Origin of the sequence: Oceanobacillus picturae, assembly GCF_000612865.1 — a bacterium.
Lineage (GTDB): Bacteria > Bacillota > Bacilli > Bacillales > Amphibacillaceae > Oceanobacillus_B > Oceanobacillus_B jordanicus.
Window position 1 is genome coordinate 865,073 of record NZ_CCAX010000001.1, and the last position, 115,343, is coordinate 980,415.

At 39.9% G+C, this 115,343-nt stretch carries 111 protein-coding genes, 2 rRNA genes, 4 pseudogenes and 2 riboswitches (2 of these 119 running past the window's edge); of the genes and pseudogenes, 26 read left to right on the plus strand and 91 right to left on the minus strand.

Annotated elements, in window-relative coordinates; genetic code table 11:
* A protein-coding gene (locus BN988_RS04375) for a cation:proton antiporter (RefSeq protein WP_036573500.1) crosses the window boundary here: on the minus strand, positions 1–965 show its 5' portion. It extends 220 nt beyond the left edge of the window; the window shows 965 of its 1,185 coding nt (coding positions 1–965); its start codon is at positions 963–965; the stop codon falls past the left edge of the window.
* 168 nt (positions 966–1,133) lie between these two features.
* Here BN988_RS04375 and tnpB point away from each other — a divergent pair, with 168 nt between their 5' ends.
* Positions 1,134–2,285: an IS200/IS605 family element RNA-guided endonuclease TnpB gene (tnpB, locus tag BN988_RS04380; RefSeq protein WP_036573501.1), complete on the plus strand. Its 1,152-nt coding sequence runs from the start codon at positions 1,134–1,136 to the stop codon at positions 2,283–2,285.
* A gap of 76 nt (positions 2,286–2,361) precedes the next feature.
* On the opposite strand, the gene BN988_RS04385 is transcribed toward tnpB, so the two are convergent.
* The 5 genes from BN988_RS04385 to dacB all read right to left on the minus strand — a co-directional run bounded on the left by BN988_RS04385 (position 2,362) and on the right by dacB (position 8,946).
* Positions 2,362–3,771 carry a sodium/glutamate symporter gene (locus BN988_RS04385; protein ID WP_036573504.1) on the minus strand — a complete coding sequence of 470 codons (1,410 nt, stop codon included), beginning with the start codon at positions 3,769–3,771 and terminating at the stop codon, positions 2,362–2,364.
* 117 nt (positions 3,772–3,888) lie between these two features.
* Positions 3,889–4,749 carry a manganese catalase family protein gene (locus BN988_RS04390; protein WP_036573506.1) on the minus strand — a complete coding sequence of 287 codons (861 nt, stop codon included), beginning with the start codon at positions 4,747–4,749 and terminating at the stop codon, positions 3,889–3,891.
* A gap of 308 nt (positions 4,750–5,057) precedes the next feature.
* The gene (locus BN988_RS04395) at positions 5,058–6,008 is read right to left on the minus strand and encodes an ATP-grasp domain-containing protein (protein ID WP_036573509.1); all 951 of its coding nucleotides are present in this window, start codon (positions 6,006–6,008) and stop codon (positions 5,058–5,060) included.
* An 11-nt stretch (positions 6,009–6,019) separates the two neighbouring features.
* Complete coding sequence (locus BN988_RS04400; RefSeq protein ID WP_036573511.1) at positions 6,020–7,075, minus strand: LLM class flavin-dependent oxidoreductase; 1,056 nt, start codon at positions 7,073–7,075, stop codon at positions 6,020–6,022.
* Positions 7,076–7,281: 206 nt separating this feature from the next.
* Positions 7,282–7,389: riboswitch (SAM riboswitch) on the minus strand.
* Between the two features lie 84 nt (positions 7,390–7,473).
* The gene (gene dacB / locus BN988_RS04405) at positions 7,474–8,946 is read right to left on the minus strand and encodes a D-alanyl-D-alanine carboxypeptidase/D-alanyl-D-alanine endopeptidase (protein WP_036573514.1); all 1,473 of its coding nucleotides are present in this window, start codon (positions 8,944–8,946) and stop codon (positions 7,474–7,476) included.
* Positions 8,947–9,270: 324 nt separating this feature from the next.
* On the opposite strand from dacB, the gene BN988_RS04410 reads away from it, so the two are divergent.
* On the plus strand, positions 9,271–10,623 hold the full coding sequence (locus tag BN988_RS04410) for a transposase (protein ID WP_036573490.1): 1,353 nt from the start codon (positions 9,271–9,273) through the stop codon (positions 10,621–10,623).
* Positions 10,624–10,717: 94 nt separating this feature from the next.
* Here BN988_RS04410 and BN988_RS04415 read toward each other — a convergent pair whose 3' ends face one another.
* The 4 genes and pseudogenes from BN988_RS04415 to BN988_RS04425 form a co-directional block, all read right to left on the minus strand.
* The gene (locus tag BN988_RS04415; RefSeq protein ID WP_036573515.1) at positions 10,718–12,319 is read right to left on the minus strand and encodes a YndJ family protein; all 1,602 of its coding nucleotides are present in this window, start codon (positions 12,317–12,319) and stop codon (positions 10,718–10,720) included.
* A pseudogene (locus tag BN988_RS19140) lies at positions 12,309–12,677 on the minus strand (DUF4166 domain-containing protein); the annotation flags it as partial. The pseudogene BN988_RS19140 and the gene BN988_RS04415, both read right to left, overlap by 11 nt.
* The gene (locus BN988_RS19390; protein WP_051557645.1) at positions 12,631–12,924 is read right to left on the minus strand and encodes a DUF4166 domain-containing protein; all 294 of its coding nucleotides are present in this window, start codon (positions 12,922–12,924) and stop codon (positions 12,631–12,633) included. The gene BN988_RS19390 and the pseudogene BN988_RS19140, both read right to left, overlap by 47 nt.
* 1 nt (position 12,925) lies before the next feature.
* Positions 12,926–13,837 carry a DoxX-like family protein gene (locus BN988_RS04425; RefSeq protein ID WP_036573517.1) on the minus strand — a complete coding sequence of 304 codons (912 nt, stop codon included), beginning with the start codon at positions 13,835–13,837 and terminating at the stop codon, positions 12,926–12,928.
* Between the two features lie 201 nt (positions 13,838–14,038).
* Here BN988_RS04425 and BN988_RS04430 point away from each other — a divergent pair, with 201 nt between their 5' ends.
* The gene (locus BN988_RS04430; RefSeq protein WP_036573519.1) at positions 14,039–15,292 is read left to right on the plus strand and encodes a DNA polymerase IV; all 1,254 of its coding nucleotides are present in this window, start codon (positions 14,039–14,041) and stop codon (positions 15,290–15,292) included.
* 64 nt (positions 15,293–15,356) lie between these two features.
* On the opposite strand, the gene BN988_RS04435 is transcribed toward BN988_RS04430, so the two are convergent.
* Genes BN988_RS04435 through ectA form a run of 3 tightly spaced genes read right to left on the minus strand, consistent with a single transcriptional unit; the run spans position 15,357 to position 17,579 of the window.
* On the minus strand, positions 15,357–15,743 hold the full coding sequence (locus tag BN988_RS04435; RefSeq protein ID WP_036573521.1) for an ectoine synthase: 387 nt from the start codon (positions 15,741–15,743) through the stop codon (positions 15,357–15,359).
* A gap of 28 nt (positions 15,744–15,771) precedes the next feature.
* Positions 15,772–17,046, minus strand: coding sequence for a diaminobutyrate--2-oxoglutarate transaminase (gene ectB, locus BN988_RS04440; RefSeq protein WP_036573523.1), 1,275 nt, complete (start codon positions 17,044–17,046; stop codon positions 15,772–15,774).
* Positions 17,047–17,060: 14 nt separating this feature from the next.
* Complete coding sequence (gene ectA, locus BN988_RS04445) at positions 17,061–17,579, minus strand: diaminobutyrate acetyltransferase (RefSeq protein WP_051557647.1); 519 nt, start codon at positions 17,577–17,579, stop codon at positions 17,061–17,063.
* Positions 17,580–17,881: 302 nt separating this feature from the next.
* Here ectA and BN988_RS04450 point away from each other — a divergent pair, with 302 nt between their 5' ends.
* On the plus strand, positions 17,882–18,553 hold the full coding sequence (locus BN988_RS04450; protein WP_051557649.1) for a peptidylprolyl isomerase: 672 nt from the start codon (positions 17,882–17,884) through the stop codon (positions 18,551–18,553).
* 413 nt (positions 18,554–18,966) lie between these two features.
* Here BN988_RS04450 and BN988_RS04455 read toward each other — a convergent pair whose 3' ends face one another.
* The 16 genes and pseudogenes from BN988_RS04455 to BN988_RS04525 all read right to left on the minus strand — a co-directional run bounded on the left by BN988_RS04455 (position 18,967) and on the right by BN988_RS04525 (position 32,493).
* On the minus strand, positions 18,967–20,169 hold the full coding sequence (locus BN988_RS04455; protein WP_036573526.1) for a phosphopentomutase: 1,203 nt from the start codon (positions 20,167–20,169) through the stop codon (positions 18,967–18,969).
* A 3-nt stretch (positions 20,170–20,172) separates the two neighbouring features.
* Positions 20,173–21,333: a YhfX family PLP-dependent enzyme gene (locus BN988_RS04460; RefSeq protein WP_036573528.1), complete on the minus strand. Its 1,161-nt coding sequence runs from the start codon at positions 21,331–21,333 to the stop codon at positions 20,173–20,175.
* Between the two features lie 99 nt (positions 21,334–21,432).
* Entirely contained in the window at positions 21,433–22,557 is a 1,125-nt protein-coding gene (locus tag BN988_RS04465) for an aminotransferase class V-fold PLP-dependent enzyme (protein WP_036573530.1), read from the minus strand.
* 163 nt (positions 22,558–22,720) lie between these two features.
* A complete protein-coding gene (locus tag BN988_RS04470; protein WP_036573532.1) occupies positions 22,721–23,629 on the minus strand; it encodes a phosphotriesterase family protein in 909 nt (302 codons plus the stop codon).
* A 19-nt stretch (positions 23,630–23,648) separates the two neighbouring features.
* Positions 23,649–24,935, minus strand: coding sequence for a YhfT family protein (locus BN988_RS04475; protein WP_231495223.1), 1,287 nt, complete (start codon positions 24,933–24,935; stop codon positions 23,649–23,651).
* A 28-nt stretch (positions 24,936–24,963) separates the two neighbouring features.
* Positions 24,964–25,323 (minus strand): DUF2620 domain-containing protein, encoded by a 360-nt coding sequence (locus tag BN988_RS04480; RefSeq protein WP_036573536.1) that lies wholly within the window; start codon positions 25,321–25,323, stop codon positions 24,964–24,966.
* Complete coding sequence (locus BN988_RS04485) at positions 25,320–25,700, minus strand: PRD domain-containing protein (protein ID WP_036573539.1); 381 nt, start codon at positions 25,698–25,700, stop codon at positions 25,320–25,322. The genes BN988_RS04480 and BN988_RS04485 overlap by 4 nt, the downstream gene beginning before the upstream one ends.
* A gap of 72 nt (positions 25,701–25,772) precedes the next feature.
* Positions 25,773–26,705, minus strand: a complete 933-nt coding sequence (gene yhfZ, locus BN988_RS04490) for a GntR family transcriptional regulator YhfZ (RefSeq protein ID WP_036573541.1) — start codon at positions 26,703–26,705, stop codon at positions 25,773–25,775.
* Positions 26,706–26,847: 142 nt separating this feature from the next.
* Complete coding sequence (locus BN988_RS04495) at positions 26,848–27,189, minus strand: VOC family protein (protein ID WP_036573544.1); 342 nt, start codon at positions 27,187–27,189, stop codon at positions 26,848–26,850.
* 57 nt (positions 27,190–27,246) lie between these two features.
* On the minus strand, positions 27,247–27,711 hold the full coding sequence (locus BN988_RS04500; protein ID WP_036573546.1) for a DinB family protein: 465 nt from the start codon (positions 27,709–27,711) through the stop codon (positions 27,247–27,249).
* 165 nt (positions 27,712–27,876) lie between these two features.
* Positions 27,877–28,989, minus strand: a complete 1,113-nt coding sequence (locus BN988_RS04505; RefSeq protein WP_036573548.1) for an RNA-guided endonuclease TnpB family protein — start codon at positions 28,987–28,989, stop codon at positions 27,877–27,879.
* An 11-nt stretch (positions 28,990–29,000) separates the two neighbouring features.
* Positions 29,001–29,248, minus strand: a pseudogene (gene tnpA / locus BN988_RS18565) (IS200/IS605 family transposase).
* A 220-nt stretch (positions 29,249–29,468) separates the two neighbouring features.
* A complete protein-coding gene (locus BN988_RS04510) occupies positions 29,469–30,485 on the minus strand; it encodes a serine hydrolase domain-containing protein (protein WP_036573551.1) in 1,017 nt (338 codons plus the stop codon).
* Between the two features lie 228 nt (positions 30,486–30,713).
* Positions 30,714–30,989: a hypothetical protein gene (locus BN988_RS04515; protein WP_036573553.1), complete on the minus strand. Its 276-nt coding sequence runs from the start codon at positions 30,987–30,989 to the stop codon at positions 30,714–30,716.
* A 50-nt stretch (positions 30,990–31,039) separates the two neighbouring features.
* On the minus strand, positions 31,040–31,831 hold the full coding sequence (locus tag BN988_RS04520) for a GNAT family N-acetyltransferase (RefSeq protein WP_036573556.1): 792 nt from the start codon (positions 31,829–31,831) through the stop codon (positions 31,040–31,042).
* 26 nt (positions 31,832–31,857) lie between these two features.
* Positions 31,858–32,493, minus strand: a complete 636-nt coding sequence (locus BN988_RS04525) for a hypothetical protein (RefSeq protein WP_231495188.1) — start codon at positions 32,491–32,493, stop codon at positions 31,858–31,860.
* Positions 32,494–32,761: 268 nt separating this feature from the next.
* Between BN988_RS04525 and dpsA the strand changes: the two genes are divergently transcribed.
* Both dpsA and BN988_RS04535 read left to right on the plus strand, forming a co-directional pair.
* Positions 32,762–33,649 (plus strand): dipicolinate synthase subunit DpsA, encoded by an 888-nt coding sequence (gene dpsA, locus BN988_RS04530; RefSeq protein ID WP_036573559.1) that lies wholly within the window; start codon positions 32,762–32,764, stop codon positions 33,647–33,649.
* A 192-nt stretch (positions 33,650–33,841) separates the two neighbouring features.
* Positions 33,842–34,975, plus strand: coding sequence for an amidohydrolase (locus tag BN988_RS04535; RefSeq protein ID WP_036573562.1), 1,134 nt, complete (start codon positions 33,842–33,844; stop codon positions 34,973–34,975).
* Between the two features lie 99 nt (positions 34,976–35,074).
* On the opposite strand, the gene rrf is transcribed toward BN988_RS04535, so the two are convergent.
* The 4 genes from rrf to BN988_RS04555 all read right to left on the minus strand — a co-directional run bounded on the left by rrf (position 35,075) and on the right by BN988_RS04555 (position 38,626).
* Positions 35,075–35,190: ribosomal RNA gene (gene rrf, locus BN988_RS04540) — 5S ribosomal RNA — on the minus strand.
* Between the two features lie 283 nt (positions 35,191–35,473).
* Positions 35,474–37,037 (minus strand): 16S ribosomal RNA (locus tag BN988_RS04545).
* A 434-nt stretch (positions 37,038–37,471) separates the two neighbouring features.
* A complete protein-coding gene (locus BN988_RS04550) occupies positions 37,472–38,029 on the minus strand; it encodes a flavin reductase family protein (RefSeq protein WP_051557651.1) in 558 nt (185 codons plus the stop codon).
* A 153-nt stretch (positions 38,030–38,182) separates the two neighbouring features.
* Positions 38,183–38,626, minus strand: coding sequence for a CBS domain-containing protein (locus BN988_RS04555; protein ID WP_036573563.1), 444 nt, complete (start codon positions 38,624–38,626; stop codon positions 38,183–38,185).
* A gap of 155 nt (positions 38,627–38,781) precedes the next feature.
* On the opposite strand from BN988_RS04555, the gene BN988_RS04560 reads away from it, so the two are divergent.
* The 4 genes from BN988_RS04560 (at position 38,782) to BN988_RS04575 (ending at position 43,794) form a co-directional block, all read left to right on the plus strand.
* The gene (locus BN988_RS04560) at positions 38,782–39,327 is read left to right on the plus strand and encodes a hypothetical protein (protein WP_036573566.1); all 546 of its coding nucleotides are present in this window, start codon (positions 38,782–38,784) and stop codon (positions 39,325–39,327) included.
* 59 nt (positions 39,328–39,386) lie between these two features.
* A complete protein-coding gene (locus BN988_RS04565; protein ID WP_036573568.1) occupies positions 39,387–40,937 on the plus strand; it encodes a flotillin family protein in 1,551 nt (516 codons plus the stop codon).
* Positions 40,938–41,098: 161 nt separating this feature from the next.
* Positions 41,099–42,091: a sodium:calcium antiporter gene (locus tag BN988_RS04570; protein WP_036573570.1), complete on the plus strand. Its 993-nt coding sequence runs from the start codon at positions 41,099–41,101 to the stop codon at positions 42,089–42,091.
* Positions 42,092–42,261: 170 nt separating this feature from the next.
* Entirely contained in the window at positions 42,262–43,794 is a 1,533-nt protein-coding gene (locus tag BN988_RS04575) for a multicopper oxidase family protein (RefSeq protein WP_036573573.1), read from the plus strand.
* 42 nt (positions 43,795–43,836) lie between these two features.
* On the opposite strand, the gene BN988_RS04580 is transcribed toward BN988_RS04575, so the two are convergent.
* The 9 genes from BN988_RS04580 to BN988_RS04620 all read right to left on the minus strand — a co-directional run bounded on the left by BN988_RS04580 (position 43,837) and on the right by BN988_RS04620 (position 50,809).
* A complete protein-coding gene (locus tag BN988_RS04580; RefSeq protein ID WP_036573575.1) occupies positions 43,837–44,859 on the minus strand; it encodes a potassium channel family protein in 1,023 nt (340 codons plus the stop codon).
* Positions 44,860–45,036: 177 nt separating this feature from the next.
* Positions 45,037–45,792 (minus strand): STAS domain-containing protein, encoded by a 756-nt coding sequence (locus BN988_RS04585; protein WP_036573577.1) that lies wholly within the window; start codon positions 45,790–45,792, stop codon positions 45,037–45,039.
* Positions 45,776–46,429 (minus strand): cobalamin B12-binding domain-containing protein, encoded by a 654-nt coding sequence (locus BN988_RS04590; RefSeq protein ID WP_036573579.1) that lies wholly within the window; start codon positions 46,427–46,429, stop codon positions 45,776–45,778. The genes BN988_RS04585 and BN988_RS04590 overlap by 17 nt, the downstream gene beginning before the upstream one ends.
* Before the next feature lie 11 nt (positions 46,430–46,440).
* Complete coding sequence (locus BN988_RS04595; RefSeq protein WP_036573580.1) at positions 46,441–46,812, minus strand: hypothetical protein; 372 nt, start codon at positions 46,810–46,812, stop codon at positions 46,441–46,443.
* Positions 46,809–47,114, minus strand: a complete 306-nt coding sequence (locus tag BN988_RS04600) for an antibiotic biosynthesis monooxygenase family protein (protein ID WP_036573582.1) — start codon at positions 47,112–47,114, stop codon at positions 46,809–46,811. The genes BN988_RS04595 and BN988_RS04600 overlap by 4 nt, the downstream gene beginning before the upstream one ends.
* A 193-nt stretch (positions 47,115–47,307) precedes the next feature.
* Positions 47,308–48,681, minus strand: coding sequence for an MATE family efflux transporter (locus BN988_RS04605; protein ID WP_036573583.1), 1,374 nt, complete (start codon positions 48,679–48,681; stop codon positions 47,308–47,310).
* Between the two features lie 38 nt (positions 48,682–48,719).
* Positions 48,720–49,295: a TetR/AcrR family transcriptional regulator gene (locus BN988_RS04610; RefSeq protein ID WP_036573586.1), complete on the minus strand. Its 576-nt coding sequence runs from the start codon at positions 49,293–49,295 to the stop codon at positions 48,720–48,722.
* A gap of 133 nt (positions 49,296–49,428) precedes the next feature.
* Entirely contained in the window at positions 49,429–50,208 is a 780-nt protein-coding gene (locus BN988_RS04615) for a FixH family protein (RefSeq protein ID WP_036573589.1), read from the minus strand.
* A 13-nt stretch (positions 50,209–50,221) separates the two neighbouring features.
* Positions 50,222–50,809: a DeoR family transcriptional regulator gene (locus tag BN988_RS04620; protein WP_036573593.1), complete on the minus strand. Its 588-nt coding sequence runs from the start codon at positions 50,807–50,809 to the stop codon at positions 50,222–50,224.
* A gap of 156 nt (positions 50,810–50,965) precedes the next feature.
* Between BN988_RS04620 and BN988_RS04625 the strand changes: the two genes are divergently transcribed.
* Positions 50,966–51,712, plus strand: coding sequence for a cytochrome c oxidase assembly protein (locus BN988_RS04625; RefSeq protein WP_036573595.1), 747 nt, complete (start codon positions 50,966–50,968; stop codon positions 51,710–51,712).
* A 96-nt stretch (positions 51,713–51,808) separates the two neighbouring features.
* Here BN988_RS04625 and BN988_RS04630 read toward each other — a convergent pair whose 3' ends face one another.
* The 3 genes from BN988_RS04630 to BN988_RS04640 are packed head-to-tail and all read right to left on the minus strand — an operon-like array spanning position 51,809 to position 54,670.
* Positions 51,809–52,504, minus strand: coding sequence for an N-acetyltransferase (locus BN988_RS04630; protein ID WP_036573599.1), 696 nt, complete (start codon positions 52,502–52,504; stop codon positions 51,809–51,811).
* A gap of 1 nt (position 52,505) precedes the next feature.
* Positions 52,506–53,564 (minus strand): Gfo/Idh/MocA family protein, encoded by a 1,059-nt coding sequence (locus BN988_RS04635; RefSeq protein ID WP_036573601.1) that lies wholly within the window; start codon positions 53,562–53,564, stop codon positions 52,506–52,508.
* On the minus strand, positions 53,558–54,670 hold the full coding sequence (locus BN988_RS04640) for a DegT/DnrJ/EryC1/StrS family aminotransferase (RefSeq protein ID WP_036573603.1): 1,113 nt from the start codon (positions 54,668–54,670) through the stop codon (positions 53,558–53,560). The genes BN988_RS04635 and BN988_RS04640 overlap by 7 nt, the downstream gene beginning before the upstream one ends.
* Before the next feature lie 230 nt (positions 54,671–54,900).
* On the opposite strand from BN988_RS04640, the gene BN988_RS04645 reads away from it, so the two are divergent.
* The 4 genes from BN988_RS04645 (at position 54,901) to BN988_RS04660 (ending at position 59,954) form a co-directional block, all read left to right on the plus strand.
* Positions 54,901–56,616 carry a nucleotide sugar dehydrogenase gene (locus BN988_RS04645; RefSeq protein WP_315970403.1) on the plus strand — a complete coding sequence of 572 codons (1,716 nt, stop codon included), beginning with the start codon at positions 54,901–54,903 and terminating at the stop codon, positions 56,614–56,616.
* 16 nt (positions 56,617–56,632) lie between these two features.
* Positions 56,633–57,634 carry a glycosyltransferase family protein gene (locus tag BN988_RS04650; RefSeq protein WP_036573605.1) on the plus strand — a complete coding sequence of 334 codons (1,002 nt, stop codon included), beginning with the start codon at positions 56,633–56,635 and terminating at the stop codon, positions 57,632–57,634.
* Between the two features lie 125 nt (positions 57,635–57,759).
* Entirely contained in the window at positions 57,760–58,680 is a 921-nt protein-coding gene (locus BN988_RS04655; RefSeq protein ID WP_036573607.1) for an NTTRR-F1 domain, read from the plus strand.
* Positions 58,681–58,874: 194 nt separating this feature from the next.
* Positions 58,875–59,954 carry a glycosyltransferase gene (locus tag BN988_RS04660; RefSeq protein ID WP_036573609.1) on the plus strand — a complete coding sequence of 360 codons (1,080 nt, stop codon included), beginning with the start codon at positions 58,875–58,877 and terminating at the stop codon, positions 59,952–59,954.
* 55 nt (positions 59,955–60,009) lie between these two features.
* On the opposite strand, the gene BN988_RS04665 is transcribed toward BN988_RS04660, so the two are convergent.
* Positions 60,010–60,792 (minus strand): class I SAM-dependent methyltransferase, encoded by a 783-nt coding sequence (locus tag BN988_RS04665; RefSeq protein WP_036573611.1) that lies wholly within the window; start codon positions 60,790–60,792, stop codon positions 60,010–60,012.
* Positions 60,793–60,949: 157 nt separating this feature from the next.
* Here BN988_RS04665 and BN988_RS04670 point away from each other — a divergent pair, with 157 nt between their 5' ends.
* Positions 60,950–61,735 (plus strand): hypothetical protein, encoded by a 786-nt coding sequence (locus BN988_RS04670; RefSeq protein ID WP_036576349.1) that lies wholly within the window; start codon positions 60,950–60,952, stop codon positions 61,733–61,735.
* A 101-nt stretch (positions 61,736–61,836) separates the two neighbouring features.
* On the plus strand, positions 61,837–62,010 hold the full coding sequence (locus BN988_RS18570) for a YjzC family protein (RefSeq protein WP_081779352.1): 174 nt from the start codon (positions 61,837–61,839) through the stop codon (positions 62,008–62,010).
* 79 nt (positions 62,011–62,089) lie between these two features.
* Here the strand turns inward: BN988_RS18570 and BN988_RS04675 are convergent, their stop codons facing one another.
* Positions 62,090–63,340: a YeeE/YedE family protein gene (locus BN988_RS04675; protein ID WP_036573612.1), complete on the minus strand. Its 1,251-nt coding sequence runs from the start codon at positions 63,338–63,340 to the stop codon at positions 62,090–62,092.
* 345 nt (positions 63,341–63,685) lie between these two features.
* Between BN988_RS04675 and BN988_RS04680 the strand changes: the two genes are divergently transcribed.
* Complete coding sequence (locus tag BN988_RS04680) at positions 63,686–65,038, plus strand: transposase (protein WP_036573615.1); 1,353 nt, start codon at positions 63,686–63,688, stop codon at positions 65,036–65,038.
* Between the two features lie 129 nt (positions 65,039–65,167).
* Here BN988_RS04680 and BN988_RS04685 read toward each other — a convergent pair whose 3' ends face one another.
* From BN988_RS04685 to BN988_RS04705, 6 genes and pseudogenes are all read right to left on the minus strand, one after another.
* Positions 65,168–67,549: a polyprenyl synthetase family protein gene (locus tag BN988_RS04685; RefSeq protein ID WP_036573617.1), complete on the minus strand. Its 2,382-nt coding sequence runs from the start codon at positions 67,547–67,549 to the stop codon at positions 65,168–65,170.
* Positions 67,550–68,123: 574 nt separating this feature from the next.
* The gene (locus tag BN988_RS04690; RefSeq protein WP_036573620.1) at positions 68,124–69,236 is read right to left on the minus strand and encodes an RNA-guided endonuclease TnpB family protein; all 1,113 of its coding nucleotides are present in this window, start codon (positions 69,234–69,236) and stop codon (positions 68,124–68,126) included.
* 11 nt (positions 69,237–69,247) lie between these two features.
* Positions 69,248–69,495: pseudogene (gene tnpA, locus BN988_RS18575) on the minus strand (IS200/IS605 family transposase).
* 182 nt (positions 69,496–69,677) lie between these two features.
* Positions 69,678–70,478 carry a DUF4097 family beta strand repeat-containing protein gene (locus BN988_RS18280; RefSeq protein ID WP_051557656.1) on the minus strand — a complete coding sequence of 267 codons (801 nt, stop codon included), beginning with the start codon at positions 70,476–70,478 and terminating at the stop codon, positions 69,678–69,680.
* A complete protein-coding gene (locus BN988_RS04700; protein ID WP_036573622.1) occupies positions 70,471–71,031 on the minus strand; it encodes a DUF1700 domain-containing protein in 561 nt (186 codons plus the stop codon). The genes BN988_RS18280 and BN988_RS04700 overlap by 8 nt, the downstream gene beginning before the upstream one ends.
* Positions 71,024–71,347 (minus strand): PadR family transcriptional regulator, encoded by a 324-nt coding sequence (locus tag BN988_RS04705; RefSeq protein ID WP_036573624.1) that lies wholly within the window; start codon positions 71,345–71,347, stop codon positions 71,024–71,026. Before BN988_RS04705 ends, BN988_RS04700 begins: the two co-directional genes overlap by 8 nt.
* Before the next feature lie 174 nt (positions 71,348–71,521).
* Here BN988_RS04705 and BN988_RS04710 point away from each other — a divergent pair, with 174 nt between their 5' ends.
* Entirely contained in the window at positions 71,522–71,950 is a 429-nt protein-coding gene (locus tag BN988_RS04710; protein ID WP_036573626.1) for a S1 domain-containing RNA-binding protein, read from the plus strand.
* Between the two features lie 89 nt (positions 71,951–72,039).
* On the opposite strand, the gene BN988_RS04715 is transcribed toward BN988_RS04710, so the two are convergent.
* The 7 genes and pseudogenes from BN988_RS04715 to BN988_RS04745 form a co-directional block, all read right to left on the minus strand.
* Complete coding sequence (locus BN988_RS04715) at positions 72,040–72,603, minus strand: sigma-70 family RNA polymerase sigma factor (RefSeq protein WP_051557658.1); 564 nt, start codon at positions 72,601–72,603, stop codon at positions 72,040–72,042.
* 277 nt (positions 72,604–72,880) lie between these two features.
* A complete protein-coding gene (locus BN988_RS04720) occupies positions 72,881–73,540 on the minus strand; it encodes a reverse transcriptase-like protein (protein ID WP_147629684.1) in 660 nt (219 codons plus the stop codon).
* A gap of 247 nt (positions 73,541–73,787) precedes the next feature.
* The gene (locus BN988_RS04725; RefSeq protein WP_036573631.1) at positions 73,788–74,621 is read right to left on the minus strand and encodes a MetQ/NlpA family ABC transporter substrate-binding protein; all 834 of its coding nucleotides are present in this window, start codon (positions 74,619–74,621) and stop codon (positions 73,788–73,790) included.
* Positions 74,622–74,642: 21 nt separating this feature from the next.
* Positions 74,643–75,305, minus strand: coding sequence for a methionine ABC transporter permease (locus BN988_RS04730; protein WP_036573634.1), 663 nt, complete (start codon positions 75,303–75,305; stop codon positions 74,643–74,645).
* Complete coding sequence (locus BN988_RS04735; protein ID WP_036573636.1) at positions 75,295–76,308, minus strand: methionine ABC transporter ATP-binding protein; 1,014 nt, start codon at positions 76,306–76,308, stop codon at positions 75,295–75,297. The genes BN988_RS04730 and BN988_RS04735 overlap by 11 nt, the downstream gene beginning before the upstream one ends.
* 163 nt (positions 76,309–76,471) lie before the next feature.
* Positions 76,472–77,554: pseudogene (ltrA, locus tag BN988_RS04740) on the minus strand (group II intron reverse transcriptase/maturase); the annotation flags it as partial.
* Between the two features lie 966 nt (positions 77,555–78,520).
* A riboswitch (SAM riboswitch) is annotated at positions 78,521–78,624 on the minus strand.
* 51 nt (positions 78,625–78,675) lie between these two features.
* Complete coding sequence (locus BN988_RS04745; RefSeq protein ID WP_036573639.1) at positions 78,676–79,860, minus strand: pyridoxal phosphate-dependent aminotransferase; 1,185 nt, start codon at positions 79,858–79,860, stop codon at positions 78,676–78,678.
* Between the two features lie 203 nt (positions 79,861–80,063).
* Here BN988_RS04745 and BN988_RS04750 point away from each other — a divergent pair, with 203 nt between their 5' ends.
* Positions 80,064–80,852: a carbon-nitrogen family hydrolase gene (locus tag BN988_RS04750; protein WP_036573641.1), complete on the plus strand. Its 789-nt coding sequence runs from the start codon at positions 80,064–80,066 to the stop codon at positions 80,850–80,852.
* Between the two features lie 252 nt (positions 80,853–81,104).
* On the opposite strand, the gene BN988_RS04755 is transcribed toward BN988_RS04750, so the two are convergent.
* The 4 genes from BN988_RS04755 to BN988_RS04765 form a co-directional block, all read right to left on the minus strand.
* Positions 81,105–81,824 (minus strand): hypothetical protein, encoded by a 720-nt coding sequence (locus BN988_RS04755; protein ID WP_036573644.1) that lies wholly within the window; start codon positions 81,822–81,824, stop codon positions 81,105–81,107.
* Positions 81,825–81,852: 28 nt separating this feature from the next.
* Positions 81,853–82,677 (minus strand): ATP-binding cassette domain-containing protein, encoded by an 825-nt coding sequence (locus BN988_RS04760; RefSeq protein ID WP_187120231.1) that lies wholly within the window; start codon positions 82,675–82,677, stop codon positions 81,853–81,855.
* A gap of 48 nt (positions 82,678–82,725) precedes the next feature.
* The gene (locus BN988_RS18785; protein WP_155988262.1) at positions 82,726–82,890 is read right to left on the minus strand and encodes a hypothetical protein; all 165 of its coding nucleotides are present in this window, start codon (positions 82,888–82,890) and stop codon (positions 82,726–82,728) included.
* Positions 82,891–82,980: 90 nt separating this feature from the next.
* Positions 82,981–83,637: a DUF4396 domain-containing protein gene (locus tag BN988_RS04765; protein ID WP_036573646.1), complete on the minus strand. Its 657-nt coding sequence runs from the start codon at positions 83,635–83,637 to the stop codon at positions 82,981–82,983.
* A gap of 120 nt (positions 83,638–83,757) precedes the next feature.
* Between BN988_RS04765 and BN988_RS04770 the strand changes: the two genes are divergently transcribed.
* Both BN988_RS04770 and BN988_RS04775 read left to right on the plus strand, forming a co-directional pair.
* On the plus strand, positions 83,758–84,279 hold the full coding sequence (locus BN988_RS04770) for a hypothetical protein (RefSeq protein WP_036573647.1): 522 nt from the start codon (positions 83,758–83,760) through the stop codon (positions 84,277–84,279).
* 117 nt (positions 84,280–84,396) lie between these two features.
* Positions 84,397–84,792 carry a TIGR02328 family protein gene (locus BN988_RS04775; RefSeq protein WP_036573650.1) on the plus strand — a complete coding sequence of 132 codons (396 nt, stop codon included), beginning with the start codon at positions 84,397–84,399 and terminating at the stop codon, positions 84,790–84,792.
* A 38-nt stretch (positions 84,793–84,830) separates the two neighbouring features.
* On the opposite strand, the gene splB is transcribed toward BN988_RS04775, so the two are convergent.
* Both splB and BN988_RS04785 read right to left on the minus strand, forming a co-directional pair.
* Positions 84,831–85,859 carry a spore photoproduct lyase gene (gene splB / locus BN988_RS04780; RefSeq protein WP_036573652.1) on the minus strand — a complete coding sequence of 343 codons (1,029 nt, stop codon included), beginning with the start codon at positions 85,857–85,859 and terminating at the stop codon, positions 84,831–84,833.
* Entirely contained in the window at positions 85,852–86,136 is a 285-nt protein-coding gene (locus BN988_RS04785; protein ID WP_269147157.1) for a transcriptional regulator SplA domain-containing protein, read from the minus strand. Before BN988_RS04785 ends, splB begins: the two co-directional genes overlap by 8 nt.
* A gap of 285 nt (positions 86,137–86,421) precedes the next feature.
* Between BN988_RS04785 and BN988_RS04790 the strand changes: the two genes are divergently transcribed.
* Positions 86,422–87,021 (plus strand): hypothetical protein, encoded by a 600-nt coding sequence (locus BN988_RS04790; RefSeq protein ID WP_231495189.1) that lies wholly within the window; start codon positions 86,422–86,424, stop codon positions 87,019–87,021.
* Between the two features lie 329 nt (positions 87,022–87,350).
* Here the strand turns inward: BN988_RS04790 and BN988_RS04795 are convergent, their stop codons facing one another.
* From BN988_RS04795 to BN988_RS04815, 5 genes are all read right to left on the minus strand, one after another.
* Complete coding sequence (locus BN988_RS04795; protein WP_036573654.1) at positions 87,351–88,166, minus strand: ZIP family metal transporter; 816 nt, start codon at positions 88,164–88,166, stop codon at positions 87,351–87,353.
* A gap of 211 nt (positions 88,167–88,377) precedes the next feature.
* Positions 88,378–89,169, minus strand: coding sequence for an endonuclease/exonuclease/phosphatase family protein (locus tag BN988_RS04800; RefSeq protein ID WP_051557663.1), 792 nt, complete (start codon positions 89,167–89,169; stop codon positions 88,378–88,380).
* A gap of 97 nt (positions 89,170–89,266) precedes the next feature.
* A complete protein-coding gene (locus BN988_RS04805) occupies positions 89,267–90,736 on the minus strand; it encodes an RNA-guided endonuclease InsQ/TnpB family protein (RefSeq protein ID WP_036573657.1) in 1,470 nt (489 codons plus the stop codon).
* A gap of 190 nt (positions 90,737–90,926) precedes the next feature.
* On the minus strand, positions 90,927–91,244 hold the full coding sequence (locus tag BN988_RS04810) for a YolD-like family protein (RefSeq protein ID WP_036573660.1): 318 nt from the start codon (positions 91,242–91,244) through the stop codon (positions 90,927–90,929).
* 2 nt (positions 91,245–91,246) lie between these two features.
* Entirely contained in the window at positions 91,247–91,462 is a 216-nt protein-coding gene (locus BN988_RS04815; RefSeq protein ID WP_036573662.1) for a hypothetical protein, read from the minus strand.
* 311 nt (positions 91,463–91,773) lie between these two features.
* Between BN988_RS04815 and BN988_RS04820 the strand changes: the two genes are divergently transcribed.
* Positions 91,774–92,430, plus strand: coding sequence for a cupin domain-containing protein (locus BN988_RS04820; RefSeq protein ID WP_081779354.1), 657 nt, complete (start codon positions 91,774–91,776; stop codon positions 92,428–92,430).
* 3 nt (positions 92,431–92,433) lie between these two features.
* On the opposite strand, the gene BN988_RS04825 is transcribed toward BN988_RS04820, so the two are convergent.
* From BN988_RS04825 to BN988_RS04850, 6 genes are all read right to left on the minus strand, one after another.
* Positions 92,434–93,219 carry a cytochrome c oxidase assembly protein gene (locus tag BN988_RS04825; protein WP_036573663.1) on the minus strand — a complete coding sequence of 262 codons (786 nt, stop codon included), beginning with the start codon at positions 93,217–93,219 and terminating at the stop codon, positions 92,434–92,436.
* Entirely contained in the window at positions 93,212–93,700 is a 489-nt protein-coding gene (locus BN988_RS04830; protein WP_051557665.1) for a DUF2243 domain-containing protein, read from the minus strand. The genes BN988_RS04825 and BN988_RS04830 overlap by 8 nt, the downstream gene beginning before the upstream one ends.
* Before the next feature lie 141 nt (positions 93,701–93,841).
* Positions 93,842–94,588 (minus strand): sulfite exporter TauE/SafE family protein, encoded by a 747-nt coding sequence (locus BN988_RS04835; RefSeq protein WP_036573665.1) that lies wholly within the window; start codon positions 94,586–94,588, stop codon positions 93,842–93,844.
* Between the two features lie 113 nt (positions 94,589–94,701).
* The gene (locus BN988_RS04840) at positions 94,702–95,556 is read right to left on the minus strand and encodes a phosphotransferase family protein (RefSeq protein ID WP_036573667.1); all 855 of its coding nucleotides are present in this window, start codon (positions 95,554–95,556) and stop codon (positions 94,702–94,704) included.
* A 58-nt stretch (positions 95,557–95,614) separates the two neighbouring features.
* The gene (locus BN988_RS04845) at positions 95,615–96,133 is read right to left on the minus strand and encodes a GNAT family N-acetyltransferase (protein ID WP_036573669.1); all 519 of its coding nucleotides are present in this window, start codon (positions 96,131–96,133) and stop codon (positions 95,615–95,617) included.
* A 31-nt stretch (positions 96,134–96,164) separates the two neighbouring features.
* Positions 96,165–96,818 carry a YjbE family putative metal transport protein gene (locus BN988_RS04850; protein ID WP_036573671.1) on the minus strand — a complete coding sequence of 218 codons (654 nt, stop codon included), beginning with the start codon at positions 96,816–96,818 and terminating at the stop codon, positions 96,165–96,167.
* Between the two features lie 161 nt (positions 96,819–96,979).
* Here BN988_RS04850 and BN988_RS04855 point away from each other — a divergent pair, with 161 nt between their 5' ends.
* Positions 96,980–98,431 carry an aldehyde dehydrogenase family protein gene (locus BN988_RS04855; protein WP_036573674.1) on the plus strand — a complete coding sequence of 484 codons (1,452 nt, stop codon included), beginning with the start codon at positions 96,980–96,982 and terminating at the stop codon, positions 98,429–98,431.
* An 85-nt stretch (positions 98,432–98,516) separates the two neighbouring features.
* Here BN988_RS04855 and BN988_RS04860 read toward each other — a convergent pair whose 3' ends face one another.
* The 3 genes from BN988_RS04860 to BN988_RS04870 form a co-directional block, all read right to left on the minus strand.
* Positions 98,517–99,689: a hydroxymethylglutaryl-CoA synthase gene (locus BN988_RS04860; protein WP_036573675.1), complete on the minus strand. Its 1,173-nt coding sequence runs from the start codon at positions 99,687–99,689 to the stop codon at positions 98,517–98,519.
* A 163-nt stretch (positions 99,690–99,852) separates the two neighbouring features.
* Positions 99,853–101,025, minus strand: coding sequence for a rod shape-determining protein RodA (rodA, locus tag BN988_RS04865; protein WP_036573678.1), 1,173 nt, complete (start codon positions 101,023–101,025; stop codon positions 99,853–99,855).
* A gap of 12 nt (positions 101,026–101,037) precedes the next feature.
* Positions 101,038–101,670 (minus strand): DUF1232 domain-containing protein, encoded by a 633-nt coding sequence (locus BN988_RS04870; RefSeq protein WP_036573681.1) that lies wholly within the window; start codon positions 101,668–101,670, stop codon positions 101,038–101,040.
* Between the two features lie 190 nt (positions 101,671–101,860).
* Here BN988_RS04870 and BN988_RS04875 point away from each other — a divergent pair, with 190 nt between their 5' ends.
* Positions 101,861–102,790 (plus strand): LCP family protein, encoded by a 930-nt coding sequence (locus BN988_RS04875; RefSeq protein WP_036573683.1) that lies wholly within the window; start codon positions 101,861–101,863, stop codon positions 102,788–102,790.
* Positions 102,791–103,037: 247 nt separating this feature from the next.
* Here the strand turns inward: BN988_RS04875 and BN988_RS04880 are convergent, their stop codons facing one another.
* The 11 genes from BN988_RS04880 to BN988_RS04930 all read right to left on the minus strand — a co-directional run.
* Positions 103,038–103,802 carry a fumarylacetoacetate hydrolase family protein gene (locus BN988_RS04880; RefSeq protein ID WP_036573684.1) on the minus strand — a complete coding sequence of 255 codons (765 nt, stop codon included), beginning with the start codon at positions 103,800–103,802 and terminating at the stop codon, positions 103,038–103,040.
* Positions 103,799–105,979 (minus strand): malate synthase G, encoded by a 2,181-nt coding sequence (locus BN988_RS04885; RefSeq protein WP_036573686.1) that lies wholly within the window; start codon positions 105,977–105,979, stop codon positions 103,799–103,801. The genes BN988_RS04880 and BN988_RS04885 overlap by 4 nt, the downstream gene beginning before the upstream one ends.
* Positions 105,980–106,003: 24 nt before the next feature.
* Positions 106,004–107,131: an NAD(P)/FAD-dependent oxidoreductase gene (locus BN988_RS04890; RefSeq protein WP_036573688.1), complete on the minus strand. Its 1,128-nt coding sequence runs from the start codon at positions 107,129–107,131 to the stop codon at positions 106,004–106,006.
* 19 nt (positions 107,132–107,150) lie between these two features.
* Positions 107,151–108,164, minus strand: coding sequence for an ABC transporter ATP-binding protein (locus tag BN988_RS04895; protein ID WP_051557667.1), 1,014 nt, complete (start codon positions 108,162–108,164; stop codon positions 107,151–107,153).
* Positions 108,161–109,147, minus strand: coding sequence for an ABC transporter ATP-binding protein (locus tag BN988_RS04900; protein WP_036573689.1), 987 nt, complete (start codon positions 109,145–109,147; stop codon positions 108,161–108,163). Before BN988_RS04900 ends, BN988_RS04895 begins: the two co-directional genes overlap by 4 nt.
* A gap of 1 nt (position 109,148) precedes the next feature.
* Positions 109,149–110,090: an ABC transporter permease gene (locus BN988_RS04905; RefSeq protein ID WP_036573692.1), complete on the minus strand. Its 942-nt coding sequence runs from the start codon at positions 110,088–110,090 to the stop codon at positions 109,149–109,151.
* 11 nt (positions 110,091–110,101) lie between these two features.
* The gene (locus BN988_RS04910) at positions 110,102–111,019 is read right to left on the minus strand and encodes an ABC transporter permease (protein WP_036573695.1); all 918 of its coding nucleotides are present in this window, start codon (positions 111,017–111,019) and stop codon (positions 110,102–110,104) included.
* A 51-nt stretch (positions 111,020–111,070) separates the two neighbouring features.
* Positions 111,071–112,609 carry an ABC transporter substrate-binding protein gene (locus BN988_RS04915; protein WP_036573697.1) on the minus strand — a complete coding sequence of 513 codons (1,539 nt, stop codon included), beginning with the start codon at positions 112,607–112,609 and terminating at the stop codon, positions 111,071–111,073.
* A gap of 37 nt (positions 112,610–112,646) precedes the next feature.
* A complete protein-coding gene (locus BN988_RS04920; protein ID WP_036573700.1) occupies positions 112,647–113,996 on the minus strand; it encodes a M20/M25/M40 family metallo-hydrolase in 1,350 nt (449 codons plus the stop codon).
* Positions 113,997–114,108: 112 nt separating this feature from the next.
* Positions 114,109–114,828 carry a GntR family transcriptional regulator gene (locus BN988_RS04925; protein ID WP_036573703.1) on the minus strand — a complete coding sequence of 240 codons (720 nt, stop codon included), beginning with the start codon at positions 114,826–114,828 and terminating at the stop codon, positions 114,109–114,111.
* Positions 114,829–115,293: 465 nt separating this feature from the next.
* Positions 115,294–115,343, minus strand: partial view of an NADP-dependent oxidoreductase gene (locus BN988_RS04930; protein WP_036573705.1) — the 3' end only. 967 nt of this gene lie beyond the right edge of the window; 50 of the gene's 1,017 nt are visible here — the last part of the coding sequence; its start codon lies off the right edge, out of view; the stop codon is at positions 115,294–115,296.

The window sequence follows — 115,343 nt, forward strand, 5'->3', positions numbered from 1 at the left end:
TTTACTGTGGCAAGTAGAACTACATAGCGAGCAAGCACTGAAGCGATGAAAATGAGTAAGGCAAGCCCCCATTCACTAAACTGAAGATAACCAGCCGATTGTACGCCGATCATTAAAAATAGAATAGCAAGAACGCTTGGCTCCACAATATCCCAAAATCCATTTAAAGCACTTCTGAAATGTGCTTCCTTAATATTTTTACCAAACTCATAGGATAGCATTAACCCTGCTGTAACGGTAGATAATACTCCAGAGACCCCAATTCCTTCTCCAATGTAAAAACTCCCATATGCCACAATAATACTTAGCATTACCTGATATTCCCTATGGTGTGTAAAATGCACAAGCTTGCTCATTAACCAACCAAAAATTGCACCTAATGCGACGCCTCCCAATGCTACAAAAAGAAATTCAGTGACAAATGATCCAATAGCAAAACTAGTATGGTGAAGATACATCTCCAAAAACACTGTAAATAAAACGATACTTGTCCCATCATTCATGAGGGACTCTCCCTCCACTATATCAGCAATCCGCTCGTCACTGGATGAATTTTTAAGGATTGAAACCACTGATACGGGATCTGTTGGAGCTAAAATGGACGCTACAAGCAAGGAGGCTGTCAACGAAAGCGAGATAAATACATTACCTATTAAAAAGATAGTTATACCAAGTACAGCTACCGTTAAAAGTAAACCTCCTGTTCCTAGACTCCCAATTACCCATTTATTTTTGCGTAAGTTTTTTATAGGAAACCGGTATGCGGACGTAAATAGTAGTGCTGGCAAGAACACCATAAAGATTAGTTCCTTTGATATGGTGACACTACTGAAAAACGGTATAAAGGAAAGTCCAATACCTAGTACTACTAAAACGATAGGAACTGGAAAGAAATTTTGTTTTTTGTCAATAGAGTAAACGATATAGCCAATTACTAATAAGATTAAGAGTTGATGTGTGTTCATACTACTTTTCTCCTTTATCGGTTTTGGACAAGAAGACTCCATCCTCAAGCTTAGCTAGGGTGGAGATGAATTGTCTGGTTTTCATGTATTACATACAAATAACGAACATTTGTGCGTGTTTTTCTGATATAATAGATGTACTATTCATATAAGAAAGTTGTGATAAATATGTCTATTCACAAAGCCTATAAGTTCCGAATCTATCCAAATGCACCACAAGAAGTCTTCATTGCGAAGACGATTGGTTGCTCCCGTTTTGTGTTCAATCATTTTCTGAATCAATGGAATGAAGCTTACACCAAGACGGGAAAAGGCTTGACATACAAGGCTTGTACCGCCCAGCTGACACAACTCAAAAAGCAATTGGTGTGGCTCAAAGAAGTGGATAGCATAGCCATGCAGTCAGCGCTTAAACACTTGGCTGATTCATACAACCGCTTTTTTAAAAAACAAAATAAAACCCCACGTTTTAAGTCAAAGAAAAATCCTGTTCAGTCTTATACAACCAAGTGTACCAATCATAATATAGCGGTAGTTGGGAACAAACTCAAATTGCCAAAATTAGGTCTTGTCAGATTTTCCAAGAGCCGTGAAGTGGAGGGGCGGATCCTGAGCGCTACGATAAGACGCAATCCGAGTGGGAAATATTTTGTTTCGGTTTTAGGTGAAACAGAAGAAAAACCGTTACCCAAAACTGGTTCTGCTGTTGGAATCGACGTCGGACTCAAAGATTTTGCCGTGCTTTCGGATGGGACGGTGTATGCGAATCCGAAATATTTTCGTACATTAGCGTCCCGCTTGGCAAAAGAACAGCGTATTCTATCACGGCGCAAAGAGTTAGCTATCAAGCAAAAACGAGCCTTACAGGACGCCAAGAACTATCAAAAACAAAAAAGGAAAGTGGCCCGTCTCCATGAACGTATCAACAATGCACGGCAGGATTACCTTCATAAAATTTCTACTGTTATTGTCAAAAACCACGACATTATCGGGATCGAAGACTTGCAGGTGTCCAACATGCTGAAAAATCATAAATTGGCAAAAGCCATTAGCGAAGTGAGCTGGTCACAGTTTCGACAGATGCTAGAATACAAAGCGACTTGGTATGGAAAGCACGTGATAGCCGTTGCCAGGAATTTTCCGTCCAGTCAGCTTTGCTCCACACCAGATTGTGGCTATCAAAATAAAGCCGTTAAAGATCTCGGATTGCGCCAATGGGTTTGTCCCCATTGCGGCGCACATCATGACCGGGATAAAAACGCAAGCTTGAACCTTAAAAACGAAGCGTTACGACTTCTAACTGCGGGGACGCAGGGATAGCCTAATAATATAACTTTCGGTTAAGAAGGTGTTCTTAGGAATCCCCCACTTCAAACGTCTGTTAAGTGGGTGGCATTCAATTTTTACCAAAATAGAATAAACCTACCAATGCTCCAAGCAGGCACATGACCAATGATACGATTAAAAATGGTATTGGTCCAAATTGGAAAATTAGTGGGACAGACAAAGCAGTCACTAGCCCCCCACCAAGGAATGGTTCGTAAACAAGCTGCTTATACCCAAATCCTTCAAAAGCAGGTGACTTCCCGTCAGGATCTGCCACACGCATTAAAAGCAGACCGGTTGCTGTGATACCCATGGATTGCCCAAAATCACCAATTCCACGCTCAAACCAGTAAGAAGGTATGATTCTCGGTGCTAAAATAATAAACCCGAGCACGTTCCAAGCAATACCTGCTCCTGCCATTAATAAAAATGGAACAAGGTACTCGCCTATAACATCAAGAGAAACTGTCCCGATTGCGGCTAGAATTAATATATCGAGAGAGAATCCCTGAATTCGATTAACCATTCTACGATCTAAAATCTCAGTCTGATCAAATTTGTTGAAGATAACTTGAATGATGATTCCCCCAATCATCGCTAGTGGGAACAACGGGATATAGGTCATAAACTCTGAATCTGTTACAGCACCCCATGTCACACTTTCTAATCCAATTAGACCTTGTAAAACTATCCAACCAACTAGTATAGCTAAGCCGACCATCGCAAAATGTAACGAAAGTGGTTCGATAGACTCTGGCCTAACTGTCATATTTGCAGCCGGTTCTCTATTCTGGAATTCCATAACTCCCTTTTTGCGTAATTCGGAAAAGTCCTCTACATCTTTTACCACCCTCGTTTTCTTTTTTCTTACAGCCCAATTAATAAGTATAATCCCAATAATCACACCAGAAAGTACCCCGACTGTCGCTAGACCTATTGCAAGGTCATAGGCCTCTTCGAAACCGAGATCTCCAAAGGTTCCAGCCATCCCAGCTGCAGTTCCATGTCCACCTTCAAACGCCACTTCAATTAACGCTCCTGCCATTGGAGGGATATCAAAGAAGGGTGTTAATACCAGTATAGTAAGTAAAATACCAATCACGTATTGTCCCCAGCCTATCGTCCACCCGAAAGCAAGCTGAGGTCCACCATAATTCCATACCTTAGACAGACTGGGTATGGTTGCACCAAGAAACAATGTTGCAAATACGATATTTATCATTAATCCTGGTAACGCACTCCAAACTTCCATTACTTCTTCCGTCATGATGCCGTTCACCCAAAAAGAGTTTTCTCCTGTGAAGTTTTCCAGAATTCTCCCTAATACTTCGGGGCCTAGTAATAATGCTAAAAAACCGCCAATAATAGAGGAAGGTAAGAATAAATGTTGCAACCATTTTACACGCATACGGATCCATTTACCTACGAGCAGAAAGAATGCAAGATATAATAATGTAAAACCAATTTGGCCTGGTGTCATGAATACTACCCCTTTATTTTGCTTAGTTCCTTGTTTTTTCCCTTCATAAAATTAACTCAAACGCAGATTGGACATAAAAAAACTCTCTGCCATATACAGAGAGTTTTCAATACAGTTCTATTTTGTATCAGGGTCTGGTAGGTCATCTGACTTGCGCATTGCCCATGCTGGTGTATTAAAAATATAAGGAGGAGCGGGTGGGAGGTGTGGTGCTGGAGCAAATGCGACAGGTCTATCAACATAATTAAAAGTACCACAGCCATCCATACTTGGGCCATGCGCCCATCTACCTTCAGCACTTGCATCTCCTTGGGAGAAATTAAATAATGTATAGGCAACCTGCTGTACCTCTAGTTCTCGAGGAAAAGTACTTGGGACGACTATGTTTTCTTTTTCTTCAAGCTCTTTAATTGCAGCATACCACTGGTTTTGGTGTGCCGTATCTCGTGCTATAAGCCAAGATAATGTATTTCTAACGCCACTATCATTCGTCATCTCATATAAGCGAGCAACCTGAAGTCTTCCCATTGACTCTGCCATTAAATTAGCTCGGAAATCGGCAATTAAGTTACCACTTGCTCCAATATAACTAGCTGTCCAGCGATTACCCACACTATCTACAGGCATTGCTCCTAAACCTGAAACAATGGCATGCTGTGGATTTGACCCTCCCAATATAGCAGCTACAACTGGATCATCCACCGCATCATCCAATTCCAGATCTGGTGCGTTATCCAGAAGACGCGCAATTAGCGTGGCTAGCATTTCCACATGGGCAATTTCCTCTGTTCCGATATCCATTAATAGATCCTTGTATTTCCCATTCCCTCTTACGTTCCACCCTTGGAATAAGTATTGCATCATAACCGATATTTCACCGTATTGGCCGCCTAGAACTTCTTGTAACTTCTTAGCAAAAACAGGATCTGGACGATCAGGCTTGGCATGATACTGTAAATCCTTTACGTGATAAAACAATCCACTCACATCCTTTATAGTTTGACAATAGGCGAATATCCGCCCCTTTTAGATGGTATGCAGATAGCTAGGCCATTGTTCCACAATATTTACGCAAATGTAGGACGATAATAGGTGTTTGTAGTCAATTCATAATAAGTCGAGGAGGGCTTCTATATGCCATGCTTGCTTTCTTATCGGTCTTGAGCTTGGCTCTATCTGCCATGCTTGCGGATTTATTGGTCGTGGCCACTCTCTGTTCAAAAAATAAAGCTAAAAATTAAAATACTCCCACCTTTTTGGGTAAAAGTGGGAGTGTCTAACTTTAATTAAGATAGGATGGTAGGATAGTGGGAGTTTAGTTTTCTCCCTAAATACTTCGCTACCTCCAGCATGCCATAGGTGCCATAATCGGCTTCGGCTTCGGAATTATAATTTGTATTTGTATTAATGTCATACGTATAAATGTTCCCGTCCTCATCTTCAATAAATTCAATACCAGCGATTTGGATGTCATTCCCTTTAAGCACTTGTTGATATTTTTCTAATACTGGGTGGTCAAAGCCTTTCCTAACTTGGAATTTCGCAGGGGCTTCTTGTTCTTCAGCAGGACAGAATAAATCCTCAATGGTACATGCATCTGCCGGGCAAAGCTCAAATCCTTCTGATGTATCTACTCTTACTGCATAAACAAATTCCCCGCCGACAAACTCACACCTCGTAATATAGGATTCTGGTGACTGAATATATTCCTGTATTAAGGTGACACCATCAACAGGCTCTTCGAAATCCCCACCTTCTACATATTCCTGCAAGGCTTTAACTGAATGAAACAATTGGACACCAAGTCCCTTCCCTGCACGATTATGCTTTGTAATGAAAGGTTTCCCTGCAAAGCTTTCGGCTACTTCAATCAATTCTTCTTTTCCAACAGCAGCCGTTGTCTTTGGTGTACGGACTCCGTATTTTTCCAGTTCCAAATATTGCTTCACTTTGCTGAGCTCTAGATCAAGCGCCCTGCTCCCATTCACAACCGTTCTACCGTGATGTTCAAGCCAGGATAACACGGCACTGGTCAGCTCTGGAGAAAAACGGTTCCCCCTTGTGTGGGATGATGCACTCATTCGATTATAAAAAACCCCTTCTGGCGGGACAGCATTCAAATCAACCTTCCCGCTCGTTAGAAGCCAATTCTCATAAGGAATCGTTAATTCATCCAGTCGCTTAAATAAATGTGTCGTCCATTCTTCATTTTCATGAATGATATATAATTTCTTCATGATGACATCTCCTATCCATTATTTAGTAAAGCTTTTTTCCATTCATCGACCTTTGGCATAACATTTTTGGCGAAGTTTTCTAGCTCCTCCAATTGCGGAGAGCATTGCAGCAATAGTAAATCGACTCCAGCTTCTTCATATGCTATAATTTGCTCGGCTATTTGTTGCGGTGTGCCCACAAGATTTGGACGTAGGCCTCTGTTCGATACGGAATAATCCTGCAGTTTTACCTGCTGTTCCAGTTGTGACATTGTCGTAAAGTCCTGAAACCCAGCGTACGCATCGGATTCTTTTACAGTTGTAATTCTCTCAAGCTCTCGTAATGCTTCTTCCTCTGTTTCACGGCAAATAACATAGGCAGCCATACCAAACGACTGTAACGGCTCCTTTTCCGCATGTTTTCTCCGTTCTTTCATATCGTTTATTTTTTGTCTCGCTTCTTCTACTGTATGTCCATGCATGACATAGGCATCACAATAGGTGGAAATAACCTCTTTTCCTTTGTCACTTTCACCGCCAGCATACAACACCGGGTTTGGTCGTTGTACGGGTTTTGGCGAAAGCTTTGTATTTTCAATTTGATAAAATTTTCCGTTGTAGGAGAATGACTCTTCCGTCCACAAACCTTTTAACACCTCAAGAAACTCTTCTGTTCGCTCATAACGGGCATCATGCTTTGTAAATTCTGCTCCATATTGCTTCGCTTCCTCTGCCCACCAGCCGGATACGACATTTAATGTAAAACGCCCATTGCTAATATGATCAATGTTGGCCGCCATTTTGGCTGTAATAGCGGGATTGTGAAAGACAGGACGAACGGCCGTCATAATCTCTATTTTTTCGGTTACAGCAGCTAGTGCTGCAGCAGTTGACCATGCTTCAATTGAATCTTCATTTGTCCCTTTAATATCATTTAAATAGAGTTCAGCAATCAATGTCGTGTCATAGCCCCATTTTTCTGCTGACTGAATTACTTGCTTTGCATAATTAAAAGTAGGTGGCATTTTCTCATCTTCTACATTACGTAGCCAACCTCCAAAAATCGGTAACCAAAATCCATATCTCATCTTCCCCACTCCTATTCTCCAAATTGAAAATTAGAAAAACTCGCATTCTCTCGCTTTTTTGCGAATGTTTATGTTTTTCTTATACTTTGGACTTCAAAATTTTTACTACGTCGTTATTGCTTCCTAGTTGAAATTTTATACCTTCCTAACGTGCAAAAAAACTCTTTCCCGAAGAAAAGAGTTTAAAATTCTAATAGAACTTCATCCTCTTATCTTCCAAGCAATTGCTTGATGGAATTGGCACAGTATCTAACTAAACAGACCTGTTGCCGAGGCTTCAAAGGGCCATATCCCTCCACCTCTCTAGATAAGAAACATTATTATTTAATTGGTACTTAAAAGATTAGCGCAAAATGTTCGAACTGTCAATTAATTAAATTTTCCTAGTAAAAGCAAGGCTAAGGTCTTTCCGCAATAATACGAACAAGTCTATCTTCCACGTCTTTAGCAGCTTCTTCATCAAGCACATTATTAATCATAATAGAAAAAATATAATTCTCTCCTGACAGGGTCTGTAAATAACCGGATAGTGTAGTTACTCCAAAGATTGTTCCTGTTTTCGCTTCAACCTGGACGTCTCCCAACCGATTCCTTAGCGTTCCACCAACCATCTTGTCTGTCTCTCCTGCAACTGGGAGTGCGTTCTTGAAGGCAGGAAACCATGGCTTATCCTGTACGATAAAAAGTAGTTTACTAAGTTCGTTTGCTGGAATGAGATTAACATGGGAAATACCCGAACCATCTCTAATCAATAACGTACTTCGATTTAACCCAAGCTTTTCTAGCTCCTCCTGCATAACCTCAAGGCCTTTTTCCCAGCTTCCTTCCTTTTGTACATGCTTTCCCATTTCCTTTATGAGCACTTCCCCGTGCACATTGTTGCTCAGCTTCATAAACGGTACAAGCAATTCTTTTAATGGTATAGAACTGTGTTGATAAAGCAAGGAACTTTCATTAGGTGCTTTGCCAATCATCACTTCCCCAGACCAAGTGATCCCTTTTGCTTGAAGTGCATCCTGAAAAAGGGTCATCGCATAGCTTGTCGGATCCCATACGGCCATAAATTCTTTCACCGTTTCTGCCCCAGCTGGAACAGTGCCCGTAAGCGTGATTTCGTTTGACCCATGTTCTCGCTCCACTGTTAAATCCTCTTCCACTTTCTTGGAACTTGTCTCGGCTCGATTATGTATTGTTACATAGTTTGTGTTAGGTGACACGGTTATGATTGGCTTCTCCCCTGGCTCTGCACCGGCTGTTATTTGAAGCGTAACACTTCCCGCATCATAGTCCTCGTCAGGTGAGGCAGTCAGCGCCGAAATTTGCGCTCCGTAATGAAATGATTCATCACTCCAAATTAAGTCAGGGGAAAGGCGTACGTTATCATACCAAGTATCATCTCCAATAAGATCTCCCTTGATATGCGTCACTCCAAGTCCTTGAAGCTGCTCTGCAAAACGGGTAAAATCTTTAGGTGTCAATGTCGGATCTCCTTTTCCTATAAGGTAAAGGTTTCCTTCTAGCTTGGCTCCTTTTTTAGCTCCATCTGTTTTTATTTCGGTAGAAAAGGTGTAGTCTTCTCCAAGAACCTCTAAGGCTGCAGCTGCTGTTAAAAGTTTCATATTGGATGCAGGACGAAGCCTTGTATCTCCAAGGTTTTCATATAGAAGCTCGCCAGATTTTGCATCCCGCACACTCATTCCAACTAATGCACCATTCAACAGTGGTTCTGTTTCTAATTCGTTATCCAAACGCTGTTTCATTGTCCCCCGCTCCTCTATCGCATGTACTCTCATTTCTTCGGGCACTGAAGCAGCTAAGCAAAAGATGAGCAAGAGCATCCATACACGGCTGACATTTCTTTTTAACGTCATGTAAGCACCTCTTACATTTTATTGATCAGGCCCTATTTAGTATTTCCACAAAATAAGATGGAAATCCTTGTTATTAGAAAAACTCGCATTCGTTCGACTATTAACGAATGCGTACGTTTTTCTTATACTTGGTACTTCAAAATTTTAACTACGTCGTGATTGCCTTCTAGCTAAAATTTTATAATTTCCTAACGTGAATGAATTTCATAATTATTATTCCTTCTGTCTCAACGCTTTTGAGAGACAAAAAAAGAAGTACCTCCCCAAATCTTGTATAATGGTAGTTGACTATAAAACCATAAAAAGACTGAAGGAGCACTTCTTATGACTATTATACGACAAACAAGCTTATTTGGCATCCAAGAATTATACAAGATGGAACCTACCCAACGGTATGATTCAATTATATCCGAGATAGACGTGGATCGAATCTTCCATGAAGTGAATAAAAAATCACGACGTGGCGCTCCTGTGGAGCTTAATTATGCAGCGATGATTATCAGCTCTTTCATTCGCATAGTTGAACGTATTCCAACGATTAAAGATTTGGTGAAACGCCTGAATGATGATTTTGTTTTTAAATTGAACTGTGGTTTTCTTGTCTCGGACGAGACACCTTCCGAAGCTGCCTATTCTCGCCTGCTGACGAAACTTAGTGACTCTAGCGTTCTAGAAGAAGAACAGAAAAAAGTAGTCCTACAAGCCATTGTGGAAGGCTTTATTAGTGACAACACCGTCGCCATTGATGCCACTCACTTCGAAGCACGTGATCAAGCACCACCCAAAGAAGATAAGCCCAAAACAGAACCTAAAAAACGTGGACGCAAACCCAAGGAAGAACGGGAACAATGGTTACTTGAACAGGCTGAAATAGAAGCAAACTTGCCTCTTTATGAAAAGAAAATAGAAGCGCAATTAGACGTACCTTTAACCGACTTACGGGCTGAAGTCCCCCAAGCCCCAAAATGGGGCATAAAAAAGAACAGTGAAGGAAAAAATGTTTTCTGGTACGGCTACAAGGGCCATTTAGCTGTTGGGACATCTAGTCAATATATTTTACAGTCACTCTTTTCGTCAGGAAGTTTGAATGACGGAAAAGCCGCCATTCCCTTATTAAAAGGGGTGAAGGAACTAGCTCTTTCTTCTTTGCGCTACCAAACAATGGATGCGGGTTACGACTATGAACCTATTTATGAACAAGTACATCGAATGGGAAATCAGTCTATCATTGCCTATAATAAGAAAAATGAAAGGGAACCAATTGGCTTTGATAAATACTTTGCCCCAACTTGTTTTCGTGAGCATTCTTACCGTTACGATAGCTTTGATGCCAACTATGAAACGCTGAAATTCACGAGGCCAAAGGAGTGCAGTAGCTGTCCTTTAGCTAACGAAGGCATCTGTCAAAAGGTATATAAAGTAAAGATAACGCAAGACCTCAGAAGATACACAGCGCCAGCTCGTGGATCTAAAGCCTGGAGAACAATCTTTAAACGTCGTACAGCTGTTGAGCGCGTAAACGCATATCTTAAGGAGTTTTTTCAACTTAATAATGTTCGTTATCGTACCGGAAAGCGCGCCAAGGTTCATTTTGATATGATCACGCTTATTTACAATGCTTCAAAATTAGCTGCAGACCGTATGAATGCACGATTAAACCAACATAAAACTGCATGATTCCTGTTTTTAAGAATACAAGATCAGAATTCGGCTCGTCTTTGTATTTTTAAAAAGAGCAATTATGAAATTGACTCACGTACAAATAAAATGTTTATCCTTTATTCTTATGAACAATCCGGTATTTGATGGTTAAAAAAGGTATCGAGAAAATGCGCATCTTATGTGTCGCTCTCAAACTTCCATCCTGTTCTTCACCTACCACAAACGTTTCCTCTAGAGGAAGCGTTAGTACCTGCTTGCCAACAGCCAAATAGATCCCTGCTTGTTGCGCGTTTTCTTGTTGTTTACTTGTTAGTTGCAGGTTTCCGTTCTTATTCTGCAATGCAAGGGTGCCAATCATAGTAGAACCTGGAAGGGGTAGTGCAATATCCATGTAGGTTCTGTCCTCTCCTTCATGAAAAGAATAGATCGCAACAAATATTGTTTCCTCGTTCACCTTTCGCAGCCAGACACGTGGTTTTGTGCGTCCATCAACTGTTTCGCTAATCCCGATAATCCTCCCTGTCATCTCTACTTCCTTAGCAGAGAAAGGAAGATTAAGCTGCCCAATCCGCTTACTAATATGTTGATAGATCCAAGCAAAGGGCTTAAACCATCCGTGCCATTTCACTTGCGAAAAAAGCCTGTAATCATTGGTGTTTTCATAGAAATCAATCACCGATTTTGATAGACTCTCTCTTTCAATTTGCGGCTCGTAGATGTGCATGGAATCAACTAGCCCATTGTATGTATGCTCTACTTGTATAGTAGCTAACATTTTTTCTCCAATAACCCGCTCTCCCCTTATCCAACTGACTGGAAAAGATCGATGACCCGTATGCGCCCCGGGGCAACTGATCATCCAACCAATTAGCCCAACCATAGCAAATACGACTCCATTCATTACACCATGGAACCTGAGCATAAAGTCAATGCTTACATAAAACACACCTGTCATATTACCAAAGGCGTAGCATAGGGAGAACAAAATGGATATTCCCAACGCAGAAAAGGACAGCCGAATGAGCCATGCTTGTATCGGGCGGAAAAAGGTCGTTTTCCATGCTAAGATGATCAAGCTGTAGATCCCTATCATATAAAGCATTACACCAAGTAACTCCAGTACAACCGCATACGAAATACCAACTGCTACAAGAATGGGCGCCAATAAGATAGCTATACCAGCCATTTTATAAAAACGGTTTTGGTTTAGTCTTCCTAAAAACCCTCCAAAAACCGGTAACAAGAAGGAAGCATAATGAAAATGGATGCCTGTTAACCATGTTAAAATAGGAGAAAAACCAGTATCTAGCTGTACGACACTAGCGAAATACCAAGCCCCTCCAATTGCAAGGTACATGCAACCTATATCAATCATAAATTCTTCAAACCTGGCAAACCCACGCTGTAATAGTCGCTTTGCCCCAAAGCAAGCCACAAGTATCGTAAAAGCTAGATAAAAAAGCGCAAGGACGATATCCCAAGGTGTGCGCTGTGTCATTTCAAGCAAGAAAACAGCAGTTAGTCCGAGAAAAGCTGCATACGGCAGGATACGAAAAAATCCTTGCTCCGCTTTGCCTAACAAGTGGAGAGTTAGTGGCACAAATACTAATTGGGCAATACTTAGCAATAAATAATACCATGGCCCAGTACCGAATAAAGTAAGAATTAAAAATAACCCAATCATGCCTATTGCTACTTTATTAAATGTCATAATGGCGAAACGCTCCCTCATAGGCGAAAATGGTACCAATTAGCGGGTTTTTCACTTGCACGCTAATCGTGTACGCCTCCTTTTCTTCTATGTATGCTTCTTTAACAGTTGCTTTCCCTTGAAAGATGCTTGGCAATGGAATCTCAACTGGACCAAGCAGCAAGCGCTGTCGCTTGGAAGTGATGGTGAGTGCTCCATGATCGACCGCCAGTTTCAGATCCGAATAAACAATGGGCGGTTCTCCCAGATAATCCTCGATAATAGCCTCTTTTGCATTAAAACGCATTAAGGCATTGAAATAGCGTTGTTTTTCACCAAAGTAAAAAATACGCTCCCAGTGCACTTGTGCCTCCCCATCTCTTCCGGTACCCGGTGTGTTTTTTAACGTAAAAGGGACCCCTTTCCTCTCTCTCTGGAAAAAGTAATTTTCTTTTTACACCAAACAAACCAAGCGGCAGTAAGCCTTTTGGCACACCTTTTATTCCTTTCATGACACCCCTTGCTTCAAATGGACGGTTTTGTAAAAAGGTATAGCGTTGTTGGAGTTTTGGGTGTAATTGGTAAAACGACTGGCCTAATATTTGTTCGTATATCGAGACGGTCATGTTAATCTCCTTGCTTTCTTTTGCAGTTTTTTGCAGTTGGTACCCCTCGACTTGCCATCCAGCCGACCCAGGTTAAAACAAGCAATGCCACGTTAAAGGTGAGGGCATTGAATGGCGCGGTAAGCTGCTCTGGAGCAGCAAAAATTGCTCCTACTGTCAGGAGTGGAAAAGCGATAAACTGCAGTCTATACAGCTGACGTTTCTTTCGATAAAATAGCCAGCCTACCCCGAATAATACTTCCAATATCCCAATTATTATCACGAACATGATCGCTGTTTGTGTATCTACTGGAGCCACCTGTTGTAGCATGGACAGTTCTGCAGGATGCTGGTTTATGACCTTTGGCACTAAACCATGATAAATCCAGACAAAAGCGAAGAGAATAGTAGTGCTCCAGTGGGTAAAAAACCGTGTATACTGTGCCCATGGTTGTTCCCCTTTTTCGAGCCATCGCTTTACAACATCAAAACTAAGCGCTGTAGCCCAGCCGATTAACGGGCGAAATAGCAGGATATCAAAAAGACTTCCAAGCTTGCCAAAGCGTGTTTCATAATTATATTGGGTGAGGAAGGTGACGGTGTTATCGCTTTCTGGCTTGTACTTCCAATACCCTCTTCCTTCTCGAATAAGAGAGATTTTCTGATCTGTGCCAAAATGCAGTGAAGACGTTCTTGCATCGTCCTTTGCTTGATAGCTTCCCACACTTTCGCCCCAGCCTTTAATACGTAATCCAAATCCAATTTTGGTTTGATACGAAAATCGCTGGGGGTTTCCTTCCTTTTTTGGTAAATATGTAATGGAGGAAAATCGCAAATCCCATTTTTCATGGTGGTCAGGGCGCTGGGTTGCCTCCCATAAAGATTCCATGTCTGTATGTATTGGTAATTCTACATAGATTGGTTTGGGCTTCATAATACCTCCCCTTAGAAATATGTTTATTTCAAATATAACATAGATTCCGTTATCTTTTTTCCTGTTTTCAAAGCTGGCGGAATAAGTAAGGTTCTCACCACATGTTAGGGTACAAATCGAAGCTTTCATAAATTACCATTGTTAAAACTAGGTCGATTGACATATACTATTAGAACAAACGTTCTGTGAGAGGTGAAAGAAATGGACTACTCCCAATATGCTCGCAATGATGTGCTCTGTATTGATATGCGCTCCTTCTATGCAAGCGTGGAGGCAGTAAAATTGAACCTAGATCCTATGACTGCACTGCTGGCCGTTGTCGGAGATCCCGATCGACCGGGAAGTATTGTCCTGGCCGCATCGCCGGCACTAAAGCAAAAATATGGTATCAGCAATGTTAGCCGTTTCTTCGAGCTACCGAAACATGACCCCGAGTTGTACATCGTGCAGGCTCATATGGCAGACTATTTATACGTTTCATCAGAGATTACGAAGTTGCTATATCAGTACGTACCAAAGGAAGCCATCCACCAATATTCTGTTGACGAAGTTTGGGTAACGGTTAATGGGATGGAAAGATTATTTGGGACCCGTTGGGAAATCGCCGAAAAAATAAAAGAAGATATCTTAGAAAACTTTGGCATCACTTGCTCTATTGGGATTGGGGATAATAAATTCCTCGCAAAAGTGGTGATGGATTTGCATGCAAAAAAAGTTGGCATTGCCGAGTGTCGCTATGAAGATGTAGAAGAGAAGCTTTGGCCATTCCCTGTGGAAAAAATCTGGGGAATTGGCGGCAGGATGAAACGTAATTTAAATCGTATGGGAATTGTCACGCTTGGCCAAATTGCCCGTTTCAGTCTTGACCAGCTAAAGAAACGATTTGGTGTGATGGGAGAGCAGTTGTACTGGCATGCATGGGGAATTGATCTTAGCCCAGTGTTTGGCAACTTTACGAAAACGGAACAAAAAGGCTTCGGCCATGGTATTTCCCTCTTAAGGGATTATTCGGCAGAAGAGGCCCCTATTTGCATCCTGGATTTATGTGAAGAGGTATGCCGCCGTGCCCGCACAGCTGACCAAGCTGGGAGAACGATTCATCTTGGGATCTCTTATTCAAAGGAAACAGGTGGCGGCTTTTCCCGTTCCCAATCTGTCAGTATTCCGACAAATGTAACGATGGATGTTTATGGCGTCTGTCTCCAACTTTTCCGCAAATTTTATGATGGAAAAAGCAATATTCGCCATGTCTACGTCACATTGGGGAATTTATTTGCCAAAGGGGAAACCCAGTTAGATCTTTTTGAAGATCGACCTAAGAAAAACGATATTGGCTATGCAATGGATGCTATTCGTGACAAATTTGGTACGACCGCCATCCTCCGTGCCACTAGCTATACAAACGCAGGTATCACCATTGGTCGGAGTAAGAAAATCGGTGGACATAGAGCATAACCTCCACTTTGAGAATACAGAGAGAGCACCTGGCCAATAGAAGGCCTGGTGCTCTCTTGTAAAACTATTCTGTCAGCAATGGATAATATCCTTCTTCATTATGTGTTTCTGTTCCAACTAGAGGGGGATTGAACACACAGACCATGCGCATTTGCGTTTTTGCTCGTAAATGATGTTTATCATTTTTATCTAGAGTATACATCGTCCCCGGCTTTAGTGGATGTACCTTTCCGTTCTCCACCTCTTCAATCTCGCCTTCTCCTTCAATACAGTAAACTGCTTCAATATGGTTCTTATACCAGAAGTAGTTATCCGTACCAGCTTTAATAATTGTATCATTCATACTGAATCCACAATTATCCTTCTTCATCAAGAATCTGCGACTCGTCCAGTTATCACCAGATGTTTCGTCCTCTGTTCCAATAATATCTTCAAGTGATTTTACAATCATTATTATTCCCCTTTCTATCGTCTCTCTGTTATGCGGTTACTTGGATTATGCTCTCTTCTAATATAGACAAGCCTTTTTCCAGACCTTCCCTATCAATAACTAACGGTGGTAGAAACTTTACGACTTCATCATTTGGTCCGGAAGTTTCCACAATTAGCCCGCGCTGGAATGCTTCCGCACAGATTTTGCCAGCAAGCCCTTCCTCTTCAATGGCGATTCCCTGCATAAGGCCTCTGCCTCTTGCTTCCCCTTTTAGCTGGGGATATTTTTCAATTAGCTTCTCTACTGTTTCTCGCAAGAAATTTGCTTTTTCTTGCACTGCTTCACTGAATTCTGCGCTTTCCCAATTTTTCAATGCTTCCGTAGCTGCGATAAAAGCCAGGTTGTTTCCACGGAAGGTACCATTATGCTCACCAGGTCCCCATTGGTCGTACTCTGGTTTAATCAGAGTTATAGCCATTGGCAAACCAATACCACCGATTGACTTGGACAGACAAACTACATCTGGCTCAATGCCTGCGGGCTCAAAACTGAAATAGGTGCCCGTTCTTCCGTTGCCAGCCTGTACGTCATCAACAATCAGCAAGATATCCCATCGCTTACAAAGTGCTTCCACTTTTTTTAGCCAGTTCATTCTAGCAGCATTTATACCACCTTCGCCCTGGACAGTTTCTAATATAATGGCAGCTGGTAGGGCTACACCGCTTCCACTATCCTCTAAAAACCTTTCCAAATATGCAATGGAGTCCTGATCCTCGACATAATCATCAAATGGCATAGATACCGTATGATGTAATGGAACACCTGCCCCATGTCGCTTAAAGGAGTTCGCAGTAACCGAAAGCGAGCCAATCGTCATCCCGTGAAACGCGTTTGTAAAGCTGATAACCGAATCTCTTCCTGTTACCTTACGAGCAATTTTCAATGCACTTTCCACGGTATTTGTCCCTGTAGGTCCAGGAAACATAATTTTATAATCGAGATTACGAGGTTTTAAAATCACTTCATTGAAGCGTTCAAGGAAGTTTTTTCTAGGAGTCGTTCCCATATCGAGGCTATGAATGATCCCGTCATTCTGTATATATTCAATGATTTTATCCTGCATTGCTTGATCATTATGACCGTAGTTTAATGTTCCAGCACCAGCAAAAAAGTCAATATACTCTTTACCATCTGTATCCCAAAGCTTATACCCTTTCGCTTTGTCAAAAATAGTCGGCCAGCCCCTGCTGTAGCTTCGAACTGCCGATTCCATTTCTTCAAACGTTTTCATTTTCGTATCTTGTATCACTGCAGTAGTCATGAAATCATCCTTTATCATTTTTTGGTCGGACCGATTTTAAACAATAACTCATCTTCATGGCCATCCTGTGGGAAATCCATCGAGGAAAAATAGTCTGTAATCACACAGTTCGTATCCAAATCCCGAGCAAGCCCCTTAAAAAGATTAGTAGAAGCTATATTCGATGGAGAGACTGTTGCCTCAATGTATCGTACTTCATCACATACAGTACGCTTCAATATATTCCTCAACATGCTGGTGGCCAGCCCTTTTCCTCTTCCTGAGTCATGAACTGCCACCTGCCAAATGAATAACGTATCAGCTTTTTTTGGATGTAAATATCCAGAAATGAAGCCACATATTTTCCCACTATTTATTGCCACAACCGATGTATCGGAGAAAATATCGCACCACATTAAATAGCTATAAGAGGAATTTAAATCCAATACACCAGTATGTTTAATGAGTTCCCAAACCGCTGCGCCATCTTTCTTTACAGGATTACGAAATGTTACATTTGTTTCTATCTCAGCAGGACTCGCTGCCGAATTCACCTTCTGATTATAAATGCTCTCACCTCCTGTTTTTCATGTAAAAACACGTACTTTATAAGACTAATAAGAATCGATTCGCACGTCAAAATGGATTAAGCATGGTATAGCGTGTTTAATCAGGATATAGTGGGATGAGAGTAAGATGAGTATAACGATGCTATTATTATCTGGGAAATGGTAACGAATAGAGCGAATTTTACGTAATTGTTAATAATCAGACTAATTCATAGCCTAACTAGGGATTTTTTTTGAGAACATGCTATACTTGTATAAGAAAAATAGTAAAGAGGTGACTTACATAGATGAAATCATTACGAAATCGCTACAAGCTGATGATCGCTTTTCTAGCTATCATGTTACTTATTGCCCTCCTAAACGGTTGTGGCAGCAACACTGAAACAGAAGAAAATGATACAGAACAAGATAACGGGGAAGAATCCACGAACGATGTCACAGATTATCCTGAAGTGAATGAGAACCCAATCGTGACGATTACGATGGAAAATGATGACCAAATTATCGCAGAACTATATCCAAAGGTTGCTCCTAATACGGTGGCGAATTTCATATCACTTATCGAAGACGGTTTTTACGATGGTCTGACTTTTCACAGAATTGAACCAGGCTTCGTCATTCAGGGAGGAGATCCAGAAGGAAATGGTACCGGTGGCCCCGGTTATTCCATCGCTGGCGAATTCGAATCAAATGGTGTTAAAAATGATTTAATACATGATCGAGGTGTTCTATCCATGGCAAGGTCTCAATCGCCCGATTCGGCCGGCTCCCAATTTTTTATCATGCTAGAAAGCTCTCCTCATCTGGACGGAGACTATGCAGCATTTGGTGAAGTTACAGAGGGAATGGATACAGTAGATGAGATTGTTGCAGCAGGTAATTCAGGAGATACGCCTGTTATGAAAAAAGTAGAAGTAGACACAAAAGGCTACGATTACCCAGAACCAGAAAAACAATAATGGCTTTTACACAGTACAAAAGCGCAAGCGCCCGTTTTAAGGAACGCCGACCAAGTTCGCCTCGTTCTGAGGCAACGTCGGCATGACCCGGATCCTCCGGGCCCACGTAGCGAGTGGAGCGAATCAACTGAGATAAAGGAATCATGCCCCTGCAAAAGGGGTATGTCGGCGTTGGCCGGCAAGGACGTTTTTAGTCGACCGACCTTAATTGAGGAACCGATGATGGCTTTCACCCTCCGGGTATAAGGGCGACTTCGTGAAGTCGCCTAGTTTCTGGGCTCTGGAGCTGGCCGTAGCTAATTCAGTTACTTGGTTATCCACAGTACTCACAATCTATAATTTCCTAGACAATTAGAAAAAGAACAGAGACGCGCAAAAGTTGCTGGCGTCTCTGTTCTTTTTTTGGTTTGATTTTAGCGATCTAGTATTTCTCCTAAAAAGCTCTTTCCCTCAGCAGTGGAAGGAAGTTTGAAGAAATCACAGAATGTAGCACCAACATCTGCCATGGTCGATCGTTCACCAATCGATACCTCTTTTACCATGTCACCGAATATCATGATAGGTACAAACTCTCTTGTATGGTTAGAATGCCCAATTGTAGGATCATTTCCATGATCCGCCATTACGATCAAAATATCATCTTGGTCCATTAATGGTATAAATGACTCCCGTAGCCATTGGTCTGTTTCATTTAAAAGTGCAGCATACCAGTCAGTGTCTTCCGCATGTCCAGCTAGATCTGTTTCCTGAATATTCACTAGGAATGCAGCCTCCTCAGGCTCCTCTCGATAAGTCTCTGAAACTGTCTTTAGTAGTTCTGTCGTATTGACGAGTGGGTTTGCAGGCCCTACCCCTTGAAGCACATCTGCGGTTTTGCCCAATCGATAAACTTTCAGCTTATGCGCAGCCGCAATCATCGGAAACTGCTTGTCTATTTCCACCCCATATCCCATATGAAAAACATTGTATCCATCACCATAAACATTTGCTTTCGGGGTATCAACTCCCCATTGCTCCTTATTCTTTTGTTTCACACACGAAAGAATGTGCTCAATGGATGTGAAGGGCCCTCCGAATGCGATGACCCTTGTCGTGTCAACATTTTCACGAACAGTTTTACCAAGTTTTTTCACTTCATCGAACGGCATTTTCTTAAAATCAGCGGTAACGTTTACAATATTTCCAACAGCTGATTCAAGGTTATCTGCTACTACTGCAGCATTATTTACCAAGAGTACTGGGCACCCCGCAATGGGGTAGATTACGGAGTATCCACTTGCCTCTAATGCTTCTTTTATTTCTCCATGAATAGCTGACATTAGGCGTCTATTTGATTTCTTCGGACAGCTTCCCGCGATCTCTTGATGTCCAAGATAAGTGTCCGCGCCATGATGTGCAAGCCTCGCATAGCCGTAGGCATTTCTAGGTGCCGGCTCGTTATCTACCAGTGTACCTAAACCAGATGCATACATAAATGGAATCTTTAGGTCTTCTCGTTTTATATCCCGAATATGCTTATAGGTATTCGCGTGAGAGTCAGACGGAACATACTGCTCATAATCATCCATGGCGCCAATCCCAAAGCTATCAATTACGATAAGTGTCATTTTCGCCATGTACTACCACTTCCTTTCCAGGTGCAAGAGCTTTGGTTCGCCAGATTGTATTCCTTGCACTAGTGCTACATGGGCACGGGTAACGAAAATCTGCGTCCTGAAAGAAAAAATAGCTGTATCTCCAATATCGATTGTAAAACTACTTGGAGCATCTATCGTCCCATAATAATCAATCGACTCAGGGCTGTGCTCTTGGACTGTTGTCTGTTGTTTGAGAATGGTAGCTGGATCATGCCCGACAAGACATCCCCCCATGTTGGACCGACCGTAATAGCCACCCGCTATCACCTGAAAGTTCCCTTTGTACGTATGAGAGACTTCCGATACATAAATGATGGCAGGTTCTTCTGGCAAATCCTTAAAAGCATGAAGCGGTGTCGTTCCAGTCAGTGCATGTCCTGGTTCTCCGTGCGTAACTCCTTGAGCTGCCAAAAATGGAATAGTCTCACTGCTAGTGCCACTTGGACCATTAATCTGCTTTATCGTAATACCTTTTTGTTCTAAAGTTTTTTTTGCTCGTAATAATGTGGTTAGATTATTTGTTGGTATCATCTTCGATTTATCCGGAGCCAGTTGCAAGTTTGGAAAACTAGTTATTCCAACAATCGTTACGTGGGAGAGATCCTGAATTCGATCTATCGTCTCTTCCAAGTCCCTAAGAGGGATACCACCTTCCTGAGCACGGTATATATTATCATTTTCGTCCATTACCTTTAAGATAATGTCTTGGTCGACACCAGCGAAGGCTGCAGCTTTTGCTAGCTGCACTGCACGTTCATAAGAAAAAATCGTTACAACTTCCGGCTTCCAGCTAAGAACTTCTTCCCATTGATGTTTACCTGGCTGTACGAGATGCCCGATATTGCCTATAGGAATACCATTGTCGGCAAGCAGCTTCCCTTCGTCAAAATCTACCGCTACCGCTTTTTTAATGCCACTTTGTTTAATCACCTCTGCAATTTTTGGTAATCTTCCCAGCTGCTTACTCATAAAATAAAGTTCCATTCCATAAGCGGAAGCTTTTTCTTCCAGCAGACGTGTATTCATTTTTAATGCATCCACATCAATTATATAGGTGTTGGGAGGAATTTCTCCATTTTGATGAAGGGACATTCCGGCTTGTATTAGCGCAGGATTGCGTCTTTTTGTTACATCTAAAAACATGGAAGCACCCCCCTATCTTTATGTCTGTTCCATTAGTAGTACTTTTAGAAAAACTCGCATTCGATCGTCCTTTAGGGAAACCTTGAAGCCTCCTTGATGCTAGTTACAGGCCTGGATTGCCTCGTCTATAATTTGTAACACTGTATTTGCACCAGATTTCATTGGATTTATACGCAAACCATATTCTTTAAGTCTTGGCTGCGCTTCTATAAAACTTCCAGAGACACGATAAACCATTGGTATAATTTCATATTTTGATTCTGCGCCTACAGGATGCGTTGCAGCTCCTAATTCATTGCTTTTTCTAATTACTTCCTGTGCAATCGGTTCTTTCAATTCTACAATGACATTTTTGGATTGCGCATTCGTCATATATGCTGCTTCTACTCCCTCTATCACGCCTTCATTAAGCCTCCTGCACAATGCCTCAACCTGCTCATTTTGAGTAGCCAGCGAAACGGGTGCAAATGTCATCATTCGCAGTAGCTCCATTGCTTCATACCCTTGAACCTGGCCACCGCCAGAATAGTTTCGTTGTTGTAATACGTTAACTGCATCTGCTTTCCCAGCGATGATCCCTACTCCCTCTGGTCCCAACAATTTAAAGCCACTAAATGTAGAATAATCTGCTCCATATTCCACACCAATTCCATAAGCCTTCATTGCACAGTAGTTATCATCTACAATTACGGGAAGATCTGGTCTTGTCTGTTTTACTATGGATATTACCTCTTTTAAATTGTATGTGTCAGTTGGCTGCTGGCGTGCATGCTGCACAAAGAATACGCGGCAATCTTGGTCGTTTTTCACTGCTTCCGCAATAGCCTCCAAATTGTTGTAGTCAACAGCTTTCGTTTTCAAACCGAGAATGCGTAGTGTATCTTTTGTCGTCGTGTAAACTGGTGCCGTATGAATAAACATCCTGTCACCAGGGTCCATTAATGTACTTAGGATGATACGTATAGCACCAGTTCCAGCCCCCCGGACCAATGCCGCTTTTTCTGTATCAAAGAAATCTGCCAATACACGTTCTACCCGTTCGGTTTGCTCTGGTTTTTTAAATCGGGGGGCGACCCCAAGATCACCCATTGATAAAAATTGATCCCCAGTGAAATGAGCACTCATTTTATCTACTAGTTTAAATTGCAAAGCTTGTGCTTCAAGAATAGATAGTGTAGGTAGGACAGAACCTGCGTACTTTAATTTAGTTGTATCATAGACCATTTATCACATCTCCTTTATCCCGGTGCAAACGTCCGTAAGACTCCCACTTCAAAACATGAAGTGAAACCATGAAGTTTAAGTGGGAGTAAACGGACGCTAACACCCCGATTCGTTCAGCTAACAATCAGTGGGGGAAGAACAAAAACCCCCACTGATTGAAGTTTCACTTTATTGCAAAAGCATTTGCGGGATTATTAATAAGCAGATCCATGATCACTTCTTCATTAACACCGCGTTTACGGAGTTCTGGAATGAAATCTCGTAATACAAGGTCATACCCAGGTCCGTCATGTTTATGCCAATGGGATTTGCGTGTAAGATCTGCAGATAATAGCACTTGTTTGTGATACCCTAGCTCAATAAAGTCGAGCAGGAAAGCAAGACGCTCTTCATCTGGCCGATAATTATTCTTGCCAATCGTATCAAAGCCAATGTATACACCGGATTGTAGAACATCAAGTACTTCTTCTTTATTCGGATTTAAATCCTGATGGCCAATAATGATTTGTTCTTTATCGACTCCAAGTCCAAATAACATCTCCACCTGTTTACTTCCCAGTGTGCCAAGTGAGGTGTGAGTAGATACTGGAAGCCCAGATTCCCTTGCAGCATGCCCTGCGCCTAAGATCAGTTCCTTTTCAATTGGTTTGATCTCATTTACACTTGTGCCAACTTCGCCTATAACGCCAGGGTAGATGTCTGTTCTCTCTATCCCTTCCTTAATCTCTTTTAAAAAATGTGCTGCAAATTCGTCTCGTCCCCAGTCTGCTGCAAATTCCGGAATGAACGGGTCCTTATAAAAGCCCGTACATGTTACGATATGCACACCTGACTGTTCACTTAATCGCTTAAGACGATTAACATCTCGCCCCATTCCGTCATTGGTAAGCTCTACTATAGATTTACCTTTCGCTTTATAAAAGAACGATAGCTCTGACAACATTCCTCCCTCATCATCTAAAATGGTGTCAGGGTCCCCTTTAATCCTAGACAAGTCGATTGATAGATGCTCATGTGCGGCACATATACCAAAAGCTTCTTTTTCAATTTTTCCTAATACAGTCTGTATCATCAAGTAGCCTCCTAGGTTATTATTGCGGTAATGTCATAATCCCCATTAGCACCAAAATGTTTGCGATAATCCCCACAGCTATAGCGCCGACAGGCCCTACAGCCATCCGTACAATTGGCCGACCAGCAATTTCATTTAATAGGTAAAAACCAGCTATAAAGAAGAACCCGAAGCCTGGTGCAATCATATTTGCTGCGTTAGCTCCCCCGATAAGTAACGCAACTTCAAGCAATTTCGTCATTGCACTTCGGATGTTCTCCCCAGAGTTTCTCACACCCGGATATTTATCTAGGAATCTAGCAATAACACTTAGTAGCATTACTTCGAGGAAGATGACAATCGCCCCAACAATGACAGCAATCCACACATTAGGAACAAATAGTCCCACAACGAAGATCAGTGTAAAGCCAACAGGACTATAAACCCCTGTCGCAATGGCTGTACTGGCAACAAGCGGGATAAAACCAATCGCTCTTGCAGCTGCTGCAATCCCTGCATCTGCCTGTTTTCCTTCCGCAAGAAGGCTTAATGAAATGGGATCACCTGCCATAAGCAGTAAATTCGTTGCCCCCGTGATAAGCGCTCCAATAATCATGAAGAATACAACATTTTTCTTAATTGCTTTTACCTTTTCACTGAAAATAGAAGCAAGATCCACAGAACTGCCTTCTTCTTGTTTTTCCCGCATCGCAAAACCAAACAAGAAGATCATACCAGCAATCAATGCCATCCCTTCTTGATTAAGCGTAATAGCATTCCCACCAATCGAAAGGAATCCACCTTCGTTCATAAATACAGCAAGCTGCCTAACGAGTGCCGCTACTAAAAAGGTAAGAATCCCTTTTTTAATCGTAAACTGCATAGCAACCGCTAATGCCGGAAAAGCCATAAAGGTGACAACAACAGGCGTTCCAACTTCACCCATTGGCTCAAGAAAATTCACTGGCAAATGTTCGAATAATTTCACGAAACCTTCCAGTCCGATTAATAAGCCCCAGCCATACACTGCCCCAATGGCTGCTGCCAAAGGTGTTCCCCATTTGTTTTTTGGTGTAATGAGTCCAATAATATCAGTACCAAGTAAAATACTGTGGATTAAAATAATACTAGCTGTTACTGTAAATGGAATGCCGAAACCAACAACGAGGCCAAAGCTCATTGCAAATGCTGTAAGTCCTAATTCTCTACGCTTTAACCTTCCTTCTATATGCTCCCCAACTATTGGTCGTAGCCCATCATTAAATACTGCGATATTCATATTTGCTAGCACTGCTGCCACTGCACCTATTAAAATAACAAAAATCATATCCACTTTCGTTTCCCCCTTTTGTTATCTACGCTTTATTTTTTAATGCATTTAAAATCATAGGGATTGCCTTTTCCATATGGTCGCCAGTAAACCCGAATGCCTTTTTACCGGCATTTACGGCTTCTATTACTTTTTCCTCTTGAGGCTGCTTCCCTGGCATGGAAACGGTTTCACATTGATCCCGACCAATCATAGCAATAGCCATAGCTAAAGCTCCCCCGCCGCCAGTGTGACAAGCGCCAACATAATAATCCGCCTGACCGGTTTTAATTGCCATAGCTGCGTCCAAATCAGACTTCACGGATGTTTCAATACTTGCATCTAATTCTTTAATTAACCCTTCAATTGCCTTCTTTTCTACTTGGCCACCGATAACAATTTTCATTTTTTATCTCCCCCTTGATTTGCTTCTATTATGGTAGTATAGTGCATTGATAAAAACGCTTTCTCTTCTTCCGGCAGTGTGTGTCCCCATATTTGCTCAATATTTTTTATGTGATTTTCCGCAGTGGAATAATAATCTGAATTTCTTACTTCTCTCATAATTTCGGAAGATGGCGCTTCCAACGTCTCCCCTTCGCCAATCCGTGTAATTGCGGAAGGCAAATGGGTGAAAAGCATCTCCGATTGTTGTAAATCTTCCGTCTTTAATTCTGTTACTAAATAATCAAACGCTCTTACCGTGACTTCGCATGCTGGCTTTGAAATAACATTACCTAACGCTAGAATCTGCAATCTGTCCTTCAATTGTTCTAGATTCATTCTTAAACCTCCATCAATATACAGTTTTCTGTATATTGATTGAAAAAGAAAAACCGCTATCTCTTTTACTGTCTAATAATGCGGCAATTTCTCTTTTCTAACAACCTTCCTTTGTGTTTCCACAATATCCATTATATCTAATTTCCCTAGATATTTTTTTACATCTGAACGATCCTTTTCAATCAGCACTACTGAACTTGTAGCTTTCTCAGAAATTTCCCTAGCTTTAGGAGAACGAAATGTACCGACACCCATATCACCATTCGTGCGGTTTTCATCAGCATTCCACACTGCGGCATCGATATCACCGCTAAGAAGCATATCAAAAAGTTGCATATAATTTACCGGAACCAACTCGATTTCAAGTCCTTCACATTCAAGCAACGTTATTTTTGATTGATCTATCGATGTATAATCTATCCCAACCCTCATACCATCTATGACTCTGTCATTCTGTTTATTAGCAAAGAAAACCTGGTGAGTAGATACATAAGTATGGGGGCCAAAATTGACTGCTATTTCTAAATTACTGTCTTTCGCTATTTCCTCTTCTGCTGCAAGCTGTGACATAATGATAAAATCATAGCGGCGAGTTTTTAGTGCATCCAGCCTTTGTTTAGATCCTCTCATATAAGCCAGATTAATGTGGTTTAACATGGATTCTGATGCCTCAATCAATCCGGTGGCTAGCCCTTCATATTTTGTAGAATATGGTAGCGGCATCGCTCCTATAAATGATCCGTCTCCAGCTATTTCCTTTAATAAGTGAACATCTTTTTTAAGCAAAAAAGTACCCATATGACCTCTTGCTTCAAGTTTTATCGCATGAATATTTTCCAATACTTTAAGGGCACCTTGCACAGTACCATTACCGATGGAAAACTCTTCCGCAAAATCACTCACCCTAGGAATGCGACTTCCTTCCCTTATATGCAACATTTTGCTAGCAATTTCTTTTGCCGCCAGCCCATTCTTTGAATATAAACCTTCCAAAATTCTACTCATTTTAACCTCTCAAGTTTACAAAATATTGTATATTGTGAATTATAACGCTTTCATAGGTATAGTGCAATGAAATAGGCTATTTTTTAAATGTATGCACTTGTAATAATCACATATGATACTTATGTTAATTGACCTTAAATTCTTACTCCCAGAAACAAACCTGCAACTTATTATTATCCAGGTCATAAAAGTTAAAAAATCTATTATCACTGTCATCTTGAATTTCTGTTACCAAAACACCTTTTTCTTGTAATTCCCTATATGTATGCTGAATATCTTTAGTGAAAAAAATAGGATATGCTTGATTTTCTTTTGCTAAATTACGCCCTTCCTCAAGTGTAAGTGACACTTCACTGTTTCCAACGGTTAATACTTGGTAATTATCACCCTTATAGCTTATTCTAAACCCTAATTGTTGATACCACGTACTCGATTCTGGTAGATTACTAACTGTTAAACAGATCGTGTCTATTCTTTCAAACATTTAAACGACCTTCCTCTCTCATCTACTTTTAAATTATATTTAAATTCCCTATAGAATTTACTCAAACATTAAAATCCTAGGATCCTTATCATAACAGTGTACAAGCATAGCATGTAATTGTCCCCTGTGATGATAAACGTGTGCTAAAATCTCTAATAGCCATTCATACCTTGTATAGGTTACACCCCAATACGAAAGGCTTTTAGATAGGAGTTCCTCTTCTGACAATTTCATATAGTTACTCTCTAACGCTCTAAAATTTTTTCGCAATCCTTTTCTTATAGCATTCAAGTTTTTATATGATACTCCTGAATAGAAATTCCTCATTTCTTCTTCAGATGCTTCATTGGAAATACGCCAATCAGCTTCACAAATAACTGCTAAATGCTCTAATAATTCTCCAACTGAATGTTTATTAGGCGTTGGTCTTTTTTTCAGATCTTCCTCTTCTAATTGATCAATAATTTCAAGCACCGTATTTACAGCTACTTTAATTTGGTTTAGTACACTTTCGCAATGCATCACAAGCTCCTTCACTAGGTACAAACATATACAATTGTGAACTACTCCCACCACTTACCAACCTTACAGGTTGCTTGAAGTGGGGGCTTCTTGGGTAATCGCCACTTTTGGTAGCTGACGAAATTGACCAAGCTAACCCTCTTGTTCCAAGAGTTTATATTTTTACTAGGCACTTGCTAATAAGCGAATACCTTCCTTTTTGATATTGATTGCTGAATTGTAATCTCTGTTGATACATAGACCGCAAGTACATTGGTAGATACGTTCTGATAACTTAACTTCTTTTACTGAACCACAATTTGAACAAATTTTCGTGGATGGGTACCATTTATCTATTTTGATAAGTTGCTTCCCCTGTTCTTTTAGTTTGTATTGTAAGAAAGTAGTGAACATGCCCCATCCGTTATCAGCGACGCTTTTACCAAACTTTAGCGCTTTTGACATCCCCTTCATATCTAAATCCTCAATCACAACGGCATCATAAATAGTTACTAATTTCTTTGATTTGTGGTGAAGAAAGTTCTTGCGTTGATTTGCGACCTTCTCCCCGATTTTAGCTACTCGAATACGTTGTTTATTCCAATTGGAAGAGCCTTTCTTTTTACGAGAAAGTTTACGTTGTTCGATTGCTAATTTATCAAGCATTTGTTGATAAAACTTAGGGTAATTGGCTTTTTCACCCGCACTATCGACAAATAACCCATCCATCGCAAAATCTAGCCCAACTACTTTTTCAATTTTTTTGCTTTCAATCTCCTTCTCATACTCTACAAGAATAGAAATATAGTATTTTCCCGATGCAGTCATAGTTATGGTACAAGATTTGAGTTGGTATTCTGATGGTATCTTTCTATGTTGTTTGACTTTGACCATTTTTAGTTTAGGTAATTTGATATGACCATCTAACAATTGAATATTTCCGTTTACCATATTTGTTGTGTAGCTTTGTTTGTGTCGTTTATTTTTGAATTTTGGGAACTTCGCATTCCCCTTGAAGAAGGCTTTATAAGCTTTATCTAAGTTTAGTTGAGCGTTCGCTAAAGCTAGAGAATCTACTTCTTTTAGCCATTCATATCCTTTTTTGTATTTGGCAGGAGTTGGGTGTTTTATCTTCTTTAATTCTTCTTTATCATCTTTTAGGCTTTCATACGTTTCTTTTCGTTCTGCTAACATTTTGTTATAAACAAAGCGAACACATCCAAAGGTTTTGCGTATAACCAATTCTTGTTCTTTTGTTGGATAGAGACGAAACTTATAGGCTTTATTTTGTTTAGCCATATCAAATCACCTCACTTTAATCCTTGCTTTTCAATATATTTTTTCACCACTTCGATAGGAGAGCCACCAGTGGTCAACAAACAAAAACTTCTTGACCAAAACATTTCTTTCCATAACTCTTTACGAACATGAGGAAATTCCTTCTTGATAAGTCTTGAACTGGCACTTTTATAGGCATTGATGAACTTCGATACTTCACAACTAACACAAGATGGTAATACATCAAGAACACTGAATGATTATTACTATCTAATTCCATTGTTATATCATTCCTTACACTTTATAATACTGATTATACCATATTGAGCAAAAAGGCAAACGGAAAACCCTTTGGGCTATCGCCCAACCGAAATTCATCTCCCCCTTACCATTGGGCTACGCCCTTCACATGCTTGAAAGAGGGAGACTTCTTTCGGAAGTACGTTAAAAAAGGAGAAGAGACCAAAACGTTCTCTGGTCTCTATGCTGGAGTGATTTTATCAGATTATTAACTTCTCCAGTTCCTTCAATACTTCAAACGCACCGTCCGATTCATTTGAGCAAACTACAATACTTATAGAGTTCTCTGGATAGTATACAGAACGGAAGTTACAACCTGGGTCATACCCCATTAGAATATGCTTTTTCACTTTCCCTTGGTCCATATCCACATAGCCACCATAGCTGAAATAAAGATCTTCATCTACTTCTATTTGTGGCTGGAAAAGTTTTTCCGTCATTTTTTCGGACACTAATCGGTGGGTGAAAAGAGCATCCCAAAAGGTGACCATATCTTCAGCTGTTACAAACGCACCACCATCTGCTCCACCTTTTGCTGGTACGGAAAATATATTTGTTTTGTAACTGCCATCAGGCTCTTCAATATAACCCAGTGCAGTGTTTTCTGGCAGTTTATCCATTTCGAAGTAGCCTGAATACATCATTCCTGCCTTCTCAAAAATAAATCGCTCCACATAATCAGTAAATTTCATCTCGCTAATCTGTTCAACAATTAGGCCTAACAGGATATACCCTGCATTATTATAGTGAAAGTCACTACTTGGTAAAGACGTCATTTCTCTATTTTGGAACAATGGAAGAAAGTCATGTAGGCTGCGGATTGCGTAAACTGGATTTTCTATCCAAAGTTCCTCATAATCGTCCATCTCTTCTTCATCAAAATAATCCGGGACCCCTGAAGTGTGTGTCAGCAATTGATGAATGTTTACTTCTTTGCTGTAAGCAGGAAAATCAATAGGTAGGCATTCATGGAGCTTTGTTTGAAAGCTTAATAGCCCCTGTTCAACAAGCTGACAAACTGCGATAGACGTAAATATTTTACATCCTGAAGCAATACCAAATCGCGTCTTATAGTTATTTTCTATTCGTTCGGAACGGTTTGCAAAACCAAAGCTTCCACTATAATCGATCTCATTCTTCTTCGCATGATATACTCCTGAAAAATGCATTTCCTTTTGTAATAATTGTATTTTCCGTTTTACTTCATTAGCATTCATTTAAATCCCCCTCCATTATTTAAGTTTTTATTTTAGAGAGGGCCGTTAGTACTTCCCTCATATTTGAATAATAATCATCATGTCCATCAGCTCCCTACAATTAAATACTCTTTAGTATATTATCACATAATTTAGAATACAGATAAGAAAATTTTAAAAATATAACATTCTTCATACCTAAAATTTGTTCCAAATGAAAAAAAGACTTCATCTGAAGCCTTTCATTGTTTATAATACGTCATTGTTATTTTGCTGCGCTTCTTGGACTTGTTGTCTAATATCATGCAGTTCCTCATATGCTTGCTGGAATTGCGGATTTTCTGTTAGCTCAGTTCCTTCATTTGTTTGTAATGCTTGCAGTGCTTGTTCCGCCTGTATTAATTGTTGTTCAGCTTGTTCAATCAATTTGTTATTCGCACCTTGTGCATCTAAGACTGCCTGTTGTGCGCTTATTATTTGTTTATGTGCCTGCTGAAGCTTCTGATGTGTACTTTCTTCCACCATATACATCCCCTTTATTTAATAAGATTAGTTATAGTTTCTCAGAAAATAACCTATTTATGTACGAGATGGGAAGAAGGTGTATGAATGTGATACGTATCATAAGAACCAATTGACACATAGCCAAGTTTGGTAGCCAATTTAGCTGATTTTAAATTAGCGGCATCCCAGCTTGGATATTGTCCTCTCTCCAGACAATTCACTATTAAAGCAGCAGCAACACAAGTTGCGAGCCCCTTATTACGGTGGTTATCATCCGTCACAATCTCTATCTCTATTCCCTCATCATAAATACTGTATGATGCGGCAGCACTTACTACTTTTTCATCAAACAAAATAGCAAAGCCGATCCCTCTTTCCAGGAAATCTGCAATCGAATCAAATTGCTTAATAAAATCTGGAGATACTTTAAATAAAGAAGGCATGCTTACAATACTTTTGTCTATCTTACGTAATTCATATCCTACAGGTAAATTTGCAGTAAGCTTTCGGAGATAAGTGGGATCCAAATCCTTATGTTCTTTCCGAAAAGCATGACGCTGAATTCTTTCAGCATTTCCTTTATGTACTTCCTCAATGCGCATTTTCCATTCATCATTATCGACTATAGCGAGAATGTGTTCTGGCACGTTTTTCAGAAGGTCTTCTACTCCTTCTGCAGCCGAATTACCGGCAAAAAATGTAAAATCACCTACCATTATTTGTGCAGCCTCCGGGTTCTCCTTGTTATTCACCCATGCTTTTCCCATATGTCCTTGCAAGCAGGAAAGTATAGTGGTGTCTTCCATTGCGGTAAAATATTTAGAAACTTTTTGCTTTATTTCTTGATCGGCCTCATATATCATTTCTAAACCTTCTCTCTTTATCTCTTTTAAGCAAGTTTCTCATACTCTTTTAATACGAGTTCTAGAAACTGTTTGTTATATCGTGTGTAAAAATGAAGTTTCTCCACCCATTGATCCACATTTTTAAGTGCCGGCTCTTTGATTAAGCCTTCCTCTGTAGAAAGAAAGCTTTCCCAATTATAAAACTCCCAATGAGCCAAACCAGATTTGTATGGTATCCTGCATTCAAGTAATGGCTGTGGCTTTATTGTCTTTTGAGAATGCTCAGCTGCCTTTAAGCAATCACGCATTAAAATAGGAGTTAGCTCAAAAATTTGCCTGGAAGCTTTTCCATTTGGTCGGTAATATTGTACTTCTAGTTGCTCCCCAAGTTTTTCAAATTGGATCTCGGCTGCCGGAAAATACCCCTTCTTTCTTCCACCACCGTAATTTTCCTGCCCTACATCAATTGGTAAAGGTCTCAACCATTGATCTCCCAGATCACAAAAATAAAGCTTTCCTTCGCTATCCAAAGCAATAACAGCTATATGTGCATGGTCACTCTCAAGATGATGCCCAATAGGATATGCCGAAATTCCTGCACGCTTGAATTCATCCAATAACCAAAGCGAAAGATCAAAACAATTTCCTATAATCCCAAACTGTTCTCTATGCTCTCTCATTTCTGTGACTTCTCGTTGCCTCCCACCCTCTTTTTGCAAATGAACCCAAAACTTCGTTAAGGTTTCCATTGGAAAATCATCAAACTTTCCCCATACAGTCTGGATATAATTGGGTACATGAAGCATATAGGCATAAGTCATTATATCTAAAATAATACTATAAACAGTATTCTCAATAAAGCAAACGTTTGAAACGATTCTGTATTGCTGTCATATTAAACGTATCGTTCCTGTAAAATATAGGGATAAAACGAAAGAGGGTGAGCAATTGCTTAATGGAATGAAAATACTTATTGCTGGTGGTGACGCTAGATATATAGAAGTCATTAATATGTTGACGGAACATAATGCCCAGCTTTACCTAGCAGGATTTTCACAACTGAATATAAATAAACAAGGCGTAACGAAGGTTAATGATCTCCAGCAGCACATAGAAAATATGGATGCAATCGTATTACCAGTTGCCGGAATAGATGATGAAGGAAAAGTAGAAGCTCCATACTCTGATAAACCAGTTAAAATAAACGATGTGTTATTTAAAAAGACCCCCGATCATTGTAGGATTTATAGTGGAACCGCAAAGCACCAACTAAAAGAGATGGCTAAATCGGCAAATCGAAAACTGACTACTTTATTTTCCAGAGACGATCTTGCCATATATAACTCCATCCCAACAGCTGAAGGAGCCTTAAAACTAGCAATAGAGAATACAAATGAAACGGTGCATGGTTCAACTATTACTGTCCTCGGGTTTGGGAGGGTTGGTGTAACGGTAGCCAGGTTATTTTCAGCTGTTGGAGCAAACGTAACCGTAGCGGTTAGAAAAAAAGCGGCCTTTGCACGCTTATATGAGTTAGGAATAGCAGCAATAGATATGACAGATCTTGAGCAACATGCTAGCAAGACAGACATTTTTATTAATACAATTCCCGCACCTGTGCTTACAAACAGTATAATACTAAAAATGAAACAAAGCGGATTAATTATTGATCTTGCATCAAGCCCCGGAGGAACGGATTTTAACTTTGCAAAACAACAAGGGATACAGGCATTGCACGCATTAGGTTTACCAGGGAAAACGGCTCCTAAAACAGCAGGGAGAATCATTGCTACTATTCTTCAAGATGAACTACTTTCTAACCACACAATAGATTAAGATAATAAAGTGAACCTTTATTTGGTTGGGGTTTTACTGCCAGTTGAGGCGGGATAAATCATGACTATCTTAAAGTATAGTATCATTTTCTAAATTCTGTACAATATTGCCAAAATAATTTATTATCAATAATAGAATTGATCAGTAATTTTTTTCTGAATTTATTGTTCACTATTATTTGGAGGTTTCAATATGTATGCAATTACAAATGCAATAATTTATGACGGAAATGGCAATTTACTAAAAAACCACACTATTCTCGTAAAAGATAGAAAATTTCAATCCATTGAATCCGACGTAGCTGTTCCACATGGTTATGAAGTGATTGATGCAGAAGGAAAGATAATCACACCTGGTTTAATAGATGTACATACCCATTTAGGTGTATCAGAGGAAGGCGTAGGTCGTGAAGGTAGTGACTTTAACGAAACGAGCGATCCAGTTACACCGCAGGTTCGAGCTATTGATGGAATTAATCCAATGGAAACTGGTTTTGCTGATGCCAGAAAAGCGGGAATCACGACTGTTCAAATAATGCCAGGAAGCGCTAATGTTATCGGTGGTGAAATGGCTGTCTTAAAGACAAACGGAAATATCGTGGATGAAATGATCCTTCGAGCTCCTTCAGGAATGAAAGCAGCTACAGGGGAAAATCCTAAAATGTTTCATGGGGGTAAAGGAAGAATGCCGACCACCCGTATGGGTGTTGCAGCAAGGCTTCGGGAGAAACTAATCGAAACACAGAATTACATGGACAAAGAGAAAAAAGAGAGAGACCTAAGTCTCGAAAATCTTACTAAGGTATTAAAAAAGGAAATACCGTTACGGGTTCACGCCCATCGCGCAGATGATATTGTAACAGTTTTACGTATAAAAAAAGAGTTTAATATAGACATTACGATCGAACATTGTACGGAAGGTCATAAGATTGCCGAATATATTGCAAAGCATGACGTATGTGTATCGGTTGGTCCCACGATGTCAACTCGTTCAAAAGTAGAATTGAAGGATAAAAGTTGGTCCACCGCGAAAGTACTCATGGATGCTGGGATTTCCTGCTCTCTCACAACTGACCATCCTGTAGTAGGAATTGAATACTTAGTAACAAGTGCAATCCATGCCATAAAACATGGTTTGACTGAACAGCAAGCATTGCAAATGCTCACAAGCAATGCTGCAAAGCATCTTGGTGTTGAAGACCAAGTTGGTTCCATTGAAACCGGTAAAGATGCAGACCTTGTCATCTGGAACGGTAACTTGTTTGATTTGCGTAGTAAAGTTGAAACATTGTTTATTAATGGGGAAATAGTTAATACGGAACAATAAAAAAATGTCAGCAGACCTGCTTAACAGGCTGCTGACATTTTTGCCTATACCCAAACAAAAAGGGCTATGCATACAAAATGCATAACCCTTTTTCCATTTGCCTGGCGGCGTCCTACTCTTGCAGGGGCAAAGTCCCAACTACCATCGGCGCTGGAGAACTTAACTTCTGTGTTCGGCATGAGAACAGGTGTGACCTCTCCGCTATTACTACCAGACCATAAAACATGTCTTTAAAATAGTGACAACCAAGGCATCCACCGTGCGCCCTTATTCACTTAACTAAGTTACAGTAAATAAGCGTGCTAATTTCTTAGCCTTGCTTTATTTCAAGCTGAACAAATTGTTGCAGCTTTAAAATTTGATGTCGTTGTTACTCTTATTTAGTTTTCAAGGTACAAGATGAGAGAATTGCTCCCTCAAAACTGAACCAAACAACTAGTATGTCCTTACCGGAAGATTCTCCGAAGAGAATCCTCGGCGTTCCGATTCTATCCTTAGAAAGGAGGTGATCCAGCCGCACCTTCCGATACGGCTACCTTGTTACGACTTCACCCCAATCATTGGTCCCACCTTCGGCGGCTGGCTCCAAAAGGTTACCTCACCGACTTCGGGTGTTACCAACTCTCGTGGTGTGACGGGCGGTGTGTACAAGGCCCGGGAACGTATTCACCGCGGCATGCTGATCCGCGATTACTAGCGATTCCGGCTTCATGCAGGCGAGTTGCAGCCTGCAATCCGAACTGAGAATGGTTTTATGGGATTTGCTTGACCTCGCGGTTTTGCTTCCCTTTGTTCCATCCATTGTAGCACGTGTGTAGCCCAGGTCATAAGGGGCATGATGATTTGACGTCATCCCCACCTTCCTCCGGTTTGTCACCGGCAGTCACCTTAGAGTGCCCAACTAAATGCTGGCAACTAAGATCAAGGGTTGCGCTCGTTGCGGGACTTAACCCAACATCTCACGACACGAGCTGACGACAACCATGCACCACCTGTCACTCTGTCCCCGAAGGGAACTTCCTATCTCTAGGAATAGCAGAGGATGTCAAGACCTGGTAAGGTTCTTCGCGTTGCTTCGAATTAAACCACATGCTCCACCGCTTGTGCGGGCCCCCGTCAATTCTTTTGAGTTTCAGCCTTGCGGCCGTACTCCCCAGGCGGAGTGCTTAATGCGTTAACTTCAGCACTAAGGGGCGGAAACCCCCTAACACCTAGCACTCATCGTTTACGGCGTGGACTACCAGGGTATCTAATCCTGTTCGCTCCCCACGCTTTCGCTCCTCAGCGTCAGTTACAGACCAGAGAGTCGCCTTCGCCACTGGTGTTCCTCCACATCTCTACGCATTTCACCGCTACACGTGGAATTCCACTCTCCTCTTCTGTACTCAAGTCCTCCAGTTTCCAATGACCGTTCGCGGTTGAGCCGCGAGATTTCACATCAGACTTAAAGGACCGCCTGCGAGCGCTTTACGCCCAATAATTCCGGACAACGCTTGCCACCTACGTATTACCGCGGCTGCTGGCACGTAGTTAGCCGTGGCTTTCTGGTTAGGTACCGTCAAGGTTGGGTCAGTTACTACCCAACTTGTTCTTCCCTAACAACAGAGTTTTACGATCCGAAAACCTTCATCACTCACGCGGCGTTGCTCCGTCAGACTTTCGTCCATTGCGGAAGATTCCCTACTGCTGCCTCCCGTAGGAGTCTGGGCCGTGTCTCAGTCCCAGTGTGGCCGATCACCCTCTCAGGTCGGCTACGCATCGTCGCCTTGGTGAGCCGTTACCTCACCAACTAGCTAATGCGCCGCGGGCCCATCTGTAAGTGACAGCCGAAGCCGCCTTTCAACTTTCCTTTATGCAAAAGAAAGTATTATCCGGTATTAGCCCCGGTTTCCCGGGGTTATCCCAGTCTTACAGGCAGGTTGCCCACGTGTTACTCACCCGTCCGCCGCTCATTCCACAAGCGTCACCCCCGAAGGGGATCAGCTTGCTTCCTGCGCTCGACTTGCATGTATTAGGCACGCCGCCAGCGTTCGTCCTGAGCCAAGATCAAACTCTCCAAAAAAGTTTGTATCATGTCGACACCAATCAACATGATCCGTCTTAGCTTCGCAGAAAACTGGCTTCTGCTTGTATTTCTTCGAAAAACAGAAAGTCTGTTTTTCCTTGACATACTAGTTGTTTTGTTCAGTTTTCAAAGAGCAATTTGTTTTTGTTGCTTTTTTTGATAGCAACTTTTATATCATACCATTTTCGAATCAAACTGTCAACAACTTTTTTTGTGGGTTTTTAACGTTTTAAAGTTGTTTTTGGATGCCGCCGAATTTGGCGACCTGAATAATATAGCATCTCTTTAACCAAGGTGTCAACAGTATCTGAATAGAAATAACAGGAAATTCGTTTCTTTTCATCTGTTATGGTATACAAAAGCTGTCGAACCCTGCTTGACTTAATAACGGCTATATTTATACATATACCCCTTTTGAAGAACTTTAAACATTAATTTTTCGAAAATGTTTCGACCTCACTTTTATTATCTATTCTGGAATAGGAAGACCTCCCTAAATAGAGCGGTATGTCGATTTCTTCTAAATTCGGTAGACCATTATCAAGAAACTTGGTATCGTCTCGATAACATTGCGTAATTTCTCCAACAAACCAGTCATGATCCCCATATGTATTTCGATCTATTACCTTACATTCATATGCTACATACGCATCGACCAAAATAGGAGCTGGTATTGTTATTCCCTTTTCATAAAGTAACCCCAGCGAATCAAACTTGTCGTGTGCAATGCCAGATATATTTCCAGTCCCCTGAATACTTGCAGCTTTCTCATATGGAAGAAAATTAATCGCAAAGCTATCAGATTCATTTACTAAACCATAAGTATAGCGTTCCTTCCCAATTGCTACCCCATAAATAGGTGGATCCATGGAAATATAGGAATGCCACCCAGCAGCCATAATATTTTGCTTTCCTTCATTATAGGCAGTAACGAGAGCTACCATCCCTGGATAACTGTGCATTACTGTACCTTTTCTAGGTTTCCTCAAGCGATTACCTCCTTCTATTATAAGAAGCATATCATAATGAATGAATTTGAAAAGCATTTTGATTATTCAGCTTTCATCTCCGCTCTTTTAGAAGATAGTCACTAAATTAAAAAGAGCGCCAAGGATTCATATCCGCTGACGCTCTTCCATAATTTATTTCTGTGGTGCTGAAGGTGTAGAAATAGTTGATAATGCTTGCTCTGCCTCATTATTATACTGATTATCTACAGCAAGATCACCAAGTGCTACCATTCCAATAACGTGCCCGTTTTCCGTAACCGGCAAACGACGAATTTGCTGCTGCGACATAAGTTGTACTGCTTCGTGAACATCCATATCAGGAGTACCTTGGACGATTTTTTGAGCAGTCATTACCTCAGATACAGGTGTATTTGCTGCTTCCCCCTGCGCTGTAGAACGTAAGGTTATATCGCGGTCTGTAATAATGCCTACCATGCTCCCGTTTTGGTCAACTACTGGAATTGCTCCAATATTGTTATCGCTCATTATTTTTATTTTTGCTGCATCCTGAATGGATTGTGTACTACTTACAGTAAATACATCTGATGTCATTATGTTGCGCAATTGCTGGTGCATGTGTATCCCTCCCCTTCTAAAATAGAATGTGTTGGAAAAGCTAATTTATGAAAGGTAGGTTTACAATAAGCCCGAAAATTTTTCCATTTTCCGAAACCTTTTACTCTTTTAATCGTAATACAATTAGAGAAACAAGTTAAGGGGGGCTGATGCATATGACGCTTTTCGGCACATCAATAGAAAGTATTTACTTAATCATCCTTTTAATAGCTGGAGGATTAACCATACTTTACTTATTTTTTGGAGATATTTTAGAAGGTATTGGAGACACGTTTGGATTTTTGAATCCTGTATTAATTCTTTCGTTTTTTGCATTTCTTTCTGCGACAGGTTATGTATTAGAAAGTACTACATCCTTATCTAGCATTCTTATCTTACTTCTTGCAGCAGGCATTGCATTTCTTCTCGATACTTTACTTAATATCTTTGTACTTATACCTCTCTCTTCTGCAGAGGAATCCCTTAGCTATACAGAAGAGTCTCTTAAAGGAAGAGTGGGAAAAATAATTATCCCTATTCCAGAAAACGGTTTTGGTGAGATCGTAATAGAGAGTAAAAGCGGAGTAATCTCTAAACCCGCAGCTGGATTTGATAACAATATTATCCCTGAAGGGGCAAAGGTATTAGTTTTAGAAGTAAAAAAAGGCGTCTTGTATGTTGTTCCATATGAGAACGAACTTGATGCTCATGATTTAGTTTAACCGAACGAAACCACTTGGTGACGTTTGATTAATATAATATAGAACAAGGGGGAAGCGACATGTTTGAAGGGATTTGGATCGTCATCGGGATTGCAGTTATTTTAGTAATAGCACTTATTGGGGTATTTGTAGCAAAATATCGTACTGCCGGACCTGATGAAGCATTAATTGTTACTGGAAGCTATCTAGGAGGAAAGAATGTACATGTAGATGAATCAGGTAACAAAATAAAAATTATACGAGGTGGTGGCGCTTTTGTTCTACCAGTATTCCAACAGGCAGAACCACTCAGCCTACTATCGAGCAAATTAGAGGTTACCACTCCGGAAGTATATACAGAACAGGGTGTACCTGTAATGGCCGACGGAACTGCAATTATCAAAATTGGCGGGTCTATCGGTGAAATTGCTACAGCTGCTGAACAGTTCCTCGGAAAATCAAAAGAAGACCGGGAGAATGAGGCAAAAGAAGTTCTGGAAGGTCATCTGCGTTCTATTTTAGGTTCCATGACTGTTGAAGAAATATATAAAAATCGTGACAAGTTCTCTCAAGAGGTACAGCGAGTAGCGTCACAAGATCTTGCTAAAATGGGACTTATTATAGTTTCCTTTACGATTAAAGATGTGAAGGATAAAAATGGTTACTTAGAGTCACTTGGTAAACCGCGAATTGCTCAGGTTAAGCGTGATGCTGATATCGCAACAGCAGAGGCGGATAAAGAAACGCGTATTAAGCGAGCTGAGGCCGCTAAAGATGCACAAAAAGCCGAATTGGAAAGGGCAACTGAAATTGCCGAAGCAGAAAAAGAAAACCAACTGAAAACGGCTGATTACCGTAAAGATCAAGACGCAGCGAAAGCACGTGCTGACCAAGCTTATGATCTGGAAACTGCTCGCTCCAAGCAGGAAGTTACAGAACAAGAGATGCAAATAAAAATTATTGAGAGACAAAAGCAAATTGAGTTAGAAGAAAAAGAAATTCTGCGTAGAGAAAGACAATATGACTCTGAAGTTAAGAAAAAAGCAGATGCGGACCGTTATGCTGTAGAACAAGCCGCTGTTGCAGACAAAGCCAAACAGCTTGCTGAAGCCGATGCCAATCAGTATCGAATTGAGTCACAAGCGAAGGCAGAGGCAGAACGCGTACGTGTGGATGGGTTGGCTAAGGCTGATTCTCAGCGAGCACAGGGTGAGTCTGAAGCAGAAGTTATCCGCTTGAAAGGACTTGCTGAGGCGGAAGCAAAACGTAAAATTGCGGAAGCCTTCGAACACTATGGAGAAGCGGCGATTCTTGATATGATCACCAAAATGCTTCCTGAATACGCTAAAGAAGTTGCAAGTCCGTTAGCGAATATTGATAAACTAACAGTTGTTGATACTGGAAGTAGTGGTAGCGATGGCGGAGCAAATAAAGTAAGTGGGTATGCAACAAACCTTATGTCCACCCTACAGGAATCTTTAAAAGCTTCATCTGGGATTGATGTTAAAGAGCTATTGGAAAATATAACAGGGAAACAGCAGCATAACTCCGATGATCTGGACTTAGATCGTATTCGTTATGAAAACCAACAAGAAAAGCAATTGGCTCATAATGAGTCAAATCATAACTAAATAACTTTGGATTTAAATATGGAAAAGCGTTTGATCAGTCCACCTGGTCAACGCTTTTTCTTTTTTTGTTTTTATCTCTAAACCTTCTACTTCTTGGTGAAAATTGCCATAGATAGAATGTTTACATTTAACTGGTTTCGAGAATACACAAAAGAGTATTTATGAGAGGTGTTGATTTTATCTGGTATTTAATCCTTATTTTCATTCTAGCTGCAAGCCTTTCAGCATACGCAGCGACTCGATTATCCAGTCATGCTGACACCATTAGCAAAGAAACGAAATTAGGTGGTGTATTGGCAGGGACACTTCTTTTAGCAGTTGCCACTTCCTTACCTGAATTAACGGTAACCATTTCTGCTGGTATTATCGGAAATGCAGGTATTGCGGTAGGAAATGGTTTGGGGAGTATTTTATTTAACTTCTTTGTTCTCTTTGTATTAGACCTACACTTTCGTAGTAAACGACTTTTTTTGGATGTTTCAGATCATCATATTCATACAGGATTTGTAGCACTAGCACTCTGTTTGACCACTGTCGGTGCTCTCGCTGTTAAGAATGCATGGTCTTTCTTTAATATTGGCTTCTTTAGTGTTGTAATTGTTCTTATATACATTATGGGCATAATGATAATCTCCCGAAAGCAACGATCACCTGAGGAGTTTCAGAATAATACAGAGAAGAAAAATGTCAGCGTAAAGCGGGCTGTACGTCAGTTTATCCTCTTCTCCGTCCTCATATTGTTTACTGGTACAGCACTTTCCCTCTCCGGTGATGCGTTAGCACAGAATACGGGGATGAGTGCGACCGCAATAGGAAGTATCCTTGTTGCTTTGTCCTCTTCTATTCCTGATGCAATGAGTGTATATATGGCCTTAAGACTTTTTAATGTAAATATGGCGATAGGCACTATCCTCGGTAGTAATCTGTTTAATATTCTGGTTATTGCACTTGCTGATCCTTTTTATACCGAAGGAAGCATATGGCAAGATTCAAGCAATGAACTAATTTATATGTCTCTAATCGGTTTTATTTTAACCATTCTGACAATGGTAATTATAAAACGAGACAGAACAAAGAATTCTGCAACCTATGCCCTTCCATCAGTCATTGCAGTCATTAGTTATGTTGTTGTAGTCGGGATGGTTGCAATTTAAGTTCATAAGGCCAAGATAACCCTAGACCTGCAGACATTGCTCGTGTAGGGTTATTGATTTTTTCCTACTTATCTCCTCCAGGAAACAACTTAAATATAGGGGATTTGCTCATGCAAGGAACTGATCTTTAACATCTAATGGAGTAATGACCTTATATTGGAGATGAAAATATGAAACTCAGAAAGTTCATTGATCCATTACCGATTATGGAAACCAAAAAGCCTGAGAAACGTTCCAGGAGAAATTCATATTATGAGGTGGAAATGAAGGAGTTCACTCAAAAATTACATCGAGATTTACCACCGACAAGACTTTGGGGGTATGATGGCCAGTTTCCAGGCCCAACATTTGAAGTAACGCAAGGTGAAACGGCCCATGTAAAATGGATGAACCAATTGCCTGAAAGACATATTCTTCCAGTCGACACTTCGATTCATAATCTAGCTAGCCAACCTATAGTGCGAACAGTTGCCCATCTACATGGAAGTGTCACTAAGCCAGAAAGTGATGGCTACCCAGAAGCGTGGTTTACGAAAGATTTTAAACAAACCGGCCCGCTATTCACAAGAAAAGTTTATGAGTATCCGAACAATCAACGTGCGACTGCATTGTGGTACCACGACCATGCGATGGGGATCACAAGATTAAACGTTTACGCTGGACTGGTAGGAGCATATATTATTCGCGATAAAAAAGAAAGCAACATGGATCTCCCATCAGGCGAATATGAAATCCCTTTACTGTTACTAGATCGCTCCTTTCACTCAAATGGTTCCTTAAAATACCCAACCCAACCTGAAGATGCCTCATCCGAGCTACCTAATCCGTCGATTGTTCCTGCATATTTAGGTGAAGCAATTCTAGTTAACGGCAAAGTATGGCCTTATCAAGAAATCGAACCAAGAAAATATCGTTTTCGCGTAATTAATGCTTCCAACACAAGGACATATCAACTGTATTTTGATAATAACCACCCGATTTTGCAAATTGGCTCAGACGGTGGCCTATTGCGAAAACCTATAGAATTACGCAGCCTAACCTTGGAACCAGCTGAGCGAGCAGATATTATCATCGATTTTTCTCAACTAAAAGGGAAAACCCTTCAATTAAAGAATGATCTTGGTGATGGAGCTGACCCAGAGGATGAAACACATGATGTCATGCAATTCCGGGTCAACAAAAGACAAAATGGTAAAGATACAAGCAAAATCCCTAACTCATTATCCACAATAAAATCTTTAAAAGGAAACCAGGTAAAAGCTATCCGAAAACTTAAGTTAATTGGTTCAGAAGATAAGTTTGGAAGACCTCTTCTGTTACTAGATAACAAAAAATGGCATGACCCTATAACAGAAAAACCTCGATTAAATACGACCGAGATTTGGGAATTTATGAATGTGACCAATTTCACCCATCCGATCCATTTACACCTAGTCCAGTATCAAGTGTTAGACCGACAACCATTTGATTTAACAAAGTTCAATGAGGATGGAAGTATGGTATATACAGGACCAGCGACCCCTCCCCTACCAAACGAGCGTGGCTGGAAAGATACGATCGCTGCACCATCAGGTCAGCTAACAAGAGTTATTGCGAAATTCAGTCCTTATACAGGTGACTATGTATGGCATTGTCATATATTAGAACATGAAGATTATGATATGATGCGCCCATTTAAGGTGATAAAATACGATGAGGATTAAATAACAAGAGAGTTTCTGCATATGCAGAAACTCTCTTGTTCGCTAACTTATCACTTTTTTATAAGCATCTTTATCACAAATAATAAACAATCTTGCATCTGCTGGGATTTGTTGATCTAATCGATTCATGATAGATAAATCTCTTCCATCGGAAATAAGTAAAGCCCCTTGCTGAGTTAGATCATTCTTGGCATCTTGATATGTGACCCATTTATTCTTCTTTTCAACGGAGTATAGATCGAAACCTTGGTTGCTTGTCAGCTGCCTAATGATTTCGCTTGAGCCATTAAACAAAATAGACCTTGCAGCTAGGTTTCCGACGGTATCATTCGGTGTTATGTATTCTTCAACTGAAACATTTTTAAACGCCTGGATATGTTTTGAATCGGTCACTTCGCAAATGGTGTAAATATTTTGCTCATACTCTTTCCCTATTCCTTCCAGAATTGTTGCGATAAGTAATGTTTGACCATCTGCTTGAGAACTAATGGTTGTATCTTCAGGAGAAAAAATCATAACAGATTTACTTTTAAGTAAGTTAGCTTGCATGAGAACATCTCGATTTGCTGGATTTCCACTTACAAATTCTACTTGTTCATGCAATAGAGGAGTTTTATTCACACTCTCATCTATTACTACAATGCGGACATTTCGAAAGGTACGTAGTATTTCATCAAGTGTAATACTTGCTTTTTTCGTCCAATTAATAAGAATAATGTGATCCTCTGTCGTAATATCCAATTTCCCTTCCTCCTTTAACCGCTTTCGAATACTTAAAAAATCAATTGCTTTCCCGATGAAAATAGTCATTAAGCCAATTCCTACAATATATAAAAACATGGCAAAAACTTTACCAGCCACCGTGACTGGTGATATATCCCCATACCCAACTGTTGTTACGGTGGTCATTGTCCACCACAGTCCTTCAAAAGGACTAACGAACGTATCGGGCTCTAAGTAGTAGATAAAATAGCTACTTGCCAGTACTAAGGTTAAGGTAGCCAGTATAAAGAACCAGTTATTTAACCGAACTACTTTCACAAATAGATTTCTAAAAAAAATCATATGTAACCCTTCCTTTCTTCTCCGACATTATTGCGATACGCCTTTTCACCAAGTATAGCTTCTTTTCATAATATTCTTCAATAGGGAAAAATCAAAACACGCGAGCGGTTATATATTAGCCACCAATACATAATGAAGATCCGATTAGTTTTCTAACCGGATCAACGCTTAAGTGATTCAACTAAAAACATAGTTGCGGATTGCATCCTGTAAATTAAAGGTAGTAATCGATTCCGGGATACAGGTTTGTTTATTAATGGCTCTTGCATGATCTGGATTTAGTCCGCAAATGATGACTTCTTGCCCTAGTAGACGAACTACTTCGAAAAATTGCAGCATCTTATCTAATCCCTCTTTTGTAATTTCTCCAATAGAGGTGAAATCAAAAAGCAAGAGTTGATAATCAGAATCGTATAGCCGAGGTAATATAGAAGATTCCATCGCAACCAGTTTCATTTCATTAAGAGTACCAAAAAGTGGAATTAGAGCTGCATTAGGTGTTAATGCTATAAAAGGCGCGGACAATAGATTAATCTGCTTCATAGCCGTTTCTAGTTCTTCCTTGCTCTCTAATAAAGCGAAATCAGTCTCAGCAAGTCTATTGCGAAGTTGCTGAAGCTGACCAGCTACTTTATCCACCTGTCTCTCTTTATTCTGGCACAATATAAACCCTTCGTTATCTTCCCATTTAACAAAGAGCATAAACACTGCTAAAGGGTTGTCCTTTGTTTTCATAATAACTTCTAACTCTACCTCATGTATGTCAGGATGAATATGTTGTTTTACTTTTTGATGATTGGATTCATCCAGTACAGTTAGCAAGCTGTCTCCATATAGAAATTGCTGTTTCGTTTTATCAGAAGTCTCGAGGATCTGAAAATTTGGTTTTATTTTAAAAAAGGCTAATGGCAGATGTTTAGCTTGCTCCATCAACGTTAACGCACCCCTGTTCTTTATCAAGCCAATCGTTCAATTCATAAAGATTCGTAAAAATAGTTGATTTATTACCGCAATATGAACGTAAATCATACATGGATGCCAGCCTTCCTCCAATAACAATTTTAGGTTTCCAGGAGAGTTTCTCAAGCTCTATAACGTAATCAGACAATGTTGTTAAACGGTAAGGCAAAGCAGCAGAAAGCCCAATTACCTCAGGCTGCCATTTTTTCGCACTATCAATCGTGTATTCAAGTGGTAAATCTGCCCCAAGCTGTCTAACATTCCAGCCTTTTTCCGTTGCAAGCGCTGCAGCCATCTTCGCACCCAAAATATGCTGTTCTTGTTCTAAACATAAAAACATCATTTTCTTTCCATGCTGATGATGAACAGATCCTTTTCGAGAAAAAGCATACCGTGTAATGATAAAGTCACATATACTAGTTGCTAAATGTTCATCTGCTACTGTAATTTGATTAGTTTCCCATAAATACCCTACATGCTGCATTGCTTTCGTAATCAAATCATTATAAATATTAATACTATCAAGGTCTTCTGCAAGTAATAAGTTATATGCTTTTTCTTCGTCTCCCTCTAGCAAGTAGTGGCAAAGCTCTTCCCATTTATTGTTCATAGAATCATCCTTTAAGCTGTATCGTTTGTTTCTTTTAAGCGATTAACTGATTTCTCAATGCACTCCACATAAAATGAACCTTGTTTTCCAGGCAAATGTTTTTGGGCTGCCTCCTGAATCAGTTCCAAATTCAAAATGAGATGCTCTGTATTCATTCCCCTTGCAGTCAGCACATCATCTAACCATATAGCGTAATCAGAAAAAATCTTACTATCTTGTACTTTGTACGCTAAAGCAAGATAGGCTAGGTGGTGCTGATTATCTTCTAGACACTTTTTCTTACCAGATTCCCCAAACTTGGAAAGTAAAGTTGGATACGCTTGGTAGATGCCGGCTACTATATCATTTAATAAAGGCGTTAAATTACTCGCTGTATGGTTCATTCAGCCACCACCCGATATTTTCTAACCTTCGGCACAATAGAAGCGAGCTCTTTATCCGGGTATTTCTTTTCAAGTTCATGAATTCGTTTGTAATCTTCACCCGTTACCCAATTAAGATAGTCTTCTTTCGTTTCCCAGGAAATCTGTACTGTGAGTTCCCCTTTTTTTCGTTCGTTTTGTAGCAGCTGGAAGTTAATAAATCCAGGTGCTTTATCCACAAGGCCTGATCGTTTCCGATAAATATCAATAACTTCATCCTCTTTTCCCACAGGCACATTGAAAATTGAATGAACAATATACATGATTTCCCCTCCAATTAAACAGCACACGTCCGTTTCACAAGTCAATTGTACTAATAGTAACATTCCTGCTTTTTAGTGGCCACTTAAAGGGGCCATACTCAGTCACTACTTTCTTTACTATTCATATGAAAAACGCTTCATACCGCTTTGGCATGAAGCATATTCCTATAACATATAGAACCCAAAAACTCCCTTAAACCAATTTTGTGTCCGTTACTTTTCCTTCTAGTCGCCGTTGCACAATACGTAAACGAGTGAAGAAGCCAATTGCTGCGCAGGTAAGGCCTAAAGTGATTCCAACCCAAAGGCCAAATGGACCAAGGTCTGTATAGGCTGACAAAGCAAAACCGGAAGGAATACCAATAACCCAATAGGAAATAAGCGCTATGAGGAAAGGTATCTTTACATCTGTATAGCCTCGTAAGGCTCCCTGTAATCCTGCCTGTGTTGCATCAGAAATTTGATAAAAAATAGCGATTATAAAAAATTGGCCTGCCATTGCCACGACTTCTGGATCCTCTGTATAAAGATAGGCAATGGGTTCACGGAATAGGTAAAGGAACACTGCCCCTGTTGCTAGAAATAAGATTCCACCAAGCACCCCCATCACACTATATTGCTTGGCTGCCTGCAGTTTTTTCCCGCCGACAGAATAGCCGACAACTATTGTTAATGCCATCGAGATACTAAGTGGGATCATAAACATAAGGGTAGTAAAACTTAACGCAATCTGGTTCGCAGCTACCGTAACAGCTGTAAACATGGTTCCCATTAATAGAGTAACGACAGAGAAAATACTTGATTCAAAAAAGATCGATAAACCAATAGGCACACCAATTCCTAGCTGCTTTTTCCAAGCCTTTAAGGATGGTTTTACCCAGTCAACAAAAATACGGTAATTACGCACAGAGCTAATCCGAAAAGTCATCAAAATACTTAGGAATAATATGATCCAGTACGTAATAGCCGTTGCATACCCCGCACCTATCCCTCCAAGAGCAGGCAAACCAAAATTACCAAAAATAAAACCGTAGTTCAGTAGTGCATTAAAGGGCACAGCCATGATTGTGATAAACATCGTAATTCTCGTGAAACCTTGTCCATCAAAGAAGTTACGCAACACGTTTGAGAGAAATAAAGGAATAATCCCAATTGAAAGTCCGATCAAATAATGCATTGCGATATGCTCGACACCAGCTTCTAGCCCCATGGTCTGTAATATCGGTTTTAATATAATACTTCCAATAAGTAACACTACAACCCCGAGACCAGTCGCTAAATAGAGTGCTTGCATTACCGAATACGTTATTTCTTTCTTCTGCCCCCGCCCCATTAATTGGGCGATAATTGGCGTAACAGCGAGGAGAATTCCGTTTATTCCTGTAAAAATTGGCAACCATATATTTGACCCAATGGCTACACCCGCTAAATCGTTCGTACCAACTCTACCTGACATCATCGTGTCAACCAGATTCATAGCATACAAACTTAGCTGGGTGACCATGATTGGCCATAAAATAGATATTAATAACGTTGCCTTTTCCTTCCATGTTTCTGCATGATACATAATATACTTCCTCCATAATGCTATATCTTGTAGTTAGTTTAACTAGAGATTCCTTTCCAAAAAACTTCCCATGCTGCTGACAGCTTTTTTTCTGTCCGCTCGACCCCGCTGTAGACTAATTCAACAGATATAGAATCAGCAAGTGCCGAGTATGCCATGGTGGCTGTTTCCGGGCTAATATGTTCCATTTCCCTTTCTAAGGAAGCCTTTTTGAATCGTTCAAAATAAAAAGAATCTACCTTATCTATATAACTATAGCTATATTTATTGATCTGCTCATATAGATGGGCTGGGGGGAAAAAAGAAACGCGCAGCCAAAATTTAAGTCTACTATCATATTGATAACGGTCCACGTATCCACGTAAAGATTTAAGTAAGCAATCTTTTAATGGCTCTGTGAAATGTTCATCTAAATAATTTTTCTCTCGAGCCACTTCGATTTGAAAGGTATCATTTACTATTGCTAAAAACAGTTCATCTTTTCCTTTAAAATGTGAATAGATTGATTGTTTCTTCATTCCTACTTGCTCCGCTATTTGCGCAAGTGATGTACCTTCATAACCATGTAATGCAAACAAGCCCAGTGCTGCTTCTTTTATATTCTCCGAACTCATTTTTCACTCTCCCTTACGATCGTTCGTCAGCAGATTATATCATGTCTCAAAAATAATAGCAATCTCACTGATATTAACCGGGAACAACAAAAGAGCCTTCTTCAGCGAAAGCTCTTTTCTTATGACCAATTCTCTATTTCACTTCTAATTCATGTTCTTCATGCTCATGTAGGCCATCTTCGTTTTCCACATGTATAACAACATGATAAGTCCCTTTTCCAAATTGGTGGGTGGCAATATACTCTCCCGGATTGTTTTCTTCAGCATCAACCCAGCTATGTTTTTCAGCCCCATCTAACCAAAGTTCATAACGCACGCTTGCTTCTTCCATTGCCTCTTCATCCATTTGTAAATGTGTTACAAGCTTCACGTCTTGCGCTACTTCCACACCCGTTGGCATAGCAAAATGCATGCTGAACCCATCCGCAGTTGCCTCATGGCTGTGATCATGTTCATGTCCTTCTTCCTGGTCCGTTGCTTCATGATCACTTTCTTCCTCTGTGGACGTTTCTCCACTTCCAACTGTCACTTCTTTTTTCGGCATGGTATGTAGCTCCTTGGCAGTTGTGTGGGCATACATTTCATAAACACCATCCTGATCAAAAGAAGTTTCGGCAGTGTATGTTCCATCTTCATTATTAGTCGACTTTACTTCCCAACTGTCATCTTCTTTTCCTTTTTCCCATATTTCAAATACTACCTCATCAGCGTCGATGACATTCTCTTCACCATATGTAACAATTGCTTTTAATTCAATGGTTTCCTCCGCATCTACTGTTTCAGGTACCGAAAAATCCACATCAAGTGTTGCTAGCTCTTCTTCACTTTCCGCTTGATCCGCATTCTCTTCACTTCCACATGCAACCAGAAACAATAACACAAAAAACAAAGCCATCCAAATCAATTTTTTCATGTTCAACTCTCCTTTATTTCTGGGAATGACAATTATTCTGTCCCCCGTTCATTTTTTGCATCAAAACGATTTTTGCTTCTTCAAATGAATAGACATTTCCCCCAAAACCTTTTACAAATTTCTCTGCATATTCTCTCCATTCAAAGGTAAGCACTTGTGGATGACAACACCCCATATGGACAGAGGTATCCATGACATACCATGATAGTGGAGCACTAATTGTTGTATGGGTTAGAAAGTCGGAACAAATGGCCTGCATTACTTCCCCATCCATTTGAATATGACGCAGAAGACCGCAATGGGCACAACAGGCTGTTTCCATTCGATTGTTAGATAAGATCAATCGATAGGCCAACCTTTCACTATATCCTCGCCCACAAAAAACGCAACCTTGGACCTTTGTGTTAGCTTCCTGTCCATCCTGTTTCCATGCAACCCCGCCAAATGTCTTGGCTATACATCCTTCTTCAAGCAATGGCTTAAGATCGCGATGAATCGTCATTTCTGAGACACCGAATCTGTTGCTTAGCTCTGCAATTTTTATATGTCGTTCTTTTTCAATTAATGACCTTATCCGTTTTTTTCGTTCTAAAGGTAACATAGCATTCCCTCGCCTTATAACAAAATAACACAATCTATAACATACTTTATCATGACCGTCTCTTTTGTTCAATATGAATAATATGAATTATTTGTGAATAGAATGAGGTGGGGATATCTTGTCTTATGGAGTTAACCTATTTCAGGGAGGGGTATAATGAATATTCAACTTTTGCTTGAGGGACAAACTTTATGGAGCATACCTTTACTCCTTTTTCTGTCCAGTTTAATTATAATCTATCTATACTTTTACATACAGTATCGTAATACATTTAGTAGTATACATTTTCAGTCCTTTTGTTTAGCCATGGGTGTTATTTACCTAGCATATGGTAGTCCTCTTGCAGCAATTAGTCATGCTTTAATTAGTTTGCATATGGTTCAAATGGCGCTACTGTATTTTGTCAGCGCCCCGCTTTTGCTCATGAGTTTTCCTGTACTCCGCATTTTAAAAAATAGAAAGCCACAGAAGCAATCTATTTCGACTTCTATAATTAGCCTTTTTTTGTTTGCATTATGTTTCTTTCTTTACCATCTACCATCTGTCATGCACAGTTTAATGGACCACACTGCCTTGCATACAGGATATATTTTATTGCTGTTTATATTATCACTGGGAATGTGGGCACCATTTTGCTGGGCTCCTTTAGCTACCACTCTTAAAGCCTCTAATCTTAATAGGATTGCTTTTTGGAATAGTGTAGGGATTATGCCAGCTTGCTTCCTTTTGATAATCGGAGCGTTTTTTAGTGATATACATTCGCCAATTGTCACTCATTTGGCGGCCCAGTTACCTCCTGGTTTGGAAATGTCTTTGATGCTTCTACCACCAGCTTTCGATCAGTTCCTTGCAGGATTGCTTATGATTATAATCCATAAATGTAGCATGATGAAATGGGCTTAGTATCCAATAAAAAGGATTTAAAAACATGGCGAAAAAGTAAACGATATGTACATCTCTCCAATTGAAGAGATGGGCTTACCTTATAAAAGTACATAGTTATCCTTTTATTTCCTTCGCTGGGTTCCCTACCACAATAGCACCAGTCGGAACATTCTTTGTCACAACTGTACCTGCACCCACAATCGCCTTTTCTCCGATCACTACACCAGGAAGCAAAGAAGCATTATTTCCAATCTTCGCTTCTTTTTTTATGGTAGGGCCTTGTAATTTTTTCGTACGGGAAGCCATGTATTTATCATTACTACTGGACATACATGGACCAATAAATACGTCATCCTCTATCACCATATGTGCCGTTACATAAGAACCCGTTTGGATTGTGACATTTTTTCCGATTAAGGTGTTATTTTCTACCATCACATTTTTTCCAACAATACTATTTTCCCCTATGATTACATGCTCACGAATACTTGCAATATCTGCTACTAAAACACCTGGATGGAGGGTGGAACCTCGATATAAACAGCAATGGGTACCAATCTTTACATCCTCTCCAATGTACAAAGGCTCTAAATCATCCGCTGGCTTTCTTGCCATTTTATTATTGCTAGCTGGCGATTTTCCCAGTAGGCTATAGTCACTTATTACAGTATTATCTGCAATAATTGTCCCTTCTTTAATCGTTACATGATTGCCAATTTCAACGTGATTGCCAATTAACACATCCTTCTCTATAACTACATAGCTACCAATCTTTACGTTTTCAGCTATTATCGCTGTCTCGTCTATCATTTTATTTTCCTCCCATTTCTTTTGTACTGAAGTCCTTTAGAGGTAAATCGATAGGTGACTTCGTCCTATGAGCTCGGTATAAAGCAAAAATGGCTTCCAGCGCTTGTTTGCCTTCCACCAGCGATACCTTAGGCTGCCTATTATCTAAAATGGCCTCCATAAAATCTTGATACATGTAATAATGTTCATCCATGTCTGCTTCTAAAGCATAAAGGCCATCTACTTCCTGCTGTTTTTCCGAATAATAGTGGGTTAGTTTATTAAACTGCTTTCCACCGATGGAAAAGGATCCCTTTTCCCCAAAAACAGTCAGTTGATACCCAAGGTTTTTCGGGGTTGTTATAGTGTTTGCTTCAATTAAACCTCTGCCACCATTATTAAATTGTAATATCCCTGTGGCAATATCCTCCGTATCCTTCGTCTGTATCGCTTTATCAAGTTCTCCGTAGACAGACTTCACTTGCCCCATTGTCCAAAGAAGCTGATCTACCATATGAATGCCTTGGTTAACAAGCATCCCCCCATCTTTATCCCAGGTTCCCTTCCAATTTGAGTTTTGGTAGTAAGCAGGTGATCTATGAAGACGAAGTGAACTTACGGCGAAGTATGGCTTACCAAATTCTCCTTCCGCCACCATTTCTTGAAGCTTTTGTAGAAGTGGACGATAGCGTAACTGATGGCAAACAAGCACCTTTCTTTCTGTCTTCTGTGACAAAGCTAGCAGCTCATCTGCCTCCTTTATAGAGAGAGCTACTGGTTTTTCTAAAATAACATGCTTACCATGATTGATCGCCTGCTTTGCAACAGTAGCATGGAGCCCAGAGAGCAATGCTACCACCACAATATCAATTGTAGGATCAGCTAGTAATGCTTCGTAATCAACATAAGTGGAGATCGTCCGTTTCTTACCGACTTGTCTTTGGTAATCTACTAACACACTATCCATGCTTTCTTGATTAATATCACTTACTGCAGCTAATTGCAGACCATTGATCCTAGATATAGTCGATACATGCTTTCCTGCTATATATCCACAGCCAACAATGCCGATTTTTAGCATGAGTGCATCACCTGAAATTCCTCTAAAGCAGCTATTACGTTATCTTGTTCTGTTTCTGTCATGAATGGAAATAACGGCAACGCAAGTAACCGCCTTGACAATTTCTCTGCTTTCGGGAAATCACCTTCACGGTAAGATAAATGTTCGTAAGCCTTTTGTAAATGAATACACTGCGGATAATAAATACCGGTTTGGATTTTCCTTGAGGTTAGATGTTCTATTAAACTATCGCGCTTATCTGTATCGATAGCGTACAAATGATAAACATGCTGACGATCTGCTTTAGTGATTGGAAGCTTGATACAGGTTAAAGTTTGTAACCTTTGCTGATAGCGAACAGCCCACTCCCTACGCTTCTCATTCCAGTCATCTATATGTTGCAAACAGCATAGTAAAATAGCTGCATGGATTTCATCCAGCCTGCTGTTATATCCAATTTCGTTATGATAGTATTTTCGGTTACTGCCATGTGTTTTTAACTCACGAATCCGCTTTGCTACTGCTGTGTCAGAGGTTGTCACCATTCCTCCATCGCCTATAGTCGATAAATTTTTAGTAGGAAAAAAAGAAAAACATGCAGCATCTCCTAAACTACCAACCTCTCTTCCTTGATAGAACGCTCCAAAAGCCTGGCAAGCATCTTCAATAACATGGAGGTCGTGTTGTTTGGCTAAATTATTTAATTCTTGCATATCTGCTGATTGACCGAAAAGGTGAACTGGTAAAATGGCTTTCGTTCTCTTAGAAATTCTCTCACTTACCTTTATTGGATCAAGAGTAAAAGTAATTTGGTCAATATCTGCGAAGACTGGCGTTGCACCAACTCTACTTATCGCTTCAGCAGTTGCAAAAAAACTAAACGGTGTAGTAATCACTTCATCTCCTGGGCCAATTCCATATGCATGCAATGTAAGCACGAGCGCATCCGTTCCATTGGCAACTGCAATTGCCTCTTTAACTCCTAGTCTATCCGCTATAACTGTTTCCAGCTCTGTTACATTTTCACCTGATATAAAGTTACCCTTCTCTAGGACATTCTTCATTTTTTTTAAGACATCTGCTTCCAAGGCAGCAAATTGCCGTTTTGGATCAGTTATTGGGATCATAAACATCTTCCTTTACTTAATAGTTAATCAAACAACTTCCTAACATCGTATTCAAGGTTTATTCCGCATTGAACGGCAACTACCACGGAGTAAAAGAATTATGCACTTGCACATGCCTATCAGCCAACTCATCTATTTAATATGAAAGAGCCTTTTTTCGCTACCTCTCCCGAACTCTCCCTTGTCCTACGGCATATACAAATATTAGATTTGCTGAAAGGATAATGTTTATGACAACAAATTTTGACCCCTTAATAATGATTAGTGAAACCAGTCAATTGTCGCAATATGTGGCTCAAAAATTAGCTAAAACAGGATTTGAAATTACAGAATTCGATGACAAACATGATGTTGTTTCTATCATTCTGTTTTTATATGGTAGGCAATCGGCCAAGCAGTCCAGTTTTGAGCTACTTGAAAAAATTCAGTCAAGTAGCCTGAAGATTAATCAATTGTTTTTAATCCGGGACGAAATGACCAGATACACCCCCGATGAAGAGTTGAGATTGCAATCCGTAATGAAAGGAAGCAACTATACCATTGAGTTGGTGATCCGACCTCATTCTATTCTCGAGACCAACACAGAAATTACCGGAGACAAATTAGTTAATCAGCTTCTACGGCATGTAGTTCATCCCCTTTCCCAGAGCACGTCCAGAAAAGAGATTTTTGTAAATGAAACGGAAAGGATTGGCGTGGTAGGACTGGGATATGTTGGACTTCCTGTTGCAGTAGGGTTTTCAGAAAAACATTGTGTAATAGGGTTTGACGTAGATGATAAAAAGATAGCGAAATTAAAAAGCGGAAAGGATCCGTCCGAACAATTTTCTGCAGAAGTCTTAGCCCAAGCCCAGATCGATTTCACTACAGATGCCAAAAATCTTCGTCATTGTGCATGTATTGTGGTCGCCGTGCCAACTCCTATTTCAGCTTCCAATGAACCTGATTTTTCATACTTGGAGGCAGCTTCCCAGTTAATAGGAGAGAACCTTGCTCCAGAAACTGTTGTCGTATACGAATCAACCGTATACCCAGGTGCCACAGAGGAAATTTGTTGCCCAATCTTAGAAAACGCATCCAACTTAAAGGTAGGTAAGGACTTCTTTATTGGTTATTCTCCAGAAAGAATTAACCCAGGTGATAAGGAGCATACGTTTAAAACGATCCCAAAAATAATAGCAGGTCAAAGCGTCTACGTAACCGAGTGGCTTTATCATCTCTACCAAGGTGTCATCGAAGCAAATGTATACAAAGCCAGTTCTATTAAAGTAGCTGAAGCAGCAAAAGTAGTAGAAAATACGCAACGTGACATAAACATCGCTTTTATGAATGAGCTCTCCCGGATATTTAGCCAACTAGAAATACCTACTAAGGATGTGTTAGAAGCAGCCGGTACAAAGTGGAATTTTCTCCCGTTTACCCCAGGACTCGTAGGTGGTCACTGTATAGGTGTTGATCCCTATTACCTCATTCATAAGTCTAGGTTAGCTGGTTATGAGCCAAATCTTCTAACTTCCGCAAGAGAAGTGAATGAGTCGATGGTCGACCATATAACGAATACAGTGATGCAACAGATCATTCAGCACCAGTTTTCTTTTAACGATTTAAAAATAACGCTTCTTGGAGCGACATTTAAGGAAAACATCGGAGATATGCGAAACTCCAAGGCACTTTCTATATTAGAAAAACTTCTTCATCTTGGATTATCCGTACAATTATGTGATCCACATGTTGATTCTGGTACGGTCAAGGATATGTATGGAATAAGCAGCACTCCATTTCCTGAATTGGAAAAGGCAGATATCGTCATTATCACTGTCCCTCATAATGTTTTTGATTGGGGGCAACTAAACAATGTATTGAAGGAGAAGTCTATTGTTTTGGATATCAAATCTGCGGTTCCTTCTAGTTATATCCCTGATAATACGGTGCACTGGCATTTATAAGAAAGGAGGAAGTAATTTGCAAAAGAAACCAATTATACTTGTGTTGGTTAAACCATTTTGGATGTACCCGAAGCATAAACCTAAAATGGATACCATTAAAGCCTTCGAAAACGTAGCGGAGGTCCATTATTGGCATGACGATGGAGACATTAGGGATATTATACAAAATATTCAAGTAAAACCAGATTTTATTTTTCACTATGATATAGCGTGGAATTATGGCCTATCACCCAAAATTGATGGGTTAAGAGATGTGGAGATACCAAAAGGTTGCTATGTGATAGATCTTCACTGGAGACCAGAAGAAAGAAAAAAGTATATTGAGGAAAACAAGATCGATTTAGTCTTTTCTGCTACGATGCATCCCTTTCTACGTGTTTTCCCTGAATATGAAGATAAATTACGATGGCTTCCCTGGGCAATCAATCCAGACGTGATGAAGGATTGGAAGCTAGATAAATCGATTGACGCACTGCTTATGGGGCTAGTTTATGTGAGTAAAGCTAATCAAGGAAAGCACCAATTACCAATAAAAGTCCCCTCAAAAGGTAGGTATGCTTTCCGTGACGCTGTTTTTAATGAAATGCGCGATGATCCTCGTTTTGTCTTTCATCCACATCCCGGCCATTTAGTAAGACAGTCAAATCATTTAATGGTTAATAAAAAATACGCTAAAGAGCTGAATCGGTCCAAGATTTTTTATACATGCGGCAGTCGGAGTGAGGTTGGTGGTGTCGCCGTATTAAAATTTTTCGAAGCACCCGCCTGTAACACACTATTGCTCGCGGAAACGAATGAAGACGTGGAAGCATTAGGTTTCGTAGATGGAGAGAACTTTGTCGCATGCACTACTGAAAACATTTTGGAAAAAACGGCCTACTATCTTGCCAATGAAGAGGAGAGAGTCCGTATTACTAGAAATGGCCATCAACTAGTTCATGCAAATCATAACAACCAAAAACGTGCTGAACAATTCTTACGTTACATCTCTCCCCTTCTTGATGAATCAATAATCTAAGTTAACTCTATTAAGTATAAATGTGCGCTCATATCAGATAGTTTGACTCACTCATTAATTTCTATCGCACATAGGATATAGAGAGTTCCATTGTTGGAACCTTAGTAAAGAAAAGGAGGATTAAAATGGCTGTTATAAATCTGTTATTAAATGGTGGATTTGAATCTGGTACTCTAGCAGAATGGAGTGCAGAAAATAGTTATGTTACAACATCAAGTCCCCATTCTGGAAGTTATGCAGCGGTATTGAGAAGCGATATAGCTGCATCAAGCCTTAGCCAAGTGGTGCCGATTACACCTGGTGATAGTTTTCAGTTTCTCGTATCCTTAGGTAGATTTGGTACTTTCGGCAATCCCCAAATTATTCTTCGTGTATACTTCTTAAATGAACTAAATATGGAAGTAGGATTGGGGCTGGATGTAGAAATTGTTAGAGGAAGTTTACCAAATGCTGCGAATAACGACTGGCAGGAAATTTATCATGTTACTGCAGAAGCACCTGAAACCGCTACACAGGCTAGAGTTGAAATCAGCAAGCCTTTTGGAAGCTTACTTTCATCTCCCGTCTTAGTTGACGACGTAGCCCTGCTTGACTTTGATGGTGAAGGTGGAGATGGTACCCCAGGACCTACCGGGCCAATAGGACCTACTGGACCTACTGGACCTACGGGTGCGACTGGCCCTACCGGCGCTACGGGCGCTACTGGCGTCACAGGCGCTACGGGACCTACCGGCGCTACGGGCGCTACTGGCGTCACAGGCGCTACGGGACCTACCGGTGTTACCGGCGCTACTGGCGTCACAGGTGCTACGGGACCTACCGGCGTTACTGGCGCTACTGGCGTCACAGGTGCTACGGGACCTACCGGCGCTACTGGCGTCACAGGTGCTACGGGACCTACCGGCGTTACTGGTGCTACTGGCGTCACAGGTGCTACGGGACCTACCGGCGCTACTGGCATCACGGGTGCTACAGGACCGACTGGACCGACTGGACCGACTGGGCCTACCGGGCCGACTGGGCCTACTGGACCTACTGGACCTTAAGTGTACTCAAGAAGGTACTTTACTCAAAGTACCTTCTTTTTCTCACGTTTTAAAGTTTTCAATATTGTATTGGGTTTCACCCAAAAATGTACGCACTCTTTCTTAAAAAGAAGATGTTAATCCAAACTTTATAAAAGAATTTTTAATATATTAGTACATGTGAAATGTTCAGGAAGTGAAAAGGAGTGAAGGGTATGGTAAGTATTAGTCTATGTATGATCGTGAAGAATGAAGAAAAACTATTAGGAAGGTGTCTTGACACCGTTAAAGATATTGTCGATGAGATAAATATTGTGGATACAGGCTCAACAGATCGAACACTAGAAATAGCGAAAAAATATACGGATAGAATATATTTTTTTGAATGGACGGGGAGCTTTAAAGATGCACGGAATGAGTCATTTAAGTATGCTACAAAAGACTATATTCTTTATTTAGACGCTGATGATGTAGTCTTGGAGGAAGATCGAAAAAAGCTAAAAAAGCTAAAAGAAGAGCTTGATCTATCAGTTGATTCTGTTTCTATGTATTACAATGCTGGTATGGACACGTATGGAAATGTGACCTTAAAATATAGAACGCATCGCTTATTAAAAACGGAACGCCAATATCGTTGGGAAGGAGATGCACACAATTATTTAAATGTACACGGGAAGATCATCACCTCTGACGTAGGCGTGACCCATAAAAAGGAGCATCATGCTGTTGGCCGAACACTTTCCATATATAAAAAAAGGATTGAAAACAAAGAAACATTTACTGCTAGGGACCATTTCTATTATGGTAATGAGCTACGGGAAAATGGCCATTATGAACAGGCAATTGAAAGCTATACGAAAAATATTGAAACGGAACAAGGATGGATTGAAGATAAAGTTTATGCCTGTATTAATCGCGCAGACTGTTATCGTTATTTGGATAAGCCAGATAAGGAAATTGCTTCCCTTTACGAATCCTTTCGTTTTTCTAAAACGCCTCGCCCCGAATCCTGTAGTCGTATTGGCTATCACTATCAGAAAAAAAGAGAATATAATCAGGCGGTCTATTGGTATAAAACTGCAATTGAACTAGAAGATGATCCAAACAGATGGAGCTTCACTTACCCCGTGTATGCAACGTGGTACCCCCATCTACAACTATGTGTCTGCTATTATAATCTTCAGCAATTCGACAAAGCATATGAGCATAATGAAAAGGCAAGATATTACAGGCCAGATGATGAAAAGATACTATTTAACAAAGAATTGCTTGAGAAAAAAATAACTAATAACTAAGTTCCTCTAAACTCACTTAAAGTGAGTTTAGCTACATAGTTAATATAGCCTAGTTTCAGCAGATTTTTACCGCTTTCCACACTGTCCAATAATCTTTTTCCCTTATCTCTTTTTGCATAGGTAAACGGCTGCTAATATAATCTACTAACACTTGAAGCTGCGAATCAGAAAGTTCATAAAGAATAGAGCGACCCGTCCGCTTCCTCAGATCCTCCCCCAAGGCTTCTTTCGATTTATAAACTCGCCTTGTCTCCAAAAGCTTTCTCTCTTCAACAATTTTGAAGCCTGTTTCCTCGAGGGCGGTTCTCACTTCACCTGATACAAAGCGCCTAGCATTTTCTATTTCCTTAAGATGAGGAAATCTCGCAAAAAACCATCCTCTTATATGCTCTTCATTTCCTTCTTTAAAGACATCTTCCATAGTACGGTCCTGAATAATAAACACTCCGCCTTTTTTCAACACTCTATTTACTTCAGTAAAACTGGTCTTCAATTCAGATAGGTGGTGAATTAATGCCCTCTCAAGCACCAAGTCCATCTTATTAGGAGCTATGTTTAGTGCAGTGGCATTCCCATGTAAAAATTTAATCTGTGGGTAGTCACGACAATTGTCCCTTGCTGCCGCTAGCATTGGTTCAGAAAAATCCACTCCAACTACTTTCGGTATACCAAGTGTACAGAGAGCTTTGCTATAAATTCCTCCCCCACAACCAATATCTGCTGCCTGCTGAATCCATTGCCCATTTAATAACTGTTTTATCAAAGTAATCCATTGTTTGTCTGCTATCCTTGTTGTGTAACTATTTTTATTTCGCTCGTCATGAAAATGAATTGCCATCAGCTTCTCCCTCCCCCACTTTATTCTACAGATTTTTTCTGTATAAATATAATATTTATTAGAAATCCTTCTCTATAACTATTGCTTATCGTCTGTTTAGATTTCACCCTATAGGGAAAAGATTGCAAGAAACATCCAGAAAGGACTGACATTGTTAATGAAATTACGAGTATTTTTCGTTACAGGTGTGCTCGCACTTTTCCTTACCGCCTGTAGTGGTAATGAAGAGCAACCCACTGAAACATCAAAAGATACAGAATCAACCCCATCCGCAGAAGAAAGTTCCAACGCAGAGAACATCGATCTAAAAGACGAAAACGAAGCTCAAAAATCAGATTCTAATACAAAAGAGAATGAGGAAAAATCAAGTTCCTATGAAAATGAGCTCAAAATGGCCGAATCTAATGTTAAGTTGCCCACTGCATTTCCAGAGAGGGAAGTGAGTCCTACTATTGAGATAAATAAGGAGAAAGAGTACAAAGTATCCTATAACGCGGAATCGGAAAAAGTTGGCAGTTTTTCCGGTAAACAATACACCTCTTCAGAAGATGCTATACAAGCCATCGAGGAATTCTCTAACGGGAAAAAAGTAGGACCATTTGAAGAAGGCGCAGTTAATCTAGGCCACGGGATCACAGGATATGGTGAAGGAGCAACCGGACATCAGTATTTTAGTTGGGAAGAAGGCAATTGGTTATTGAGTATTAGTTCTCTAACTCAGGATGAGATGGATCATGCTGGTATTGCAAAGAAAATAGTGGGGTACCTTGAGACCCATATGCTTCCTGCTCCCCAGGAAAAAGGGATTGTCTATATAGATTACCCTCATGGCGGAAATGATGTATCAGTGGACGTGAGGTGGCAGGAGGATAATATGATCTACCGTCTTCAGACAACCCATGTGCCACTTGATGCGCTGGAAATGACTGCCTCTGTATCTTAAAAAAGCAACGATCGTCCTCAGTCGTTAAAATGCTTATTAAAATGTATGATGAATGTATAACTTGATATACTAAGAAAAACCGTTAACAAGGAGGCGTAGTTATGGGTGAATACAGCCATTTCCGTTCAGGACAAAAGGTGCCAAACAATGGTATCTACCGTGAAATTGGGGAAACAGGAAGTAATGTCAATGACCCTCAATTTATAGAGTTAAAAGCCGGCGAAAAGTTTCCAGAGACTATGAATCAAAACAGAGTGTGGACTAGGGAAAAATAATGATTAAATGTAAACAAGCACCATGCCGTAATAACAGGCATGGTGCTTATTATTTAATCGTATCATTGACTTCTCAATACTAACAGAAGGAATCCTTCGATTTGGGAACAGATAGTCCGAATAATGGACGTAAATACAAGGCTACAAATGTGCCTCCAAGTGCTAGAATTCCCCAAATATAACCATGGAGACTAAAGGATGCAATGCCACCGAAGTAAGCTCCAATATTACAACCAAAAGCAAGACGTGCCCCATATCCCATCAACAGACCACCGATAATTGCTGCAGCGACATTTTTAAGGTTCAGTTTGGAAAACTTAAATAACCCTCCCGCAGCTGATGCCAAAAAGGCACCTAAAATAACGCCTAAATTAAGGACTGTGGTAGAATCTGTAAAGATCGATGCATTTAAGGCTTCGACATTACCTTGCCAATATCCCCAGCTTGCAACATCAACACCAAAAAACTGTGCAACCTTTGAACCCCATAGTGCAAATGCTGAGGTAACGCCCCAAGGTGTACCACGTGTCATAAGAGTTAAAGCATTAAGAACGGCAAGAACAATAGCTGCAGCAAATAATGGCCAAGAGCCTCTGAATATTCTTTTCCAGCCACTTGTTGAAGGCAGGGGAGCCATTTTCGGAGCCTTCCTTCTTCTTTCAATTACTAGTGTAATCCATGCAATAACACCAAAGAGTAGAATGGATACCGCCCATGCGCCACCATACCCCAACCCAGTGGAAGTTGCCAAGGAGACTGGCTCAAAAGAAGGTAGTTCCTCTGTCCAGAACGGAAGGTGATATGCTCCAACTGTGGAACCGACAATAAAGAACAGTAATGTAACAAACATAACCGACCTTCCGCCCCCTACAGCATACAAGGTTCCTGAGGCACATCCGCCACCAAGCTGCATACCTATACCGAATAAAAAGGCACCAACAAGTAAACTAATACCTACTGGAGACACATAACCAGATACTTCTCCACCAAAGAAAGAAAGTCCGAAGGCTAGTATAGGTGCAAACAAGGTAACAGCTACTGCCAACATAAGCATATGTGCCCGTAAGGCTTGCCCGTTTCCAACTGATGCTAGTCTACGAAATGCAGAGGTAAAACCAAAACGTGCATGAAATAATGTATAGCCAAGCAAGATACCAATGACAAGTAATAACGGCTGCACGGCTTCCTGGCTAAATAATAAATAGACTAAAAGAATTGCACTAACAACCAACCCACCGACAATTTGTGGTGTTTGTGGCTTATTTAAATTAGAATCTTCTTTTTTTATAGGGTCTTTCACTTCATTTACTGGTTGAACATATGTTGACATTTAATACACCCTTTTCCGATTAATTTAGTCGGGATTAATGATTATTTTATTATAATACGTGCTGAATAAATTTATGTCAATGAAATAAATTGTCTTACAGTTATTTGTTTAATTGTGAAGAGTTTAGGAATTTATTCTATAAATTCCAAGAAAAGACTAGTACGGTAAAATTATGGGGCCAAGCTTCTTTTTCCTAACGTTTTTAATTCCACAATTGAATGAATTTCATAATTATTAATCCTTCTGTCTCAACGCTTTTGAGAGACAAAAAAAGAAGTACCTCCCCAAATCTTGTATAATGGTAGTTGACTATAAAACCATAAAAAGACTGAAGGAGCACTTCTTATGACTATTATACGACAAACAAGCTTATTTGGCATCCAAGAATTATACAAGATGGAACCTACCCAACGGTATGATTCAATTATATCCGAGATAGACGTGGATCGAATCTTCCATGAAGTGAATAAAAAATCACGACGTGGCGCTCCTGTGGAGCTTAATTATGCAGCGATGATTATCAGCTCTTTCATTCGCATAGTTGAACGTATTCCAACGATTAAAGATTTGGTGAAACGCCTGAATGATGATTTTGTTTTTAAATTGAACTGTGGTTTTCTTGTCTCGGACGAGACACCTTCCGAAGCTGCCTATTCTCGCCTGCTGACGAAACTTAGTGACTCTAGCGTTCTAGAAGAAGAACAGAAAAAAGTAGTCCTACAAGCCATTGTGGAAGGCTTTATTAGTGACAACACCGTCGCCATTGATGCCACTCACTTCGAAGCACGTGATCAAGCACCACCCAAAGAAGATAAGCCCAAAACAGAACCTAAAAAACGTGGACGCAAACCCAAGGAAGAACGGGAACAATGGTTACTTGAACAGGCTGAAATAGAAGCAAACTTGCCTCTTTATGAAAAGAAAATAGAAGCGCAATTAGACGTACCTTTAACCGACTTACGGGCTGAAGCCCCCCAAGCCCCAAAATGGGGCATAAAAAAGAACAGTGAAGGAAAAAATGTTTTCTGGTACGGCTACAAGGGCCATTTAGCTGTTGGGACATCTAGTCAATATATTTTACAGTCACTCTTTTCGTCAGGAAGTTTGAATGACGGAAAAGCCGCCATTCCCTTATTAAAAGGGGTGAAGGAACTAGCTCTTTCTTCTTTGCGCTACCAAACAATGGATGCGGGTTACGACTATGAACCTATTTATGAACAAGTACATCGAATGGGAAATCAGTCTATCATTGCCTATAATAAGAAAAATGAAAGGGAACCAATTGGCTTTGATAAATACTTTGCCCCAACTTGTTTTCGTGAGCATTCTTACCGTTACGATAGCTTTGATGCCAACTATGAAACGCTGAAATTCACGAGGCCAAAGGAGTGCAGTAGCTGTCCTTTAGCTAACGAAGGCATCTGTCAAAAGGTATATAAAGTAAAGATAACGCAAGACCTCAGAAGATACACAGCGCCAGCTCGTGGATCTAAAGCCTGGAGAACAATCTTTAAACGTCGTACAGCTGTTGAGCGCGTAAACGCATATCTTAAGGAGTTTTTTCAACTTAATAATGTTCGTTATCGTACCGGAAAGCGCGCCAAGGTTCATTTTGATATGATCACGCTTATTTACAATGCTTCAAAATTAGCTGCAGACCGTATGAATGCACGATTAAACCAACATAAAACTGCATGATTCCTGTTTTTAAGAATACAAGATCAGAATTCGGCTCGTCTTTGTATTTTTAAAAAGAGCAATTATGAAATTGACTCAATTAATAAAAAAAAGGACTTCTCCAAAACTTCTGGAGAAATCCATATGTCATTAATTTTCTCGGTTAATCACATAATCTAATAGATGCTTCAAAAAAGTACTGTTTTGCTTAATACCCTCCAACGCTTCCGCCGCATTACAGTAATGATCCCACATCAGTTCTTTGGCTCCATTAAGTCCAATAACAGAGACAAATGTAGCATTATGGTTTTCCAAGTCTTGCCTTGTGTTTTTACCGATTTGAGTACTTTCACCTTCTACATCTAAAATGTCGTCTTTAATCTGAAAAGCTATTCCGGCATGCTTGGCGAAAAGCTTCAATTTTTCTTTTTCGTACTCATCTTTACCAGCCAGTATAGCCGGCATGATCAATGAGGCTTCGAACCCTATTCCAGTTTTATAAAAACACATCTCTGTCAGTTCATCAACTGTCAGGGTTTTCCCTCTAGAACTAAGGTCTATCGCCTGCCCCCTGCACATATCTGTAGCGACGATGGAGGAATAGTATATAAGTTGAAGAATGGCAGTTTGATCAAATCCTGTAAGCGATGCTTGGTTGGCGACGGCTTGTTGAGTTAGAAAGATTCCTGCTAACTCAGCATTTGCTGTGTTATACACTTCGTGAAGAGTGGGTCGGCCCCTGCGTAAAGAAGCATTATCTTGTGCTGGCAAATCATCATAAATAAGCGAGGCGGTATGCATATATTCAAGAGACTTTAAAAGGGGCGCAATTGTAGCTGGGTCCATATTATACTCTTCCACTGCCATTACCCATGTCATCACAGGACGTAGTCTTTTGCCCCCACTTTCCAGACTATAATTCGCGGCCTCTGTAATGGGATCATCAAATAAGGAATTTGATCTAGATGGTGTGAGTGGTAACATACTATTAACCGTATCACGTATTTTTCTTACCGAATCACTGAATGCTTCCTTTTCCTTCTTTTCATTTTTTAAGTCGTCTATCATACGATCACGTAGAAGCTTATCAAAAAAATCCACATCTGTAGCTTTCCTGACAATACGCTGAATTTCATGATTAAATTCGGGCTCAACACTAAAAAGCTCCATTATCTCTTCATACTTTTGTTCTCCCCACTTTTTCTTAAACCGCTTTAAGCCATTAATTGCTCTGGAGAGGATAACTTCTCGTGTTTTACCATCTGATTGATACACATGATGGATGAGATATGAGATGACTGTCCAATACAATTCAAAAGGGTTAATTAAGTCTTTTCGCTTTTCATGATACTTAAGATAGTACGTATAGGGAGTAACTGACCCTGCCTCCATATCAGTAAACATATCAGCAAAATCATCTGACAATTGGTTATAAATACCATAATAAAATGTTTGTTCATTTACTTGCTGATCCTCGTTAGCGTCTATTAATGAGCGCACAATCAAACGGGAGGACGCCGATTTAAGAATAATTGGGACATACAGGTCACTGTTTGTATAGGTTTCCACAGCTAAATCTTTTTCTCGATCAAGTTCTTGTGACTGAAAGAAAACATACGATTGTTCCAGAAAGCTTTCCCAAGCTTCCTTAGAATGCTGTGATCTTATATATTCAAAGGCTTCTTTTAATTCGGCATGGACAAATTCCATAAAGGGGTAAGTCTGTTTAAGCCAGACAGACAATGGTGGTACCACCCCTGTTAAAAGAGTCTGACGTATAATTGATGCATAGTCTTTCTTTTCTTCGTTTGCTAGTAAACTCGAGTCCAGTATGTCATCAATGAATGGGTATGTAAGTCCATAAGCATAGCCAAGTCGAATGGCACGGTCTAGTCGTTTTGCACGTGTGGCCGGAAGAACACTTGCATCCAATTCGTCCAGTTCCTGTATGACGACACCACCGATAATTTTAATCAGTTTCCTCCTTGTTTCCGTTGGATCAAGCTCTTTAGGAATGGTTGCAGTTATATCCTTTATTTTATCTATTACCCAGATTAAGCTTGATTCCACATTCTCTTTTTGGGCCCAACGATAGATTTCAACCATGTTGAATGCGCTCAGTTGGTTGTTGTCCTTTTCACCCAATAATTGCTGTCGGATGCTTTCTACAGAACGACTGACTTTTTCTTTCGTTTCTTTGTCATACAAGGCTCTTCCAATGTCCCGCATATAAATGTAGGAAATGCTCCGATCCAAATAGTCATAAAGCTTCCCTCTTTTATCAAGCCACTGAATGTAGTGATGATAATATAATGGGTGCTTGCTTCTTTTCTCATTAAAATATTTAGAGGTAAAGGAAAACCGTTTAATATGCTGTCGCTTCCAAATATTAAAATCTTCTCTTAACGTGGAAAGATGCTGCTTCCCTTTCAAATGATCTGTAAGACGATGAAAATACACTGCTGCTCCTTTTTCATGCATTGCGTAACTAGCGTCTTTTAAATTAGGTGCTGTACGTGTTTCCTCTTTCATATGAAGTTCCCTCATCTTCTTTAATTCTCTTCGATCCTATTTACTTATAATACTAACAAAATGTACCTGAATATACCTTATTATTATAGCAATTTATTTGAAAAGCTTTTATTTAATACTTTCGACTACGAAGCATATTTATCCCGGAGCAACCGTCCGTAAGACTCCCACTTCAAAACATGAAGTAAAACAATAGTTTTGAGTGGGAGTAAACGGACGCTAACACCCCGATTCGTTCAACTAATGAAAAGGCGAAGCCTCATCGACTCCGCCCTTTCGTACGTTATCTTTCATAACGATTGTTACTGTTCTGCTTTGCTTCACCAGCAGTATCCTGAAATTCACCTTTTGCTTTACTTATTGCTCCTTTAACTTTATCCGAAGCTCCGTTTTTACTCATGTTTACCACGCTCCTTACAGAACATATTTCCGTTACAGAGGATAAGTGAACTACTCCCACCACTTACCAACCTTACAGGTTGCTTGAAGTGGGGGCTTCTTGGGTAATCGCCACTTTTGGTAGCTGACGAAATTGACCAAGCTAACCCTCTTGTTCCAAGAGTTTATATTTTTACTAGGCACTTGCTAATAAGCGAATGCCTTCCTTTTTGATATTGATTGCTGAATTGTAATCTCTATTGATACTTAGACCGCAAGTACATTGGTAGATACGTTCTGATAACTTAACTTCTTTTACTGAACCACAATTTGAACAAGTTTTCGTGGATGGGTACCATTTATCTATTTTGATAAGTTGCTTCCCCTGTTCTTTTAGTTTGTATTGTAAGAAAGTAGTGAACATGCCCCATCCGTTATCAGCGACGCTTTTACCAAACTTTAGCGCTTTTGACATCCCCTTCATGTCTAAATCTTCAATCACAATGGCATCATAAATAGTTACTAATTTCTTTGATTTGTGGTGAAGAAAGTTCTTGCGTTGATTTGCGACCTTCTCCCCGATTTTAGCTACTCGAATACGTTGTTTATTCCAATTGGAAGAGCCTTTCTTTTTACGAGAAAGTTTACGTTGTTCGATTGCTAATTTATCAAGCATTTGTCGATAAAACTTAGGGTAATTGGCTTTCTCACCCTCGCTATCGACAAATAACCCATCCATCGCAAAATCTAATCCAACTACTTTTTCAATTTCTTTGCTTTCTATCTCCTTATCATATTCGGTAAGGATAGAAATATAGTATTTTCCTGATGAAGTCAACGATAGGGTACAAGATTTGATTTGGTATTCGGAGGGGATTTTTCTATGTTGCTTCATTTTGAGGCTTTTCAATTTAGGTAATTTGATATGATCATCCAACAGCTGAATATTGCCGTTAACGACATTCGTTGTGTAGCTTTGTTTATGTCGTTTCTTTTTGAATCTCGGAAACCTAGCATTGCCCTTGAAAAAGGCTTTATATGCCTTATCTAAATGTAATTGTGCATTTGCCAAAGCTAAAGAATCCACTTCTTTTAGCCATTCGTGTTCTTTTTTGTATTTAGCAGGGGTAGGATGTTTTACCCTTTTCCATGCTTCTTTATTGTCTTTTAATCTTTCATACGTTTCTTTTCGTTCTGCTAACATTTTATTATAAACAAAGCGAACACACCCAAAAGTTTTGCGTATAACCAATTCTTGTTCTTTTGTTGGATAGAGACGAAACTTATAGGCTTTATTTTGTTTAGCCATATCAAATCACCTCACTTTAATCCTTGCTTTTCAATATATTTTTTCACCACTTCGATAGGAGAGCCACCAGTGGTCAACAAACAAAAACTTCTTGACCAAAACATTTCTTTCCATAACTCTTTACGAACATGAGGAAATTCCTTCTTGATAAGTCTTGAACTGGCACTTTTATAGGCATTGATGAACTTCGATACTTCACAACTAACACAAGATGGTAATACATCAAGAACACTGAATGATTATTTCTATCTAATTCCATTGTTATATCATTCCTTACACTTTATAATACTGATTATACCATATTGAGCAAAAAGGCAAACGGAAAACCCTTTGGGCTATCGCCCAACCGAAATTCATCTCCCCCTTACCATTGGGCTACGCCCTTCACATGCTTGAAGAGGGAGACTTCTTTCGGAAGTACGTTAAATGGTATGCAGGAACTTAGCGATCTACTGTAATACTCCCGTTATGTGTTGTTAATTTAACTCGGTTTTCTCCTTCTCCGACAACTGTATCCCAATCTGAGTCACCAAAGATATCAATGCTCCCATTATCTACTCGGACATCAAATGTTACATTAGTCGGCTCCTTACTCGATTTAACATTAATTTTCCCGTTATCAGAAGCTAGATGAATAGGACGGTCTAAACTTTCTGTAACAAGTGAGATTGCACCATTGTTTGTTTTACCGTTTAACTCGCCTTCCACGTTATCGAGTTCAATTTTACCGTTATTAGATTCAACGTCAACGCGCTCGGAAAGGATATCTCCGATCATGATTTTTCCATTATCCGTGCTGGCGATAAACTCCTTTGCTTTTATATTTTCCGCATTAATACTTCCATTATTTATATCAACCTTGAAGGCAGTATACTCTTTTTCCGGTAAGTATATGGATAAGGTCACGCTGTCTCCCCAGTCAAAAAACCGGAACATTTTTCTATCACGCTCTCTCGTTTTCACGATTAAGGTGTCGCCTTCTAATTCAGCTTGTAAACGTTCTTTTTCTGGATTATTTCCTTTTCCTTCAAGCTCTACAATAATCTCATCAGACTGGCTTGGTTTCACGTACAGTTTTTGGTTATCTAATTGAATATCCAGCTTTTCCACATCGTGCCCAGAAAATTTCTCTGATTCTGAGATTGCAGATCGATCACTCGATGCAAAGGTTACCACACTACCAATAACCCCGATTCCCAACAGAATTAAAGCAATAATACTGATCTTTTTAAAATTAGGCATGCTTTAAACCACCTTTCACCAATTTGGCATTATAAGATAAATAGCGGATAAATAATTTCACAATAAACCGCGTTGCATAGAACATTCCAATTGAAATGAATAAGCCAAGTCCGGTAAGCCCAATAGAAGCGAATAACTCAAATAGCCTAAAAGTATCTGGATAGATGATGACATTAAGTAGAACGAGAATTGGTGACACAATAAATGCAACTCCTACAGCCCATCCTCCTACAATACATCCTAACACCGCAATAAAAGGGCCAAGCACTACAACAAGATTAAAAAATCCCAACCCAATTACTGCCCAGACTGCTCTAAAAACATTTCCCACATTCGATTCTTCGCCAACCCTATCTAAATAATATGTTGCTAATAGTTCTTTGGCTATTTGATTAGGAGAGCCAAGTGCAGCGGAAATTTCAGCTTCATCTTTTCCTTCCTGCATTCCGACATGGAAATGCTCATGAAAATCTTCTAGTATGTCCTGTCGTTCAGCAACAGGCAACTTTACTAAGGACCTTTCTAACTTTTTCATAAAAGCTTCTTTACTCATCGCTAACAACCTCCCTTAATAATTCGTTTACACCTTCAGTAAATGCTTTCCATTCTTCGTTTAACTGATGGAGATAATCCCTACCCTGGTCTGTTAAATGGTAATATTTGCGAGAAGGTCCCTCTTTCGACTCCTGTAAATAGGTCGTAAAGTAAGCTTCTTTCGTAAGTCTGCGTAGTAACGGATACACGGAACCCTCCGAAATAGCAATATTGTCAGAAATCCTTTGAACTAGTTCATAGCCATATCGATCTTGTTTATCTAATAAGGCAAGTACACAAAGCTCAAGGGCACCTTTTTTAAATTGTATATTCACTTCCCAGTCACACCTCTTTCTTTACTACTATTTATTGAACAGTACCTCGATATACTTAATATACAACCAACTACTAATTAATGCAAGGTACTATTTTATACTTTTTTCGTTATTTGATAAAAACGTAGATATTTGTTATAATAAGTTGCTTATAAATCATAAGGGGGAACTTTTTTGTCAATTGAAATAGGCAGTAAAGTCAAAGGAAAAGTAACAGGGATTACTAATTTTGGAGCATTTGTTGAATTACCTGGTGGAAAAACCGGTCTGGTACACATTAGTGAAGTAGCAGACAGTTATGTAAAAGATGTGAATGATCACTTAACGGTTGGCGATGAAGTAGAAGTAAAAATCATCAGTGAAAAAGAAGGTAAAGTAGCTTTATCTATTAAAAAAGCTGTTGATAAGCCAGAAGTTCAGCGTCCATCTCGCCAAGGTAGAGATCGTAATTCAAAGGATTTCCGTCCAAAGGGTGGATTTAAACCTAAGGAAAGCTTTGAAGACAAGATGGCTAAATTCTTAAAATCAAGTGAAGAGAATTTATCCACGCTTAAGCGCAACACCGATACAAAACGTGGTGGCAGAGGCGGAAGACGCGGATAAAAACTTCATGACATAGATAAAAGCAAGCCGGCTGATGGCTTGCTTTTTTATTAATTAAAAATACATTTTTCAACTTTGGTGGCGTCACGCTATCCATACAAGTTTAATCGTTTTTGGAAATCGTTATTACGTAACTTTTTCCTAACTTGCTTGCCCCAACTTTTCACAGCTTCTTCCGATGTTTGTTCCTGGATAGCAATTTCTTTTATTTTCATACAACTAATAATGTAATAGTAAACCCATTTCCACTGGTTGTCAGTAAGCTCCTGCTTTAAAATCCCCCATACATGAATGCCTATTCTCTCCTCATCCAAATTGGAAAGTATCTCACTAGAAGCTTCTGCTCGCTTTATACGATTACCATCATTTGCATGTTTCTTTATTTCTTTACATGCACTCTGCTGATTTCTACTCTCCCTTCCCTGTTTTCTAGCTAAATCAACTAGCCTATTACGTATTGTATAGTTAAAGTAAGTTGCCATTGGCCCTTTATCAGGCTCGTACGTCTCATAGGCATTCCACATGGCACAAAGCCCTTCTTGAAAATACTCCTTATGTGGATCGGATAGATTTAATCGAAGAATATGAAAGTGTATCCTGCGTTCATTTTGTTTCACTATCTCTTCAAATGCTTCCAGCCTTTTTTTAGTCACTTATACCCCTCCAAATACCTGTCTTTACTCTACTATCGAAAAATAAAGGAAGGTGGGGGCATCATTTTCTGATTTTATTCAGAAAGATGAGAATACAAATGTATTGTGAAACATTCATACCCTCTTACATTTTACATTAATAAATTCATAATGTAAGTTTACTCTTCATAACTTTACAAGTTCTATACACGGCGTTTCCTATACATAGTTCTTTAGTAGCTTTAGAAAGTAAATCAATATAAAAAAAGCAAACCCTTATTAACACAGAGGGTTTTTTCTACCTGTCCATTTCTTTTAGGCTAGAGATATTAACTTCTTTTAATGCTTGGGTAGCGAGCTGATCTGCCTCCCGATTTTTTTTACGAGAAACGAGTTCAAATTCTACCTCTAAGCCTAGTTTTTCTACTTTGTCCTCAATACGGTTCGCCCATTTAGCTAGCTCTTTCTCATAGACAGGCCAGTCCTCGCTAAGTTGATTTATAACGACCTGTGAGTCCCCAATAATGGTTATAGGCATATGGTGCACACCTAATTCCTCCACTTCCTTTACAGCCAAGTGAAGGGCAGCGTATTCCGCCTCATTATTTGATTCAAGCTCTTCTACAAGTGCATTCCTTCGAAGACGATAAGCCTTTTCATTTTGTTCATAATAAATGGCACAACCGAGACCCGATTTTCTCGACTTTAGGTCAAAGCCACCGTCAAAGTATATTTTCACATCATGTGGCTCTGTTTTTATCTCTTCCAACTGCTTACGTAATTCTTTCAAATTCCAACTATATTCGTGCGTATCAATGAATTGTATATCATTAGCTCTTCCTGTTCTTTCCATGTCTTCTGCTAATAACAATGCTTTTGCCGCACGCATTTCATCTGAGTATAGAACAGTATCTGCACCCTTTGGTGTACGGTAAGTAAATGAAATAATTCCTTTCACCTGCTGACCTCCATTCTCCATATCGCACTTCTTCTCTAGCCTTCCTATATTCCCTAAATTTATGAATGTTAGGCTTCGAGTATCACGAATTATTTCTTTCCCAAAATTATAAAATACGAGGATAGCACATTGCAGACTATTTCGCCTAACACTTCTGCCTTATACTTGTTACCATTGTAAATCCCCTGAAAGTCAATTATGTAATAAAAGCCCCATCATGCTTTAGCACAATAGGGCTTACATGTGATTATTCTTCAGTCATCCAGCCCGGTTTCCCAAAGCCTTGAAATTCTTCATCAATAATTTGTTCAAATTCATCTGATTCGATAACTTCTTTAATGTCTTTGGCAAATTGCGCATCAAGATCATCTGTATTAACCGCAACAACATTCCGGTAATTATCTGGCATTTCTTCCAGAGCCAGCGCGTCCAGAAGATCCATATCTGCAGCAAGGGCAAAGTTTCCTGGAACGGCAGCAGCATCCTCACTATCCACTAAACGTGGCAGCTGTCCTGCTTCCACTTCAACGAATTCAAGATTCTTTGGATTCTCCACAATGTCCTTAAGAGAAGCTTTTAATGGGTCTACTTCTTTGCTTATAGTGATTAACCCCTGATCTTGCAACATTAATAATGTTCTAGAAAGATTGGTAGGATCATTTGCAATAGCAATAGTACTTCCCTCAGCAATTTCATCCGTAGTTGCAAAAGTATTTGAATATAAACCCATTGGTGCTGTAGGAACAGCAATCACAGAGGAGAGATCCATTTCGTTTTCTTCTGCAAAGGCTTCTAGATAGATCGTATGCTGAAACAAGTTCGCATCAATGTCTCCTCTTGATAAAGCATTGTTTGGCTGTACATAATCGGTAAACTCTTGGTTCTCTACTTCATAGCCCTTTTCTTCTAATAATGGCGCAAGAGCTTTTGTTACCATATCACTGTATGGCCCTACAGTAGCCCCAAATTTAATGGACTTTGATTCATCCTCATTATCCCCTGCTCCAGAGTCTTCGTTCCCACACGCTGCAAGTAAAAGAATACATAATAATGCTGTAATTGATATAAGTGCCTTTTTCATTGTTGTGCCTCCATCATGTTTTTATTTTTTATTTACAGTCTTGGCAATAAAATCACCAAGATATTGAATAAGCTGTACCAACACAATTAATACAATAACTGTTGTAATCATTACCGTGTCGTCATACCGGTAATAGCCATAGCGAATGGCTAAATCACCAATCCCGCCACCACCAATGGTTCCAGCCATGGCAGAATATCCTATCAAACTAATTGCGGTGATCGTCAACCCACTGATAAGTCCAGGCTTTGTTTCCGGGAGAATAATATCCTTGATAATTAACCATGGAGATGCCCCTACGGCAATAGCAGCTTCGATCACCCCTTTATCAATTTCTCTAGCAGCAGATTCTACAATCCGGGCGTAAAAAGGAATGGCCGCAACCGATAGAGAAACAGAAGCTGCAAGTGGACCAGTAATACGTCCAACGATGAGGTCTGTAACAGGGAATAGAAAGACAAGCAAAATAATAAATGGTACAGAACGAACTAAATTCACAATGATACCAATTATTCCTTTTGCGATCCGGCTTTCCCAGAATAGGCCTTTGTCTGTTACGTACAGCAATATACCGATAGGGAGCCCAAGAATCAAGGCGACGAGTAAGCCTATTCCCACCATTAGCAATGTTTCAAAGAAAGCCGTGTTCAACTCAGGAAGGATTTCTATTATTCTATCGAGCATGCTGGATCACCTCCACTTGCTTTAACCGCTCTTCTAAATATTGCTTAGCAGAAGCTACCTCTTCCGTTTCTCCTAGCAATTCCATAATAAAAATGCCTAAAGGCGTCTCCTTTATGTACTCCACCTTGCCGTGAAGGATATTGCCACTGACCTGAAACTTTTGCAGCATATCTGACACTACGGCGTCACTCGCTAAGTTACCGCGAAATTGCAATTGGAGAATGGTACCTTTGCAGGCTTCAAGCAACTTTGCTGGTAAATCAAAGTTCAAAATGGTATCAATGAACTGCTTTGTCAGTTCCTCCTGTGGATTTGCAAAGATGTTATAAGATGGTCCTTGCTCAATAATTCTTCCATCCTGCATAACAGCACATGTATCACAAATTTCCTTCACTACTTCCATTTCATGGGTTATTAAAACGATGGTGATCCCAAGCTCTTGGTTGATTTTCTTTAATAGCTGCAAAATGGATTTTGTTGTGCTCGGATCCAATGCTGAGGTTGCTTCATCGCATAGTAGGACCTTAGGATTGTTCGCAAGCGCTCGCGCAATACTAACACGCTGCTTCTGTCCACCACTTAGTTGTGCAGGGTAATCATTTATTTTATCTGTTAAGCCAACTAATTCAAGCAGTTCCTCTACCCGCTTTTTCCTTTGTGATGGAGCTACTCCAGCCGCTTTTAAGGCAAATGCGATATTATCGAATACGGTTTTAGCTGATGCTAGATAGAAGCCTTGAAAGATCATGCCGATTGACTGTCGTGCTTCTCGCAACTTCTTTGGGGAAAGCTCTAATAAATTAACACCGTCCACTAATACTTTTCCTGAAGTTGGCCGTTCTAGTATATTCATACAGCGAATTAGGCTACTTTTTCCTGCACCACTATATCCTACAATGCCGTAGATTTCTCCCTTAGGTACTTCCAGTGAAACATTATCCACACCAACGACTTGGCCGGACTTTGTTTCATAGATCTTGCTTACCTTTTCTACCTTAATCATAATGTTCACTCCAATTCCGCCTGTAAATCCAATCCATGTAGAGTAGGAGGAGGGCTTTCACCCTCCGACCCCTCGTCAAACCGTACGTGCAGATTTCCCGCATACGGCTTTCACTTTGTCAGTTCCCCATTTCCGGGAGTGAGCCCATGATTTCACCCACGGATTAGGAACGGTTGGTGAGTAAGTCGACCATTGAAACCAACCCCAGATGAGTTAGTACTTTGTTCGGTATTCGCCAATTGGATTCCATGGAACGTTTCTTTCGCATGTAAGCTCGAACTCTCATTCGAATCCATTCGTCTTGCCGTTCGAACTTCTTCTTCACATTACCCACCTTAAAATAATTTGCGAAGCCACGGATAACTTCATTTAACTTGAAAATCATTTCTTCCGTACTTCTGCCTTGTTGCCTTCTCGATATTTGCCGGATTTTATCTTTGAACTTCCTAACTCTGTCTTCCGGTAAAACCATATAGTCTTTCCAGAAGTCAAAGCCCAAAAAGCGAAATCCTTCATCGAAATGGACAACCCTTGTCTTGGTGGGATGCATTGTTAAATGGAGCTTTTGTTCCAATATCCACTGTGCTTCCATATATGCCCTTTCTGCTTGCATTCTGGACTTACAGAAGATAACTGCGTCATCCGCAAAGCGGACTACTGGAAAGTCTGCCTCCACCATTGACCAATCAAATTCATCCAAATATATATTTGCCAACAACGGTGAAATGACACCCCCCTGTGGCGAGCCTTGATGCGTGTCATAGAACCGATCGTCTTCCATGACTCCAGCTTTTAACCACATTTCGATCAAATCAAGTACTCGCCCGTCGGCTATTTTGTTCTTGATTCGCTCCATTAGTTGGTTATGTGGGATATTATCAAAATACGACTTGATATCTAAATCAACAACGTATTCATATCCGCTTCGCTTAGCACGTCTCACCACATTCAATGCTTGATGTTGGGAGTGACCTTTTTGAAATCCATAACTATGTGGATAAAAGTCTCGGTCAAACAAGGGGTCCATCACCTGTCGGACTGCTTGTTGAATGATTCGGTCTCTGACTGTGGGTATCCCCAATGGTCGCTTTTGCTTCCCATCCCCTTTCGGGATATAATGACGCAAAACCGGCTCTGGTCGATAGCGATTTTGCTTCAGAAGTCGTTGAATCTCTCCGAGATTCTGTTCCAGTTGTGCCTCAAACCACAAAATCGTTTCTCCATCTACTCCGGCGCTTCCTTTATTGGCTTTTACAGCGTTTCATGCATTAGTTAGGTTACTCCTACAGTATACCTTATCTATAATGGAATAGTATTTGCGCTTAGGTCTCATACATATCACCACCTTCGCGCTTGCTCACCACAGTGTTCTTACGGTCGTTACAGGAAACGATTCCTTTCTCATTCCATCGCAAGGAATTGCGTGTCTAGGTAAAACCAATCGCTCCTATTCCTCTGCGATGTACTCAGGTCGCCAGTTCCTCTTTATCCTTACACAATTGTTGATGTTCGGCGGGCAATTCCCTCTTGAAGAACCTCTCCTCATTTAAGGCGTTACGTTTCCCACTCACTTCCATTCACAATGTTGACAAAGCAGATCCCTTCGCCTCTATTATGAAACTTTTGGTTTCATAGTAGGTTGGGCAACGCAATGCACCCACTCATCCGAGTTTTCTCCTCCTCACTGTCGCCAGCTTTCATTGGCTCGGATTTCATCACTACTACGGAGTCATCCGCCACCTGCAGTGCCGTCGGTTCGGCTTTCCCTTAAAGGTTATACCTCCCCTACCTAATGATGTTTACCATTAGGAGCCTACAGTGCTTCCCCCAGTAATTGCACACTCTCTTCCATCCATCCTGACCCTAATCACGTCGATGTGTCCTATAGGTCATTTCCCTTTTCCTTGTTTTCCTATAGAGTATACTTTCGTATAGGCTTCCCCGTTTTTCGGGCGGGTCACCCAGCATCGCCGCCACCTCTGGTTCACATGTTGTTCCGGGCTGGACTTTGCCTGCAGACCTTTCAGATTCCCCTTCGCAGAGGACACCCTGTCCATCCTTCTCCAGCTTGGAGGGAGGATGTTGCTTCGGCTACGTCACTTTAAAGGGTAAAGTTAACGGGTGGATTTGAACCACCTAGACTGTGTAACAGTGGGGCACACCAAAAAACCCCCTTTCATCATGAAAGAGGGTGTCGATTACAAGTATCTCACACTTATCTTTCAGAATGAATCATTCTGAAGGAAGTAGCACCACTCCAAATGGAAGGTTGCTGTGACATCTACGGGCCTTTCCCTCCGTCACTCTAGATAAGAAATATTCATATTGTTAGCATAATGATTATCATAGTCTCCGAACTCCACTTTGTCAATAGCTAGTTTTAAATATTCCTAACTTCCCAATTCGAGCTGCGGCTTCAGCAAGTCGATCTTCATTAGCTAACAATCCAGCTCGTACAAATCCCTCTCCCGCTTCACCAAAGCCATTACCTGGTGCTACAACAACATGTGCTTTTTCCAAAAGGAGGTCAGCAAATTCCTCTGATGTATATCCTTCTGGGACAGGAAGCCATGCAAAGAATGTACCGCGTGGCGCTTGAACGTTCCACCCAATTTCCTGCAATTTTTCTACAAACACATTTCGTCTACTCTCATAGGTAGCTACCAATTCATCTACAGCCGTTTGATCACCAAGTAAAGCCTTTTCTGCAGCTTGTTGCACAGCCCCAAACAAGCTAACGTATAAGTGATCTTGAATCAGGTTGAGGCTTTTTATCACGGAAGTATTTCCCACAGCAAAACCAACACGCCAGCCAGCCATATTATACGTTTTAGACAAGGTATACATTTCTACCCCAATATCCTTTGCTCCAGCTGATTGCATAAAACTTTGCGGTTTCTTTCCATCAAAGCCAATAGCCCCATATGCAAAATCATGTACGACACAGATTTCATTTTGTTTTGCCACTTCAATTGTTTCATCAAAAAATTCCTTGTTTGCAACACCGGCAGTCGGATTGTTTGGATAGTTTAAAAATAGTAACTTTGCTGCTTCAAGTTCAGCTTGATTTAGTTGTTGATAATTTGGTAGAAAATTATTTTTTTCTAACAATGGCATAAAAACTGGGTTTGCATTGGCCATGGCAATTCCGGACATGTAATCTGGATAGCCAGGGTCAGGTAATAATGCTGTATCTCCTGCATTTAACAAGCATTGGCTAATTTCAACCAGTCCTGTTTTGGCACCAAATAGAATCGCTACCTCTGATTCTGGATCAATATCGACATCGTATTCCCTCTTGTAAAAGGTTGCCACCGCTTCTTTAAGAAAATTATGGCCTGTAAACGGGGAATATTTATGATAGACAGGATTATCCGCTGCTGTCTTTAATTCTTCTACTATATGGTTTGGCGTTGGCAAATCAGGATTCCCCTGGCCAAGATTAATCACATCATGCCCCTCACTGCTTAATGCTTGTACTTTTTTTACCAATTTGGCAAAAAACTGCTCTGGCAGGCGTTTCAACGTATCTGATACTGGAAAGCTTTGCACGGTTTTCTCACCTCTAATAATTCTAAAATTCTAATTATCTATGTTAGCCAATTCTGCATCTTTTGTAAAGCTGTACTTACCAAAGGATCAGGTTAATTGACAGGAAAATAAGGCGATGGGATAATAAGCACCAATAACAACGAGCACTTAAAATTAGGATCAGGCTGTTAGGTTACCCTTGCTTTTATAAAGGAGTTGATTTTATGACATTGTCTGTTGCCTTGTTGCAGATAGACATTACATTTGGAGACCCGGTAGCAAATGAAGAAAAGGTAGAAAGAATGTTTGCAAGTTTAAAAGAAAAGAAAGTAGATGTGGTCGTTTTACCCGAGCTGTGGACAACTGGCTATGATCTTACCCGTTTAGAAGAGATTGCCGACTCTAACGGAGAACGTTCCCTCTCCTTCCTTTCTAGACTTGCCCAGAAATATGACGTGCATCTTGTAGGAGGATCTGTGGCCAAGCGCACAGAACGAGGCGTAACCAATTCCATGTTTGTTATCAATTCAAATGGTGAACTCGTAAAGGAATATACAAAAGCACATCTATTTAGATTGATGGATGAGGAAAAGTATTTGGTGGAAGGTAGTGAGAATGGTATTTTCGAATTGGCCGGAGCAAAATCTGCGGGCGTTATTTGCTATGATATACGTTTCCCAGAATGGATCCGAACACATATGCTTGATAATACGAAGGTTTTATATGTGGTTGCGGAATGGCCTGCAAAACGAATAGACCATTGGAAAGCCTTGCTGATCAGTAGAGCTATTGAGAATCAATGCTATGTTGTAGCTTGCAACCGAGTTGGTGCTGATCCTAACAATCAATTTGGTGGGCATTCTATGGTTATTGGACCTTGGGGAGAAATCTTGGAAGAAGCTGACGATCAAGAGACCATCCTATACAGCGAATTAGATGTAGAGCAGGTAGATAATGTTCGACAACGTATTCCGATTTTTTCTGATCGTCGCCCGGGTATCTACAGATATTAAAGAAGAGGCTGGGACATAACTAAATCGTCTATGCTTAAATACGAATAATAAGCTTTAGCACCGCTTCGGCGGAACACTCCGCTTTCCACGGGCACGGCCTCAGCCTCCTCGTGGAAAGGACACCACTCCGGGGTCTTCGGACTCGTGCTGTTCCCGTTGGAGTCTTCGCGTTCTGCCTACGCTAAAATAAGAAAACCCGAACTAGGCAAACCTTTATTAACGGATTTGCAAGATAGTTCGGGATTTCTTGTGTTAAGAGAACTTTTGTCTCATTCTCTTTTTTCGTACTAAAACCAAAAAAGTTACAGTTAACAAAGATGCATAACCAAGTATGTGGATAAAAGTGAATAACAGCTGAGCATTCGCTGTTATAGTATCCTGGGAAAGCACGTCCATTATTGCAAAGGAAGGAGGAAAAACCCATGTAACAAAAGAAAATCCACGTGGAAGAAATTCCACTATGCCACCCTTAACAAGTGAAATTACTAAAATCAATACAAGTAATAGCCAAGTGCTTAGTGTCTTTCTGCTCCATATTTTTGTGAAATATAGCGACACGGCGACGCCCAAGAAAGAAATAAGGAAATGTGCAGTAATTGCTATCAAAACGTCCCACATTGTAACAGAACGATGAAAAGCACCAATCCAAATTGGATATAGAACAGCCAACATGATAAGAAAGCTTATCATAATAAGAACGCCAATTACCTTGCTAAGAAACACAGAAATAAAACTTCTAGCATGTACAGCTGTTATATGAAGCTGGGTTGCATCTTCTCTATTCACCAGGGTTATCGTTAACCAGGCGGTGACAAAATATAGAACTGCACAGGAAACAGCATAGCTACTGAAAACGGGATTGGGAACATATGTATATGCTACAAATGTCCACAAGCAGAATAAACTGACGGGCGGTACATATAAGTAGGACCTTAAATAGTCTTTTAACATATAGGAAACGAGTGCTTTCAAAATCTCACCTGGCTTTCTGTTTGTCCATTTATATCCGGCTTTTCTTTGATAGAAATTTAATCTTTCCACCCTGGTTAATAATTGTTAAAAGTAGTTTATCACTGTTGGTAGCTTCTACATTTACCTCATAGCCTCCATCTTGGAGTCTACGTAGAGTTTGCATATCTACTGTCTTATTAATTAGAGGAGAAATTTCATCAAGGTTTCCCGAAAACTGAACCGTACGATACGATTTTTCTGTTTTCATCTCCCCTTCTTTCACCTCTTTATTTTCGATAAGAAGAATACGATCCGCCAAATTTTCTTTTAATAAGCCCTCATGGCAAGTGAAAAGAATTGTAGTCTTTTTTTCCTTCAATTGTTTCAGATACTGTAATAAATTTTCCTGCGAATGAGGATCCAGTCCAGAAAGTGGCTCATCGAGTAAAAGGATAGACGGCTCCCTAAGCAAACTTTGCATAAGGTTTATTTTTTGTTTGTTGCCTTTAGAAAGTTTATAAATGTAATCTTGATGGAAATTGAAATTAAATTGCTTAAAAAGAAGTGTGAGGCGATTTTCAAGCTCTTCCCTATTCATTCCCTCTATTCTCCCCATATGTGTTAAGTATTCCTTGGCAGTGAAATGGAGTGATTTTGGGGGGATTTCCGGGGCATAGCCATATTTTTTAATATCCCTTCTCACCTGGCCCTTAGTTGGAGAAACAACGCCTGCTAAGAGCTTTAAGAACAGGCTTTTTCCTGTCCCGTTCTCTCCAATAACAGCAACACATTCCTTTTCCTTTAAACTTATGGAAACATTATTTAAAATAACCTGATCACCTATTTTAACGTCTACATCTTTTAATTCGATCATCCGCATTCTATTCTCCTATGTATGTTGCCATGCTTCCTAAACGATCATTTATTTTCTTGTTTCTAGTTTCTCTAAACGTTTCTCCAGTTGACTAATTCTTTCCTCATTCTGCTTTGCTGGTTCTTTCATTCTGAATACCGCACTTCTAAAAATAGCGATAATAGTGATAAGAAAGACAATGAATCCCGCTACAAACATAAAGATAATTTCCATGGGATACCCTCCTCATCTATATATTTCTTGTTTACACCATAAAATCCTGCCTTGAATTGAAAAATGCCCCAATAATTGGGACATTTTAATCTACATTACTTCTTTAATTCCTTTTTTAACAAGTATCCAGTTGGCTGGGTAACTTGTAAGAAAACCGAGTATCATGGCAATTTGCATCATAAACCAATATACAGCAGTATCTGGCTTTGGTGGCACCGTAAAGAGAACAAAATGAACGATTGCCATCCAGCCAAACATGCCAATTTCAAATGCAATAAGTGCTGCAGAATCTGCTTTTATCGCTGATTTAAGCGCACCTTTTTTACCAAGATCTTTGTTCATTGGATAGATCGCATAATATTGGAATATAATTCCGACTAGATATGCTAGGATAAATTCAACCAAATAATGTGCAAACAAAGTGGAACCTACTATGGTGAAACCAGTTAGTGCCACAAACGGAACGCCCGCTGCATCCCCTACTGTGCATCCCCCAGCACAATGACTTGTCGACACAAAGACCTTTGCAGGCGTTTTCCGTCGATCTTCACGCTCTGAGTCTTTTGCATTTAGACGTCCCCACTTAAAGTAAGCCCAAAGTGCGAATGGTCCAAAAAACCATCCGTTGATCGGCCATACCAAGTTCATTACTTTCATGTGCTGAGGATGCCTGATAACATCGACTATAATGATTGCGGAACTTATTATTCCAATGGATAATGCGACCCAAGATATAGTAGTTAACATCATTTTCACCCCATAGTATAGTTTCTACCCAAGTTTGTAATCTTTCTAAACAATGGATGAACAAACTTTACTCTCCCACCATATTTTATAGGGAACTACCCTATTCTATGAGGTGAGCATATGGAACATTTACCAGCTGTAGACGTTGGTCTCATGTCAGATCATTTAATGGCACATGAGGGAATGCTACAAAAATTACGAACGTATCAGGAAATAGCCACAAGCCATGACCTTAAAAGAATTCTTGCCCTACAATACAATGTGATGTCTGATCACGTGCGCGTTATGCTTAAATTAATTGATCCTAATTATACTTCTTATGTAGAACTTGCTCCAATCAATATGACCTTGCTCGAACAAAATTCCATTGGGCATTTCGGAATTAGTCAGGCTGACCACTGGATTGCCAGGGAGGCACATACGTCAGCTAAAGACATGGCCAATACGAATTTCACTTCTGCCTTAATGATGCAAAACCAAAACGTGCGAAATGTTCACGTAGAAATGGCCTTACAGCAATTGAAAATGATGGAGCTTTATGAACAATTTATTCATCGAATAGGAGGCCCCTTCATTCCGCGTGTATCCAATGAAGAACAACTTCGTACGTATAACTATTTTCAAGCTTTGTTCTCTAATTAAGTATAGCGGTATGAGGATTACAACAAATAATGAGTCTCATGGGAAACGATCTAGTTGCCATCATCTTTGTCTATCGTTAAACTACAAGTAACAAAGACAACACCAGGAGGAATCGCCATGCGACTTTGGCACGAAAATTTAATTCCCCACCTACCTAGGCAACAACTGCTTGGACAGCATCGCGAATGCTGTGCTCTTAGAGGTAATGGTTGGGGAAAGCCACATGCTACAGTAAATTATGTATTCGATTATTCACCATATCGTCTGTTTATCTACCATCAATTAATTATGAGGGAGATGCAAAAACGAGGATATCGGGTCGATCCTTTATGGGAAGATCCTTTTTATAGAGGAAAGATTTCTGAAGCACATAATGAAAGTAGCCTTTACGCAAATGAGCATGTAGACGAACTAGAAAGACCACTTTATCCTGAGCATTCCCCTGTCTACTTAAGAGAATGTCTCGATAACCTGAGCGAAAAAGGCATTGAATTGCCAAGAATACAAGAATAAATGAAACCCGCCAGTAAGAGCTGGCAGGCTTCATTTGTTTATGTGAAATATTCTATTTTGGCATCAGGGAAGTAGTGGTTAATATAACCACCAAGCGTATCTTTGATGTCTTCTTGTTCTTCATTTTGATAGACATATTTGCCAATTCCGTATCTTCCCCATTTCCACTTTCGTTTTGATTCATCAAGCTCCAGCTTTGTCATCGGATAATTTTCCTGAATGACTCGCTTGGCCGGCTTGGTAAAGCGATGCTGAATTAATTCAAAAGTTAAATCCTTCGTTGCTTTTGCTGGCAAGGCCGCTTCAAGCCTTTCAAACATCTCTTTATAGCCTTCTTTCCAACCCTCATGCAAATAAATTGGAGCAACGATAAAACCGAGTGGGTATCCAGCTTCAGCAATCTTTACTGCCGCTTCAATACGTTCTTTCAAGCGGGACGTCCCTGGCTCAAAATATTTAATAATGTAATCATCGTTTACACTAAAACGGAAACGTGTTCTACCTTTATGCTCTGCATCTAGTAAATGATCGACATGCGCAAATTTCGTAACAAAACGGAGCTTGCCATGCTCGGACTTCCCGAAGTATTCAATTGCCCTTTTTAATGTGTGGGTCAGATGATCAATCCCAACGATATCAGAGGTACAGGATGCTTCAAACCGGGTGAATTCAGGTGCTCTTTCCTGCATATATTCCTCTGCGGCATCAAAAATCTCGTCTACATTTACATAGGAACGGATATACGGTTTGCTTCCCATTGTTGTTTGCAAATAACAATAATGACAGTGGCCCATGCAGCCTGTTGCAAATGGAATTGCATACTCTGCAGATGGCTTCGATGTATCAAATTTAAGTGTTTTCCGAATACCGAGCACGAGCGTTGATTTTGCTGTCCGGTATTTTTGAAAATGATTCTCTCCAGGTAAGTTACGAATTTGATTATGAGACGTCGTTTCCCTTATCTCGATATCCATCTTTTCAAACTTTCCAATTAACTCCTTAGCAAGCGGATATTCCATAGCTCGTGGCTCTACGTATACAAGTTGCGGCACAAAAGGCTTAACCATAATAATCCTCTGTTTCCGGTAGTCCAAAAGCAACCTGATATGCTTCCTCTGCTTCTTCAGCACTTTTGTATACCGCAAACTCCTCTGTTAATGGAAAATAAGTCTCGTGTATAAATAGTGCAAGTTCACCGTTTTGATCTGGATTTTCAACTACAGCAGCCTGCTGCACATGTGCCACGTCTTGGGCATGGGGATTACGAATAATAATATAAACAACCTCTCCAGGTTGATAGGATTCATTTATATGCATTTTTTCACCATTCTTCCTTTTTACCATTCAGTATCCGCACTTTCTGTGAAATTATGAGAGTTAGCTTTTTTTAGTAGTAAAATGAGAAAGTTATACATTGGTGCGTAGCATAGTAGAAGATAATTGTTTATATGGAGGAGACCTGACTACAGGCATTGGACTTAGTAAATTTAATTAGTCATAACCATATCCAAGGAGCTATGGTAAAATAAAGTAGAAATATTGCGAAATTACCGTTACCCTAACGCGAGTTTAGTAAGTCTAATAAAAAACTAATTATAAATTTATGTAGGAGTATGTAGGAGGGTGTTTATGAAAAAGGGTTTAATCTTATTTATCGTAATTGGATTTATATTAGTGGGGTGTAAGAGTGAAACGAACAACGGAATATCTACTGAATCGAATAGAAGTAATGTTGAAAGTGCTCAAGGAACAAATCCTTTGGATAGCTCTATTACAGGAGAATTTGAATTGTATAATGGGAAAACTTTAAAAGTTGCAGTGATTGGAACTTCTCCTCAGATCAGAGAAGAACAAGTGGTATTTAATGAAATATCTTTTGAGGAATTGACAAAAGGTGAAATGGTGAACTACGATGCCGTCTTTGTTATGAAAGAAAGACTTAACCAAGCCTCCAACAGTCAGTATGCAGATATTTACCTGAATTCTGATATCCCGGTCTTTTTTATATCTGCTAATAGCCATCTTCCTTTTACATTAAAAGATACAGAGTATAGTCAGTCTTGGGAATGGACCCCTGGTAACATGTTTGCTACTGGTGTGATAAAGGATTCAGATAATGGCTCATTAAAAGAATTGGGTGTTGGTTTGTATAATGATGAAAAGACAAATGAACACATAAAAGCAACCTATTCTTTAGTATTCAAGCAAATAGAAGAAATCAGTCTTTAAAGTTTTATAAACACATTGTATCAACAGGGGACCACCCTCAATCCATAGCAAGAGGCTGGAACAAAATTATATTATTGCCGTTTAAACACGAATAATACTTTTTAGCGTCGCTTGGCAGAACACTTCGCTTTCCACGGGCACGGCCTCAGCCTCCTCGTGGAAAAGGCCCCACTGTGGGGTCTTCGGACTCGCGCTATTCCCGTTGGATTCTCCGCATTCTGCCTACGCTAAAACAAGAAAACCCGAACTAGGCAAACCTTTATACAATGAATTGCATGATAGTTCGGTTTTTCAATTGTTTAGAGAACTTTTGTCCCAACCTTTTTGCCTTATCCAAGGGCAACATCAAGTATCATCATGATGGTGAATCCAATCATTAAACTCATCACTGCAAGATCTTTATTTCCTTCTTCCTGCGAACCAGGAATCACCTCTTCCGCTACAACAAAAATCATCGCTCCTGCTGCAAAGCTTAATGCATAAGGAAGAAGCGGCTGTATGAAGGTAACAGCCATCGCTCCGATAATCCCGGCAATTGGCTCAACCATCCCGGAAAACTGGCCGTACATAAAGCTCTTCCGGCGGGACATACCTTCTCTTCGTAGTGGCATGGAGACGGCTAGCCCTTCAGGAAAGTTCTGTATCCCAATACCCAACGCAAGAACAATGGCTCCTGTAATTGAAGCAGATGGAAATTCTGCAGCCACAGCCCCAAAGGCAACCCCAACCGCTAATCCTTCTGGAATATTGTGCAAGGTTATCGCCAAAACAAGTAACGTACTACGCTTTTTCTTTTTGGGCTGATATCCCTCGGCCTCACTCATTGGAGAGGTGGGATGTAAATGTGGCAAAATTTTATCAATTACCCATAGAAAAATGCCACCGAGCATAAATCCAACTGCTGCGGGTACCCAGGTAATGGAGCCATTTTCTTCTGCCAAGTCTAGCGCCGGTGAAAGTAAAGACCAAAAACTGGCCGCAATCATAACCCCGCCCGCGAATCCGAGCATACTGTCCATTAATTTTTGATTAAAATTTTTAGTTGTAAATACGAGTGCAGCCCCAAGTGCGGTCATAGCCCAAGTAAATAATGTCGCAATCCCTGCTTGTGCAACTGGGTGCAATGATAGGAAGTAGTCTAGCATAATTAGTGCTCCTTTCTCTGCTGCAATGCCTTGTTTAAATGTCAGTCTATGTTGCTAATTTAATACTATTCCTATCTGACGGGATTTGTAAACAATATCGAACTAAGAGGATGATCTCGAGTAAATAATTTGGGAAGGTAATAAGTGCTATATAAAAATAAGACTTTATAAAAACGTAAAGGAGCAGCATAGTAGCTGCTCCTTTACCATGTTAAGCATTTCCTCCTGCCTCTAACACAGCATATAGCGGATAATGATCACTTGGGAATTGATCTCCATTTCTTGTATTGACGACCTCTATAAAACGAGCTGTGACCTCTCCTTTTGTCAATATCCCATCAATTCGGGATTCCTTCCCTCCACCTGTAGGATCGTGAAAATTATTGAACGTTCCCAATGTGTCATTTTTTCGTTCCGCTGCGGTTTCCCATAGGTTTAAATAGCCACTCTCCTTTAGAATTTGGAAAGGAGTACTTTCATGATTCGCATTAAAATCCCCTGTTAACACCATAGGTAATCCTTCACTTAAATCCGACCTTTCCCCCAGTAATGCTGCAGCCTTCTCTCGTGCTTTGGAAGCTATATGATCAAAATGTGTATTTAGGATATAAAGTTCCTCTCCATTATCTAGACTACGGAATTTTCCCCATGACACAATTCGCGGACAGGAACTACCCCACCCTTTGGATCCAGGCTCCTCCGGGTTCTCTGATAACCAGTATGTAGCTGTATCGATTACTTCAAAAGCAGCTTTTCGGAAAAAAATCGCAGATCGTTCTCCTTTCTCACCGCCATCTCTTCCCTCCCCGATCCACTGATAGTCAGACAGTTTTGCTTCTAGGTCGCTCATTTGCTGTGGTACTGCTTCTTGGATTCCTATAAAATCTGGGTTTTTATCCTTGATTACCTTAATTAATTCTGGTAGTCTCTCCGCCCATGTATGTGGCGTTCCATCCTCACTTGCCAGGCACCTAATATTGTAGCTCATTACGCCGATTTGCATGTAGCTTCCCCCTTAGCTATGATACTTTCAGTATGAATACTCCCGCCACTTAATTCCCTAACGAAAATTTAAAGTGGGGGTTTCTTTCGTGTCGAACTTAGCGAACGATTAACGAAAGTGGGGTTGACACGTTAATGGACTGACTACCATCCAACCCCTCTATTCCATTTGCAAGTGCATTTGGAAATGCTTTTCTTAAAATATTGCAAGCGCCGTTTACATCTGCGTTTAGTAATGTTCCGTTCGAAGAACGGTACAAACCTCGCTTGATGCGTTTCCCCGAAAACACAGGTTTGTCCTTTGTTCTCTTTCCATATGTTGGGATAACATCGTTATCCAAGAAACTCGCTTTTGAGGTGTAGGACTCTTCGCGTATTTCAACTTTAATACCGTGTTCTGCAGCCTTATATTTGACCATATTTAATAACATTCCGTGTGGAATGCTGGTGAAGAATTGATTGTTCCTTTTAGACATATTTGTTTCCTGTTTCCATTGCTTGTTCAGTCCAATTACAATGGTTGATACATCCTCTCGGAGTGCAAGGTTAACGATATTACGGCTCGCCTTGTGGAACAAATCCTTTATTTTGCGTTGTCGTTTCTGGTACAGACCTGTGAGGGCATTTGAAGAGAATGAACCCTCTTTCGCTCCCTTACCTTGGCGCAGGACGCCATATAAATGAGCTCTTTTTTTATTGTACAATTGATTAATGGATTTGATTTTTTTGCCCTTTAACAGAACAGGTCGATGACCTGTGTTTGTAATAATGGTTGCTAAATTATCAATTCCCAAATCGATAGCCATGTACTTATTGTTGTCTGCTTTAGGTTCGTTCTTAGGCTGTGTTTCCATTATCAATTCCACCACGTACTGGCCGTGTCGGGGGATAACCCGGACCTGTTTTAACTTACCTTCGGTAAGTCCTAACTTGCCAATATTCAAACGATCCTTGGTTTTAGGAAACTTTAAGAAACGTTGGTCTTTTACAACGCAATCTTGATTGCTAAAAACCACTTCTTTTTGCTTGGCCCGGGAGTAGTTCGGAATTCTTGGTCGGCCTTTGTATTTAGAAGGGGTCTTTTTGTAGTCTTTCAGACTACTAAAAAACGACTTCCAGTTTTGAAAAACGTTCTTCATGACTGCTTGAGTCGATTGTGTTGGCAAAGAACGGTAATCATTCTGAACCATGGATTTGAACAAAGCATCCAAAAAATTGTAATCAACAAAAGGTTTTTCTTGAGTTGGACCTTCGAAAAGATTACATTTCAACTCTTTTTGTTTTTCTTTTGGTTTTGCTTTTTCTTTTTTTGCTTTTCGAAGATAAGCAGCTAGCTGCACATCATTCATTTTAGGTAAGTGCTTTTGGATATTTTCCAGCACTTCGTGTTGAAGAGGTTGAAGCTCTTTATCGCTTTTCAACGCTGTGTATGCCTGGCGAATATAAAAATTAGTCGTGTTATACATATTCTTTGCATTAGAAGTGGCTTGTTCAAAATAATTGAACAGGCGATGACCTTTTTTAATTAAAATTTGATGTGTTTTGTACTGTTTTTCTGTTGTAGCCATAGCTCCCCCCTCCCAATACGAATGTATGTTTGTAAGATAATATTACCAAAAACAAATGAAAAAGTCTTTGATTTCGCTAGAGAATAAAAAAAGTCCATTCTCCCCGCCACTTAGCAAGCTTGAAGTGGGGGTACTCTGGACGGGTTTGATAGAATCCCCCTTCTCGTTTCACAACCAGAAACTAAAACCGTTAATCAATCCAGGCTCCCGTCAAATGATCAAGCGGCAAATACTCCTGATTAATTTTCACAAATCTATTTAAAACATCAACACCAAGTAGCTTACCTTTTACTTTTCGGTAATCATGGTCTCGGAAATATTCCAATTCAATGGTCAAATCATTCGCCAATGCAAGTTGAAGCTGTAAATTAATCTCTTCCATCTGGTACTCGGAAAGCATCGGTTTTTCCTTAAACTCCTGCTCTGCCCACATTTTTTTTAATAATTCTATATGCTCTGGCAGCATCATCGCTGTCCATTTTATCGTTCCTCTATCATTGACACTCATTGTTATGCCCCCACTTTCTTCTTGGTTGGTCCAGCGGAAAGGATGTTTTCGCGTTTAAACGTGCGTACACTTTTTCGATAATAACAATAAGCAAGAACTAGTGTATCATCCATTTTTAGCACACGAATAAAACGTTGCGTAATCTGTTGATTTCCATCCATATAGAACACTACAATCTTTTGTTTTGTTTCCATCGAACGCTTGAATACTCCATTCATTGAGAACACCCTTTCCGGAACGTTTGTTCAGAACATCTGTTCTTATTTTACCACATTAGCAAAAAAATATGCATGAAAATTTCTGGAAAAAGATTTGAAGACCAAAAGCGTAAGCGTCCGTTTTAAGGAACGCCGACTAAGTTCGCCTCGTCCTGAGGCAACGCCGGCATGACCCGGATCCTCCGGGCCCATGTAGCGACTGGAACGTATCAACTGAGATAAAGCTGAAGGGAAAATTCCGCGTTTGTCACGACTTCAATTTATGAGGCATAAACTGTGAGGAAAAAACGAAGACGGGGAGTTGTTATCGTATGACAGTCTCATACATGGATTACACAAGTGAGAATGACACATATTTTGCCGATTTGAATAAAAATCGACTATTTACAAGGAATAGACAGAATTACATTAACCGATTAGGAAGAGATGTGCTGAATACTTTAGGAAATGTTTCGCTACTAGATATTTACTTAAGTGATAGGCGAGTTGTAGAACCACACTATCACCAGAACGCCGCCGAACTCGTTTATTGTATTTCAGGTGCAGCACGTGTATCCTTTATTAACCCATTTAATAATGAGGTCAGCAACATTATCATAAGACCTGGACAAGTGGCGAACATCCCTCAAGGATGGTGGCACTGGGAGGAAGCAACAACAGACCAAACACATTTGTTGGCCATATTTGACTCCCCGTATCCTGAGTATATTTTTGGATCTGACATTCTGACAAAGACACCAGTTGAAGTACTGGCACATACGTATTGCCTGAATGCTGATCAGTTACGCAAAACACTTTCGCCACTTAACAATGAAACCATTATTATTGGCCCAACCGATGAATGTGAGCAAAACCAAGTAAAACAACAATATGCCAATCAACAATCTGTAAAACAGACCTATTCTAGAAGCGATAATTCCTCCACTTACTATGGCGGGTATTATCCACAGGGGCAAAACCATTTCTAATGCCTAGACAGTTTCGAACTTTGCCAACGCTTGGCGTGGTGCAGCAGAACGGTACCAATGTAACATGAGAATAAAAATCAACACCAAATCAATTGCATCCCCACCATAATACATTAACATTCCTCCTGCCTCTGCCTCGTGAGTGGGGACTCCAATTGGAGGATGTGCGTATATATATTTAGACAGAATCGCATGTGCTCCTAAAGCAAACACGAGGGCAATGCTACGATATAAATAAGAAAAGCGATGAGGTGTCGGGTCGATATAAATCATCGCTGCTGTAAATAAATATCCAGCTGCAAATACATGAAAATGAATAAGCAAATAAACGAGAAGATTATGGTGCATGACGTGATATAAATTTGTTGTGTATAGCAGCCATAGTCCCCCTATATTTAATATGGAAGCAATAATCGGATTGCTAAGCACCGATATAGGGAAACTTTTTAAGAAATTGGCTATGAAACGCGCCTGCCTGACAGGAAGCGTTCTAAGCACTAAAGTCACTGGTGCAGAGAGTACCAACAAAAGTGGCGCAAGCATTCCGAGCAGGAGATGGCCCAACATATGTGCAGTAAAATTTGTGTGGGCCCATTCTGCTAAAGGACCTATAACTGGAACTGTGGCAGCAAGGATTCCTAATGTCCAAAGAATATACCGATAAATCGGCCATGGTTGTAAATGGCCTTTTCGGTTGGAAAGAAAGCCTGCCAGAAAATAAATAACAATCCCAGCAATAGATAGGGCTAGAACGATAATGGTCCACACTCCTTGTATTCCGTTATGCATCCAAACTCGACTCCTTCCTCTTATGCTTTCTTGTTTGGAAAAGAATGATCAGTCCAGCCAAAATCATGAGGATTGCAACACCGTTCCAAACTATGTCATAAACCCAGACATTATCAACATAACGAATTTGATGTAGTCCCATTACCTTATGTTGAATCAATCCATCATATAATTGAAAAGCACCTGCTCCCAGGAGCAACCCGCCCCACCAACGCTTTAGCCAAAGAGCCCGTCTGCGCCGCAGATCCGCAAACATAAAAAGACCACCAATGGTAGCGAACCAACTGAATGCGTGGAAAAGCCCATCGGAAATAAGACCAATATCTGTCGTAGACTTATCATAAAAATGGTGCCATCGCAGTAACTGATGAAATACTGTTTCATCAATAAAAGCAGCAATTCCTAAGCCAAATAATATACCAGATAACAAATTCCGACCGGCATACTTTATTATCATCTTCGCATGATCTTCCGTATCCATAATACCACCTCGATTTCAAGCTTTTTACTTGTATACCCCTGTAGTACCCCGTTCATTCAAGCAAATATAAAAAATCCGAACCACCGAAGATACTGTCATAAGTTCGGTGGTTCGGATTAAGCTTTAATCGAAATAGTAAAGCTAATTCAAAAGTAGATTAATTCCCCCAAGTGCCGCCAAAATGAGCACAAGGATAGTAAAAACTTTTTGTGGAATAATTGGTAGTACCTTAATACCAACAAATGCCCCTAGAATAATAGCAGGGACTAACCATGCATTAAACGAAATTGATTCTACTGTAATGAGCTCCAAATGGACATAGAACGGTACCTTAATGAGGTTAACAAACAGAAAAAACCACGCTCCCGTTCCAACAAACTCCTTCTTAGGTAGCCCCTTCACTAATAAGTAAATTGTCATGATTGCACCAGCAGCATTTCCTACCATAGTGGTAAAACCGCCCAGAATCCCCATCAGCAACGTGAAACCCAGTGAGTTAGGTAACAAAGTATTAAACTTCGTGCCAAATCGCTCCCGCACAAAATTCAGGGTGATCATAACAAGCACAATAATCCCAATCAATGGCTTCAATTGTGCATCGTTTACATGTTCAAGTACAAAGTAACCCGCAACAATCCCAATCAACACCCACGGAATTAACCCTTTTAAATGGTTCCATTTTACATTTCTACGATAATAAATAATTGCAAAAAAATCCCCCACTAAGAGCATTGGCAACAGAATACCGACAGAATCTCTTGCAGGGAAGACAAACATAAGTAATGTGACAACCAATATAACTAAATTAGGCAATCCAGACTTTGAAAAACCAATACAAAGCGCACAAAAGATTACCAAAATCCATTCCAATAACGTTAGTTCAAACATCGTGCTGCCTCCTGCTTTTAAAAACTATTACTTTTAGGATCGTTTAATCTAAGTAATACTTGCCTTCACCTTTCATCGTAACACAATTAAGTTATTTAAAAACTCTTACACTACTAAACAAGCCTTTTTAAAATCGCGATATTTTCTTCAAGAAATAAAGCATTCTTTTCAATTCCACGTCGTTTACACCAACCGATACTATTAAAAGCATCTGTGAACTGATAAAAAGGCAGGACTGCTTCTAAATCAATTAACGGCCTCACACTGTTGTAGCCATCTTGATAGGCTTTATATAATGTACCATCGAAGCGCAAAAAATCACGATGCAACTTAGTGAAATCAACTTCTGTTGAACCAAAACGTACACTTTCAAAATCAATAACGCCAGCATCATTATTCTCATCCACAATGATGTTTGCTGGGCGAAAATCCATATGTATAAAACTTGGGCCGTCTGGTTTAGGAAGCTGTCGTTTCATCTTTTCAAACTTCTTAATAGCTATATTGTATAAACGCTCCTCAAGTACTTTTTCTACATCTTCTGCAAAACTATAAAACTTTTCTTCTATAAAAGTAGACCAGTTCACAAATTCATTTTCAATTCCCTTTAAACCATCAGGCGGCTGAATTTCATGAACGGATGCATGAAGTTCCCCAACACGATAGGCTGCTGCTTTAGTTACATTGGGTGTTAATGGGTTGCCTTGTAATTCAGATAATAAAAGAGCTCCTGGGCAATCTTCATCACCAGACCAATAATCTAACAATTCCGGGACAGGGACCTTGCCCATTAAAATAATATAAGCCTCTAACTCTCTTTGATACTTTAATCTGGTAAAAGGTATTTTTAAATAAACAGTTTCGCCATTATGTAAAATACATTTATATACCGTGGAGCTATGCGAATCATCTACTTCAAGAAATGATTGAACCTGTAGCCCGAATTTATCCAGAATGCGATTTAACAATTAAACCTGCTCCTTTCCTAACAAAATGGAGTCATATAAAACGCTAGATATTCGAACCTCATGAAGAGGAGAACTGTCTATGCATTCTTATCGAATATACTAACGTATCCCCTTCAGAAAGCCTTACTGTTTTCTCATAGCTCAGCCCTGCCTTTTTAGCAACGAAAATGGATGCGGGGTTATTCGGATTAATCAAGCTAATTAACTTGCTTAACCCTTTCTCCTCTAATCCATATTCTCGTAATCCAATAGCCGCCTCTTTAGCTAGTCCTCTCCCCCAATAATCTGGAAGTAACCAATACCCAATTTCTATTTCTTCCTTTCCTTCAATTGTTTGTCTCACCAGACCGGCATGGCCTATCAGCTTATCTTCTGCTTTTAGTTTAACAGCCTGCAATCCAAACCCATACTCATACTCCGAAACCCAGTGCCCCAAACTATCTTTAGCTTCTGCAAATGTTTTCGTTTTTCCTTTTCCAATGTAACGCACGATATTCGAATTAGCCCATAATCCTGCATAGAAATCTAAATCTTTTTCAGTGTACGGTCTTAGAAGTAGTCTATCCGTTTCAATCATTCTCAAAAACACCTCCTTTTCTTCTATTCTATCATGTTATCTGATTTCTCCGACGAATTCCACCAATGATTAGAACAAGAAAAATGAGAGCAAGTAGAAATATAGATTTGGGAAAAGATAAGATGTCCAATAACTGGGTCACTCTTTCCTCCTTCATTATCATTTCTCCCGCAGTCCACGCCAGTAATGCTGTCCCTCCATATACGATACTTGGATATTGTTCCATAGCTTTCATAATGAGACCACTGGCCATAAGAATAATTGGAATGCTAACCATGATACCAATCATGATTAGCAAAAACTGGCCATTGGAAATAGCTACAATAGCTAGGACGTTGTCCAGACTCATTAAAATATCCGCAAAAATAATAATTGTGATCGCTTCTTGCAAGGAGCTGCCAACCTTTATTTGATGCTTATCCGGCTTGTCCACCAATAATTTATAAGCAACGAACAAAAGAAGCAAACCTCCAATCAAGTGTATCCACGGCAGTTTCAAAAGGTAGAGCACAAGAAAGACGAATAAAATTCGGAATGCTATTGCCCCAAACGTTCCCCAGATAACAGCCTTTCGTTTCACCTGATCTGGCAATTTTCTACTTGCCATCGCGATGACGACAGCATTATCTCCACTTAGTATGATATTGACGAGCAGTATCTTTAGTAATGGCTCTATGATCTCCATAACGAGTCTCCCCCAATCTATTTCCTATGGATAGCCTATGATTCTAGTGAAGGAGACAGACCAGACAAAGAGCATTCCCTCTTCTGGACACGCCCTCCGTGTTTGCAGGTATCTTTCCAAGGGAAACTACATTATAAAGACGGAAAGGAGATTGGGTCTAAATGCAAAACCAATATACGGAACTATTTATTAATGGAAAATGGACGACAGGGTCTTCTGGCAAAAAAGTTGAAAATTATAATTCATACAATGGTGAACCCTTAGGAACCATTCAATCAGCAAATCCTGTAGATCTAAATCAAGCATATGAAGCTGCTGCTGCCTACCAGCCAAAATGGGAGGCAATGGAGCCGGCTAAAAAGCAGGAATATTTACTTCACTTAATCGAAACAATAAAAGACAATAAAGCACATATTGTGGATTGGCTTATCAAAGAAGCAGGCAGCAGCAAAGTAAAAGCAGAAGTTGAGATTCAGTCAGCGATTCAAATTATCCGTGAATCAGCTTCCTTCCCAACAAGAATGCAAGGCACAACTGGGACCTCTAATACGGAAGGAAAAGAAAATTACACATTCCGCTCAGCCAAAGGCGTAATTGGGGTAATTGGTCCGTGGAATTTCCCATTCCATCTGGCAATGCGTACGATTGCCCCAGCTCTAGCGACAGGGAATACGGTAGTAGTAAAACCAGCTTCCGACACACCCGTAACATCTGGTTTGTTAATTGCTGATTTACTACAGGAAGCAGGCTTTCCAGATGGCGTCATTCATGTAGTAGCTGGACGTGGTTCTGAGATCGGAGATGAATTTGTCGAGCATCCAGTCCCTAAACTCATCTCATTCACTGGGTCGACAGAGGTAGGGAAGCATATCGCTCAACTTGCAAGTAAACATTTAAAAGAGACCTCTCTTGAACTTGGCGGTAATAATGTAATGCTCGTACTGAAGGATGCAGATATTGAGAAAGCAGCCGAAGCAGCCGTTTTCGGTTCTTTCCTTCACCAAGGACAGATTTGTCTATCACTGAATCGCATTATCATAGACGATAGTATTTACGATGACTTTGTCTCAGCATTCACGCAAGCTGCCGAAAGACTTAAGGCAGGAGATCCTGCAGAAGACGGTGTGTTAATCGGTCCGATTATTAACCAAGGACAGATAGAGCATATACAGGAGCTTGTAGAAAGTACAATCGATCAAGGTGCCAAGCTCCACACAGAATTTAAGACAGAGGGAAATGTTATAAAACCAGTTATTTTATCAGAAGTTACTAACGATATGCCCGCAGCGAAAGAAGAAGTATTTGGACCTGTGGCTTCCCTTCTTCGTGCAGCAGATGAAGAAACGGCAATTAAAATTGCCAATGATTCCCCTTATGGATTAAGTGGGTCTATCTTTACAAAAGATCGCTATCGAGGCATGCAGGTTGCCAAACGTATTGAAACTGGGATGGTCCATATTAATGATATGTCCGTTAATGACGAAGCACATATGCCGTTTGGTGGTGAAAAGCAATCAGGCATCGGGCGCTTTAATGGCGAATGGATTATGGATGAATTTACAACCACGCAATGGATTAGTGTACAGGCAGAGAATCGAGAGTATCCATTTTAATAAGATATTATAGAACAAAAATCCCAAGATACATGTGTTGTATCTTGGGATTTTATTTGATTAAACAGTAAGCACCGGTATATTACTACCTATTATCATTTACATACTGACGCATATGATTTTTTATGCCAGCTAAGTAAATAGATGAAGGATCATCTTCCTTCTCTAGTTCTAGAGTAGAGCCATCGGTTGGAAGTGTGTTATTAAATCGTTCCTCATATTCGGCAACATCAATCTCTTTTCTTGAATCAAGTATTTCTCTATGCCTAGCAGGCTGCAGAGCACTTCTAAAGCCCGGCTGCAAAATACCGGAAAAGAATTCGCCTACAGCACCAGAACCGTAGCTGAATAACCCGATTCTTGCGCCTTCCTCCAAATCCTCTTTTGTTTCCAATAGAGATAGCAGGCTGAGGTAAAGTGAGCCGGTATAAATATTACCAATACGCTTATTATACGTTTTGCTTGCTTCATTATTTTCTAACAATCTGTTTTGTGTAACTTCATCAGTCTCAGGTAAGAGTGGCTTTAATGCTTTTTGCCCCATCTTGGTATATGGTAGATGGAAGCAAATTGCTTCGAAATCAGAGAAGGAAGCGTCTGTTTTTACTTTATATTGCTCCCAAACCTTCGCAAAAAATTCAATGTATTGTTCATTTGATAGTTTACCGTCAACGATTGCTTTATCTGTATAAGTAGGGCGCCAAAAATCCATCACATCACTCGTATGGTAAGCACTTTTCTCCTCAAGCGCAAGTATTTTCGGGTCAGCACTAATTAACATGGCAACCGCTCCTGCTCCTTGTGTAGCTTCCCCACCAGTACGAAGTCCATATCGGGCAATGTCAGATGCAAGTACTAATACTTTGCTTTCTGGATTTAACGCAATATGACCTTTAGCCATCTGGATGGCTGCTGTTGCTGCATAACAAGCTTGTTTCATTTCAATACTACGTGCATCAGGATTTATCCCAAGCAGATCATGCACATAAACAGCTGATGCTTTTGAGCTGTCGATACCTGTTTCTGTACCGAAAATGACAAAGTCAATCTTTTGTTTATCCGTTTCGTCTAAAATATTTAAGGCAGCATTGGCTGCAAGTGTTACCGTATCCTGTGTTATTGGAGCAAACGCCATTTCTTCTTGTCCAATGCCTATCGTGAATTTAGCAGGTTCCACGTCTCTTGCAATTGCTAGTTTATTCATATCTACATATAAGTGTGGTGCGTAAAAACCAATTTTATCAATACCTATTTTCAATGTCCTGCTCCTTTGCTACTAAATTTCTACTATTTTACAAGTGATGTATTTCACAAAAATGAAGTCCTTCAAGTTTAATGCAATATAAGATTAATAATATACTTTTTTCTATTCAAAAACAATTCATGTGTACAGAGTATTCATTTAACGTTTCATCAACGCCTTAATCGGAGTTGTTTGAAAAACCTTTATCAAACAAATTATGTTTCCTAGTTCGCATCTGAATACTGAGTATGAGACCAATCGCTGCCATGTTAGTTAACAATGCACTACCTCCATAGCTTATAAATGGCAAGGCAAGCCCTGTTATTGGCATTAATCCGATTGTCATTCCAATGTTTTGAAATACTTGAAAAGCAATTAAAGCTATAATTCCTATTCCTATGTATGCTCCAAAAAGGTTCTTTGCATTTAAAGTAGCTAGTACAATTCGATAAATAAGAAAGAAATAGAGAAATACTAAAATACAAGCACCAATGAAGCCGAATTCTTCACCAATCACCGCAAAAATAAAGTCTGTATGTGCCTCAGGAACCTTTCCACTTTGAATTTGCACTCCTTGATTAAAACCATTTCCAGTTAACTGCCCTGATCCTATCCCCATTCTTGCTTGTTTCAGCTGATATCCAGAGTTGGAAGGAAAATGTTCAGGGTCTAACCAACCATAAATTCTAGATAGCTGATGGGGTTTAAAGATTTGCATCAATAATTCTGGTGCAACAAAGTAGAGACATACAATTACAGAAACTAGAGCGACTACTCCAATAAGAATAAGCAGAACCATCTTGCTCGAAATCACCGATATAAACAACATAGTAGCGGCAGCCATTCCTACCATGAGGGCAGAACCCAAATCTGGCTGTACTAACACCAAAACGAATGGAACAAGGGTAACAATGCCAATTTTTATTATAATCGGTATACTCTTTTTAAATGAGAGCCTTTTGTTACCAACCTTATTTAAAATGGTCGCAAGGTATAGAACCAGAGAAAACTTCAAAAACTCAGAAGGTTGTAATTCAAATAAACCAAAGTTAATCCACCGTTGGGAACCGTTTTTAATCACACCAAAAAAATGTACATAAATAAGTAATAGCACACTAAATAGATATAAATAGAAACTCCATCGCTTTATTAGATCATAGTCCAATAGCGCAAAGGCAGCTAAAACAGCAAAGCCCAATATATACCAAAATATTTGTCGTTTCAAAAAATAAAAAGAGTCAGCCGACTCATATTGCCCAGAACCACTATAAACTGCTATCAAACTAAATAGGAAGAAACAAAATATAACAAATAATAATGTATAATCAATTACATGTTTTTTCGAGTTCATAAAAGCCAAATCCTATCCTTGTTTAGCCAGCATGCTTACAGTTAATTGTACTGCAATAGCATCATCTATATACCCAATAGGAAAGAGATAGTCAGGAATTAAATCCAATGTTAAAACAAAGTATAGTAGAGCTCCGCCCATTATGAGTTGATGCTTTATTGTTACATTCCCAGATGTAAACTGCTCATACATCTTTTCTAATTGTTGTATAAACGGGCCAGCAGCACCAATACGCTTTATCTTACTTTTAAATTTCTCCTTTATCGTTTCCTGCCCCTCTTCTGTCATTGCGTGTTGTCTGTGATTTTTCAACTGTTTCTCCAAACGATCAATTGAAAATTCATGGTGGTCCATATCGGAAGTTTCGATAACCTGTATTAGCTGTTGGATATGCTTTTCTACTTTTTCCTCATTATTATTCGAAATAGAATGATTAGCATAACCAGCAACTTTCAAAAGCTCCTCTATTGGTATATTTATGGCTTCAGAAAAAGCCCTTAAATGATGGATGTTAGCTTTCCTCTTGCCATTAATAATTCTAGAAATGCTCGAAGTTTCTATATTGGTCATTTCACTAAATTTACGCATGGTGAGACCGTTTATCTGTAATTGTTTTTTCAAAAATCCACCAAATTCTGTAGTCATTTTTTATGTCCACCTATCTATAATGTCTTGAATACCTCATCTATATCGCAATTTACAGTATCGTTGACAATTTGTCAATTTATTAAACAAGCATCTAATTAAATATTAATTTAACAAGTAATTAGCACTTTGACATTTTGTCAACATTATCATATAGTTTACATAAATTAATACAAGGAGTGTCATTAACATGGGGAGATTAAAAAAGAAATCAAAATTAAAGAAAAGAATAAAGCTTAGTATGCTTACTTTCGTTCTAATAATTGGAGGAGTAGTTACATATAGCATCATTCAGTTTAATCAAGGTTTATCCGCAGCAAAAAAGGAAAATTCCTCGGATAGCGAAGCAGTGCATACAGACTTTGCAGGGGAGGAAGTAAAGTTTGGAGAAGTAAAGGTGCTTTTAATCGGATCAGACGCAAGAGAGGGAGAGCAAGGTCGTTCAGACACCTTAATGATTGGTTACTATAATCAAAATACGAATGAAGTAAAAGTAGTATCTTTAATGCGCGATATTTATGTAGACATCCCAGGATACGGAATGAATAAGTTAAATGCAGCTTATTCTTTTGGCGGCCCCGAACTACTTAGACAAACAATTAAACAAAACTTTGATACAGATATAAATTATTATGCGATTGTAGACTTTAACGGGTTCCCTAAAATAGTAGATGTAATTGCACCGGACGGTCTAAATATAAATATAGCAAAAAAAATGTCAAAGAATATTGGAATGACGCTAGAAAAAGGAGAACAAACCTTACACGGCGAGGAACTTTTAGGTTATGTACGTTTTCGGAAAGATAGTGAAAGTGATTTCGGAAGGGTAAGACGCCAGCAGGAAGTTCTGTCAAAACTAAAAGATGAGGCAATTTCAGTGAATAGTATAGTAAAATTACCTAAGACACTAGGTATAGCAACAGGCTATGTTGATACAAATATTAGTAATAATATCTTATTTTCAATTGGAAAAGGGTTACTAACTTCAGATCAAGATGTCGAGACAATGAGACTACCAGTTGACGGATCATTCACAAACCAACGTGTCAATGTCGGGGCTGTATTAGATATAGATTTTGATCAAAATAAACAAGCCTTAGAGGACTTTTTATCAAGATAGATAAATTTTCCTGAGCTATTAAATGAAAGACGCACGTGAATTTAACTGATAGCGAATTTCTCAGAAAATAAAAGGTGCTATTTCACGTGTAATACGGAATAGCACCTGGAAAGTAAGTTCCGAATTCAGAACCTTTTATTATAGAAAAAATTCAAGTTTTGTGGTTAAGTACTGATCCACAAAAGTTAGAATCTACTATGCTGGCTCGGTACCAATTTTCTTAACAGAGAAACTACCAAATTTTCATCTAATAACTAACTTTCGTTTCATTACGTAATGTCCCTATGCCTTCAATGGTGCACTCTACCATTATATTTCCCCCAACCATTTCTGCACCAACAGGGCTTCCCGTTAAGATAACGTCTCCTGGCTGTAATGTCATCACATGAGATAAGTAACGAATCATCTCTTCAATGGTGACAATCATTAAATGTGTTGGACTATTTTGCTTCTCCACACCGCCCACTGTGGCTTCAATTCGAATCTTGTTTAAGTCAAGGTTCGTTTCTACTACTGGACCGATCGGTGTAAATGTATCAAAGGCTTTCCCAATGGTCCAGTGGCCATCCGGATGAAACATGTCCGGTGCTGTAACATCGTTTGCAATTGTATACCCAAATACATATGGTTCCACAGGATCTTCTGGTTGTAATTGCTTTATCTCTTTCCCAATAACCACAGCCAATTCTGCCTCAAATTTTACATTTTCAACCTGCTCTGGTATGACAATGTTTTCATCAGGACCAATAACGGAAGATACTGGCTTAAAAAAGAATACTGGATGCTGTACAGGGGCACTAGGTAATTCCTCTTCACTTGCTACATAATTCGCACCAATACCTATAATTTGATTTGGTAGGATTGGTGCAAGTAGCTGCACTTCACTACGTAGATGAACCCCACTTGTTTTCTTCCAATTGCTGTAGGGGGCCCCAGAGATTTGGATGATTTTGTCTTTTTCCAAAATACCTTGAAACACTTGATTTTTATCCTTGTATCGAACAAATTTCACAATTTCACCCTCTCTTCTTTTTTTACTTTCCTTCCCTCATGCAAAATAGGTTCTGTATAGCCATTGGGCTGCTTAAATCCTTCGAAGACAAGCTTACATGCGGTCTGGAAGGCAATTGAATTTGCTTCGTTATTTGCCATTGGCTCGTAGGAAGCATCCAGCTGATTCTGTTGATCGACCACTTTTGCCATATTCTTGAATGTATCGTAGACCTGTTCTTTTGTACAAACTCCATGGTGCAGCCAATTTGCAATATGCTGACTGGATATTCGAAGTGTAGCACGATCTTCCATTAAACCAACATTGTGAACATCAAGTACTTTAGAGCATCCAATTCCTTGATCTACCCAGCGGACAACATACCCAAGTATCCCTTGAACATTATTATTTAATTCCTGTTGAATGTTTTCTTTAGCTAACAATTTTTCAGTCATAATAGGTATTTTTAAGAGCTCGTCACGATAGGAAAATAGCTCGGTCTTCGCTAGAAGCTGTTCTTGAACCTTGGAAACATCCACTTGGTGGTAGTGAAGAGCATGTAGTATGGCAGCAGTCGGTGATGGGACCCATGCTGTTGTAGCACCAGATAGTGGATGAACCACTTTTTCTTCAAGCATTGCTTTCATTCGATCTGGCGCAGCCCACATACCCTTCCCAATCTGTGCAATTTTCGGGAACCCACTTGAAAGGGCAGTAAAGACATTCGATGATTCATAGGCTTTAATCCACTCCGTATGCTTCATGTTATTCTTTCTTTGCACCGGACCAGCAAGCATAGACGTATGAATTTCATCGCCAGTACGATCCAAAAGTCCTGTATTTACAAATACAATACGCTCTTTTACTTGCTTAATACACGCTTTTAAGTTAAGGGAAGTTCGCCTTTCCTCATCCATGACGCCGATTTTAATCGTATGCCGTGTTAGGCCAAGTATATCTTCTACACGGTTAAACAATGTATTACTAAACGCTACTTCCTTAGGACCATGCATTTTAGGCTTAACAATATATATAGAGCCTAACTCTGAATTGGCATATTTCTCTTTTCCATTCATTGAGTGTAGGGCAATAAGACTGGTGACGACGGTATCTAGTATACCTTCGTAAATTGGCTTACCAGTTTCGTCTAATATTGCATCAGTTGTCATCAAGTGACCAACATTCCGTATAAACAATAACGATCTCCCCTTAAGGGTAAACCTATCATTACGTAACCCGATATATTCTCGATCCTCATGTAAACGTCGTTCAATCGTACTGCCATTCTTTTTAAAGGATGCTGTTAAGTGACCATTCATTAGCCCAAGCCAGTTCCGATAGACTTCCTGCTTATCCTCTGCATCAACTGCTGCAACGGAGTCTTCGCAATCGATGATAGTAGTAAGTGCGGCTTCTAAGATAATATCCTTTACATTAGCCTTATCTCGACTGCCGATTGGATCCTTTTCATCGCGTACCAATTCAATATGGAGACCATGATGTCTAAATAGAATAGAAGTAGGATTCTCCTTATTTCCAAGATACCCGCGGAATAAGGAGGGATCCTTTAATGAAGCGCTCCCTCCATTTTCTAGTGTAAAAATGAGGCCTTCTTCTCCCCTAATATGATAGTCCGTTACATCGTGATGACTTCCCTTATCCAATGGAAGAAATTGATCTAAAAGGCTTCGTCCAAACGCTACTACCTTTTCTCCTCGTATAGGATTGTAATTAGATCTTATTTCAGCACCATCTGTTTCTGAAATTACATCTGTCCCATATAATGCGTCATACAGACTTCCCCATCGAGCGTTGGCAGCGTTAATGGCATAGCGAGCATTATTTACAGGAACAACCAATTGTGGCCCTGCAACAGTTACCTCGTCGTCCACGTTTTCAGTTGTAATCTTCACTTTTTCAGGTTCCTCTTCTAAGTATCCAATTCTCTCAAGAAATTGCTTATATTGCTGTTGGCTAAACGTAGGGTTGGCAACATGCCAGTTATTAATTGCTGATTGCAATTGATCTCTTTCCTTAAGTAATTCATCATTGATAGGTGTTAGATCACTCACTAAATCAGAAAAATCATTCCAAAATTTGTTGTAATGAAGGTCAATGTTTACAAAGACCTCCTCGTGAAGGAAATCATATAACCCCTCTTCCACCTGTAATGTTCCTATTTTTTTATAGTTCGCCACTTCTATCAGCCTCTCATGTACATGTTAAATTGGTTCTTTCACTGTAATTGCTCGCATTGGCTGATATGGGCTCATATCCACTTCTATTTGTTCGTCCATCATTAACTCTGCTGCCAATGTGCCAACATAAGGACCCATCGTTAATCCAGATGCTCCCAACCCATTTGCCATGTATAGCCCTGTAATGGCGTCCACTGCTCCTACTAATGGCAGAATATCTGGTCCCATCGGACGAAAACCAATACGCACTTCTTTTAAGGTTCCTTCCTTCAAACCAGGAGCAACATCTAAAGCGGCTCCCAATACTTCGTGCACTCCTCCAGCTGTTAATCTATAATCAAATCCAGATCCAGTTTCTCTTGTAGCACCGGCAACCACACGAGAATCATCAAATGCCAACATATAGTGACTAGTGTGTGGTAAAACAACTGGCCAATCTGACGTATCCTGTTGAGGTAAATTAATATGGGCAATCTGTCCACGCTGTGGCTCCATCGCCAGCTCAAGTCCTAGTGGTTTTAATAGTTCCGGCGCCCAGGCTCCTGCTGTGATAAGCACTTTATCGGCTGTGATAGTCTCGCCATTTACAGTAACACCCGTTATTTTTTTAGCCGATGTCTGGAGTGATGCCTCTCCTTCAATTAAGCGTGCACCGTGTTTTTGGGTCGCGCGCTTTAACGCATCACGTAAATAACTACCGTCAATACGAGCTGCACCAGATACAAAAACAGCCTCCAAATCATCAGCAAGGGCAGGAAACATTGCCTTAGCTTGTTTTGCATCTAATCTTCTAATTTCACCGGCTTCAGGAGCTTCCTCTTGTTTCTTTCTAACTCGTTTCTCAACTTCGTCTAGTTTGGCAGGGTCTGAGCTGACGCTGAGTGCTCCTACTTTTTTATATCCCGTTTCCGCCTCACCATCTTGTTTTAATTGTGCAATAAGATCTGGATAGAATCTGGCGCTACGTTTTGCGATTTGGTACCAATCTGGATCATCTACACGGGAGATCCACGGACAGACGATTCCAGCACCAGCGGAAGTTGCTTTCCCGTTCTCAATTCGGTCTACCATCACAACCTCTATTCCATTTTTGACAAGATAATAAGCTGCACTTGATCCAACAATTCCAGTTCCAACTACTACGACTTTCATATCTTATTCTCCTCCCTTTTTATGCATGCAATGGATAATGACAGGCTACAAGATGTCCTTCTTTGTTTGCTTTCAATTTCGGCTTTTCCTCTTTACATTTTTCTGTCGCAAATGGGCAACGCGAGTAAAAACTACAACCTTTTGGCAAGTTGCGCTGATCTGGCAAATCCTTTTCAAGTATTACATCCTCGGAATCTTCTCTTAAAGAAGGGTCCGGAATCGGAACTGCAGAAATAAGTCCTTGGGTGTATGGGTGACGTGTCTTTGAAAAAAGGCTTTCCTTGTCAGCCATTTCTACAATTTCCCCCATATACATCACTGCAATCCGGTCGCTGATATATTTAACAGCAGGGATTCCGTGTCCAATAAATATTAAAGTTAATTGTAACTTTTCCTTTAACTCTAGTAACAGATTCAGTATTTGTGCTTGGATTGAAACGTCTAAAGCAGAGACGGGTTCATCACAAACGATTAATTTTGGGTTTAAAGCAATAGCCCGAGCAATCCCAATTCGCTGTCTTTGGCCCCCACTAAATTGGTGGGGGAAACGATCTGCCTGTGATTGATCAAGTCCTACCAGATCTAAAAGTTCATAAACTCTCCGATGTAATTCTTTCCCAATAGCTACTTTATGGGTCCGCAACGGTTCGGCAATAATATCAAATACTCGCATCCTTGGGTTTAAAGAAGAAAACGGGTCTTGAAAAATCATTTGAACCTCTTTTCGCATTTCCTGCAGCTGTGCTCGAGTCATGTTTAACACATCCTGCCCTTCAAAAAAAATGCTCCCCTCAGTAGGCTCAATAAGTCTTAGAATGGTATTTCCCATGGTAGATTTTCCACATCCCGATTCCCCAACGATGCCAAGTGTTTCACCCTTTTCCAGTAATAGGTTCACCCCGTTCACTGCTTTGACGCTTTCCTTCGGCTTCCCAAATAGATTAGTAGATACAACAAAGTGCTTTGAAAGCTCTTTTACTTCAAGTAATGGTGCTTTTATTGTACTTTGTTTGACTTGCACCTGTTGTGTCATACATTTACCACTTCCTTTTCCTGGTGTAGCCAGCAACGGACGGAAGATCCATCACTAGAAACAACTAGGTCTGGCGATATTTCTCGGCACTTCTTCATTGCAAATGGACACCGATCTTGAAAATTACAGCCTGACGGTAGTTGATCTGGTGTTGGTACATTCCCTTTAATTGATTGCAGTTTTTCTTTAAGTCGGTGTATTTTAGGTGTACTGTTCAACAAACCTTTTGTGTACGGATGCTTCGGATTTTCAAAAAGACTATATACGTCATTTTCTTCGACAATCTCTCCTCCATACATAACTACAACTCTATCCACCATTTCTGCAATAACACCAAGATCATGTGTTATTAAGATAATCGACGTGTTAGATTCACTACTTAGATTTTTCATTAACTTTAATATCTGCTTCTGAATGGTGACATCTAATGCTGTGGTCGGCTCATCAGCAATGAGTAGTTCAGGGTTACATGAGAGAGCCATAGCAATCATCACACGTTGCCGCATCCCGCCGCTAAGCAGGTGGGGAAAGGCATGATACTGGCGTTCTGGATTAGCCATGCCTACTTTGCTTAAAAGAGTAATACTCCGTTGCTTTGCTTCCTTCTTATCTACTTTTTGGTGGAGGCGAATTGCCTCGGAAATTTGATGACCAATGGTGAACACAGGGTTTAGAGATGTTAGTGGCTCCTGAAAGATCATGGAAATTTTATTCCCACGTATTTTACGTATATCTTTTTCTGAGAATGTCGTTAAGTCCTTATCATGAAACCTAATCTCCCCTTCCACAATCTTTCCTGGTTTATTAATAAGTTGAAGAATGGATAAGGATGTGACACTCTTCCCACACCCTGATTCTCCAACGATACCAATGACCTCCCCTTTTTTGACCGAAAAAGTTACGCCGTTTACCGATGGAATCACACCATTCTCGGTAAAAAAATGCGTATGCAAATTTTTAACTTCCAATAAGTTATCTGTCATTCTAAGCTCCTCCCTTTTTACTGAAGTAGTTTCGAGGATCTAGCACATCTCGTAACCAGTCGCCGAGGAAAATAATACCCAGTACTGTGATCGTTATAGCAATTCCTGGAAAAGTCGCTATCCACCAATTGGTAGCCAGATAATTCCGTCCATCAGTAAGCATGGCCCCCCATGATACGTCGGGTGGCTGAATCCCTAATCCAAGGAAGCTTAGTGATGCCTCAAGAATAATCGTAGTTGCTACACTTAATGCCGAAATAACAATAAAGGAAGAAATAATATTTGGTACAATATGTTTTTTAATAATCGTAGTGTTTTTAGTTCCAATGGAGTGAGAAGCACGTACAAAATCTCTTTCCTTCACACTCAATACTTCACTTCTCACTACACGGGCATAAGATACCCAATTGGTTAAACCGATGACCACTATCAAGGTCATAATACTAGGTTCAAACACTGCTAAAACTACTAAAATAAATAGAATGCTCGGTATGGCAAGAAATGAATCTACAATCCTCATAAGAATAGTATCTACCCACTTACCGTAATATCCCGCTGCTACCCCCACAAGTAAGCCAATGATTCCTGCTAGTACAACGGAAAAGATTCCTACTAATAAGGAAACCCTCGTACCTACAATAATTCTGCTAAAAATGTCTCTTCCAAGATTATCTGTCCCAAGTAAATAGGAAGTAGACCCACCATCCATCCAAAAAGGTGGCAACAGCATACCCGATAAATTATTCTCCGCAGGATCATGTGGTACGATAAGATCTGCAAAAATAGCTACCAACACAACGATTAGCACAATAATGAATCCAACTGTTCCTGTTTTGCTTTGCAAGAGGAGACGACACCAGCGTTTAAAGCCTCCGGAGGCCTTTACTTTTCGCACAGTTGGTCGAATTCCCCCTACTGTTTTTGCTTCAGCATTTCCTTGCATGATGCCCCTCCTTATGAATAATTTATTCTTGGGTCCAGTAACCTATAAATTAAATCCGTTATTAAATTCACAATGATAACAAGCAATGCGATGACAAACACCGCCGCTTGAACTACTGCCATATCTCTCCCATTTACTGCTTGGACAAGCAATAAACCAATTCCTGGCCAAGAGAATACACTTTCAGTTATGAGTGCCCCGCTGACTAAATGTGAAACTTGTAAACCCATTATCGTGACAACAGGGATCAAGGAATTACGGAAAGCATGTTTATAAACTAATATATTGCTAGAAACCCCTTTACTTCTTGCAGTCCTAATATAATCCTGGTTAAGAATCTCTAGCATATTGGAACGAATAAGCCTTGTCATTTCTGCTGCTATACCCGTTCCTAACGTAATAGCGGGAAGAATCATATGTACGATTGTACCTCTCCCAGAAACAGGGAAAAATTGGATGTTGACTGCAAACAATAAAATTAAGAGAATTCCTAGCCAAAAGTTTGGCATTGCTTTCCCTAACACAGAACCCCCTGTAATAAATAAATCTACTAATGAATTTTGTTTACGTGCAGAATAAATCCCTAGTGGAATCGCCATTAACGTTGCTACTACCATAGAAGCAGCAGCAAGCTCAAATGTTGCTGGCAGTCTTTCTAACACCAATGGAAGTGCAGCTTGGTTATAACGGAAAGATGTACCGAAATTACCTTGAATTAAATCACCCACGAAGCGAAAGTACTGAATATAGAATGGGTCAGTCAGTCCAAGCGCCGCTCGCATTGCTTCCCGGTCACTTTCCGAAGCATCTTCTGGCAGCATTAAAGCAACGGGGTCCCCTGCCATATACACAAGTACAAATACAACAAACGAAATGATGAATAGTACAGGGATGATCTGTAGTAGACGTTTCACAAGATACTTCTTCATATCAAGTCTCCTTTTGGGGAGCCGACGTTTGCCAGGCGACTCCCCCTGTCATTATTTTTTCGTTAGATCATCAAAGCGGATTGCTTCGTCCAAACGTGGTGTAAAAGTAATGCTTTCACTTACCCCGTAGTTCACGGCATTTTGGTAAAGGAAAATATGTGGTCTCTCTTCAGCTACGATTTCTTGAATTAATTGATACTGTTTTTTACGCTCTTCTTCGTCTAAATTTTGGCCTGCAGCGTTAAATAGTTCCTCGACTTCTTCATTTTTATAATCCGTCTGACCGGCCGCTCGCTCCTCGGTATAGTGAACTAAGGAATAAGATGCATCAAGCAAACCATCTGCCAAGCCAATCATAATTAATTCTTCGTTCGACTTTGAATTGTATTCATCCAAAAACGCACTTGATTCAAGTAATTTCAGCTCTGCATTGATGCCTGCTTCACTTAACATACTTACAATTAGTTGTGCTACTTCACTATCCAATGGGTAACGACCTCTTGATGAAGTAAAAGTAATATCAATTCCATCTGGATGTCCAGCTTCCGCTAAAAGTTCTTTTGCTCTTTCTACATCATAAACCCGTGTATTTGTTAAATCCGGGTTTGTTCCAAATACGCCTTCTGGAACTCTGGTACGAACCGGGACTCCTGTACCCTGAAGAACTGAATCCACAATTGCTTGCTGATCGATAGCAAGATCAATCGCTTCCCGAACTTTTGGATCAGAGGTTACATACCCTTCCGTTGTGCGAACCATTAAAAGACTAACTCTAGTTGTTTCACCATTTACCAAATCAACGCCTGATTCTGACTCAACACGCTCCCATTCGTTTGGTGGGATATCTGTTGCAACATCAACCCCACCTGTCAGCAATTCACCAACTCTGGTAGAACTTTCTGGAATAGCACGTACTTCAACTTTATCCCATTTAGGTTTATCCCCATAATAATCTTCAAACGGTACCAGTGTTACGCGATCATCACGAATCCAATCTTCAAATTGATAAGGTCCTGACCCAATTGGTTTCTCTTGAAATCCTTCTATTCCTACTTCCTCAAAATAAGCTTTGGGAAGTATATCGGATCCACTTTTCGCAAGAAGATTTAGTATTGTAGGCATTGGTCCATCTGTAATAATTTCCACCGTTTGCTCATCTTTTACGTTTACTTCCTTCAATTGTTTAAAGTATGGATATTCCTTTAAAGTTTCATCAGTCATAACGCGCTCCAAACTAAATTTTACATCTTCCGCCGTAACTACCTCTCCGTTATGAAAAGTTGCTTCTTTTAAAGTAAACTCCCAAGTTTCTTCATCGATTTGTTTGTACGTGTCCACAAGGTCTTCTTGCAATGCTAGTTCGTTGTCCCACATAAATAAACGGCTAAACATATTACGATGAACACGGTCCCCTGTGGTGCTTAAAGAATTTTGTGGATCGATTGACGGAATGTCAGCAGCTTGTGCTAGGACAAGAGTATTACTATCGTCCTCGCTTCCTCCTGCTGTTTCTCCTTCATTACTACAGCCTGCAAGTGTCATGATAACTAAAATTAGAAAACCAATGCTAAAAGTACTTATTTTTTTCATTTCCATCCCCCTATTTTGATTATTCAGTTATTAATAGCTAAACATCTCCAAAATGCCGCATGACATTTGCCGTAGCCTTTATCCCCTTTATAAAATCATCTACATAAATATTCTCATTGGGCCCATGAAAGTTTGACCCTGTGTTTGCAACGCCAATCTGAGCAGCAGGTATCTCCGTATTTGCAAGTAATTTTTCCATTGGGCTAGATCCTGCCAGATTACGCATGATGATAGGTGGCTCTTCGTACACTTCCTTCATACTGTTAATAACCGTATCAACAAACGGATTCTCCGAGTCCGAATTAAATGGGAGTAGTCCAGCAAGCTGCTCAATTTCAATATCTCGAAAGCCGTGTTGATCCAAATGTTTACGCAACAAATCTATCACCATTTTCGGAGTCTGCCCAGGTACTATTCGAAAGTCAATCTTCACTTTGGCCCTGGATGGCAGTACTGTTTTGGCCCCTTGTCCAGTATCCCCTGCTTCCAACCCACAGATTGTGCAAGTTGGGGCGGCCGTCAAACGCTCCTTCAACTCTAATCCAGTTACACCAGTAAGAAAATTGTCTATTTGATAATGAGTTTTTGTATGCTCTTCATCATAATCCATCGTTTGAAAAAAAGCCTTTTCTTTTTCTGTTAGTTCTAAAATATGGTCATAGAACCCATCAATTAGTATTTTTTCATGCTTATTCTTTAATGTACTCAACGCCCATACTAGACGCCATGCAGGATTTTCAACTACAGCCCCTTCCGACGAATGAAGATCAAAAGCTGCGCCCCTAACTCGCAATTCTACAAAGCATATCCCTTTCACTCCAAAGCTGATATGCGGACGTTTGTCATGAACATTACGCATGCCCCCTTCCCAAATCATGGCATCTGTTTTTAGCTTTTCCGGATTCTCTAATGCAAATTTTTTTAAGTTAGGACTACCAACCTCCTCTTCCCCTTCAATAATGAATTTCACATTAACCGGTAAATCGCCATGAACTTTCTGATAGGCGTGTACTGCTGCTATTCGTGCTGCTATATTTCCTTTATTATCTGCTACCCCTCTTGCAAAGATCTGTCCATTCTCAACTCTCGCTTTAAACGGGTCAGACATCCATTCTGCTAATGGATCTGGAGGCTGCACGTCATAATGGTTGTAAAAAGTCAGAGTTCTTTTACTACCATTATCGATCTGCCCATAAATAATCGGATATCCAGCAGTCACAACTTCTTCCACATCTGCTCCCAAATCCTCCAGAAGCTGTATCACCAACTCCTTCATCTCCTGCATCCCTATATTTTGTGCAGAAATACTTGGTTGATTACACATGGATAACAACCAATGTTGATACAAGGATGCATGTTCTTCTATTTGTTGAAAAAGTTTTTCCACACAATCCCTCCTTTTTCATTATATAAAATATAATATTATAACATTATAAAGTTATAATATTATTGTATAGTTTCGCAAAATAATAATTTTTAGATATTTTTCTTCAAAAAAACTACAAATCTATTTCTAAGTAAAAGTTAGATTGTTCTTGTTTTAAAATAAATCGTGAATACTCAATTATAGTCCCTTCTTCATCAACTGTATAACGCTCAAGCGAAAATAATTGTTCTCCGACTGGGAGTTGTAATAATGCTGCCTCATAGCTGTCAGCAAAAATAATCGAGAAATATACTTTTGCTTTCCCTAGCTTCTTATGATAAGTCTGGGTAAACAAATTGTAGAGTAGTTCTTTTTCCATATCATTTTCGAGTAGTCCGGGAAAGAGATGTACTGGTATATAGGAATATTCTATTGCTACCGGAATATCTTCTCTTAACTTTATTCTATGAATTTTATACACTTCATCTTCCTTCATTTCAAGTTTTCTTTTAATATCAGAAGATGCTTTCTCAGCCTTAAGGTTCAACGTTCGGTGAGGATGATACTGGTTTTCCCAAGCTTCATTCCTTAAAGAAACAAGTCTTGTTAAATTAGTTTCATCCTTTGTTTTAACAAAAGTACCTTTACCACTTTGTCTGTATAGCAAACCCTCATGTACTAAATCATGAATGGCTCGTTTGATCGTGATGTTACTAACATTAAATGTCTCTGCAAGCTTTTTTTCGGTCGGGAGTTGATACCCGACGTCCCATTCCTTACTTGTAATCTTAGCTTCCAATATATGCTTCACTTGATCATATAAAGGTGTAGATAAATCCTTGTCTACTTTCATACTATACTCCCTATCAAAAGTTATAATATTATATTAAATATTTGTGTATTGTTGACAAGTATAATCTCATTTTTTTATGAAGTCAACTGTATATTTATAATTTATTCTAAAAATCTAATTATTATATAAAAATCAGAAAAATAAAACCCTTACATTGTAAAATGATTGTAGTAGACTCCTATTCTACCGATAATTACCAAAGATAAGGAGGTTGATTATACAATTTTAAAACCAACTACATTTGAAACAACAAATTGCTCTTTTTGCTTGCGCTCTGTAACTACGTTATCTTCTCCTGCTTCCAAATTCTGACTAGAACAATTCCCATATTATTTTAGGCTTTTCAAAAGTAAGTAACTTCATAAAACAAAAACATCCCGAGCAATCCCTTACCCGGGATGTAGTTTATATTTTTCAAAATCCAGGCCGTCCTTTTGCGACACGCTTTGACCTGTTATTAGTTCCTTATTCAGGTGCTGAAACCTTTACAAGCTGTTTGCCAATATTTTTTCCTG

What these genes read in the sequence shown, in the direction of transcription:
- BN988_RS04785 (WP_269147157.1), bottom strand. Translation starts at nt 86,136, where the DNA reads ATGGTAAAAAGGAAGAATGGTGAAAAAATGCATATAAATGAATCCTAT.
- BN988_RS04455 (WP_036573526.1), bottom strand. Translation starts at nt 20,169, where the DNA reads ATGGCGAAAATGACACTTATCGTAATTGATAGCTTTGGGATTGGCGCC.
- BN988_RS04875 (WP_036573683.1), top strand. Translation starts at nt 101,861, where the DNA reads ATGGGGAGATTAAAAAAGAAATCAAAATTAAAGAAAAGAATAAAGCTT.
- BN988_RS04630 (WP_036573599.1), bottom strand. Translation starts at nt 52,504, where the DNA reads ATGATAGACGAGACAGCGATAATAGCTGAAAACGTAAAGATTGGTAGC.
- BN988_RS04900 (WP_036573689.1), bottom strand. Translation starts at nt 109,147, where the DNA reads ATGACAGATAACTTATTGGAAGTTAAAAATTTGCATACGCATTTTTTT.
- BN988_RS04665 (WP_036573611.1), bottom strand. Translation starts at nt 60,792, where the DNA reads ATGGCAATTCATTTTCATGACGAGCGAAATAAAAATAGTTACACAACA.
- BN988_RS04495 (WP_036573544.1), bottom strand. Translation starts at nt 27,189, where the DNA reads ATGTTTGAAAGAATAGACACGATCTGTTTAACAGTTAGTAATCTACCA.
- BN988_RS04415 (WP_036573515.1), bottom strand. Translation starts at nt 12,319, where the DNA reads ATGACATTTAATAAAGTAGCAATAGGCATGATTGGGTTATTTTTAATT.
- BN988_RS04475 (WP_231495223.1), bottom strand. Translation starts at nt 24,935, where the DNA reads ATGATTTTTGTTATTTTAATAGGTGCAGTGGCAGCAGTGCTAGCAAAT.
- BN988_RS04510 (WP_036573551.1), bottom strand. Translation starts at nt 30,485, where the DNA reads ATGAATGCTAATGAAGTAAAACGGAAAATACAATTATTACAAAAGGAA.
- BN988_RS04685 (WP_036573617.1), bottom strand. Translation starts at nt 67,549, where the DNA reads ATGAAAGAGGAAACACGTACAGCACCTAATTTAAAAGACGCTAGTTAC.
- BN988_RS04605 (WP_036573583.1), bottom strand. Translation starts at nt 48,681, where the DNA reads ATGTATCATGCAGAAACATGGAAGGAAAAGGCAACGTTATTAATATCT.
- BN988_RS04790 (WP_231495189.1), top strand. Translation starts at nt 86,422, where the DNA reads ATGAAAAAGGGTTTAATCTTATTTATCGTAATTGGATTTATATTAGTG.
- BN988_RS04645 (WP_315970403.1), top strand. Translation starts at nt 54,901, where the DNA reads ATGACAACAAATTTTGACCCCTTAATAATGATTAGTGAAACCAGTCAA.
- BN988_RS04595 (WP_036573580.1), bottom strand. Translation starts at nt 46,812, where the DNA reads ATGAACCATACAGCGAGTAATTTAACGCCTTTATTAAATGATATAGTA.
- BN988_RS18280 (WP_051557656.1), bottom strand. Translation starts at nt 70,478, where the DNA reads ATGCCTAATTTTAAAAAGATCAGTATTATTGCTTTAATTCTGTTGGGA.
- ectB (WP_036573523.1), bottom strand. Translation starts at nt 17,046, where the DNA reads ATGACTACTGCAGTGATACAAGATACGAAAATGAAAACGTTTGAAGAA.
- BN988_RS04655 (WP_036573607.1), top strand. Translation starts at nt 57,760, where the DNA reads ATGGCTGTTATAAATCTGTTATTAAATGGTGGATTTGAATCTGGTACT.
- BN988_RS04500 (WP_036573546.1), bottom strand. Translation starts at nt 27,711, where the DNA reads ATGCATTGCGAAAGTGTACTAAACCAAATTAAAGTAGCTGTAAATACG.
- BN988_RS04470 (WP_036573532.1), bottom strand. Translation starts at nt 23,629, where the DNA reads ATGATACAGACTGTATTAGGAAAAATTGAAAAAGAAGCTTTTGGTATA.
- BN988_RS04480 (WP_036573536.1), bottom strand. Translation starts at nt 25,323, where the DNA reads ATGAAAATTGTTATCGGTGGCCAAGTAGAAAAGAAGGCAATTGAAGGG.
- BN988_RS04815 (WP_036573662.1), bottom strand. Translation starts at nt 91,462, where the DNA reads ATGAATGGAGTATTCAAGCGTTCGATGGAAACAAAACAAAAGATTGTA.
- BN988_RS04845 (WP_036573669.1), bottom strand. Translation starts at nt 96,133, where the DNA reads ATGATTGAAACGGATAGACTACTTCTAAGACCGTACACTGAAAAAGAT.
- BN988_RS04435 (WP_036573521.1), bottom strand. Translation starts at nt 15,743, where the DNA reads ATGATTGTAAAATCACTTGAAGATATTATTGGAACAGAGGACGAAACA.
- BN988_RS04600 (WP_036573582.1), bottom strand. Translation starts at nt 47,114, where the DNA reads ATGTATATTGTTCATTCAATTTTCAATGTGCCTGTGGGAAAAGAGGAT.
- BN988_RS04690 (WP_036573620.1), bottom strand. Translation starts at nt 69,236, where the DNA reads ATGGCTAAACAAAATAAAGCCTATAAGTTTCGTCTCTATCCAACAAAA.
- BN988_RS04810 (WP_036573660.1), bottom strand. Translation starts at nt 91,244, where the DNA reads ATGAGTGTCAATGATAGAGGAACGATAAAATGGACAGCGATGATGCTG.
- BN988_RS18570 (WP_081779352.1), top strand. Translation starts at nt 61,837, where the DNA reads ATGGGTGAATACAGCCATTTCCGTTCAGGACAAAAGGTGCCAAACAAT.
- BN988_RS04725 (WP_036573631.1), bottom strand. Translation starts at nt 74,621, where the DNA reads ATGAAAAAGGCACTTATATCAATTACAGCATTATTATGTATTCTTTTA.
- BN988_RS04620 (WP_036573593.1), bottom strand. Translation starts at nt 50,809, where the DNA reads ATGTTACCTTTAGAACGAAAAAAACGGATAAGGTCATTAATTGAAAAA.
- BN988_RS04850 (WP_036573671.1), bottom strand. Translation starts at nt 96,818, where the DNA reads ATGGAGATCATAGAGCCATTACTAAAGATACTGCTCGTCAATATCATA.
- BN988_RS04735 (WP_036573636.1), bottom strand. Translation starts at nt 76,308, where the DNA reads ATGATTAAGGTAGAAAAGGTAAGCAAGATCTATGAAACAAAGTCCGGC.
- BN988_RS04825 (WP_036573663.1), bottom strand. Translation starts at nt 93,219, where the DNA reads ATGCATAACGGAATACAAGGAGTGTGGACCATTATCGTTCTAGCCCTA.
- BN988_RS04805 (WP_036573657.1), bottom strand. Translation starts at nt 90,736, where the DNA reads ATGGCTACAACAGAAAAACAGTACAAAACACATCAAATTTTAATTAAA.
- BN988_RS04625 (WP_036573595.1), top strand. Translation starts at nt 50,966, where the DNA reads ATGAATATTCAACTTTTGCTTGAGGGACAAACTTTATGGAGCATACCT.
- BN988_RS04775 (WP_036573650.1), top strand. Translation starts at nt 84,397, where the DNA reads ATGCGACTTTGGCACGAAAATTTAATTCCCCACCTACCTAGGCAACAA.
- BN988_RS04575 (WP_036573573.1), top strand. Translation starts at nt 42,262, where the DNA reads ATGAAACTCAGAAAGTTCATTGATCCATTACCGATTATGGAAACCAAA.
- BN988_RS04700 (WP_036573622.1), bottom strand. Translation starts at nt 71,031, where the DNA reads ATGAGTAAAGAAGCTTTTATGAAAAAGTTAGAAAGGTCCTTAGTAAAG.
- BN988_RS04590 (WP_036573579.1), bottom strand. Translation starts at nt 46,429, where the DNA reads ATGAACAATAAATGGGAAGAGCTTTGCCACTACTTGCTAGAGGGAGAC.
- BN988_RS04835 (WP_036573665.1), bottom strand. Translation starts at nt 94,588, where the DNA reads ATGTTTGAACTAACGTTATTGGAATGGATTTTGGTAATCTTTTGTGCG.
- BN988_RS04750 (WP_036573641.1), top strand. Translation starts at nt 80,064, where the DNA reads ATGACATTGTCTGTTGCCTTGTTGCAGATAGACATTACATTTGGAGAC.
- BN988_RS04820 (WP_081779354.1), top strand. Translation starts at nt 91,774, where the DNA reads ATGACAGTCTCATACATGGATTACACAAGTGAGAATGACACATATTTT.
- BN988_RS04635 (WP_036573601.1), bottom strand. Translation starts at nt 53,564, where the DNA reads ATGCTAAAAATCGGCATTGTTGGCTGTGGATATATAGCAGGAAAGCAT.
- BN988_RS04520 (WP_036573556.1), bottom strand. Translation starts at nt 31,831, where the DNA reads ATGATATATGAGGCCGATCAAGAAATAAAGCAAAAAGTTTCTAAATAT.
- BN988_RS04765 (WP_036573646.1), bottom strand. Translation starts at nt 83,637, where the DNA reads ATGTTAACTACTATATCTTGGGTCGCATTATCCATTGGAATAATAAGT.
- BN988_RS04485 (WP_036573539.1), bottom strand. Translation starts at nt 25,700, where the DNA reads ATGAATCTAGAACAATTGAAGGACAGATTGCAGATTCTAGCGTTAGGT.
- BN988_RS04450 (WP_051557649.1), top strand. Translation starts at nt 17,882, where the DNA reads ATGAAATCATTACGAAATCGCTACAAGCTGATGATCGCTTTTCTAGCT.
- BN988_RS04730 (WP_036573634.1), bottom strand. Translation starts at nt 75,305, where the DNA reads ATGCTCGATAGAATAATAGAAATCCTTCCTGAGTTGAACACGGCTTTC.
- dacB (WP_036573514.1), bottom strand. Translation starts at nt 8,946, where the DNA reads ATGACGTTAAAAAGAAATGTCAGCCGTGTATGGATGCTCTTGCTCATC.
- BN988_RS04870 (WP_036573681.1), bottom strand. Translation starts at nt 101,670, where the DNA reads ATGACTACAGAATTTGGTGGATTTTTGAAAAAACAATTACAGATAAAC.
- BN988_RS04615 (WP_036573589.1), bottom strand. Translation starts at nt 50,208, where the DNA reads ATGAAAAAATTGATTTGGATGGCTTTGTTTTTTGTGTTATTGTTTCTG.
- BN988_RS04890 (WP_036573688.1), bottom strand. Translation starts at nt 107,131, where the DNA reads ATGAAAGTCGTAGTAGTTGGAACTGGAATTGTTGGATCAAGTGCAGCT.
- yhfZ (WP_036573541.1), bottom strand. Translation starts at nt 26,705, where the DNA reads ATGAGTAGAATTTTGGAAGGTTTATATTCAAAGAATGGGCTGGCGGCA.
- BN988_RS04660 (WP_036573609.1), top strand. Translation starts at nt 58,875, where the DNA reads ATGGTAAGTATTAGTCTATGTATGATCGTGAAGAATGAAGAAAAACTA.
- BN988_RS04675 (WP_036573612.1), bottom strand. Translation starts at nt 63,340, where the DNA reads ATGTCAACATATGTTCAACCAGTAAATGAAGTGAAAGACCCTATAAAA.
- BN988_RS04800 (WP_051557663.1), bottom strand. Translation starts at nt 89,169, where the DNA reads ATGCAAATCGGCGTAATGAGCTACAATATTAGGTGCCTGGCAAGTGAG.
- BN988_RS04525 (WP_231495188.1), bottom strand. Translation starts at nt 32,493, where the DNA reads ATGAGAGAGCATAGAGAACAGTTTGGGATTATAGGAAATTGTTTTGAT.
- BN988_RS04425 (WP_036573517.1), bottom strand. Translation starts at nt 13,837, where the DNA reads ATGAAGCCCAAACCAATCTATGTAGAATTACCAATACATACAGACATG.
- BN988_RS04460 (WP_036573528.1), bottom strand. Translation starts at nt 21,333, where the DNA reads ATGTTTTTAGATGTAACAAAAAGACGCAATCCTGCGCTAATACAAGCC.
- BN988_RS04430 (WP_036573519.1), top strand. Translation starts at nt 14,039, where the DNA reads ATGGACTACTCCCAATATGCTCGCAATGATGTGCTCTGTATTGATATG.
- BN988_RS04395 (WP_036573509.1), bottom strand. Translation starts at nt 6,008, where the DNA reads ATGAAGAAATTATATATCATTCATGAAAATGAAGAATGGACGACACAT.
- BN988_RS04465 (WP_036573530.1), bottom strand. Translation starts at nt 22,557, where the DNA reads ATGGTCTATGATACAACTAAATTAAAGTACGCAGGTTCTGTCCTACCT.
- BN988_RS04830 (WP_051557665.1), bottom strand. Translation starts at nt 93,700, where the DNA reads ATGGATACGGAAGATCATGCGAAGATGATAATAAAGTATGCCGGTCGG.
- BN988_RS04795 (WP_036573654.1), bottom strand. Translation starts at nt 88,166, where the DNA reads ATGCTAGACTACTTCCTATCATTGCACCCAGTTGCACAAGCAGGGATT.
- BN988_RS04560 (WP_036573566.1), top strand. Translation starts at nt 38,782, where the DNA reads ATGACGCTTTTCGGCACATCAATAGAAAGTATTTACTTAATCATCCTT.
- BN988_RS19390 (WP_051557645.1), bottom strand. Translation starts at nt 12,924, where the DNA reads ATGACCGTCTCGATATACGAACAAATATTAGGCCAGTCGTTTTACCAA.
- BN988_RS04910 (WP_036573695.1), bottom strand. Translation starts at nt 111,019, where the DNA reads ATGAAGAAGTATCTTGTGAAACGTCTACTACAGATCATCCCTGTACTA.
- BN988_RS04515 (WP_036573553.1), bottom strand. Translation starts at nt 30,989, where the DNA reads ATGGTGGAAGAAAGTACACATCAGAAGCTTCAGCAGGCACATAAACAA.
- BN988_RS04925 (WP_036573703.1), bottom strand. Translation starts at nt 114,828, where the DNA reads ATGAAAGTAGACAAGGATTTATCTACACCTTTATATGATCAAGTGAAG.
- BN988_RS04580 (WP_036573575.1), bottom strand. Translation starts at nt 44,859, where the DNA reads ATGATTTTTTTTAGAAATCTATTTGTGAAAGTAGTTCGGTTAAATAAC.
- BN988_RS04610 (WP_036573586.1), bottom strand. Translation starts at nt 49,295, where the DNA reads ATGAGTTCGGAGAATATAAAAGAAGCAGCACTGGGCTTGTTTGCATTA.
- BN988_RS04770 (WP_036573647.1), top strand. Translation starts at nt 83,758, where the DNA reads ATGGAACATTTACCAGCTGTAGACGTTGGTCTCATGTCAGATCATTTA.
- BN988_RS04565 (WP_036573568.1), top strand. Translation starts at nt 39,387, where the DNA reads ATGTTTGAAGGGATTTGGATCGTCATCGGGATTGCAGTTATTTTAGTA.
- BN988_RS04535 (WP_036573562.1), top strand. Translation starts at nt 33,842, where the DNA reads ATGTATGCAATTACAAATGCAATAATTTATGACGGAAATGGCAATTTA.
- BN988_RS04400 (WP_036573511.1), bottom strand. Translation starts at nt 7,075, where the DNA reads ATGAGATATGGATTTTGGTTACCGATTTTTGGAGGTTGGCTACGTAAT.
- BN988_RS04385 (WP_036573504.1), bottom strand. Translation starts at nt 3,771, where the DNA reads ATGACACCAGGCCAAATTGGTTTTACATTATTATATCTTGCATTCTTT.
- tnpB (WP_036573501.1), top strand. Translation starts at nt 1,134, where the DNA reads ATGTCTATTCACAAAGCCTATAAGTTCCGAATCTATCCAAATGCACCA.
- BN988_RS04640 (WP_036573603.1), bottom strand. Translation starts at nt 54,670, where the DNA reads ATGATCCCAATAACTGATCCAAAACGGCAATTTGCTGCCTTGGAAGCA.
- BN988_RS18785 (WP_155988262.1), bottom strand. Translation starts at nt 82,890, where the DNA reads ATGGAAATTATCTTTATGTTTGTAGCGGGATTCATTGTCTTTCTTATC.
- rodA (WP_036573678.1), bottom strand. Translation starts at nt 101,025, where the DNA reads ATGAACTCGAAAAAACATGTAATTGATTATACATTATTATTTGTTATA.
- BN988_RS04505 (WP_036573548.1), bottom strand. Translation starts at nt 28,989, where the DNA reads ATGGCTAAACAAAATAAAGCCTATAAGTTTCGTCTCTATCCAACAAAA.
- BN988_RS04915 (WP_036573697.1), bottom strand. Translation starts at nt 112,609, where the DNA reads ATGAAAAAAATAAGTACTTTTAGCATTGGTTTTCTAATTTTAGTTATC.
- BN988_RS04410 (WP_036573490.1), top strand. Translation starts at nt 9,271, where the DNA reads ATGACTATTATACGACAAACAAGCTTATTTGGCATCCAAGAATTATAC.
- BN988_RS04555 (WP_036573563.1), bottom strand. Translation starts at nt 38,626, where the DNA reads ATGCACCAGCAATTGCGCAACATAATGACATCAGATGTATTTACTGTA.
- BN988_RS04760 (WP_187120231.1), bottom strand. Translation starts at nt 82,677, where the DNA reads ATGATCGAATTAAAAGATGTAGACGTTAAAATAGGTGATCAGGTTATT.
- BN988_RS04680 (WP_036573615.1), top strand. Translation starts at nt 63,686, where the DNA reads ATGACTATTATACGACAAACAAGCTTATTTGGCATCCAAGAATTATAC.
- BN988_RS04855 (WP_036573674.1), top strand. Translation starts at nt 96,980, where the DNA reads ATGCAAAACCAATATACGGAACTATTTATTAATGGAAAATGGACGACA.
- BN988_RS04670 (WP_036576349.1), top strand. Translation starts at nt 60,950, where the DNA reads ATGAAATTACGAGTATTTTTCGTTACAGGTGTGCTCGCACTTTTCCTT.
- BN988_RS04570 (WP_036573570.1), top strand. Translation starts at nt 41,099, where the DNA reads ATGAGAGGTGTTGATTTTATCTGGTATTTAATCCTTATTTTCATTCTA.
- splB (WP_036573652.1), bottom strand. Translation starts at nt 85,859, where the DNA reads ATGGTTAAGCCTTTTGTGCCGCAACTTGTATACGTAGAGCCACGAGCT.
- BN988_RS04895 (WP_051557667.1), bottom strand. Translation starts at nt 108,164, where the DNA reads ATGACACAACAGGTGCAAGTCAAACAAAGTACAATAAAAGCACCATTA.
- BN988_RS04905 (WP_036573692.1), bottom strand. Translation starts at nt 110,090, where the DNA reads ATGCAAGGAAATGCTGAAGCAAAAACAGTAGGGGGAATTCGACCAACT.